This window comes from Streptomyces sp. NPDC053513, from assembly GCF_044544765.1.
Taxonomy (GTDB): Bacteria; Actinomycetota; Actinomycetes; order Streptomycetales; family Streptomycetaceae; genus Streptomyces; species Streptomyces litmocidini.
Genome location: NZ_JBITXP010000001.1, coordinates 207,777 through 323,119 on the forward strand (window position 1 = coordinate 207,777; position 115,343 = coordinate 323,119).

Sequence of the window (115,343 nt, forward strand, 5' to 3'; positions counted from 1 at the left end):
CCGCCCCCCCCCCCCCCGGCGGCGGGGGGGGCGGGCGCCCGGGGGGGCCCCGGGGCCCCCCCCGGCCCCCCGGCGGGCCCCCCCCCCCCCCCGGGGGGGGGGGGCCGGGGCCCCCCCCCCCCCATGGCGTCGTGATCAGGCCGCGGCGTGCCGCGCGGGGGCGAGCGCCCCCAGGGACAGCTCGCCGGTGGTCATCAGGTCCAGGAGCTGGGCGAGCTCCCGGTCCTCCGGCGTCGCGGTGCGGAAGACGAAGTGCCGCAGGCCGGCCTGCTCGGGGCCGCCGAAGAACTGGAAGAAACCGATGTCCACGCGGCGGGCGGCGAAGCTCTCGTAGAGGTAGACGGTGCCGCCGTCGGCCGTGAGCCCCAGCCCGGCGGCGTTCGAGGTCTCCTCGGCCGCCTCGTAGACGATCTCGTAGGAGCCGCCGACGTCGGCCAGGTCCGTCATGACCCGCACCGCGCCGCGCCGCGCCGCCACGGCGGCCTGGCCGGCCTCGGCCACCACCGCGGTGACCTCGGCGTTCAGCGCCGCCAGCAGCTCCACCAGCAGGAGCCCGATGCCCGCGCCGGCGCCGGTGACCAGGACGCGCCGCCCCCGGACGGGACCGGCGCCGCGCACCAGGCGCAGGGCGGTGAGGACCGCCACGCGCAGCGCCGCGGCCTGCTCGAAGCTGACGTGGTCGGGCAGGACGGTGGCGTATTCGGTCGGCAGCGCCATGCACGAGGACCACTCGGTGCCCGTCGCCACGCCCACGATCCGGTCCCCGGGCTTGGGGCTGAAGCCCTCCGGTGCCGCGCGCATCACCACGCCCGCCACGTCCCACCCCGCCAGCCAGCCCTCGGGCAGCGGCTCCGCCTTGATCATCTCGTCGAGCTCGGGAGCCACCGCGCGTACCGCGACGAGGATCTCATCCTCCGCCTGGGCCGTGGTCGCGTGCTGCGCGGAAGTGAGCTGATCGGACATGACAATTCCTCTCGTACGTATGACGGTTTCCTTGTGCGATGTGTCCGGCATGTTCAGAACTCCTCGGACACCAGGGTGGACGGACCGGACAGCTCGTCCACGGAGATCACCTCGAAGGCGTCCGGCTGCTCGCGCGCGCACGCGGCGAGGGCGAGATGGCTTTCCAGCACCCGGAACCTGATCCAGGCGAGGCTGTGGTGGTCGTCGGCGACACCGGGAGCGAGGCGGACCCGCAACTGGATCCGCTGGTCGGCGCCGACCGCGACCTGGGCGTCGGCGACCTCCTCGTGGGCGGTCGCCAGGTCGACCAGTTCACGGGCGGACACGGTGTGGCCGTGGAAGCGGAAGGAGGGCGGGCGGGCGCCCAGCACCCGGACGGCCGGCCCGGGCCGGCCGCAGGCGCAGTGCGCGAACTCGCCGCGCTCCTGGGTGTCGTAGCGGATGAGCGGGGGGAGGCGGGACGTCGTCAGCGTCGTCACCAGCAACCGCCCGTCGATCACCTCCACGTGCTGGTGGGACAGCGGGTGGTAGACGTCCGCCAGGCACTGCGGACCGCGCTGGCCGATCACCCACGCCGTCGGCGTGCCGTACAGGCGCCACACGTCGGTGTAGGGGAAGCGGGAGGCGAGCAGCCCGTCCTCGGTGGCGTCGTGGAACGCGCCGCCCAGCAGCAGGGTGCGCAGCCAGGGCACGGGCCGGCCCGCGGTGCTCGCCCCCAGCAGCCGGACCACGGCCTGCGGGGGCGCCGCGACGGCGGTCACGTGGTGGCGCGCGAAGAAGGCGAGCCAGTCGTCGTCGGGGTCCTCGGGCAGCCGGCCGACCGGCAGGACGGTGGCGCCGGAGGCGGCGGCGAAGCGGTTGAAGAAGTAGTGGTCGGGCTGCATCCGGCCGGCCGGGTGCAGGTTGGCGACGACATCGGCGGGGCCCAGCGGGTTCCAGTCGTCGCGGATCGCGGGGGCGAACATCTCCGGGGGCAGCAGGCTCAGGCCGGGGGCCCCGAGGGTGCCGCTGTGCGCCCAGAGCGTCCCGCCGCCCAGGCCCAGGGCCAGCGCCTCGGCGGTCGCGGTCTCCAGCTCGTGCCGGGTGAGCACCGGAAGGTCTTCGAGCGTCAGGCGCCCTCGTCTCTGCGGTCGTTCGTACTTCGGGGCGAGAGACGGCAGGCACATCGCCCGGCGCACCACGCTCTCCAGGGCGGGCGCGGGCTCCCGCGCCGCCTGCTGCCGTCCACCGGCCACCCCCTTCACCAGGGGCCCGGCGCTCAGTAAAGGCGCCGACCGGCACATGTGTGAACCCATCCGGGCTTCCCCCTATCGCTCTTGTGCGGCTGCTCGGTGCGCGGTGCCGGGCGGCACTCGGCGCACTCGCCGACCGCGAACCATGGCAAGACCATAGTCCTTTCTTGACCTGGGGTACGAGTTTTAACCATAGGACACTTTCCCGGTGGTGCACATCACCTTCCCCGCACGCCTCCGCCGGACCCCTTCGGCCACCGGGAGGCACCCCGGGCCGGCGGCGGACCGCCCGGGGGGAGCCCCTTCCGGCATCACACCTGCTCAGAACCCCCGCACCCACAGGGCTGACGCCCCCCTCGGCACGTCGGGGCGGACGGCGGCGGGGGGTGCCTTTCCAGCCAAAGATGCCCTTTCGGCCCATCATTGTCCTGGCGTACAGAATTGAACTACGATCTCGCATCAGCGCTGCCGGGGGCAGCGTCCCTGCGCGCAACTTCCGCGCCAGGGCTGACAAGAGGGGGACTTTGTCATGGGTTCAACCAACGGGGAGACACAGATCGCGGTCGTGGGGATGGGATGCAGGTTCCCCCAGGCCCGCAACGTGGAGGAGTTCTGGAACAACCTCGTCGAGAACAGGGACTGCGTCACGTCCGTCCCGCCGGAACGTTTCGACATCGCGCCCTTCTGGGCCGAGGAGTCGGGCGTCCCCGGCCGCACGGCCAGCCGCCACGGCGGCTTCCTGGACGATCCCTTCCACTTCGACGCCGGCTTCTTCGGGATCTCCCCGGCGGAGGCCGCCAGCATCGACCCGCAGCACCGGCTGCTGCTTCCGGTGGTGCGCGAGGCGCTCGACGACGCGGGGATACGCCCCTCCTCGCTCGCCGGCACCTGCACCGGCGTCTACATCGGGCAGGCCACCGCCGACTACGGCCGCGACGGCACCACCGACAGCAACAGCCTGCGCGAGGCGGCGGGCAGCTACTTCCGCGCCATGGCCTCCGGTCGGGTGTCGTACGACCTCGACCTGCGCGGGCCCAGCATGATGGTCGACACCGCCTGTTCCTCGTCCCTGGTCGCCGTCCACATGGCGCGCCAGAGCCTGCTCGCCGGCGAGACGGAACTGGCCATCGCCGGCGGCGTCAACATCATCCTGTCGCCGATGGACGCCATCGCCTTCTCCCAGGCCGCCATGCTCTCGCCCGACGGCCGCTGCAAGTTCGGGGACACCGGCGCGAACGGCTTCGTCCGCAGCGAGGGCGTCGGCGTGGTCGTCCTCGCCCGGCTGGAGGACGCCGAGCGGGCCGGGTACCCCGTGCTCGCCCTGCTGCCGGGCAGCGCCGTCACCAACGACGGCCGCAGCAGCGGCTCGCTGATCAAGCCCGCCGTGGCCGGCCAGGACGCCATGGTCCGCCACGCCTGGTGGGAGGCGGGCATCGCGCCGTCGGACCTCGACTACATCGAGGCGCACGGCACCGGCACCCCGGTCGGCGACGGCGTGGAACTCCAGGTCCTGGCCGCCGCCGCCCGGGAACGGGCGCCCGAACGCGGCCCGTTGCGGTGCGGCTCCGTGAAGTCGAACATCGGCCACGCCGAGGCCGCCGCGGGCATCGCCGGGCTCATCAAGAGCGTCCTGATCGCCCGGCACGGCCTCGTCCCCGCCTCCCTCCACCTGAACGACCCGCAGCCCCTGCTCGCCGACGAGACGAACCGGCTGCACCTGGTCACCCGCAACGAGCGCCTGGACACCGAGCGCGCCGCCGTGATCGGCGTCAGCTCCTTCGGACTGTCCGGCACCAACGCCCACGTCGTCGTCACCGAGCCCGACCGCCGCCCGGCAGCACCCGAGCACGGCCCCACCGAACTCCCCACGGGCCGGCCCACCCACCTCCTCGTGCTCAGCGCCCGCTCCGAGCAGGCGCTGCGGAACCTGGCCGCCGCCTGGTCCGACCACCTCTCCCCCCGGGGCGCGGGCAGCCGGACGCCGCTGTGGGACCTGTGCGCCACCGCCGCCCTCCACCGCGACGCCCACCCCTTCCGGCTCTGGGCCACCGGAGCCGACCACGCCGAACTCGCCGCCGCGCTGCGGGACGTCGCCGAAGGCCGGGCCACCGACCGGGCCGGCACCGGCGAGGCCGGCTTCGGCGCGGACAAGCGCACCGCCTTCGTCTTCCCCGGCCAGGGCTCGCAGTGGCCGGGCATGGGCCGCTCGCTCACCGCCTCCCTGCCCGCCTTCGCCGACGCGCTCGACGCATGCGACACGGCCGTGCGCCAGGAGAGCGGCCGCTCGGTGCGCGAGACCCTCGACGCCGTCACCGACGCGTTCCCCGACGAGGTCGCCACCGTCCAGCCCGTGCTGTGGGCCACCCAGGTGGCCCTGGCCGCCGCGTGGCGCGACATGGGCGTCGCCCCCGACGTGTGCGTGGGACACAGCATGGGCGAGACCGCCGCGGCGGCCGTCACCGGTGCCCTCTCCCTCGCCGACGCCGCGGCCGTCATCTGCCGGCGCAGCACGCTGATGCAACGCACCGCCGGACAGGGCGCGATGATGTCGGTCGACCTCTCGCCCGAGCAGGCCGCGGAGCTCCTCGCCCCGGAGAGCGGCGTCTGCGTGGCGGCGGAGAACGCCCCCACCTCCACCGTGCTCGCCGGAGACACCGCCGCCCTGCGGCGCATCGGCGAACGGCTGGAACGCGAGGGCGTCTTCCACCGTCTGGTACGGGTGAACGTCGCCTCCCACTCCCCCGCCATGGACCGGCTGCGGGACGACCTGCTCGCCGCCCTCGCCGACCTCGCCCCCCGCGACGGCGACCTCCCGATGCACTCCACCGTCCGGGACGCCCTGCTCTCCGGGGCCCAGCTCGACGCCGCGTACTGGATGGACAACCTGCGGCAGCCCGTCCGCTTCCTCGACGCCGTCCGCACCCTCGTCAAGGAGGCCGACACCGTCTTCGTCGAGATCAGCCCGCATCCCCTGCTGCAGTCGGCGATCGAGGAGACCGCCCTGGAGTTCGGCAGCTCCTCCGCGGCCGTCGCCTCCACCTCGCGCCGCTCCCCCGACGAGGCCCTGACCCTCGCCCGGTCGCTGGGCGCCTTCTTCGCCCGGGGCGGCCGGGTCGACTGGGAGCGCTGGTTCAAGGGAGCGGCCCGCCAGGTGCGGCTGCCCGCCTACCCGTGGGACGCCGAAGCGCTGCGCCGTACGCTGCCCTCCCCCGCGCCCGCGGCCCGCCCGGCGGTCCTCGCCCGCGTCCGCACCGACCTCACCGACGCGGTCGTGAGCCTGCGCGGCCTCGCCCCCGTCCCTCCCGTCGTCCACCTGGCCGCCCTCGACGAGGCCCTCACCACCCCCACCGCGGGCACCGCCGCCACCGCCGCGCCGGGCACCGTCGTCCTGGAGGACGTACGGGTCGTGGAGATGATCGAGGCGCCCGACGACGGCGACCTCGTCCTGGAGATCATGGCCGAGAGCACCGGCACGGCGCTGCGGGCCGAGGTCCGCACCCCGCACCGACCCGGCCTCACCGGCCTGACCGCACGCGTCCGCCTCGACCCGCAGCCGCCCGCAGTCACCCACGCGCAGGACCGCATCGACGCCGCCCTCGGCCGGTGCACCACCCATCTGACCCCGGCCCGGTTCCTGCAGGAACTCGCCCGGCGCGGCTACGCGCCCGGCCCGAACCTGCGGACGTCCCGCCACGTCTGGCGCACCGACGGCGAAGTCGTCGCCCAGCTCGACCGGCCCGCCACCTCGTCCCACGCGGCGTGGGAAGGCTGCCTGAAACTCCTCCTCGCCGCCCTCCCCTCCTCGCTCCCGGCCGACGAGGCCTACGCCGTCGCCTCCTTCGACCGGGTCCGCTTCCACGGCCCGCTCAGCGAGGAGATATGGGTCCACGCCACCCTCACCACCCATCGCCCGGACGGCACGGCCCTCGGCGAGGCCGTGGTGACCGACCCCCGCGGAGAGGTCCTCGCCGAGTTCCACGGCATCCGTCTCTTCCGCCTCGCCGGCCCCGAGACGGCCACCACCTCCACCACCTCCGACCGCGCACCGCTGGGGCTCCTCCAGTGGTCGGCCCAACGGCTGGCCGACATCGCCCGCCTGCCGCTCCAGGCGCTCGTCCGGGCGGCGGACCGCCTCCCGGCACCGCCCCGGCCGGCCCCGGCGCCCGCCCTGGTCCCGGCCCCGACGGCGGCCGCGGCCCCCGCGGCGCACCCGGCACCGGCCCTGGCGCCGGAGCCGGCCCCGCTCCCCGCCCCTGCTCCCGCTCCCGAAGCCGAGGCGGCGGAGCCGGTGGCCGAGCAGTTCCTGGAGGAGGCGGCCCAGGTGCTGGGCATGGCCAGGGAGCGCCTCGACCTGCGCCGTACGCTGCACGACTACGGCATGGACTCCCTCACCGCGGCCCAGCTGCGGGCCCGGACGCGACGCCGGACCGGCCGGGACGTCCCCCTCAACCGGCTGCTCGGCAAGGACAGCCTCCAGACGCTGGCGGCCGCGGTGACCGACACCCGCCCCCTGCACGACTGACCCCGACAAAGGCCCTGGTGGGAGCGGTCCGCGACCGCTCCCACCAGGGCCTTACATCACGAATCAAACATGGACTACTGAACATTCATGCATCGTGATACAAGTGAAGTCGCCGCCGACGGATCGGACAACCGTCCACGACACGGGCAGCGGGTCCGGGACAGGCCCCGCCCACCGCGCGACAGGAGTACGCACCCATGGAAGACACGCCGGCCACCACGGTGGCACAACCGCAGGGCCGCCGGGAGCGCAACAAACTGCGCGTGAAGAACCGGATCTACGAAGCCGCCATGGACCTGTTCACCCAGAAGGGATACGACCAGACCTCGGTCGACGAGATCACCGAGAAGGCCGACGTGGCACGCGGCACCTTCTTCAACCACTTCCAGCGCAAGGAAGACCTCATCGCCGAATGGGGCGAGCAGCGGCGCCTCCAGCTGCGCCGCGGACTGGACGCGGAGGGCATCCCGCACACCCAGGTCAAGGACATCCGCGTCGCCCTCTCCCACTGCATGAGCATCCTGGCCGGCGTCAGCCTGGAGAACCCCCTCCAGACCAAAGCCGTCCTGACCGCCTGGGTGCGCGCGGGCTTCCCCCTCCACGAGCAGCCGTACGTGGCCCACATGTTCGGCGAGTTCATCGAAGCCGGCCAGCGCATCGGCGACATCTCCCAGGACGTCGACGCCTGCCTCGCCGGCAACCTGCTGCGCGACGTCTACCTCGGCACCCTCTACCGCTGGACCCAGGCGCCCGAGGGCCGGGCCGACCTGGAGGCCGACCTCCAGTCCGCCTGCGCCACCCTCCTGGACGGCCTCCTCCCCCGCTGCCCCAGCACGAAGTGACGCCCCGGCGGCCGACGCGGACGCCCGTCCGACGGACCGGGGAGAAGGGCCCAGGGGGCTCACTCCCGGCGGCCGGTGGGCGGGCGGCGACTGCCCGCGCGGTACGGGGCGGGCCAGGGCGCGGCCGGGCCCCGGTACTCCTGCTCGGCCGCCGCGTGCAGGGTCCAGTGCGGGTCGTAGAGGTGCGGGCGGGCCAGGGCGCAGAGGTCGGCGCGGCCCGCGAGGAGCAGGGAGTTGACGTCGTCCCAGGAGGAGATCGCACCGACCGCGATCACCGGGACGCCGAGCTCGTTGCGGATGCGGTCGGCGTAGGGCGTCTGGTACGAGCGGCCGTAGGCGGGCTCCTCGTCGGGGACGACCTGTCCGGTGGAGACGTCGATGGCGTCGGCGCCGTGGGCCGCGAAGGCGCGGGCGATCTCGACGGCGTCCGCGGCGGACGTGCCGCCCTCGGCCCAGTCGGTGGCCGAGATGCGGACGGTCACGGGCCGGTCGGCCGGCCAGACCTCCCGTACCGCGTCGAAGACTTCGAGGGGGTAGCGGAGCCGGGCCGTGAGGTCGCCGCCGTAGGCGTCGGTGCGGTGGTTGGTGAGCGGGGAGAGGAAGCCGGAGAGCAGATAGCCGTGGGCGCAGTGCAGTTCGAGGAGGTCGAAGCCGCTGCGGGCGGCCCGGCGGGCGGCGGCCGCGAACTGCTCGCGCACGGCGGTGAGTCCGGCGCGGTCGAGGGCGGCCGGGGTCTGGTTGACGCCGGGCCGGTACGGGAGGGGCGAGGCGGCGACCAGGGGCCAGTTGCCGGCCGGAAGGGGCTGGTCGATGCCCTCCCACATGCGGCGGGTGGAGCCCTTGCGGCCCGAGTGGCCGAGCTGGACGCCGAGCGCGGTGCCGGGCGCCGAGGTGTGGACGAAGTCGGCGATCCGGGTCCAGGCGGCGGCCTGTTCGTCGGTCCAGAGGCCGGTGCAGCCGGGGGTGATGCGGCCCTCGGGGCTCACGCAGACCATCTCGGTCATGACGAGGCCGGCGCCGCCGAGGGCCCTGGAGCCGAGGTGGACGAGGTGGAAGTCGCCGGGGACGCCGTCCTCGGCGACGTACAGGTCCATGGGGGAGACGACGACCCGGTTCCGCAGGGTCAGTCCGCGCAGCCGGAAGGGGGTGAACATCGGCGGGGTGCCGGGCGGGCAGCCGAAGTCCTCCTCGACGGCGGCGGTGAAGGCGGGGTCGCGCAGCCGCAGGTTGGCGTGGGTGACGCGGCGGCTGCGGGTGAGCAGGTCGAAGGCGAAGCGGCGGGGCGGCCGGTCGACGTGCCCGGCGAGCTCCTCGAACCAGCGGAGGCTGGCGGCGGCCGCGCGCTGGGTGGACTCGACGACGGGACGGCGCTCCGTCTCGTACGCGCTCAGCGCCTCGTCGAGGTCCGGGTGGGCGTCGACGGCGGCGGCGAGGGCGACGGCGTCCTCGACGGCCAGTTTGGTGCCGGAGCCGATGGAGAAGTGGGCGGTGTGGGCGGCGTCGCCGATGAGCACGGTGTTGCCGTACGACCAGCGGGCGTTGGCGACGGTGCGGAAGGCGGTCCAGGCGGAGGCGTTCGAGCGGAGCTCCCGGCCGCCGAGCGCCTCGGCGAAGACCTTGGCGCAGCGGGCGACGGACTCGGCCTCGTCGAGCTCGTGGAGGCCGGCGGCCCGCCAGACCTCCTCGCGCATCTCGACGATGACCGTGGAGGAGTCGGTGGAATACGGGTAGGCGTGGAGCTGCATCACGCCGTACTCGGTCTCGGCGATCTCGAAGCGGAACGCCTCGAAGGGGAAGTCGACGGCCAGCCAGATGTAGCGGCAGCGGTGGGAGGTGATCCGGGGGCGGAAGTGCGCGGCGTGGGTCTCGCGGGTGCGGCTGTGGACGCCGTCGGCGGCGACGACCAGGTCGTGGCCGGCGGCGAGGACGGCGGCGGGCGGGGCCTCGGTGCGGAAGCGGAGCCCTACGCCGAGCTCGGCGCAGCGGGCGTGCAGGATCTCCAGGAGCCGGCGGCGGCCGAGGGCGGCGAAGCCGTGGCCGGTGGAGGTGGTGCGGTGGCCCCGGTGGACGACGTCGATGTCGTCCCAGCGGACGAGTTCGCGGCGGAGCGCCTCGTACACGACGGGATCGGCGTCCCGGATGCCGCCGAGGGTCTCGTCGGAGAGGACGACGCCGAAGCCGAAGGTGTCGGAGGGGGCGTTCCGCTCCCAGACGGTGACCTCGCGGGCCGGGTCCTGCCGCCGCAGCAGCGCGGCGGCGTAGAGCCCGCCGGGACCGCCGCCGACGACGGCGATCCGGGCGGGGCCGGGCCGGGGTCCGGGCCCTGGGCGGAGGCGGGGCCCGGGGGTCGGGGCGCTTCGGGGCTCCGGGCCCGGGGGCGTCAGCATCCTCGCCACTTCGGGGGGCGTTTCTCGGTGAAGGCGGCGTGGAACTCGGCGTAGTCCTCGCCGTTCATCAGGAGCGCCTGGGTGGCCGCGTCCAGTTCGACGGCGGCGGCGAGCGGCATGTCGAGCTCGGCGGTGAGCAGGGCCTTGGTCTGGGCGAGGGCGAGGGCGGGGCCGTCCGCGAGGCGGCGGGCGAGGGCGGCGGCCCGTTCTCCCGCCGCGCCCTCCTCGGTGAGCTCGCTGAGGAGGCCGATGCGCTCGGCCTCGGCGGCGTGGACGGGCTCGCCCAGCATGAGGAGACGGGTGGCGTGGCCGAGTCCGACGACCCGGGGCAGCAGATAGGCGGCACCCATGTCGCCGCCGGAGAGGCCGACCCGGGTGAAGAGGAACGAGAAGCGGGTGGTGGGGTCGGCGATCCGGAAGTCGGCGGCGAGCGCGAGGACGGCCCCGGCGCCGGCGGCGACGCCGTGGAGGGCGGCGACGACGGGGAAGGGGCATTCGCGGAGGGCGCGGACGACCTGGCCGGTCATCCGGTTGAAGTCGAGGAGCCGGGCGGTGTCGAGGGCGAGGGTGGCGCCGATGATCTCGTCCACGTCGCCGCCCGAGCAGAAGCCGCGGCCTTCGCCGCCGAGGACGAGGGCGCGGACGGCGCGCTCGCGGGAGAGCTCGGCGAGGAGGTCGCGCAGGTCGGCGTAGGCGCCGAAGGTGAGGGCGTTGAGTTTCGCGGGGCGGGCCAGGGTGACGGTGGCCACGCCCTGGTCGATGTCGAGGCGCAGGTGCTGCCAGCGTGCCGTGCGGGGCGTGGAGCCGGTAAAGGGGCTCATTCGAGGGGCCTCCTTCCTCCGCAGGGAGGGTATCACCGTACTGTGACTGTCGTCACGAGTACGCGATAAGGCCGATGCGGGGGAGCGAAGGCGCCCCCCTCGAGGTCCCGGACGGTCGATGACAGAGGACAGAGGTCCCCGCCAGGAGGGGCGGGGTGCCCTGGGAAGCGGATTTTGCACCTCGTAAGGTTGAAACCAGGACGTCTCGGGATGCCCCCACCCCACTCGCCCACCCGCCATCCGGCGAAGGGAGCCCGCCCCCCATGCCCGAAGCCACCCGCCCCACGGCCACCGGCCGCACGGCAGCCGGACGCACGGCGCCCGGACCTCCGCCCGCCGGACCCGACGCCGGACCGGCCGCCTCCTGGCGCGTCCGGCTGCCCCACACCACCGCCGCCGTGCCGATCGCCCGCGCCCTGATCCGTACCGCGCTCACCGACACCGCCCCCGGGACCGACGACCGCCCCGACACCGACACGGCGGAGCTCCTCACCGCCGAGCTCGTCGCCAACGCCGTCGAGCACACCGCCGGCACCGGCCCCATCGAACTGGTCGTCGAACTGCTCCCGGCGCCGGGCGGCTGCCAGATCGAGGTCCACGACTCCCGGCCCGCCCGCCCCGGCGACCTCGTCTGCCCCGACCCGGCGGTCGGGGTCGACCCCTGGCAGGAGCACGGCCGCGGCCTCCTGCTGCTCCGGGCGCTGAGCAGCGACTGCGGACACCGCCCCACGGAGCAGGGCAAGGCGGTCTGGTTCACGCTCCCGGGGATACCGACCCAGCGACGCCGCCGGGCGGACTGAGGGCCGCGGGGGCCGCTCGCCCGACGGGCGGACCGAGAGGTGCGGGGGTCGCTCGCCCGGCGGGCGGCGGGCGGGCCGAGGGGCGCGGGGCCGCGCAGTCGCCGGGCGGCGGCGGGCGAGTGGGGTGCGGGGTGCGAGTGGGGCGCGGGGTGGGTGCTACTCGCCCACCGGGCGGCCCAGCGTCGCGACCAGGACCGCCTTGATGGTGTGCATCCGGTTCTCGGCCTCGTCGAAGACGACCGAGTGCTCCGACTCGAAGACCTCGTCCGAGACCTCCAGCTCGGTCAGGCCGTGCCGGGCGTGGATGTCCCGGCCGACCGCCGTGCCCAGGTCGTGGAAGGCGGGCAGGCAGTGCAGGAACCTGACGTCCGGGTTCCCCGTGGCGCGCAGGACGTCCATCGTCACGGAGTACGGCGCGAGGGCGGCGATCCGCTCGTCCCAGACCTCCTTGGGCTCGCCCATGGAGACCCAGACGTCGGTGACGACGAAGTCGGCGCCCACGACGCCCTCGGACACGTCCTCGGTGAGCGTGATCCTGGCGCCGCTGGTCTCGGCGAGCTTGCGGGCCGCGGCGACGACGTCCTCGGCCGGCCAGTACGCCTCCGGGGCGACGATCCGGACGTCCATGCCGAGCAGGGCGCCGGTGACGAGGTAGGAGTTGCCCATGTTGAAGCGGGCGTCACCCAGATAGGCGAAGGCGATCTCCTCGAGCGGCTTGTCCGCGTGCTCGGTCATGGTGAGCACGTCGGCCAGCATCTGGGTGGGGTGCCAGTCGTCGGTGAGGCCGTTGAAGACGGGCACGCCGGCGAAGGCTGCGAGCTCCTCGACCGCGGCCTGGCTGTCCCCGCGGTACTCGATGCCGTCGAACATCCGGCCGAGGACCCGGGCGGTGTCCTTGACCGACTCCTTGTGACCGATCTGGGAGCCCGAGGGGTCGAGGTAGGTGGTGGAGGCGCCCTGGTCGGCGGCGGCGACCTCGAAGGCACAGCGGGTGCGGGTCGAGGTCTTCTCGAAGATCAGGGCGATGTTCCTGCCGCGCAGCCGCTGCACCTCGGTGCCCGCCTTCTTGGCGGCCTTCAGCTCGGCGGCGAGCGCGATCAGGCCGCGGAACTCCTCGGCGGTGAAGTCCAGCTCCTTGAGGAAGTGGCGGCCGATGAGGTCTATGGCCATGGGACGCGCTCCTGTGGGTACGGTCGGGAGGACGGCGGTCGGGACTCTGGAAGTGTATACGCACTTCAACATTTCTATACAGCCCCCTCTCCCGTGACCTCCGCCTCCCGGGGGGGGCGTCCCGGCCCCCGCCGCTCAGGAGGCGTCCCGCTCCACCGGACAGCTCATGCAGCGCGGCCCGCCCCTCCCCCGGCCCAGCTCGCTGCCCGGGATCTCGATCACCTCGATGCCCTGCTTGCGCAGGTGCGTGTTCGTCGTGACGTTCCGCTCGTACGCGACGACCACCCCCGGCTCCACGGCCAGCACGTTGCACCCGTCGTCCCACTGCTCCCGCTCGGCCGCGTGCACGTCCTGGGTCGCCGTGAGGACCCGGATGTCCTGGAGCCCGAGCGCCGCCGCGATGGCACTGTGCATGTGCTCCGGCGGATGGTCGGTCACCCGCAGGGACTGCCCCGCGTCCCCCGGCTCGATCGTGTACGAACGGAGCATCCCCAGCCCCGCGTACTGCGTGAAGGTGTCCTGGTCGACCATCGTCATCACCGTGTCCAGGTGCATGAACGCCCGCCGCTTCGGCATGTCGAGCGCGATGATCGTGCGCGCCGACCCCGCCGCGAACATCCCCCGGGCCAGCATCTCCACCGCCTGCGGCGTCGTCCGCTCGCTCATCCCGATCAGCACGGCGCCGTTGCCGATGACCAGGACGTCCCCGCCCTCGATCGTCGACGGATAGTCCGCCTGCCCCTCCGACCAGTGGTGGAAGGAGCCCGCCTCCGGGCCCGTGAACAGCGGATGGTGCTTGTAGATCGCCTCGAAGTGCACCGTCTCGCGCTGCCGGGCCGGCCAGCGCATGGCGTTGATGGAGACGCCGTCGTAGATCCAGGCCGAGGTGTCCCGGGTGAAGAGGTGGTTCGGCAGCGGGCCGAGGACGAAGTCGTCCAGGTCCAGGGCGTGGAAACGGACCGAGGTCGGCTCCCGGTGCGCCGCCAGGAACTCCCGCTTCGTCATGCCGCCGACCAGCGCCTCGCCGAGCACGACGGCGTCCAGCGAGTCGAAGGCCGCGCGGAGGTGGTCGGCGGCCAGCGGCCCGTACTCCTTCTCGTCGAAGACCCGGTCGAGGACCATCTCACGGGCCGCCGGCACCTCCAGGGCCTCGCGCAGCAGGTCCCCGAAGAGGTGCACCTCCACCCCCCGGTCGCGCAGCACGTCGGCGAAGCCGTCGTGCTCCTGCCGGGCCCGGCGCACCCACAGCACGTCGTCGAAGAGGAGGGCGTCCTTGTTGGACGGAGTGAGCCGCTTCAGCTCCAGATCGGGCCGGTGCAGGATGACGCGGCGCAGCCGCCCGGTCTCGGAATCGACATGGAATCCCATGCGTCCATCCTGACGGAGCCGGGCGGCCCTGGCCCGCCTTTCGACGCGCCCACCTCGGCGGCCCTCGCGGTCACCTGACCCACTGGGCCACGCCGATCAGCACGATCGCGACCACCAGCCCCCCGATCAGGAACGCGGCCCGGCGCAGGAAACGACGGGTGTAGCCGTCGCCGGGGTCGTCCGGGCGGGCGGGCGCGGGGGACGGGGGGGCCGGGCGGTGCGCGGTGCGCGGCAGGCCGCACGCCTCCTTCAGGAGCGTCAGCCAGACCGCGTCCGGCAGGCCCGGCCGCTCCCCGTCGACGATCAGCCAGAACGCCTCCCGGGCGGACGGCTCCGGGCTCGTACGGAGCAGCGACAGCAGCTCGGCGACCGTGCCGACGGGGGCGTCGCCGCCGCCGAGCAGGGGGCGGACCGCCCAGCGGTGCAGCGCGGCGGCGTTGGCCGCGCGCAGCCCCTCCGGCGGCTCGGAGGAGTCCTCCCGCGCGTGGGGCGGCACGGCCCACAGCTTCTGTGCGATCGCCACCTCGCAGAGGTCCCGGCGCATCGGACGGCCCCAGGACGGCAGGCGCCGGGCGATCTCCCGGAGCAGGACGGTGACCACGTCGTACGCCTGGGGCCGGCTCAGCGCGTCGAGCAGCTCGCGGTCGCCGCCCTTCACGACGAGCTCCCGCGCCTCCTCCACGCTCCGCACGGTCGGCAGTTTGTGCACGAGCGAGGTCCCGGCCTCCCGCGCACGCGTCCGCCGCGCCCGCCGCACGCCCTTGCCGGGCCCGGTCCACTCCGGCTCGACGGTCTGCAGCACGGGCCGCGGACAGTCGACGGGACGGGGCTCCTCGGCGGGGCGGGACACGGGAGCGGAGGGAGGTACGGGCGGCAGCGGCGGCTCGGGGGTGTGCGGGGACACCCGACCGGGGCCGGCCGGCGGCTCGGTCCCGTGCCCGTCCGGGGCCCACGACACCCCTGGCGCCCCGTCGGAGCCCGGACGCCGGCCGGGCGGGGCGGGACGCTCCCCCCGCCCGGCCCCGTCGGGCACCCCGTCGGACCGGACGGCCGGGGCCTCCCCGGGGACGTCGGCCCGGACGACCGGATCCGCCCCGGGGACGGCCGGATACGGCGAGCCCGACGGATCGGGGTACCCGTCATCCGCCGGGCCGGAACGCCGGGAATCCGACGAGGCCGGGGGCCGGGGGGTCGGGGGCTGGGTGCCCGGGTGCCGGGGGTCTGGATGCCGGGGATCCGAGCGCCGGGGATCCGACTTCCGGGAATCCGGGACACGGGAATCCGGGTCCCGGAAATCCGGATGCCAGGGATCCAAGTCACGGGGATCCGGGTCACGGGGATCCGGGTCACGGGGATCCAGGTGCCGGCGACCCGGGGAATCCTGCTCCCGGTCGCCCGGGAAGCCCTGATCCGGCACCTCCGGAGCGCCCCGACGCCAAGGGTCGGGCGCCGCCTGGTCCCGGCGGCCGCCGGCACCTTCGTACCGACGGTCCGACACGTCCTCGTCCCGAGGATCCGGGGAACCCTGACCCCGAAAACCCGGGGCGCCCTGATCCGGGGCCTCCGGAGTGCCCCGGCCCCGGGGGTCCCGGATGTCCTGGTCCCGGGCGCCCGGCGCGTTCAGGTCCCGCCGGCCCCCGGCACCTCCGTACCCGACGCCCCGCGCGTCCTCGTCCCGGGGGTCCGGCGGGCTCTGCTCCCGCCGGCCCCCGGCACCTCCATACCCGGCACCTCGTCCGCCCTCCTCCCGGAGGTCCGGCGGGTTCTGCTCCCGGCGCTCGCCGTACCCGCCGCCCGGCGTCTCCTCGTATCCGGGGTGCGGTGCCGTCCGGTCCCGTCGGCCCCCGTATCCCGGGGCCGGTTCGGCGGCGGGGCGGAGGGGCGTCCCCCGGTCCCGGTCCTCGGGCTCCGGCGGGAGCGGGTTCCTCCGGCGGGAGGTGCTCGTGCGGGGGTCGACGGCGTCCAGGCGGTCGGCGACCCGGGACGCCGTCTCCAGGAGCGGGCCCCGGTGGGTCGTGGCGGCGGTGCGCAGGGCCCTGCCGATCACGCGGTCGCGGCCCTTGCCCTCCTCGACCTCCCACAGGTGGTGGCGGACCAGCCGGGCCGCGACCTCCTCCGCCCGGTCGCCGCACCGCTCGCGCGGGTCGACGCGGCGCCGCTCGGTGTTGCGGCTCGCCGCGCCGGACCAGCGGCCGACGAACACGTAGCGGAGCGAGGGCAGTTCGAGCGTGTCGTGGGTGGCGAAGGTCCACGGCCGGCGGGTGAGCGCGCCGAGCATGCTGTGCAGCCCCCACAGCACGGGGCAGGCGGTGTCGCCCCGTTCGTCGAGGACGGTGAACAGGTCGTCGGGGTGGCGCAGGAACTCCGCCACCGCGCCGACGAGTTCCTCGGCCGCGTACGGCAGGAGCCGGTCGAGCTCCGGCAGTCCCCCGCGGCTCGCGGCGGGGACGAGGGCCTCCGCCGGGACCACCGGCAGCGGGCCCCGGGCCCCGGCGGCGTCCGCGGCGCCGTCCCAGTCCCAGCCGTGGAGCCCGAGGCAGACGGCGGGGGCGAGGAGGGGGGCCGCGCCGACGAGGGCGTGGCAGAGGACGGACGTCCTGCCGTCGGCGTCGGTGAAGGGCGCGCGCCGGACGAGCACCACCTGGTCGCGCCGCCGGAGCCGGATCAGGGCCGGCCGGGTCTCGTCCCCGCTGGCCCGCAGGACGGGGCCGAAGAGCTGGAAGAGGTTCTCGGTCTCGTCGCGGGGCCCGGACCAGGCGACGGGCCCGAAGCCGGTGTTGCCGGTGAGGTTCTCGCTGTCCCAGCGGAAGACGATCTGGTCGGCCTCGTTCTCCGTCCGTGTCATCGGACGATCCCCTCCGTAGGTTCCGCCCCGGGCAGCAGCCCGCACAGGGCGAAGAGCGACAGCAGCGGCGCGAGGACCCGGCGTGGCCGGGCCCCGTGCGGGAACCGGTCGCCGCGCGCCTGCCCGCCGGTCGCGGCGACGAAGTGCAGGGTGCAGTCGGCGCAGTCGTCGAAGGGCTTGAGCCAGGCGGCGCCGGCGTGGTGGGCGAGGAAGGCGTACGCGTCCCGGCTCTCCTCGCGGACCGCGCCGGGGTCGTACCGGCCGGGCAGCGCCCGGCCGAGCCAGCGGTCGACGACCGGTTCGAAGCGGACGAGGTCGCTCTTGTTGACGGCGAGCGCGGCGGGCGCGGCGACGAGTCCGCCGCGCTGCCGGGGGATGCGGTTGAGGACGGTGCTGAAGGCCTCGTCGCCGAGGTCGCGCCGCCGCAGCCCGCTCTGTTCGCGCACCGGGTCGAGTCCGGGCAGCCGGAGGGCGCGCAGCGGGTCCAGGACGAAGACGAAGGCGTCGACGCCCATGAGGAAGCGGCCGACCTCCCCGTCCTGGGCGAGGTCCTCCCCGGCGAGGTCGAAGAAGACGACGGGGCGGGGCTGCGCGCCGCCCGCCGAGACGAGCAGGCCGTCGGCGAACCGCGCGAAGGTCTGCTGTCCGGTACGGCCGAGCTGCCGCCCCTCCTTGAGCCTCTGGACCCGTTCGCGCACGAAGGTCCTGTGCGCTTCGGGGTTGAGCGGCCGGCACTTGAGTCCGTACGGTTCCAGGCCGCCGAGTTCGACCTCGCCGAGCATGGCGGCGAGGAGGTGGGTCTTGCCGACGGAGGAGCTGCCGACGAGGGCGACGGAGAGCGGTTCGCCGTTGGTGAGGTAGGGGACGGGCAGTTCGTGCTCCTCGTCGCCGTCCACGGTGTGCGGGCACAGGTGGTAGGCCTTGCGCAGGGCGTCCGCGACGTGGCCGGGGCGGCGTTCGGCGCTGAGGTCGAGCGGGATCCGGTTGCCCTTGGCATCGATGGTGACGAGCAGCCGTTCGTCGTACTCGACGGGGAGCAGGCAGTGCGGGCACATGCGGCCGCGCGGCGGCGGGGGCGGCGCCTCTTCGGGCGTCACGGCGGGGGCGGGGGGCCGGAGGGCGTCGCCCCCGCCGCCGAAGAGCCGCTCGCGGAGGGTGATGCGCGAGGGCCGTGGGTCCGGCGGGGGCGGCTCCTCCGTGTCCGGGTGGACCGGGGCGCCGCCGGTGGCCGCGCGTTTCCTGGCGATCTGACGGTCGTACTCGGTGCGCCACCGGTCGAGCGGGTCGGCCGCCCCGATGCCGGTGGCGAGCGGATCGGGGACGTGCAGGAGCCGCATGAGGTCGGCCGGCCGGGGGCGGTCCGCCGCGCGCGCGGCGAAGAACCCGCTCTGGCCGAGGGCGGCGAGGCGCCGGTAGTCGGCGAGGTCGGCCGGGGGTCCCTCGCCGCGGTCGGGGCGGCCGGCGAGGAGGTAGTAGGCGAGTTCGGCGACGGACCACAGGTCGTCGCGCGGGTCGGCGACGCCCTGGCCCGCGCGCTGTTCGGGCGAGGCCCAGGGGGCGCCGCCGAAGGGTTCGCGGGCCTCCCCGGCACGCTGCGCGGCGTACGGTTCGCAGAGCCGGACCCGGGCGCCGTCCCACCGTACGGTGTCGGGCGCGATGGCCCGGTGCACCAGGTCGGCCTCGTCCAGGAGCCGTACGGCCATCGCGAGTTGGCCGGTGATGCGCTCCTGGTCCTCGGCGTCGAGCCGTCCGGCCCATTCGGACAGCGGGCGGCCGGTCGGCGGCCGGTACAGCACGAAGGGCTCGGCCGCGGTGAGGTCGAAGCCGACGATCCTGGCGAAGACCGCGCCGAACTTCGCTCCGCCGTAGCGGCGTTCGAGGGAGACGGCGGCCGCCGTCTCCCGTTCGAGGAGGGCGTAGGCGTGCGGGTCGCCCTGCGCGGACGACGGCAGCCGGTACTGGAGGACGTGCGAGCCCGCGCCCAGGGTCGCCCGGCGCGCGAGGACGCCGGGGCGGCCGGGCGGCCGGTGGTCCTCGCCGTAGCGCACGGCGAAGCGCACCGGCACCTCGCGGGGGGTGAGGAACTCCAGCTCCTGGTAGTACGGATGGGTGGGCGGGGTCGGCTCGCGCAGGTGGTCGGGGTGGTCCGGGCCGAGCGGCTGGTTCGGGTCGCCCGGCCGGTCCTGGCCCGTCGGGTCGGTCGGGTGGTTCGGGCCGGTCGGGTCGGTCGGGTGGTTCGGGTCGGTCACGGTTCTCCCGCCTCCTCGGCGCGGACGGTGTGCACGACGTCCGTGCGCAGCGGTACGAGACGGAGGATGCCGGCGTGCCGTCCCGCGCCGGTCCACACCACCTCCTCGGCGGTGCCCCGCCAGATGTCGTCCCCGGCGGCGCCGCGCCGCATCGCCTCGGGCACGAAGCGGACCTGACGGGCGGCGAGCGGGTCGTGGGAGAGCAGCCGCAGGTGCTCGGGTCCGCACAGCGCGACCGTGCGGCCGGGGTCGTCCTCCGCCAGGAGCAGCCGGGCCACCGCGTCGGCGGCGACGCCGGTGAGCCGGGCCGCGTCGGGCCGGTCGGAACGGTCGGTGAACGCCGCGAGGGAGGACAGCGCGTCGGGGTCGCCGAGACCCTCGTACCGGGGCGGCGGCGAGGCGGCCACGTCCCGCTCCAGGCGGAGCCGGGTCTCGTCCAGGAGCTCGGAGAGCCGCTGTTCGTGACCGGCGCGCGCGAGGGCGCCGGGGTCGCGCTCGATGCCCGCCCAGCACCGGTCGAGGATCAGGACGGTCCCGGCGACCAGGTCGCCGACCAGGGTGTCGACGAGCGCGGGCCCACCGTCCCCGTACCGCCGCTCCAGCCAGCCGGGGACGGGGCCGGACAGGGGCCCGTCGACGGGGCCCCCGGTGTCCCGGTCGGGCGCACCGTGCGGGGGCGGGGGCTCGGGGGCGGCGGGTCCGGCCGCCTCCCCGGCCGGGTCGGACCAGAGGCCGTCCTCCGTGCCGTCCCCCCAGGCCTCCGTCCCCTCCCCCCAGCCGTCGCCGTCGTCCTGCCAGTCCTCCCAGCTCCAGGACGCCGCCCCGCCCTCCCGGGCCGGCTGCGGCCCGTCCTCCGGCCGGTCGGCCTTCCGCGCCGCGTGCGGCCGCCCGTGCGCGTCGGCGGTCTCCGCGAGCCCCCGGAGCAGCCCGGCGACGGCTCCCGCCCCGGCCGAGCAGTGGTGCCGCACCTCGGCGAAGAGCCAGTCGTGCACGGCGGTCGTGACCACCAGGTCCTGGATCTCCCGCAGGATCCGCCAGGCCTCCTCCGGGTCCGCGCGCGCCCACCACTCGTCCACGGCCCGGCCCCAGTCGCGCAGCGCGAGCAGCACGACGGCCGCCACGGCCACGGCCGCCGCCACCGGCGGCGCCCAGCCGGGCAGGTCCAGGAACGAGCCCAGGCCCGCCCCGAGGAGGCCGCCGAGCAGCCCGCCGAAGAGCCGGGGCGCCGCGCCCGTGGCCCCGCCGCCGTCGATCCGCCCGTCGGGCGAACGGTTGGGCCTGCGCCGCAGCATCAGGTGCGCGAGCCCGGCGGCGAGGACGCCGACGGCCGGACCGAGGACCCAGCCGAGCACCGGCCAGACGCCGGCGAGCAGCGCGAGCAGCCCGGTGACGGCGAAGGCCACGGGACGCGGGCCGCCCGCCGTGAAGGGGCGGCGGGCACCGAGCCGCCGCAGCCGCTCGGGACCGCAGATCGCGTCGAGCCGGGCGAGCCGGGCCGCGCTGCCCACGGGCGCGGTGCGCGCGGACAGCGCGGACAGCCGGGCCGCCACGGACCGCAGCGGCAGCCCCTTGCCGATCAGGTCGTAGGTGAGGTCGCGCAGCGCCGGGACGATCCCGGCCCGGGAGATCTCCCGCGGCAGCTCCGGCAGTTCGACGCCCCGGTCGCGCAGCATCGCCCGGTGCTCGGCGGTGAGCCGGGTGCCGCCCGCCGCGCCGAACGCGTCCGCGACGGCGGTGCGGAACCGGCCCAGCTCCTCCGTCACCCGCTCCAGGTCCGCCGGCAGGTCGACGCTCCGGCCTGCCCCGGTGAGGAGACCGGCCGGGCCCCGGATCCGGTGGTAGCCCTCGACGGCCTCGCCGACCGCCGCGTCGCAGGCGGCGAGCCCGGCCCCCGCCCGTCCCTGGGGCGGCAGCCACCGGTGCCCGGACAGGGAGCGCGGCACGCCCTCGTCGAGGAGGAGCGCCAGCGCGCCGGGCACCTGCTCGGCGGAGATGCTCCCGGCCGGGACGTCCGGCCCCGCGAGGCCCTCCACGGCCTGTCGCCAGGCCCGCGCCCTGGCCTCGTCGGTGAGGTCGTGCTCCAGGACCCGCACGGCGGGCACGGCGACGCCGTGCACCACCTCGCCGAGCGCGCGCAGGACGGCGTCGAAGACCTCCGGCGTGGACAGGACGTCGACGAGCGGGCGCAGCACGGCCTCGCCCGGCACGCCGTCCTCCGTGGAGTCGAAGACCCACAGGACGCCGGCGGAGGGCGGGCGGAGGGTGAGGGAGCGGCTCAGGGTCCGCTCGCCCCGGGCGCCGACCGCCAGGCAGACGACGTGCGCGGGCCCGTAGGAGGAGAGGCGCTCGTAGAGCAGTTGGTGGGCGACGAGCCGGTCGGCCTCGTCGACGACGAGGAAGCGCCGCTCGCCGCCGGGCTGCGGGACGTCCAGGGCCGCGCGGACCGCGGCCTCGGGGTCGTCCGCCCCGGCGGGCGGCGTGCGCAGGTCGAGGCAGACGGCGTGGCCCGGCAGCGGCCGTTCGGGGAGGACGGGAAGGACGCGCGGGCTCACTCCTCCTCACCGGCCCGGTCGCCGTGGTACGGCTCGTCGTCGGACTCGAAGTCCGGCCCGTGGTCCTCCTCGTACGCGGGACCGTAGGCCTCCTCGTACGCGGGGTCGTAGTCCGGCTCGGGCTCCAGCTCCCACTCCCACTCGGAGGCGGACGGCTCCGAGGGGGCGGGCCGGTGCGTGTACTTGGCCCGCGGATCGCGCCGGGCGCCATCGTCGTACCCGGCACCACCGTCGTACCCGGCACCTTCGCCGCGCCCGGCACCGTCGTCGTACCCGGCACCGCCCTCGTACTCCGCGTCGTCGTCGTCGTACCAGCGCCAGGACCCGTACCCGTCCTCGTGCCGGGACCGGGGCTCCTGCCGGCGCCGGGGCTCGTACCGGTCGTCCTGCCGGTCGTCCTGCCGGGGCCCGTGTCGGTCGTCCTGCCGGGCCCCGCCGTGTCCGGAGCGGGGCCCGTGCCCGGCGTCGTCCTCGTGCGCGGGGCGGGGCCCGTACGGGGACCGGGGACCGTATCCGGCCCCCTCCTCGTACCGGGGGCGCGGCCCGCGCCCCGCCCTCGGATCGGGTCCGGTGCGCGGATCGGGCTCCTGGCGGGCCCTCGGGAAGGGGCCGGGCCGCCCGTCCTGCGGGCGGCCCGGGGCCTGCCCCGGGCCGTGGCCCCGGCGCGGGCCGTGGCGGTCGTACAGGGCACGGAGGTTCGCGCGGGTGGGGCGGGCCGCGCTGGGGAAGCGCATGTCGAGGGCGCCCGGGTAGGTGACCTCCCAGAAGTGGCGGAGCGGGGCCAGCCATTCGCTGTCCGCCGGGCCGTAGTCGGCGGCGATCTCGTCGATCAGGCGGAGCTGGCGCGGGGCGACGTTCTCGACGAAGTGGGTGAAGAGCCGGGACGGGGGTGCCGGGACCTGGGCGAGGCCCTTGGGCAGGGCGCGCATGAGCCGTTCGCAGAACTGCTCGATGATCTGCCCCTCGTCGAGCAGCGCCGAGCGTTCGTACGCGCGCAGCAGCCCCGCCCAGCTGGAGAGCGAGCTGTCGAAGCCCTCCAGGCGCAGCGACATGGTCGCGGACTCGCCGTCCTGGAGGCTGATCCGGACGAGGTGGGGCGAGCCGACCGGGCCCTCGACGGCGATGTGGCCGTTCCACATCGCGCAGAGCAGCCGGTGGAGGATGCGCTGCCGGTCCGGTTCGGTGGAGACGAGCCAGTCGTCCTGGTAGCCGAGGCGCTGGCGCCAGTGCAGGAAGTCCTCCTCGCCGCCGGAGTCGCGGGCCTCGGACCAGAGGCTGAGGACGCTGCGGACCTCGGAGATGTCGGTGAGGTTCATGCCGCTGCGGAAGAAGACGACGGTGATGGAGTCGGTGTCGACGGCCCGGCACTCGGGGAACACCCGGGCGGGCAGGTTGAGTTCCTGCGAGAGGAAGTCGGCGGCCCGGCCGTCCGACTCGCTCGCCGGGTGCACGATGAGGATCTTGAGCGGGCCGCTGCCGTCCGGGATGAAGCCGACGGGGAGGAGTCCGGCGAGCCGGGCGCGGAACTGGTCGAGCCAGCGCGGGTCGACCTTCGCCTCGGCGGTCTCGTCGCCCGCGGCGGCCCGCAGCAGCAGCTCCATGGAGGGCAGCAGCGGGCGGGCGAAGACGTCCTCGTTGGCCTCGCCGAAGAGGCGCTTGACCCGCCGCTCGACGACCTGCTTGATCTCCTTCACCGCCGCCCCGGAGGAGCGGCGGACCGCGTCGAGGGCGCGCCGCCAGTCGTCGGGCCCGACGAGCCGGTCGAGGAGGGTCGCGGCGTCGGTGGCCTCGGGGAGGCCCTCGCTCTGGGCGAGCCGGTCGACGACGTCGTCGTAGAAGGCGCGCAGGGTGTTCTGCGGGGGCAGCAGGTAGGCGATGCCGGCGCGGTCGTCGCGGTAGAGCTCGCGGCGGCTGTCGGCGAAGGACTTCGCCTCGTTCTGTTCGTGGGCGCGGAGCACCTTGGTGAGTTCGGCGACCTCGTTGGTGACGCGGTTGAGGGAGGGCCGCCACTGGGCCTCGCCGGCCTGCCAGCCGCGGTGCCAGAGGACGCGGGCGCGCCACTGGTACCAGGCCTGCTGCGCGGCGAGCGTGTCCTGGACGTCGGGGTCGGTCCACCGGGCCGGCACGACTCCGCCGACGGTGCGCTTGATGTGGGGGATGTTGGGGGCGGAGGTCTGGACGTTCGGGGGCCGTTCGGGGTCGTTGCGCCGGTTGTCGAGCATGCCGGTGAAGCCTTCCCTGGCCACCCGGTCGGGGTGGTTGGGGAGTCCGGCGAGGACGGTCTCCAGCTGGAACGGGTCGATGGTGGCGAGGAGTTCGCGGGCTCCCGCGCCCGGCCTGAAGTCCTCGGTGAGGCGGGGGATCTCGCGGGAGAGGTGGACGTCGAGGCGCTGGAGGGAGTGCTCCATGTCGCTCAGCCGCCGCAGGAGTTCCTGGGCGATGTCGCGGCTTCCCCGGGGCAGTTGGTCGGGCAGGGGAACGTCGGGTGCCTCGCGGCTCCACAGGCGGCCGATGGCGGAACGGGTGAAGAGCTCCCGGACGAGCTCCTGCCCGTCCCGGGCGGGTCGTCGGGCGCGTTCGGACATGCCGCGGACGGCCTGGGCGAGGAGCCGTGCGGCGACGATCTCGGCGAGGTCGTCGACGGGGACGGTGAGGGAGGCGGCGAGGCTGGTGGACATGCCGCGGTAGCCGATGCCCGTACGGGCGGGGGTCGAGCGCTCCACGGCCTTGTTGATGAAGCTGGCGGCGAAGGACTGGTAGTCGTCCTCCGCGCGGTTCACCGCGTTGCCGTCCTCGCCGAGTTCGGTGCCGATGAGCGACATCACCATGGCGGTGATGGAGCGGCGCAGGTCCTCGGTGCCGATGACGGCCGGCTTGGAGAACAGGAAGGCGGTCTGCATGGTGGCGGGGCGCAGGGCGACGACGCCGTCGCCCGGGTAGGTGACGCTGAGCCGGCCGCGCTCCTCGACGTCGCCGACGACGTCGGGGGCGTTGGGCACGTTCTGGTCGTCGACGAGCCGCGAGAGGTCCACGAGGGCGCGGGCGGCGTTGAGTTCGGCCTCGCGGCCGCCGCCGGCCTCGGGCGGGAAGGCGGAGGGCATGACGACGAGCGGGTAGATCTTGACGCCGGGCACCTTGGCGTTGCGGAACTCGTGCCCGATGAGGTGGATGAAGTCGTAGAAGATGCCGGCGCCGGTGCCGCCGGCGACGGAGAAGGCGACGAAGACGTCGCAGCCCCGGATGCGGCCGCCGCCGACCCGCTTGAGGTCGCCGGCCGCCTGCCCGATGGCGCCGATCGCCTCGCGGAGCTGCCGCAGGACGGGTTCGAGGCCGGAGCGCACGGTCGCGAAGAGCGCGGCGCGGCCGACGGTCGGCAGCTGCCCGGCGCCGCTGTTGAGGGGGGCGACGCGCGGCTGGCGGGCCTGGGGCGGCAGCCAGTGCCGGGTCTCCTCGGGGACGGAGACGCGCAGCATGCGGGTCACCTCGGGCGAGGAGTCGAAGTCGGTGGGCAGCAGGTCGCGGACCATGCGGGAGGTGCGGGCGAAGGCGGCGCCCTCGGCGCCCTTGGCCCGGAACTGGGGCTGGCTCAGCAGCTCGCCCTCGCTGAAGTCGGCGTAGACGAACTGGAGGCAGTCGGGCAGTTGGAAGGGCAGTCGGCGGCCGCCGTCGACGAGGTCGGTTCCGTCGGGTCCGCACAGCTCCCGGCGCAGTTGCCGTTCGAGTTCGCTGCCGATCTTTCCGCCGGTGCCGCCGAGTCCGACGAAGAGCATGGGCTGGTAGATCTTCATGTCGTCTCTCCTCGGTGCCCGTTCAGAAGTTCGCGTCGTAGGTGTCGGACCCGTCGGTGGCCCCGGTCGCCCCGGAAGCGGAACCGGGGCCGGGACCGAGGCCGGAGCCGGGTCCGGTGCCGGGGTCCGTGCCGCGACCGGTGCCGCCGCCGCTTCCGGTGCCGCGGCCGGGCCGCCGGGGGCCGCGGCTCCTCCGCGGAGCGGGCACGCGCGCGCCCCGTACGACAAGTTCGTGTTCACCGAGGCCGACCGGCTCCCCGGCCCGCACCGGCACCTGGTTGCCGCCCCCGGGGCGCAGCAGCAGTTCGCCGGAGGTGGTGCGGCGCAGCACGTGGGCGGTGGAGGCGGCGGTGCCGTGGACGCCGCGGAGCATCGGCGCCTCCCCGTACGGCTCGTCGACGGTGAAGGCGAAGGTCCCGTTCTCGCTCTGCCCCCTGCGGATGGTCAGCGAGTGCAGGGAGCGGCCGTCGTCGCGCAGTTCCAGGGTGGTCCCGGTGAGGTCGCGGCGGCGGCGCCCGGCGGCGATCCGGATGCCGGCGACGACGGCGAGGACGAGGAGGGCGGCGGCGCCGCCGGTGACGGCCTTCCACCAGCGGTCCCACCAGGTGGGCGGCGCCACCACGAGGACGTCCAGGAAGGCGGTGTCGAGGACGGTGCCGCCCTCGCCGGCGTCCACGACCGCGACCCGGCCGCCCAGTTCGCCGAGGGCCGTGCCGGCGGCGAGGGTCACCGTGAAGGAGAAGCGGGTGCTCTTGCCCGCGGTCGCGGTCACCGAGGTCGGGGCGACGGCGAGTTCGGCGCCGGGCGTCTGGTCCTGGAGCGCGATCCGCAGGGTGTGCGGGGCGGAGTCGTTGTTGGTGACGTCGAGGGTGCCCCGGACGGTGCCGCCCGGATTCACGGTGACGCGGTCGACGACGAGCCCCGCGGTCAGCACCGGCACGTCCGGGCCGCGCTGGGCGTGCACCGGGCGCCGGTCGGAGGTGATGCCGGGCGCCGCCATGCGCGTGACGAGCTCCAGGTCGCCGGTGGCCCCGGCGGGCAGGGTGAACGTGCCGGTGAACCGGACGTCCCCGGCCTTCGCGTCGGGGGCCCGGCCGTCGTCGGCGAGCTTGAAGGCGAAGGGCTCGAAGCCCGCGCCGGCGACCTCGGCCGAGGCCGTGAGACCGGCCAGCTGCCGCGGGTCGGTGATGACGACCCCGCGCCGGGTCTGCATCCGCACCTGCACGGTGACCTTCTCCCCCGCGCGCGGGGACGCCGGGTCGAGGGTGACGTCGGAGCGGAGGCGGCCCTGCCAGATGGCCCGGACGGCGACCTCCCGGTCCCGGTGGCCCTCCGGCGCCTCGATGTGCACGCGCCAGCGGCCGGGCAGCGGGTCCTTCACGCGCAGCGCCTCGACCGGCCCGTCCTGGCCGCTCACCTCGAAGGTCGAGCCGTCGAACTCGCCCCGCACGGGGACCTTGCGGCCCGCCGGGTCGTAGTACGTGACCCGCACCTTCGGGTCGTGCTTGGCGACCGTGAGGGAGCCGTCGGTGGCGATCGGCGGGATGGTCACGGTCAGGTCGGCGGGCGGCTTCCCGACGGTGCCCTGGGCGATCCGGGCGCAGCGGGCGGCGGCGAAGGTCTCCTGGAGCGCCTTGTCGATCTCGGCGGAGGTGCCGACGACGCGCATGTGGGGGACGGAGCCGGGGATGGCGGAGCAGGCGCCCCGGTAGCCGCCCTCGGCCATCGCGGTCAGCGCGGAGCGGTCGATCTCGCTGCCGAAGCCGAGCGGCCAGATCTGGACGCCGGCCGCCTTCGCGCGGGCGAGCTCCTCGGTGAGCCGCCGCGCCCCGTTGGACTGGCGGGTGTCGCGGTCGGTGCCGTACTCGGGGCTGTCGGCGACGTCCAGCTTGCCGTCGGTCAGCAGGAAGACGACCTTCGGCACGGCCGGGGTCTTCGCGCCGCCCTCGGTGAGGCGGGTGACGGCCTGCCGGATCGCGGCCGGGAAGTCGGTGCCGGGGCCCATGCGGGCGGCGTCGCGGCGGCCCAGCTGCTGGACGCACGCGCTGAGCCGCTCGCGGCCCGCCGCGTCGGCGACGGTGAGCGGGCAGACCTCGTTCACGGGCGACTGGCCGGGCTTCTCGGAGCTGCCGAAGCCGATGACGGCGGCCCGGGAGCGGTCCGATATCTCGCCCTGGCTGAGCAGCGCGGCCGCCTCCGTCTCGCGCGCCAGGTCCTTCTCGGCCAGGCTCGCCGACTGGTCGACGACGACGGCGAAGTCGAGCGGGTCGGGGCCCTCGGCGGGTCCGGCCGCGGTGCGGGCGGGGCCGGGCGCCGCGGCGGCGGGGGGCGCCGTGAGCGGGCCGGGGAGCGCGAGGAGCGCCCCGGCGAGGAGCAGGGCGCTTCCCTTGCTGGTCCAGTGCATCTTCTTCTCTCTCACCACAGTTCGCTGAAGAGGGCCAGGAGGGCGCCGAGCGCGAGCGCGGACACGCCCAGGCGCAGCCACCGGTACTTCGCCGCGAGCACGAGCCCGTGCACGCCGGCCTGTTCGAGGAGCCAGTCGGTGGCGTCCGTGCCGGACGCGCCGAGCCGTTCCCGCAGCACGGCCGCGGACGGGCCGGCCGTCAGCTCGCGCAGGAACGTGCGGTCCGCGCCGACCCGGGTGCGCGGCAGGACCACCGAGACGAGCATCAGGACCCCCGCCGTCCACAGCGCGCCCGCCACGAGGAGCAGCGCGAGTCCGGTGCCGGCCGTGGGCAGCGGGGCGCGGTCCCCGGAGAACACGACCGCCAGGAAGGCGAGGGCGCCGGAGAGCAGGATGGCGGCCTTGGTGTCGGCCCGCCCGATGTCCTCCCGCACGGTGGAGAGAAGCCGCTCGGCCATGAACCGCATTTCGCCGGGCGGTACGGGGGCGGGTGCGGGCGCGGGCGCGGGGGCCGCGTCGGCTGCGGGCGCCGGGGTCCGGTCGGGGCCCGGGGCGGAGATCCGGTCGGGGCCCAGGGCGGAGATCCGGTCGGGGCCCGGGGCGGGGGCCCGGTCGGGTGGGGGCGTGGGGGCCCCGTCGGCTGCGGGTGTGGGGGCCCGTTCCGGGGTCATTCGTCGTCCCAGTCGTCGAAGTCGGCGCTGGGCCGGGCGGGGCCGGTGCTCCGGCGCGGCCGGTCGCGGCCCGCGCGGTCGTACGGGTCGTCGCGGTCGTACCGGTCGTTCCGCTCGTAGGAGTCCGGCTCGTACCGGTCGCGGCCGTCGTCGAACCCGTCGTCGTGACGGCCCCGCGACCGCCCCCGCCCCCACTCCCTCTCGCGCTCCCGTTCCCGTTCGGAGCCGGACTCGACGCGGGTCGGCTCGTAGACCCGGGCGTCGCGCGGGGCCTCCCCGTGCTCCTCGTCCCCGCGCCCGCGCGGGGCGTCCCGGTGGTCCTCGTCCCAGTCCGGGTCGCTCGGCTCCGGGGAGGCCTCCTCCAGGGCGCGCCGGCGCCGCGGGGTGTCGCCCGAGGGGTTGAGGACCCGGTCGGTGATGCCGCCGAGGACGGTGCCGGTCTGGGACCGCAGGTACATGAGCACCTGGTACATCTGCTCGCCGATGTCGTGCCGTTCCAGGACGCCGGTGTCCAGGAGCCGGTTGAAGACCCTCAGGTAGTCCTCCTGGCCCTCGCGCCGCTCCCGCTGGAGCTGGGTGCGGATCTCCCACTGCTTGTCGGGGTGCATCGCCATGTGGTGCGCGATCTGGGCGAGGTCGCCGCGCCGGAAGAGGGCCTCCATCTCGCGGGCGCGCTCGGCGACCAGGGCGCGGTCCGCCGCCTCCCTGCGCCGCTCGGCCTCGGCGACCTGCTCGTCGGCCTCCATCGTGACGCGGACCCGGTCGCGCCGGGAGACCTCGGCCTTGACGGAGTCGTCGAGGTCGATGAAGACGAGGACCCGGGTCCGCAGCCCGATGTCCCGGCCGAAGCTGAGGCGCCCGGCGGCGAGTTCCTCGCGCACGGCCTCGTCGGCGCGCTGCGCCTCGGTGATCCGGAAGCGCCGGGAGAGCCTGCGCAGGCCGTCGAGGAGTTCGTCGTGGAGGAGTTCGGCGACGTCCTCGACCTGTTCCCGGACGACGAGGTGCGGATCGGTCACCACCCACTGGACCTTGGCGACGGCGTCGAAGAAGACGCCGTCCCCGGCGGCCGGCAGCTGGAGCCGGAACTCGGTGACGTTGCGGCCGAGCCGTACCTCGAAGACGGTGTACGGGGAGCCGAACAGGGGCTTGTTGACGTCCTCGACGCGGTCCGGCCAGACCACCCGGTGGCCGCCGTTGCGGTAGAGGAGGACGGCCGCGACCCGGCCGCTCCGGCGACGGTACGGGGGCGCGTACTCGCCGATGAGGGGACCGCGCGGCCGTCCGGCGGCCGCGGCCCCGCCGGTGGCCGCCGGGCGCTGCCGCCCCGCGCCGCGCGCCTGGTCCGCCTCCTCGTCCCGCGCGCCGTCGAGGTCGAGGTCGGGGTCCGGGTCCTCGTCCGCGTCGCGGCCACCGGGGTGCTGTCCGCCGTTCTGTCCCGCGTACGGCTGCCGATCGCGCCGGTCCTCGTACCGCCTCCGCTCCCGCCCCTCGTACCCCTGCCGCTCCCGGCCGTCCCGGCTCTGGTGCCGCTGCCGCTCGTCGTGGTCCCGTTCGTCCCACCGCGCCCGCTCGTCCGGCCGCGCGTTCCTGTTCTGCTCGGGCCCGGTCATCGGTTCGCTCCTTCCGTCACGGCGTCCCACATCCGGCGCGCCGCGCTCCTGTCCAGGGGCCGGTCACGGTCCCGGACCAGTTCGTTCAGCAGTCCCCTGAGCCGGTCCCGGTCGCGGCGCTCCACCGCGAGGCGCGGCAGGAAGGCGCAGACGTGCCCGAGCGCCTCGGGGTCCTTCGCGGCGCGCCGCAGCAGGCCGCCGAGGGCTTCGAGGGCGGCCTCGCCGGAGCGGGCCGTGGCGAGCGTGTGCCGCAGCAGCCGTGCGAGGGCGGGCGCGAGGGCGGGCCGGGTCGCGAGCAGCGCGACGAGCAGGGGGCGGGCCGCGTGCTCGTCGAGTTCGGGCACCTCGCGCAGCCCCCACAGGTGGGTGGTCCGGGTGCCGAGCGCACCGATGACGGCGAGGTGGACCAGGTTGGCGAGGTTGATCCGGCCGTCCTCGAGCCACTGGTGGAGCCGCCGGAGGACGGGTTCGGGCTCTCCGGAGGCGAGCAGCCGGGTCACGCTGAAGGAGGCGGGCGCGAGCACGTCGCCGTCGGTGGGCTCGCACGTCCTGACGACCCGGGCGAGGGCGTCGAGCGAGCCGGGCACGTCCCCGGCGGCCAGGACGAAGCCGTGGGCGAGGAGGGCCGTCCCGACGAGGGTGGGGTCGTCGGAGACGGCCCAGTCCTTGAGCACGGACGCGACGGCCGGCCTGATCCGGGGGTCGCGGGCGGACTCGGCGAGCGCGGTCGCGGCCGCCAGCCGGGTGACGGGCGCGTCCGTCACGGCGAGGGGCACGATCAGCTCCCGGAAGCCGTGGATCCAGTCCCAGGAGCAGAGGACGCCCGCGGCGACGGAGGCCCGTACCCAGACCTCCGCGCGCGGGTCGTCGCAGAGGGCCCGCAGCCAGCGCGCCACCGGTCCGCGGACGTTGTGGTAGCCGTGCCAGATCTCGCCGAGGACGGCGGCGGCGAGGGCCTCGCCCCGGAAGCGCACGGCCCGCACCGGCACCTTCGCCGGGCCGAGGTCCAGTTCCCCGTCCTCCAGGACGGCGCGCGCCCGCATCGGGCGGTGCTCGGCGTGCGCGCCGAACAGACGTCGTCCGGGGGGCTGTTCGGGGTCGAGGGTGACGGCGAGTTCCCAGGCGAGGAGTTCGGCGGCCTCGGCGGCGAGGCTGTAGGCGGACCCGTCGAAGACGGCGACGGCGATCCGGAACGCTCCGGCGTTCAGGGCGGGGAGCGCCTCGGGGAGCACGCCGGGGCGGTCGGCGCCCGCGAACCACTCGCGGGCCTGGGCCGCCACGAATCCGGCGCACTCGGCGAGCAGTTGGTCGTCCGTCATCTCGCCGCGCCAGTGCCGGGCGAGGTGGTCGGCGAGCCGGGCGGCCTCGCGGGGCCGCAGCTCCTCCAGGCCGAGGGCCCGGACGACGTCGGGGCGCGCGGCGAGCGCCCGCGCGGCGCCGAGGGCCTCGGCGGGCTCCCCGCGCAGCCGTTCCCGCAGGTGCCTGCGGAGGACCTCGTCGGCGGGCGGCGGCGCGCAGTACATCCCGTACCGGCCGCGCAGCAGCCGGTCGGCGGGCTCGCCGCTCTCGACGAGGACGATCCCGTACGCGTCGCGGCTGCGCAGCAGTTCCCCGAAGCGGTCGAGGTGCAGTTCGGAGAGGCGGGCGGCGGGGCGCCGCGCGCCGCCGGCGCCGTCGCCCGGTCCGGAGCGGGCCCGTGACTCGCCCTCGCCCCTGACGTCCTCGGTGAGCAGCTCCATGAGGTGCCCACCACCCTCCTGGAGGGCCTCGCCCGTGATCTCGTCGACGCCGTGCCGGGGGTCGAGGCGGAAGACCTTGCCGCCGGTGACCTCGTCGAGGAGGGCGAGCGCGGTGGCCTTGCGGCCGCTGCCGGGCTCTCCGCACAGGACGAGGACCCGGCTGTCGCGGAGCCGTTCCTTCATCCGCTGGTAGCCGGCGATCTCGCAGTACACCTGGGCGAGGTGGGCGAGCGTCTCGGGCGGGACGGGGCCCCGCACGAAGCGCGAGGCGTCGCCGAAGCCGTACACGGAGAAGAACTGGTTGCCCTCGAAGAAGGTGCCGTCGCCCTGGACGCTGGTGTGGCGGTCGCCCGCGCCGCTCGCCCAGGTGCGCAGCGCGCGGCGCGCCGTGGCGGCGCCGCCGGTGTCGCCGCCGGCGAGCGGGCCCCGGTCGGCGGCGGCGAAGACGTTCGGCTCGCGCGGCTGCTCACCGGAGCCGTCGCCCCGCTCCCCGTCCCGGTCGCCACGGTCACCGCGATCGTTCCGGTCGTTCCTGTCGTTCCGGTCGCCGCGCCCCCCCCGATCGCCGCGGTCGCCGCGGTCGCCACCCCGGTCGCGTGCGTCCGCCCGGTCGCCCCGGCCGCCGCCGTCGCCCCGGTCGTCCCGGGCGTGGCCGGAGTCCGGGGCGTCGGCCCCCGCCCCCGCCTCGTCCTGGTCGCTCACTCCGGCTCACCCGCCCCCGCCGCCGGGCCCTTGCGGATGCCCGTGAAGTCGCCGTGGAACGTGTTGCCGTGGACGTCGACCACGTCTCCCCCGATGTGGTACGTACGGTTCCCGTCTCCGGTCCGGGGGGGGGGGGGGGGGGGCCCCCCCCCCCCCCCCCCCCCCCCCCCCCGGTCCGTGAACCCCCCGTCGGCGCGCGCTCCCCCTCGGGCGCCGGGGTCGCCGCCTCGGCCCGGGTCAGCGGCGGGGCGGTCCTGCGCGGCACGTGGAACCACGCGGTCTCGTCGGTCTCCTTGGACCGGATGCGGGCCGGCCGGTAGTGGGCCGGCTCGACGTACCGCCCGCCCTCGGCGACCACGTTCCCGTACAGCCAGTCGGAGACGACGACCAGCAGGTCGACCTCCTGGCTCTCCGCCATGATCCGCTTCGCGGGGGCGCTGTCGCAGAGCCGGGCGGCGAGGTCCACCGCCCGCCCGACCAGCCCGTGCCCGTCCTGGGCGACGAGCCCCGCGTTCATGCCGATCCGCAGTCGCAGGCGCCGGCTCCGGCCCGTGTTGTGGGCGCGCAGGCTCTCGTAGAGGGTGTCGATCCAGCGTCCGACCATGAGCGTCGGCGGAACGTCGGGGCGCAGGGCGGCGAGGATGCCGTCTCCCCGGTCCTCCTGGTGGAAGGTGCCCGGTTCGACGCCGACGGAGCCGTACGCCTCGTCGAAGGCGGCGTACATCGCGGCCCGGTGCAGCTCCTTCTCGGCCATGCCCAGGGTTCCGGAGCCGCAGATGTCGCCGAAGACGACGAACCGGTGGATCCCGCCCGCTACCCCGTTCACTCCCGCACTGCTCACTCTCGGACTCCCTGTGTGTGGTGCCGTGGTGGTGCGTGTGTCGCCCGTCCAGACTGGCCGCCCGCGACGATGGGCGATGTAGCCGTTTACACACCCGGCGGAGATTCGTCCGCCGGGTTTCCGCCGGGGCGTGCGCGCCCCTGCGCGAGCAGCACCAGGACCGGCATGTCGAGGACGACGACGGTGCGGTTCGCGGTACGGACGACGTCCTGCTCCCGGAGCAGGCGCAGCGCTTTGGCCACCGCCTCCCGGGTGGCTCCGATGGCCGCCGCCAGATCGTGCTGGGGCAGCGGAAGCTCCAGTACGGTCCCGCCGTCGGCCCGCCGCCCGGCGCGCTCGGCCAGTTCGACGAGCCGGGCGGCGAGGCGCTGGAGGACGGTCTCGGAGGCGAGTGCCCGCCGCTCGACGTCGGCGCTGCGCAGCCGGGTGGCGAGCTGGCGCATGATCAGCGCGGTCGCGTGCGGCCGGGCGGCGAGGAAGCGCCGGAACCGGTCGCCGGAGACGGCCACCGCCTCGACCGTGCCGAGGGCGGTGACGCTGGCGCTGCGCGGGCCCCTGTCGACGGCGGCGAGGTCGCCGACGACCTCTCCGGCGCCGCGCAGGGCGAGGATGAGCCGCGATCCGCGCTCGGTGCCGACGGAGACGACGGACCAGCCGGAGAGGAGCGCGAGGACGTAGGCGCTGGTGTCGCGTTCGCGGATCATCACCTCCCCGGGTTCGTAGACGCGCCGGACGCCCTCGGCGAGCAGCGTCCGCCGGTCGGCCGCGGGGAGGGCGTGGAGGAAGGAGCGGTCCTGGCCGAAGAGACTCATCGCCGCTCACCCCCGTACCGTCCGCGGGCCCTCCGGGGAAGACCGTCCGCCGGTGGCCTACCGGCGCTTTCGTGTGTGTGTTCCCACCTCATGTGGCTTACTCAGCCACACTATTGACGCTGCGTCACGTCATGGGGTGAAGAACGCTAGAGGGTGCGGAAGAAACGCGTCAACGAGCACGGGGGGCGCAGGGGAGCGCCACCGTGGGCACCCCTGCGCCCCCCGTGGGAGCGGCCCGGGTGTGTTCGCGGAGCCTTCGTGAAGGCTTCGCGAACACACCCGGTGATCCACGCTTCGCGAAAGCCCGCCAAAGCCCCGAAACCTCGGAGTCCTGGAGCTCTGGAGCTCTGGAGCTCTGGAGCTCTGGAGTCTCAGACGTCCCGGGAACCCAGAGCCCCGGAGTCTCAGAGCCCCGGGACCGCAGAGCTTCGGCGTCTCAGAGCCCCGGGACCCGGAGTCCCCGAAGCCTCAGAGCCTCGGGTCGACCGGCTCCGACTCCAGGGCCAGGACCGCGAAGACGGCCTCGTGGATCCGCCAGAGCGGTTCGCCCGCGGCGAGGCGGTCGAGGGCCTCCAGGCCGAGCGCGTACTCGCGCAGCGCCAGCGACCGCTTGTGGCCGAGGAAACGCTGCCGCAGCCTCTCCAGGTTCTCCGGCCGGGTGTACTCCGGACCGTAGATGATCCGCAGGTACTCCCGGCCGCGCACCTTCACGCCCGGCTGCCCGAGCCGCCCCTTCGCGTCCCGGACGAGCGCCGCCAGCGGCTTGACGACCATGCCCTCGCCGCCCGCCCGGGTCAGCTCCAGCCACCAGTCGACGCCCGCGCGGACCGAGGTCTCGTCGCCGGTGTCGACGACGAGCCGGCGGGTCACCTGGAGCAGCCCGGTCGGATCGTGCTCGACGAGCCGGTCGAGCCAGGCCAGCTGCTCGTCGTGCGGCACCGCCGCGAGCGAGCGCCCGCGCGTCGCGAGCAGTTGGAAGGGCGCGAACCGCACGCCCTCCAGACCCTCGGTCGGCCAGCAGTACCTGCGGTACGCCTCGGTGAAGGCCGCCGCGTCCACGGCCCGCTCCCGCTGCCGGGCGAGCAGCCCGTCGAGCCCCTCGACCCCGCGCCCCACCGCCCGCTCCAGGGCGTCGATCGCCCCGGGGAGGACGGCGCCGGAGGCGGCGCCGACCGCGGCGTACTGCGCGCGCAGCAGACCGGCGGACTTGAGCGACCACGGCATCAGCTCGCCGTCGAGCAGGAGGAAGTCGCCCGTGCCGGAGGCTCCGTCCGACGCGGCGAGTCCGTCCCAGAGGCCGGCCGCGTCGATCGCGGTCCGCAGCCGTCCGAGGACCTCCTCCGTGACGGCGGCGTCGTCGAAGAAGGGCCGTCCGGTACGGGTGTACAGGGCGCCGGTCACCCCGGTGACCCCGAAGTGCTCGCGGGCCGCCTCCTCGTCCCGGCAGACCAGGGCCACGGCCCGGGAGCCCATGTGCTTCTCCTCGCACACGACCCGCTCGACGCCGTCGGCCCGGTACTGGGCGAAGGCCTCGGCCGGGTGCTCCAGGTAGCCCTCCTCCTTGGAGGTGGCCGTGGGCGCCATGGTCGGCGGCAGGTAGGCCAGCAGCCGCGGGTCGACCGCGAACCGGCTCATGACCTCCAGGGCCGCCGCCGCGTTCTCCTCGCGCACGGCGACGTTCCCGCCGTGGCGGGTCTCTACGGTCCGCCGCCCGTGCACGTCGGCCAGGTCCAGCGGGCGCCCCTGGTGCCCGCCGGGCGCCTCGGTGACGAGCGGCCGCGCCGGCTCGTACCAGACCTTCTCGGCCGGCACGTCGACGAGCTCGCGCTCGGGCCAGCGCAGCGCGGTCATCTTCCCGCCGAAGACGGCCCCGGTGTCGAGGCAGAGGGTGTTGTTGATCCAGGAGGTGTTCGGCACGGGCGTGTGTCCGTACACGACGGTCGCCCGGCCCCGGTACTCCTCCGCCCACGGGTAGCGCACCGGCAGCCCGAACTCGTCGGTCTCGCCCGTGGTGTCCCCGTACAGCGCGTGCGAACGCACCCGCCCGGAGGTCCGGCCGTGGTACTTCTCCGGCAGACCGGCGTGACAGACGACGAGGTTCCCGCCGTCGAGCACGTAGTGGCTCACGAGACCGTCGACGAACTCCGCCACCTCCGCCCGGAACTCCTCGCTCTCGCGCCCCAACTGCTCGACCGTCTCGGCCAGTCCGTGCGTCTCCTGCACCTTCCGCCCCTTGAGCCACCGGCCGAGCTTGTTCTCGTGGTTGCCGGGGACGCACAGCGCGTCGCCCGCCGCGACCATCCCCATGACCCGGCGCAGGACGCCCGGCGAGTCGGGGCCCCGGTCGACGAGGTCGCCGACGAAGACGGCCGTCCGCCCCTCGGGGTGGTGTCCGTCGACGTAGCCGAGCTTCGCAAGCAGGGTCTCCAGCTCGGAGCGGCAGCCGTGGACGTCACCGATGATGTCGAAGGGTCCGGTGAGGTGCCGCAGATCGTTGAAGCGTCGCTCCAGGACGACCTCGGCCTCCTCGACCTCCTCCACCGAGCGCAGCACGTGCACCTTGCGGAAGCCCTCGCGCTCCAGACCGCGCAGCGAACGGCGCAGCTCCCGCCGGTGGCGCTGGATGACGTGCGCCGGCATGTCCGCCCGGTCGGGCCGGGCGGCGTTCCGGCTGCGGCACACCTCCTCGGGGAGGTCGAGGACGATCGCGATCGGCAGCACGTCGTGCTCCCTGGCCAGCCGGACGAGCTGACGCCGGGCCTCCTGCTGCACGTTGGTGGCGTCGACGACGGTCAGCCGCCCCGCCGCCAGGCGCTTGCCCGCGATGTAGTGGAGGACGTCGAAGGCGTCCTTGCTCGCGGACTGGTCGTTCTCGTCGTCGGCGACGAGCCCGCGGCAGAAGTCGGAGGAGACGACCTCGGTCGGCTTGAAGTGGCGCCGGGCGAAGGTGGACTTGCCGGAACCGGTGGCACCGACGAGCACCACGAGGGACAGATCGGTGACGGGCAGGGTGCGGGTCATGCGGCGACCTCCTTCGAGGCCTCGTCGGTACGGCTGTCGGCACGGCTTCCGCCGGCGCTGTCGGAAGACTCCCTGCCGGAAGTCTCGCCGCCGGAAGTTTTCTCGGTACGGCTGAAGACGGCCATCTGGGTCGGCGGCCCGACCTCCGGATCGTCCTCTCCCACGGGGACGAACTCGACCCCGTAGCCGTACTGCCCCGCGACACCGGTCGCCCAGGCACGGAACTCCTCACGGGTCCACTCGAAGCGGTGGTCGCCGTGCCGGACGTGCCCGGCCGGAAGCGACTCCCAGCGCACGTTGTACTCGACGTTCGGCGTGGTCACGACGACCGTACGGGGCCGGGCCGAGCCGAACACCGCGTACTCCAGGGCCGGCAGCCTCGGCAGGTCCAGGTGCTCGATCACCTCGCTGAGCACGGCCGCGTCATAGCCCGCGAGCCGCTTGTCGGTGTACGCGAGGGAGCCCTGCGTCAGCTTCACCCGGGCGGCCTGCCGCTCCCCCATCCGGTCGAGCCGGAGCCGGCGCGCGGCGACGCCCAGGGCCCGCGCGGACACGTCCACACCGACGATCTCGGTGAAGCGCGGGTCCTTGAGCAGGGCCTGCACCAACTGCCCCTGTCCACAGCCGAGATCGAGCACGCGCGTCGCGCCGGCGCCCTTCAGCACGTCGAGGATCGCCTCCCGTCGCCGCTCGGCGAGCGGCACCGGACGCTCCTCCGTGTCGGTGGTCTCGTCGACGGCGTTGTCGACGTCCTCGACGTCCAGGCCCTCGGCCTCGGCGAGCCGCACCAGTTCGAGCCGCTCCGTCGCCGCACGGGCCAGCCCCCAGCGGCGCGAGAGGTAGCGGGCGGTGATCAGCTTCCGCTCGGGGTGACCGGCCAGCCAGCCGTCACCGGCACGCAGCAGCTTGTCGACCTCGTCGGGCGCCACCCAGTAGTGCTTGGCGTCGTCGAGGACCGGCAGCAGCACGTACAGCTGGTTGAGGGCGTCCGCGAGCCGCAGCTCGCCCTCCAGGACCAGCCGCACGTACCGAGAGTCGCCCCACTCGGGGAACTCCCCGTCCAGCGCCACCGGTTCGGCCTCCACCGTGTCCCAGCCCAGCGGCCCGAACAGCGCCCGCACCAGCTCCGCGCCGCCCCGGGCGGGGAGCACGGGGACCTCGACGCGCAGCGGCAGCGGCGCGTCGGCCCGCTCGGGCATCGCCCTGCACTCGCCGTGCAGCGCGGACTTGAAGACCTTGGCGAGCGCGACGGCCAGCAGCGAGGACGCCGCGTAGGGCCGGTCGTTGACGTACTGCGCGAGCGCCGAGTCCGGGGCGCCGCCCCGGCCCTTGCCCTTGCCGCGGCGCACCAGCGCCACGGGGTCCACCTCCAGGAGGAGTGCCGCCGTGCACCGCTCGGCGCTCGCCTCGGGGTAGAGGACGTGCGCCGTGCCGTACGAGGTCGAGAACGCCTGCGCCCGCTCGGGATGCTTGTGCAGCAGAAAACCGAGATCGGTCGCGGGTCGCTCCGGGCTGCCGTAGGTACTGATCGTCAGGAACACACGCTCGAGTATGGGCGCCCCCTGCCCCACCGACCAGGCATTTTCCACCCGCCCCCACTGGCCCGAGCCGAGCCCGTCGGGCCCCAACCACCCACCACCGGCCCGAGCCGAGCCGAGCCCGTCGGATCCCCACCGCCCACCACCACCGGCCCGAGCCGGGCTGACCGAGCCCACCCGTCCACCCCCGACAGGCCGAGCCGGGCTGACCGAGTCCACCCATCCACCACTGCCCACCACCGGGCCGAGCCCGGCCGGCCGGCCGAGCCGGTCGCCCGCGTCCGGGTGACCGCGGTCGGACGGCCCGGATCGAGCAGCCGAGACCGGGCAGCCGGGTCCAGCGCCCTGATCCGGGTATCCCTGATCGAGGCAGCCCTGGTCCGGCAGCCGGGTCCGACGCCCCGGTCCAGGTGGCCGCGCGCACCGGTGCGCGCGGCCCGGCTCCGGGCCGCGGCTCAGCCGGTGTCGGTCCCGGCGTCGTCCCCCTCCGACAGGACGTCGGCGAGTGCGGCGATCGTCTTCGGGCCGACGCGGCAGCAGCCGCCGACGAGGCGGGCTCCCGCCCCGGCCCAGGCGGCGGCCCGGGCCGGGTCGAAGGCCGTGTCCCCGCGCCAGCCCCGCGCCCGGGCGTCCCACCGCTCCCCGCTGTTCGGGTAGACGACGGCCGGTTTCCCGGTCACGGCCACGGCGAGTTCCACGGCCGCCCCCGCCTCGGCCGGGTCGCAGCAGTTCACCCCGACCGCCACGACCTGGTCGTTCCCCGCGGCGACCGCGAAGGCTTCCGCCAGGTCCTGCCCGGCCCGGGTCCGCCCGCCCGCGACCGTGTACGACAGCCAGACCGGCACCCCGCACCCCCCGGCCGCCCGCAGCAGCGCCTCGGCCTCGTCCACGTCCGGCACCGTCTCCAGGGCCAGGACGTCCGGCGCGGCCCCGGCGAGCGCTTCGATCCGCGGCCGGTGGAACCTCTCCAGCGCCCCCACGGACAAGCCGTACCGTCCCCGGTACTCACTGCCGTCCGCCAGCATCGCCCCGTACGGCCCGACGGACGCGGCGACCCACACCTCCTCCGGGGCCCCCGCCCCCGCCCCCGCCCCCACCCCCTCCCCCGTCGCCCCTTCTCCCGCTCTTCGGGCCAGCTCGACGCTCCGGCCGAGCAGCCGTGCCGTCTCCTCCCTGTCGATGCCTCGCCGGGCGAAGCCCTCGAACGTGGCCTGGTAGCTGGAGGTGATCAGCACCCGCGCGCCGGCCCGCACGTAGGCCGTGTGGGCCGCCTCGATCTGCTCGGGTCCGTCGGCGAGGAGCCGCGCGGACCAGAGCGCGTCCGAGAGGTCGCAGCCCTGCGCCTCCAGCTGGTTGGACAGCCCGCCGTCGAGGACGAGAGGCCCCGCCCCGAGGGCCTCGGCGAGCGTACGGACCGGTCTCATCGGATCACCCCGCTCATCCCAGCTGCGACTGGACCCGGGCGGAGATCAGCTCCAGGTGGTCCAGGTCGTCCAGGTCCAGGACCTGGAGGTAGACCCGGGAGGAGCCGATCTCCGCGTAACGCCCGAGCTTGTCGACGACCTCGGCGGGCGAACCCGCCAGCCCGTTCGCCCTGAGCTCGTCCACGTCCCGGCCGATGGCGGCGGCCCGGCGGGCCACCTCGGCGTCGTCCCTGCCGACGCAGACGACCAGTGCGTTCGAGTACACCAGGTCGTCGGCCGGCCTCCCGGCCGCCTCGGCGGCGGCCCGGACCCGGCCGAACTGCCGCTCGCTGTCCTCCACGGACGCGAACGGGATGTTGAACTCGTCCGCGTACCGCGCGGCCAGCCTCGGCGTCCGGCTCGCGCCGTGCCCGCCGATCAGCACCGGGACCCTGGCCTGGGCCGGCTTGGGAAGCGCGGGCGAGTCGGTGAGCTGGTAGTACTCGCCGGAGTAGTTGAAGGTCTTCCCGACCTCGGTCTCCCACAGGCCCGTGACGATCGCCAGCTGTTCTTCCAGGCGGCCGAACCTCTCCTTCGGGAAGGGGATGCCATAGGCCCGGTGCTCCTCCTCGAACCAGCCCGCGCCCAGGCCGAGCTCGACCCGGCCGCCGGACATCCGGTCCACCTGGGCGACCTGGATGGCGAGGACCCCGGGGAGCCGGAAGGTGCCGGCCGTCATCAGTGTGCCGAGCCGGATCCTCTTCGTCTCCCTCGCCAGGCCGGCCAGCGTGATCCAGGCGTCCGTCGGGCCGGGCAGCCCGTCGCCGGCCCCCATGCTGACGTAATGGTCAGAGCGGAAGAAGGCGTCGAATCCGAGTTCCTCGGTTGCCCGTGCCACCGTGAGGAGCGTGTCGTAGTCGGCCCCCTGCTGGGGCTCGGTGAAGATGCGAAGATCCATGCCTCCATCCTGCACCGCCTGGTGCGTGTCAACCTCGCCGTCAGCCCCTCGGCCGCACCGGCTCGGTCGAGTGAATATCCGGTCCCCTGGCGGGCCGCGTCCGCCCTGGCCAGTGACCGGGGCGCGGCGCCCGTCGTTGGCTCGGGCGGAGCCGGACCGCCCGGCCCGCGTGCCGGCGGCCGCTGCCGGTGCGTCCCTCTCACGGCCCCGTCCTCGGCGGCGGGGCCCGGGCCGAGGAGGCCGCCATGTCCCAGGAAGCCGCGCCGGAGCGGGCCGTGCCCGAACAGCCGGTGTCGCAGTCCGTGCCCGAGCAGAAGGGTGCCGGCGCCCCCAAGGGCCTGCTTCAGCAGATGGAGGAGCTGATGGCCGCGCTCTCCGCCGACCTCTCCCAGCTGGACGCCGACCTCCAGTCCACGTCCGACCGACTCGCTTCCGACTCCGGCCCCGCCCCCGAGCCACGACCTCGGCCGCAACCTGAGAGCCAGGAACAGGGCCAGGACCAGGACCAGACCCAAGGTCAGGGCCAGGGCTAGCCCCAGGATCAGGGTCAGGGTCAGGGTCAGAACCAGCCGGATCCGCAGGGCCGGCCCCGGGTCCAGGCCCGGTACGAGCGTCCCGGCGCCGGCCGGTACCGGTCCGGGCGGCAGTACCAGTACCGCGAGGAACGGTGGTTCCCCGCGCACCCCTACCACGACGGGCCTACCACGACGGGCCCCGTCCCGGGCCCGCTCGGCCTCGGGCGGGGTCGGGCGGGCGGGCGCGCTCCCCGTCGCGCACGGCGAGGCGCCGCAGCATCCCGCGCACCCGGTCGCTCGACTCGTCGGCGGCGTCGATCGCCTCGATGCACTGCCAGTAGAGCCCCTCCTCGTCGGTGGCGCAGGCCACTCCCACGAGCGCGATCCCCACCTCCCCCAGAAGCTCCCCCAGGGCGGTCAACGCCCCCCACGGGTCCGCGACTTCGGTCAGGCGGCCCGCGCGCGGGCCGCCGGAGCCCCAGGTGGGGTACTCCCCGGCCTCACTCAGTCCCCGTGCCTCGCCGCGCAGCTCCATCGGTCCGCAGAGCGCGAGGTGACTTCCTATCGTCTGGGCGAGCGCCTGGGCCTGCCAGGCCTCCGCCACGATGTCCTGTGCCGTGCCGCTCTCCGCCAACGCCTGTCGGCCGAGCGCGATGAGCCGCTCCGCTTCCATCAACGCCGCCCCCGTTCGTACGACTTACTGCCCACTCACTCCACTACCCAGAGTGAGGCCGCCTGAGCCACGACGCCAGAGGAAATCGGAAATCTGGGGACAGGAGGCCGGACGGGGAGAAGTCGATCACTCCGAAGAGTGACGATCTTTCTCCGGCTCGACGTCCGCGGCCCCGTTCTCGCCCTCTCCGACCCGCCTCCGGGCGGGAAATCGGACCTCGTTGCGGTCGATCTTGGCCGCGAGCGCCGCCAACGGGTCGACCCCGAGCACCTGGCAGAACTGCAGGAGGTAGGCGAGCACGTCCGCCACCTCGTCGGCGACCCGGTGCGCCGCGTCCGGGTCGTCCATCACCCGCTCCGCCTGCTCCGGCGTCAACCACTGGAAGATCTCCAGGAGTTCGGCCGCTTCCACGCTGAGGGCCGCGGCCAGGTTCTTGGGCGTGTGGTAGGGCTGCCAGTCGCGGGCCGCCGCGAACTCTGCCAGCCTGCGCTGCAGCCCCGCCACGTCGTTGTCGTCCGTCACCCGCCCAGGTCTACCACCGTCACCCCGGGCGTCCGTCGCGCCTCCCCCGCCGTCCGCTCCCCGACGGTTCCCGCCACCCGGATGTGTCCGTCGGCGGCGATGCCCGTGGCGAGCCGGAGGAGTTCGCCCGCCTGGCGTCCGTCGAGCTCCCGGTCCAGGCCGTCGGCGAGCAGCGTCAGGCTCTGCATGGCGTCCGGCACCTCGGCGATCCGGTCCATTTCCAGGACTCCGGGGCCGGTGAGCAGCGTGAGGGCGAGGGCCAGGTAGCGGAGTTCGCCGTCGCCGAGGCGGCCGAGCGGGGTCGCGGGCCGGCCGCCGCGTTCGAGGACGGCGCGGACGGTGCCCTCCGGGAGCTCCTGCACGCCGACTCCGGTGACTGGTCCCGTGCAGCCCGCTCCGGCGACGGCGGCCAGACGGTGGTGCCGGCGCGGGCAGTCGGTGTGGGTGCGGTGCAGGACCTCGGCGAGGTTGCCGCAGTCGCGCCGCAGGCGTCCCTCGCCCGGGGGCACGGGGGCCCGCATCCGCTCGGGCCGGGGGTCGCAGGCGAAGGCGGACCGCAGGCCGATGACCACCTGCTCGGCGGCGGCCAGGACCTCCAGCTGTCCCCGGGTCTTGCCCGCGACCCGCAGCGGCAGCAGGGCCGTGCCGAGCAGGTCGTCGGGGAACGGGGCGCGGGTGACGGGGGTGGCGCCGGCCGTGTGCCACTCGGCCTGCACGGTGCTGCGGCCGGGGTCGCGGAGGGCGGTGGCGAGCAGGGTGCGGCCCCGGCCGGTGAGCCGTTCGCCGACGATCCGGAGCCGGGGCTCGGCCTGTACGGCGAGGTCCAGGTGGACGGGGCCTTCGGGGCCGTCCACCGTGCAGCCGATCCGGAAGCCGCGCCGGCCCTGGGCGTCGGGCCGGGCGCGCTCGGGGACGCAGTCGGCGGCGTCGGGGAACACCTCGTCGAGCGGGTCGCCCGCGCCGAGCCTGGCCAGGGCCTCGTACGCCCGCAGGGCGGTGGACTTGCCGCTGCCGCTGGGCCCGGTGAAGAGGGTGACCGGTCCGAGCGCGTGCACGGCGGAACGGTGGCCGGCGAACGCGGACAGCCGCAGCTCGGTGACGGCGGGCCGGGCGAGGAGCGGCCCGCCCCGGCCTGCCGCCGCGACCGGGCCCGCCGCCGCAACTGTGCCCGCCACCAGGACCGGGCTCGTCGTCGTGGCCCTGCCTGACGCCGCGACCGGGCCCGCCGCCGTGACCGGGCCCCGCGCCTCGGGGACGGAGACGCGGCGCCCCGGGGCGCGGGGAGCGGAAGCAGGCGCGGCGGAAGACGGGCCGCCCGAGGGAAGGCCGGCTGCCGGAAGACCGGCCGACGCAGGGCCGACCACGGATGGACCGTCCGACACGGGGCCGACCACCGCTGGACCGTCCGGAGCAGGGCCCGCTACGGGCGGACCGTCCGGAGCGGGGCCTGCCACGGACAGACCGTCCGGAGCGGGGCCGGCCACGGGCGGACCGTCCGGAGCGAGGCCGGCCACGGACGAGCCGGCTGGGGCGGAGTCGGCCGCGGACGGACGAACCGGGGAAGGAACGACGTCGGAGGGGCGGGCGTCTGACGTGCGGGCGAGCGTGGAGCCGCCGGTGAGGTCCATGCCCGGACCGTACGCAGAGCCTTCCCTGACGAACCGTTACGGCGAGATGACCTTCCTACGATCGGGGGACGCCGGCGGTCCGGCCGCCCACGACGTCCTCCTCGTCCTCGCCCTCCGCGCCCTCGACCTCCGTACCGGCAGGGGCCAGCAGGAAGACGTTCCGGTCGACGCGGTGCATCCCGCTGCCGAGGCCGAAGACGACACCGCTGCTGAAGTCGAGGATCCGCTTGGCGACCTCGGTGTCGGCGCTCGTCAGGTCGAGGAGCACCGGGATCTGGGCGATGAGGTACTCGGCGACCTCACGGGCGTCGGCGAAGACCTGCACGCGGAGCACGACCATGCGGCGCTGCTCGGCGGATTCGTACTGCTCGGGGATCGTGCGGTGGTCGACCCTGGACGGCCATTCGTCACGGCCGCGCAGGGGCACGACCTGGGCGAGGCCCTCCCACTGCTCGTCGGTGACGTCGTACCTCTCGTACCTACTCATGGGTCCATCCTCCCGCCCCTCACCCGTTCGGCCCAACAACGACACGAGGTGATGGCCCGGGGCCGGTCGGCGCTCGGCTCCGGGTCAGCCGGTCCCCTGACCTGCGGTCGTCGGCGGGACGGAGTACGTGACGGTGGCGGAGGCCGCCAGATCGCCCGCCTCGTCCCTGAGTTCGGCGAGGACCACGCAGAGGCGCCGGCCGAACTTGGCCATGCGCGCGTGCGTCCGGAGCAGTCCGGGGCGGGGGCGGTTGAGGTAGCTGATCTGGAGCGAGGTGGTGAGGGCCATCGGCGTGGGGCGTCCGAGCCGGGCGTTGATGAGGAGGAAGGCGGCGAGGTCGACGAGTCCGGCCTGTTCGGGGCCGGAGATCGTGCCGCCGGGCCGGGTGCGGAGCCGGGCCCCGTCCGCCTCCATGAGCAGGTGCGTCCCGCTCGCGTCGGTGACGCGGCAGGCCGCGTAGTCCGGGAACTGCCGCTGGACGAGCGCGTTCAGCTCGTCCGGCGACAGCGTCCCGGGCGTCCCGGCGTCCGGAGAGGGCGTGTGCGGGCGGGGCACGGAACCCCCGACGTCCGGCGAGGACGCCTGCGCGCCGGACACGGAACCCCCGGCGCCCGGCGAGGGCGCCTGCGCGTGGGTCGCGGAGCTCCCGGCACCCGGAGACGGCATCTGCGCGTGGGCCGCGGAGCTCCCCGCGCCCGGAGACGGCATCTGCGTGCGGGCCGTGGGGCTCCCCGCCTCCGAGAGGGGCGCCTGCGCGCGGCCCGTGGTGTTCCCGCCGTCCGTCGTCATCAGACGAAGCTCTTCGCCAGTCGGCGGAGCCCTTCCCTGATCTCGTCGGCCGAGTGCGTCGTGAACGACAGCCGCATCGCGCCCGGGTCCGGCTCGCCGCAGAAGAACGGTGCTCCCGGCACGTACGCCACCTCGTGGCTGACCGCGGTCTCCAGGAGGGCCGTCGCGTCGTGGCCCGCCGGGAGGGTCACCCAGATGAACATGCCGCCCTCCGGCCTGTTCCACCGGCTGCCCTCGGGCAGGGCGCCCGGCAGGCCTTCGAGCATCGCGTCCCTGCGCTCCTGGTAGGCGGCGCGCATCACGGCGACGTGGGCGTCGAGGTCGCTGTCGCGCAGGTAGCGCGCGGCCGCAGCCTGGTCGATGGTCGAGGTGTGCAGGTCGGCGGCCTGCTTGGCGATCACGCAGGCGCGCCGCAGCCCGGCGGGGGCGCGCAGGTAGCCGAGCCGGAGGCCGGGGGCCATCACCTTGGAGAAGGAGCCGAGCAGGACCGTGCGGTCGGCCGCGGCGGGGTCGGCGGCGATGCAGGGCACGCGCTCGCCGTCGTAGCGCAGTTCGCCGTACGGGTCGTCCTCGACGATCCAGAATCCGTGCCGCGCGGCGGCCTCGGCGACGGCGTGGCGGCGCTCTGCGGGGAGCGTGCGGCCGGTGGGGTTCTGGAAGGTGGGGACGATGTAGAGGAGGGTGGCCTTCTCGCGGGCCGCGATCTCCTCCAGGGCCTCGGGGACGATCCCCTGGTCGTCGGTGGGGACGGGGACGACGCGGGCGCCGGCGAAGCCGAAGGTCTGCAGGGCGGCCAGGTAGCAGGGGTCCTCGACGAGGACGACGCTGCCCGGTTCGACGAGCGCGGTGGTGAGGAGCGTGAGGGCCTGCTGCGAGCCGGTGGTGACGAGCAGGTCGTCGGCGTCCGTGGGCAGTCCGCGCGCGGTGAGCCGGTCGGCGATGGCGGTGCGGAGGTCCGGGTCGCCCTCGGTCGTCGAGTACTGGAGGGCGTGCTGCGGGTTCTCCGCGAGGACCCGGTCGTACGCCGCGCGGATCCCGTCGATGTCGAACAGCTCGGGGGCGGGCAGGCCTCCGGCGAACGAGATCACCTCGGGCCGTGCCGTGAGCGCCAGGATCTCCCGTACCGGCGACGAGCCGACGTTGGCCAGCCGGGAGGCGGTGGCCGGCGCGGGCGCGGAGGACGAGGTGGAGGGGGTGGCGTTCGCGGGCGCGGAGGCGGCAGAAAGCATGGCGCCAGCATATAGAGATTCAAGACGGTGTCCAGGTCGTTCGATTGCCGCCGGGCGTGGCCGAGTTGACACTCTTCGGTGCCCCGCGCGGGGCGAATTCCCGCCCTGCCAGGGGCTTGCTCCGGACTTGCACCGGGTTCGTTTCGGCCACTCTGCGGACCGTGGAAATCCAGCCGCGAGCGGCGAATTCGGAGGATCGGGCTCCCCCGTCCTTTCTCGCTGGTCGACACCGGAAAGAGTGGTCGGGGTGATCTTCCTCTGGCTTGTCCGACGCGCCGCAGACGGTTCTTGATCGGGTTCTCCGTGCGCCGTGGACGACTCGGGGAAATCGGCCATTCCGGTCTCTGCGCTCATTGATGGACAGCTGTTGCCGTGGATAGCGTTCGACCGCTCCACCACCGCGATGTCAGCGGTCTTTCGGGTCGAAGTCGGAATCGAAGTCGGAATCGAAGTCGAACGAGCGAGGCGAGTGGATCACCATGGCATCTTCCGTTCCCGTCGACGAGGCAGTCGTCGTCCGCACCCCCGAGGAATTCCTCGCCATGCCCGAGGACTACCGCGAGATCGCCGTGCGGGGGATGATCGTCAACACCGAGGGTGAACTGTCCGGCGCCGACGACTACATCCAGGTGTTCCTGCCGCTCGCGCCGAACGCCGAGGAACGGCAGGTGTGCGCCGAGCGCGCCGTCGAGGAGTACGACCACTACAAGATCGGCAAGCGGATCCTGGCCGACATCGGCGTGGACACCGGCTACATGGAGCAGCAGCGGCTCGCCGACCGTGACCTCTTCGCCGGCCACGAGTTCCACACCTGCACCACCTGGGCGGAGCGCGGAATCTTCTCGTACATCGGCGAGGAGACCGCGATGGTGATGATCTCCGAATTCGCGCAGAGCAGTTACAAGCCGTGGGCCGAGGCGGTGCGCACGATCATTCTCGACGAGAAGGTGCACATCGCGCACGGCGCGCGGGTCTGCCGGAATCTCGCCCGCACCGAGGAGGGCCGCGAGGAGCTCCAGCAGGGCCTCGACCGGTTGTGGCCGGGATTCAACCGGATCTTCGGCAGCGCGCGTTCGGAGAGGTCGAAGCTCGCGGTCCGTTTCGGGCTCCGGCAGACCACCAACGGGGAGGCGCGCGACATCTGGCGGGCGAAGGTCACCCCGCGGATCGAGAACCTCGGCCTGAAGGTCCCCGAGTAGCCCCGAGCAGCCCCCAGGAGTCCCGGGCAGCCCCGGGCAGCCCCGGGCAGTCCCGGGCGGCCCCGGGCGGCCGGTACGGGGCGGGGCCGCCCGTACGTCGCCCGGCTCCCGTGCGGCGAGGCAGGCACCCGTACGTGGCCCTCGTGCGCAGCCCGGTTCCCCGTACGCCGTCCCGGCTCCCGGCACGGCCAGGAGCCCGTACCACCCGTACAGCCAGAAGCCCGTACTCCACCCGGCCCCCGACACGACCCAGAAGCCCGTACCCCCGTACGCCCCCCGTACGCCGCCCAGCCCCCGTACGGCCAGAGAGCGCGAGCGCGAGAGAGACATCGAGCAGCAGTCCGACCGAGGAGTCCGCAGCCCATGGCCACCCCCCTGACCATCACCCCGCGCCCGCTCGGCCGCCGTGAGGCGAAGGAGCGCACCGCCGCCCTCCTGGCCGAACGCCCCGATCTCGCCGAGCGCCTGCACAGACTGCGCCGGCTCGGTCGGGAGGTGCGCTCGTGCGAGGTCCACCTCACCAACACCTGCAACATCCGCTGCAAGGGCTGCTGGTACTTCGAGGGCGGCTTCGACACGGCCGTGCGCGAGCTGTCGGACGTCGACAAGATCCGTTCCTTCGCCCGCCGGCTGCGGGACGAGGGGGTCAACCAGGCCACGCTGATCGGCGGCGAGCCGACCCTGGTGCTGCGCCGGGTGGAGGCCTTCGTCGAGGAGCTGCCGTACATCACGATCTCGACCAACGGTCTGCGTCCGATGCCCGTGCAGGGCTTCGAGCACATCGCCGTGGCCGTCAGCATCTTCGGCGGCGGGCCGCTCGACGACGACCTGCGGGCCATCCGGGTCAACGGCTCCAAGTTCACCGGCCTGTTCGACACGGCGCTCTCGCACTACAAGGACGATCCGCGCGTCCTGTTCATCTTCGCGCTCTCCGAGGCCGGGCTGCCGTACCTCGAACCGACCGTGCGCAAGATCGCCGAGAACGGCAACATCGTCACCTTCAACTTCTACAGCGAGCACGGCTCGGACAACCCGATCCAGATCGAGAACGAGCGGCGCGTCCTCGAGGAGGCCCTGCGGGTCAAGGAGGCGTACCCCGAGGCCGTGGTCAGCCACCCGTACTTCATCCGCAGCCTCATCACCGGCACCTCGCACTGGGGGGCGCGCTTCGGGTACGACGTCTGCCCGAGCCTCAGCGTCGACCATCCCGACCACGAGGAGCGGGTCGCCAACGGCAATCCGGTGATTCCGGGCTTCGCCGCCTGGGGCGCCGACTACGAGTCGCTGCAGTTCTGCTGCACGTCCGGGGACTGCGGCGGCTGCCGCGACAGCCAGGCCGTCTACAGCTGGCTGGTGGTCAGCGCCTCCCGCTTCCTGGACAGCGCCGCGCGCCTGGAGGAGTGGGTGGACATCGCGGAGAGCTACTGGCGCCAGTGGCACTGGTCCCCGTACCACGCCTCGAAGCTCGCCACTCCCTGACCGCAGCCCCGATCCCCCACCACCACACCGCACGGGAGAGTCATGTCCGAGACATCCGCGACGTCCACGACGCCGGACCGCGCCACCATCGAGCAGTTCATCACCGACGCCCTCGTCGAACTGGGCGTCGACGAGGGCGACGTCCTGCCGGGAGCCGCGCTCGACGACCTGGAGATCGACTCGCTGGACATGGTCGAGCTCGCGCAGTCCGTCAAGCGGGACCTCGGCGTGCCGGTCCGCACGAAGGACTTCGACGGCATCGAGACCGTCGGCCAGATCCTCGAACTGTGCTGCCGGAAGGCCGGAGTTGAGTGATCCGGGGCGGGGCCGGGAGGTCGTCGTCACCGGTTTCGGCGCGGTCACCCCGCTCGGCGTCGGCGCCGACGTGCTCCACGAGCGCGCCGTGGCCGGGGACGCGGCGCCGGCGGGCTCCCCTCCGGCCGTCCGGCACGCGGACTTCACCGCCGCCGACCACCTGCCGAGGAACCTGGTGCGCCGCACCGACCGGTTCACCCAGCTGGCCCTGGTGGCGGCCGAGGAGGCCCTGAGCCGGGCCGGGCACCGGACGGGCGCCCCGTCCCCCTGGCTCCCCGAGCGCGTCGCCTGCGTCATCGGCTGCGGGCTCGGCGGCACGGCCTCCTTCGAGGCGCAGCGGGAGGTGTACGAGAAGGAGGGCGCCGGGTTCGTCTCGCCGCTGATGGTCCCGCAGATGATGGCCAACGCGGCCGCCGCCCACCTCTCCATGCGGCACGGTTTCCGCGGCGAGAGCCTGTGCGTCGCGTCCGCGTGCAGCAGCGGCGCGCAGGCCGTCGGTACGGGGATGCGGCTCCTGGCCTCGGGGGCGGCGGACGCCGTCGTGGTGGGCGGCGCGGAGGCCTCCTCCTCGGACCTGGTGGCGGCCGCCTTCGCGAACGCCGGCGCCCTCTCGCCGAGCGGTTCCTCCCGTCCCTTCGACCGGGACCGCGACGGGTTCGTGATCGGCGAGGGTGCCGGGATCCTCGTCCTGGAGACGGCGGCGGGCGCCGCCCGGCGCGGGGCCGAGGTCCTCGGAGCCGTACGGGGGTACGGGGCGACCTCCGACGCCCATCACGTCACCGCGCCCGCCCCCGACGGCGGGTCCGCGGCCCGGGCGGTGGCGCTCGCGCTGCGGGAGGCCTCGGTGGCGCCCGGGGAGCTGGCGTACGTCAACGCCCACGGGACCGGCACCGCCCTCAACGACCGTCTGGAGTGCGAGGCGCTGCGGCGGGCCCTCGGTGCCGACGTCCTCGCGGAGCTGCCGCTCTCCTCCGGCAAGGGCGCCCTCGGGCACCTCTTCGGGGCGGCGGGCGCGGTCGAGGCGATCGCCACCCTCCAGGCGCTGCGGCACGGCGTGGCGCCCCCGACGGCGGGGCTGCGCCACCCCGACCCGGCGCTCGGCCCGCTCGACCTCGTCCGGACGGCGCGAAAGCTCACCCCGCGCGCGCGTACGGGCGTGCTGTTCGGCCTCTCCACCTCCTTCGGCTTCGGCGGACACAACGCGGCCCTCGTCCTGGCCGCGGAAGGGCGGTCCTGATGCGCGCGTCCCGCGACCCCCACGGCGTCCCCGACCTGCTCGGCTTCTCGGGGCGCCGCTATCTGGTGACCGGGGTCCTCAACGACGACTCGATCGCCTGGCACACCGCGCGGGCGCTCCAGGAGGCGGGTGCGGAGGTCCTGCTGACGGGCTTCGGGCGGACCCGGCGGATCACGGAGGCGGCGGCCTCGGGCCTGCCGTACCCGGCCGACGTGCTGGAGCTGGACGTGACGCGTCCCGAGGACCTGGACGCGCTCACGAAGGAGCTGGAGCGCCGGTGGGGCGCGGTCGACGGCGTCCTGCACGCGATCGCCGCCGCCCCGCAGTCCGCGCTCAGCGGCAACTTCCTCACCACGTCCGTGGAGGACGCGACGCTCGCCCTGCGCACGGCGGCGTTCTCGCTGCACTCGCTGACCACCGCGCTCGCCCCGCTGCTGCGCGAGGGCGGGGGCGCCGGTGCGGCCAGGGGCAGCGTCGTCGGGCTCGACTTCGACTCGTCCGGGGCCTGGCCGGGCTACGACTGGATGGGGGTCGGCAAGGCCACGCTGGGCGCGGTCTGCCGCTACCTCGCGCTCTACCTGGGGCACTCCGGCATCCGCGTCAACCTCGTCGCCGCCGGCCCGGTCGAGACCGTGGCCGGGCGGGCCGTCAGCACCTTCGACCGGATCGCCGACCGCTGGGAGCAGGAGGCGCCGCTCGGCTGGAGCCGTGCCGATCCGGCCCGGCTCGTCGGTCCCGTCCTGTTCCTGCTCTCGGATCTGGCGGCCACCGTCACCGGGGAGATCGTGCACGCGGACGGCGGGATGCACGCCGTCCGCATGGGGGCCGGCGCCGTCGGCGAGCCCCCGGGCATCGGCGCCCCGCCCCGCGCCGGCAAGGAGGACCGTTCATGACCGCGGCGACCGTCGGGATCCGGTCCACGCCGAAGGAGGACCCCTCATGACCGCGGCGATCGTCGGCGTCGGTTCGGCGCTGCCCGAACGGGTCGTGCCCAACAGTCACTTCGAGGCCATCGGCTCGTCCGACGAGTGGATCGTCAAACGGACCGGGATCCGGCAGCGGCACTTCCTGCCGGAGGACGGTCACCTGGCCGACCTCGCCCTGGCCGCCTCCCGGACGGCCCTGGCCCGGTCGGGCCGCACCGCGCGCGAGGTGGGGCACGTCGTCGTGGCGACCACGACGCCCGACCGGACGACGCCGGGGCTCGCCGTGGAGGTGGCCGCCCGGCTCGGCGCGGACCGGGCCGCCGCGTTCGATCTGCACGCGGCCTGCGCCGGGTTCGTGTACGCCCTGGACCACGCCGTCGCCCTGATCGAGTCGGGCCGGGCGGGCACCGTGCTGGTCTGCGGCGCCGAGGCGCTCACCCGGATCACCGACCACGAGGACCGCTCGACGGCGGTGCTGCTCGGCGACGGCGCCGGGGCGGTGGTCGTCGCGGACGTGGCGGACGCGACGGACACGGACGCGGCGGACACGGTCCTGGGTCCCTCCGTCGAGCCCGCGTTCCGGCTCGGCTCGGACGGGGAGCTGATTCCGCTCCTCTACGCCGACAGGTACGACCGGAAGCTGCGGATGGACGGCCCCGAGATCTTCGTCCAGGCCGTGGAGCGGATGAGCGAGGCCGCCCGGGACGTCCTCGCGCGGCGGGAGCTGACCGCCGACGACGTCGACCTGTTCGTCGCCCACCAGGCCAACGCGCGCATCGTACGGGCGGTGGGCAAGGAGCTCGGCGTCGCACCGGAGCGCCTCTACCTGAACGTCGACCGGGTCGCCAACACCTCCTCCGCCTCCATCCCCCTCGCCCTCCACCAGGCCTGGCGGGAGGGCCGCCTCGGCCCGACGGGCCTGCTCGGGGTGGCGGCGTTCGGCGCGGGCGTCACCTGGGGCGCGGGGGTGATCGGCTGGCGCCTGACGGAACCGGAGGCCGATGCCGTGGAGGCGGGATGAGGGCCTCCCCCTTTCCCGTACTGGCCGAGCTCGCCGCCCCGGACGGCGCCGCGCTCGTGGTCCGGGTCCACGCCCGCCCCGAGCCGACCGCCCCGGTCGTGGTCGTCCTCCCCGCGATGGGCACCGCCGCCCGCCACTACACCCCGCTGGTGCGGGCGCTGCACCGGCGGGGCGCGACCGTGGTGACGACGGACCTGCGCGGCCACGGTGAGAGCACCCCGGTCCCGGCGCGCGGGATCCGCTTCGGCTACCGGGAGCTCGTCGAGCACGACATCGGCGCGGTCCTCGACGCCGTCGAGCGCGCCTTTCCCGACGCGCCGAGGCTGCTGCTCGGCCACAGCCTCGGCGGCCAGCTCGGCCTGGTGCACTGCGGGCTGCTCCGGCCGCGCCTCGCGGGGGTCGTGCTGGTGGCCAGCGGTTCGGCGTGGTGGCGCGCGCTCGGCACGGGGACGGACTTCCGGCCGGGTGCGCGGTGGCTCGTGCGGAGCCTGCTGTGCGTGGCCGGAGCGGAGCTGCTCGGGTACTGGCCGGGGGACCGGTTCGGCTTCGGCGGGCGCGAGTCCGTGGGCGTGATGCGGGACTGGGCGCGGCAAATGCGGACGGGGCGGTACGGGGCCGGGGGTGCCGCCGCGGACTACGAGGCGGCGCTGGGGCGCGTCGACCTGCCCGTGCTCGCCGTCGACGTCGAGGGTGACGCGCTGGCGCCGCCGCGGGCCGTGGACCACCTGTGCGCGAAGCTCACCTCGGCCCGGGTCCGGCGCTGGAGCTACCGGTCCTCGGACGCGGGCGACCGGCGGCTCGACCACTTCCGCTGGATCCGGCACAACACGGGCCTCGTCGAACGGATCGCGGCGTGGGCGGAGTTCCCGGCGGCGGGCGCGGGCGGCACCGGCGCCGCCGTGGCGGGTACGACCGGGCCCGGCACCGCGCCGGCGGGCGCGGAGCGTGGCGGCACGCCGTCGGGTGCTCGGGCGTGAGCGTACGGAGCGAGGAGCGTCCCCTGCTCGGTGCGCTGCTGCCCGAGCGGGTGCACTGGGCCGAGGAGGCCGGGGCGGTGGACGGGCCCGGGGCGGACGACGGGCCCCGTCCCCCGTGGCTCTTCGCCGAGGAGGAGGCCCTGATGGCGCGCGCCACGCCCGGCAGGCGGCGCGAGTTCGCGACGGCCCGGCTCTGCGCCCACCGGGCGCTCGCGGGTCTCGGGGTCGGGGCGGCCCCGCTCCTGCGGGGGCGGCGCGGAGCGCCGGCGTGGCCCGCGGGCACCGTCGGCAGCATCACGCACTGCGCGGGGTACCGGGGTGCGGCGGTGGCGTCGGCCACCCGCTTCCTCGGTCTCGGCATCGACGCCGAGCCGCACGCGCCGCTGCCGCCCGGGGTCCGGGAGGAGGTGGTCTTCGGCCCGGAGGAGGCACGGCTGCGCGAACTGGCCGCCCGGCGGCCGGACATCGCCTGGGACCGTCTGCTGTTCAGCGCCAAGGAGTCCGTCTACAAGACCTGGAGCGGGTACGGGGGTGCCTGGCTCGGCTTCGAGGAGGCCGAGGTGGCATGGCGGCTCGACGAGCCCGACAGCCCGCAGCCGCCCGCACGCGCGCGTGCCGGCCATCCGTGCCCGCCCGCACCCGACGACCGTCCCCGCACGCCCGCACCCGCACCCGACGACCACCGCCGTCCGCCCGCACGCGCGCGTGCGGAGCTTCCCCGGGCCTCCGGTCGGTTCCGGGCGCGGCTTCTGGTTCCGGTGCCCGCGGGGCCGTGTCCCCTGCCGCGCGTGCTGCCCGGTCGCTGGCTCGTCCGTGGGGGCCTGCTGCTCACCGCTGTCGCCGTCCCCCGCCCCGTACCGCTTCCTCCGTTCCCTCCGCACCGCACGGACCCGAAGGAGTACCGCCGATGAGCACCGACGACGGCACCGTTCCCGCGCTGCTCGCCCGGAGCGCGGCCGTGCACCCCGACAGGACCGCGCTGCGGCTCGGGGCCGAGACGCTGACGTACGGCGCGCTCGACGACCTCGCCCACCGCGCCGCCGCGCTGCTCCGCGCGCGCGGGGTCGGCCCCGGCGACCGGGTGGCCCTCATGCTGCCGAACAGCACGCTGTTCGCCGTGCTCTACTACGGCGTCCTGCGGGCGGGCGCGATCGTCGTCCCGCTCAACCCGCTGCTGCGGGCGGGCGAGGTCCGCCACTGCCTGGCGGACGCCGGGGCCGCGCTGCTCCTGTCCTGGCACGGGGACGGCGAGGAGGCGGCCGAGGGCGCCCGGCTGGCGGGCACCCCGCACCTCGCGGTCGAACCGGCCGCGTTCACGGCGCTGTTGGCGGGCCACGCGCGCGTGGCGCCCGTTTCCCGCGCCCCGGAGGACACGGCGGTCGTGCTCTACACCTCCGGCACGACCGGTGCGCCGAAGGGCGCCGAGCTGACCCACCGCAACATCCGGCGCAACGTCGGCGAAGGCGTGCGGGTCCTGGGGCTCGGCCCCTCGGACACGGTCTTCGGCGGGCTGCCCCTCTTCCACTCCTTCGGACAGGTGATGGGGCTCAACTGCGCGGTGTCCGTGGGCGCCTGTCTGACGCTCATGGCCCGCTTCGACCCGGCGGGCGCGCTCGCGCTCGTCGCCCGGGACCGGGTCACGGTCTTCCTCGGCGTCCCCACCATGTACGGGCTGCTGCTGCGGCATCCGGACCGCGCGGTCCACGACGTCTCCTCGCTGCGGGTCTGTCTGTGCGGCGGCTCGCCCCTGCCCGTGGCGGTGCTGACCGGGTTCGAGTCGGACTTCGGCTGCGCCGTGCTGGAGGGGTACGGGCTGTCCGAGTCGTCGCCGCTGGCCTGTGTGAACCGGATCGACCGGCCGCGCTCCCCCGGCACGATCGGCATCCCGATCGAGGGGGTGGAGATGCGGGTGGTGGACCGGGACGGCAAGGAGGTCCCGGACGGCGAGGTCGGCGAGCTCGTCATCCGGGGGCACAACGTCATGAAGGGCTACTGGCGCCGTCCGGAGGCCACCGCCGAGGCGGTACGGGACGGCTGGCTGCACACCGGTGACCTCGGCACCCGGGACGCGTCCGGCGACTTCCGGGTGGTCGACCGCCTCAAGGACGTCGTGATCCGGGGCGGGTTCAACGTGTATCCGAGGGAGGTGGAGGAGGTCCTCCATCTCCACCCGTGCGTGGCGGAGGCCGCCGTCCTCGGCGTCCCGCACCCGGTGCACGGGCAGGAGGTCGCCGCCGCGGTCGTCCTGCGGCCCGGCGGGCGGGTCTCCCCCGCCGAGCTGCGCGCCCATGTGCGGGAGCGGCTCGCCCCGTACAAGTACCCCCGCCGGATCTGGCTCGCGGACGCCCTCCCCAAGGGGCCGACGGGGAAGGTCCTCAAGCGGGCGATCGTCCCGCCGGAGGGCGCGTAGCGGGTCCGCCGGCCGCCGGTCAGGCCGGGGAGTCGTCCGCGTCGGCGTCCGCCCACAGGGACCGCACGTGGCCGAGGTGGCGGCTCATGCAGGCCTCGGCGCCCGCCGCGTCCCCGGCGATCATCAGGTCGAGGAGTTCGAGGTGCTCCTCGGCGGAGGAGACGAGCTTGCCGGCCTCGTCGAGGCCGGTCAGTCCGTAGAGCCGGGAGCGCTTGCGCAGGTCGCCCACGGTCTCGACGAGCCGCTCGTTCCCGGCGAGGGAGAGCAGCGCGAGGTGGAAGCGGCGGTCCGCCTCCAGATAGCCGATGAGGTCGTGCTCGCGGGCGCGCGAGACGATCTCCTCGGCGACCGGGCGCAGTTCCTCCAGCCGCTCGCGGGCGGCGGTGCGGGTGACCCGGCCGATGGTGGGGACCTCGATGAGGGTCCGCAGCTCCGTGTACTGGTCGAGGTCCCGCTCGCTGACCTCGGTGATGCGGAAGCCCTTGTTGCGGACGGGCTCGACCAGGCCCTCGCGGGCCAGGTCGAGCATGGCCTCGCGGACCGGGGTCGCGGAGACGCCGAGGTCGCTCGCGAGGCCGGGGGCCGAGTAGACCTGGCCGGGGCGCAGTTCCCCGGCGATCAGGGCCGCCCGAAGGGCGTGGCCGACCTGGTCGCGGAGCCGTTCCTGGGCTCTGACGAGGCCGTACTGTTTCAGGTCACCCATCGTGCGTCCTCCGAGAAGTCACGGAGGAGCATCGTACAATGTCACGTTTCTCCAGCCGTCCCGAGCGGCCCGCAGGTCCGAGCCGGTTCAGAGCAGGAATCCGGCGGGGAACGGGTCGTCGGGGTCGAGGAAGTACTGGGCCGTGCCGGTGATCCAGGCGCGGCCGGTGACGGTGGGGACGACGGCGGGCAGCCCGCCCACGACCGTCTCGTCGACGATCCGTCCGGTGAACTCGGTGCCGATGAAGGACTCGTTGACGAAGTCGGTGCCCGGGGCGAGGAGTCCGCGCGCGTGCAGCTGGGCCATGCGGGCGCTGGTGCCCGTGCCGCACGGGGAGCGGTCGAACCAGCCGGGGTGGATGGCCATGGCGTGGCGCGAGCGGGTCGCGTCGGAGCCGGGCGCGGTCAGGTAGACGTGCTTCACCCCGGCGAAGGCGGGGTTCTCGGGGTGGACGGGCCGGTCGGGGCCGGCGTTGACGGCGTCCATGATCGCGAGCCCGGCGGCGAGCAGCTCGTCCTTGTGGGCACGGTCGAAGGGCAGGCCCAGCGAGTCGAGGTCGACGAAGGCGTAGAAGTTGCCTCCGTAGGCGAGGTCGTAGGTGACCGTGCCGTGTCCGGGCACGTCCGTCTTGAGGTCGAGGCCGACGGAGAAGGCGGGCACGTTGGTGAGGGTCACGGAGCGGGCCCGGCCGTCCTCGACCCGGACGTCGACGCTCACGAGCCCGGCGGGGGTGTCGAGCCGGACGGTGGTGACCGGTTCGACGACCGGCACCATGCCCGTCTCGACGAGGACGGTGGCGACGCCGATGGTGCCGTGGCCGCACATCGGCAGCAGGCCGGACACCTCGATGTAGAGGACGCCGTAGTCGGCGTCGGGGCGGGTGGGCGGCTGGAGGATCGCGCCGCTCATCGCCGCGTGGCCGCGCGGTTCGTACATGAGGAGGGTGCGGACGTGGTCGAGGTGCTCGGCGAAGTGGAGTCGTTTCTCGGCCATGGTGGCGCCGGGGACGATGCCGAAGCCACCGGTGATGACACGGGTGGGCATGCCTTCGGTGTGGGAGTCCACCGCGTGGTAGACGTGGCGGGTGCGCATGGGAACCCCTTCCGGGTGAGTGGGTGACGGGCTCTACGCGAGGCCCTCGGCGAGGACCTTCTCCGTGGCGGCGCGCACGACGGCCTCCTGTTCAGGCGTGAGCGGGAGGCGGGGCGGCCGGGTGGGTCCACCGGTGCGGCCGGCGAGGTCCATGGAGAGCTTGATCGCCTGGACGAACTCGGTCCTGGAGTCCCAGCGGAAGAGCGGGTGCAGCGAGCGGTAGAGCGGCAGGGCGGTGGCCAGGTCCCCGGCGACGGCGGCGCGGTAGAGCGCGGCGCAGCTCGTGGGGAAGGCGTTGGGATAGCCGGCGATCCAGCCGACCGCGCCCGCCACGGCCAGCTCCAGGAGGACGTCGTCGGCACCGATCAACAGGTCGAGTTCGGGGGCGAGTTCGGCGAGCTCGTAGGCGCGGCGGACGTCGCCGCTGAACTCCTTGACGGCGACGATGCCGCCGTCGGCGTGGAGGCGGGCGAGCAGGTCGGGGGTGAGGTCGACCTTGGTGTCGTACGGGTTGTTGTAGGCGACGACGGGGATGCCGACGCCGGCCACCTCGGCGTAGTGGGCGCGCACGGACCGCTCGTCGGCGCGGTAGGCGTTGGGCGGCAGGAGGAGGACCGAGCCGCAGCCGGCCTCGGCGGCCTGTTCGGCCCAGCGGCGGGATTCGGCGCTGCCGTACGCGGAGACGCCGGGCATGACCCTGGCCCCGTCCCCGGCCGCTTCGACGGCGGTACGGACGACCTGGGCGCGCTCCGCGTCGGTGAGGGTCTGGTACTCGCCGAGGGAGCCGTTCGGGACGACGCCGTCACAGCCGTTCGCGATCAGCCGGGCGACGTGCTCGGCGTAGGCGTCGTGGTCGACGGAGAGGTCCTCGCGGAACGGGAGGGCGGTGGCGACCATGATCCCGCGCCAGGGGCGGGCGCGGTGCGCGGGCGGAGCGGGGGGCGTGGGCTGCGCGGAGGCGTGCGCGTGGGCCATGAAGGACTCCCTTGTGTGATGTGTGACATTTTATTGATGAGAGCGAGGTCCACAAGGGGCCCGTACGTGCTCAGTTCTGACGAACGATCAGTCCGCCGCGCGAGCGCGACCCGACCCGGCCGGACGTGCGCGACCCGACCCGGCCGAACCGGCCGGGTGAGCGCGGCCGACCCGGCCGAACCGGCCGGGCGCCGCGAGGGCGCGCCGGTCGCCGCGGCCGGGGCTCAGCCCACCGCCGAGCTGGACTTCGGCGCATCGACCCGGTCCCTCTCCCCCTCCTCCCCCTCCCCGCCCCTCCCGCGCCGGCGCGTCACCGCCGTCGCGATCGGCTCGGTGAAGCGGGCGGTGAGGGGGCCGATGACGACGAGGACGAGCACGTACGCGGTGGCGAAGGGGCCCAGCTGGGGCTGCACCCCGGCGGTGACGGCGAGCCCGGCGATGACGATGGAGAACTCGCCGCGCGCCACCAGCGTGCCGCCCGCCCGCCACCGGCCCCCCGCCCCGATCCCGGCGCGGCGCGCGGCCCAGTACCCGGTGGCGACCTTCGTCAGCGCGGTGACGACGGCGAGGACGAGGGCCGGAAGGATGACCGGCGGAATGCTCGCCGGGTCGGTGTGCAGGCCGAAGAAGACGAAGAAGACCGCGGCGAACAGGTCGCGCAGCGGACTCAGCAGGGCGTGGGCGCCCTCGGCGACCTCGCCGGAGAGGGCGATGCCGACGAGGAACGCGCCGACGGCCGCGGAGACCTGGAGCTGCTGGGCGACGCCCGCGACGAGCAGGGTCAGCCCGAGGACCACCAGGAGCAGCTTCTCCGGGTCGTCGCTGGAGACGAAGCGAGAGATCAGGCGTCCGTACCGGACGGCGACGAAGAGCACGGCCCCGGCCACGCCCAGGGCGATCGCGAGCGTCGCGCCGCCGGCGGCGAGGCCGACGCCGGCGAGGAGGGCCGTGACGATGGGCAGGTAGACGGCCATGGCGAGGTCTTCGAGGACCAGGACGCTGAGGATGACGGGCGTCTCGCGGTTGCCCAGGCGCCCGAGGTCGCCGAGGACCTTGGCGATGACGCCGGACGAGGAGATCCAGGTGACGCCGGCCAGGACGACGGCGGCGACCGGCCCCCAGCCGAGCAGCAGCGCGGCGACCGCGCCGGGCAGCGCGTTGAGGGCGAAGTCGACGAGCCCCGCCGGGTACTGGGTCCTGAGGTTGGAGACGAGATCGCTCGCGGTGTACTCCAGGCCGAGCATGAGGAGCAGGAGTATCACCCCGATCTCGGCGCCGATGGCGACGAACTCCTCGCTCGCGCCGAACGGGAAGAGACCGCCCTTGCCGAAGGCGAGCCCGGCGAGGAGGTAGAGCGGGATCGGGGAGAACCGGAAGCGGCCGGCGAGCCGCCCGAGCAGGCCGAGACCGAGGATGATGGCGCCGAATTCGATCAGGAAGACCGCGGAGTGCACGCTCCCTCACTCCCGACCGAGGATCGCGGCGGCCGCGTCGACGCCCTCGCGGGTGCCGATGACGATGAGGGTGTCACCGCCGGCCAGCCGGAAGGCCGGGGTCGGGGACGGTATCGCCCCGGAGCGGCGCAGTACGGCGACGACGGAGGCCCCGGCCTCGGTGCGCATCCGCGTCTCGCCGAGCACGCGGCCGTTCCAGTACGAGTGCGCGGAGAGCTCGATCCGCTCGGCGACCAGGCCCAGGTCCGTGGTGTGCAGGACGTTCGGGCTGTGGTGGGCGGGCATCAGCGCGTCGATCAGCGAGGCCGTCTCCGTCTCCGTGAGGTGCAGCGACCGGTCGCAGGCGTCCGGGTCGTCGGCCCGGTAGACGTTCACGGTCCGGGTCCCGTCGCGGTGCGCGATGACCGAGAGGTGACGGTGCTCCCGCGTGGTGAAGTCGTACTGGACGCCGATGCCGGGCAGGGGTGTCGTTCTCATCCGCGGAGCAGGCACGGGCCCGTCCCTCCAAGTGTCGTGACCGGTGGTGGTGCCCGGGCATGGTGCCATCCGTCCGGCCCCTCGGGACATGGGTGCCGGCACGGATGGACAAGCCCCCGGCACACTGGTCAGGATGGGGCGGGGACATGGGTCCCGCCGCAGGTCAGAGGGCATGTGCGGGGACGGACGAGGAGGGGGTGGCAGCGTGTCGCTGTACCGGCGCCTCTTCCTGCTCAACGCCTCGGTCCTCGTCGTCGCCGTGCTGCTGCTCCTCGGTCCCGTCACGGTCTCCACGCCCGTGCTCCTCGGCGAGGCGCTCGTCCTCCTGGCCGGCCTGCTCGTCCTGCTCGTCGCCAACGCCTTCCTCCTCCGCGTCGGCCTCGCACCGCTCCAGCGCCTCACGCGCGCGATGCGCACGGCGGACCTGCTGCGGCCGGGCCGGCGCGCGGCCGTGACGGGGCACGGTGAGATCGCCGAGCTGACCCGTACGTTCAACACGATGCTCGACCGGCTGGAGGCGGAGCGGGCCGCGAGCACCGCGCGGGTGCTGTCCGCGCAGGAGACGGAGCGCCGGCGGGTCGCCCGGGAGCTGCACGACGAGGTCGGCCAGACCCTCACCGCCGTGCTCCTCCAGCTGAAGCACGCGGCCGACCACGCCCCAGCCGAGCTGCGGACGGAGCTCCACCAGGCGCAGGAGACCACCCGGGCCGGCCTCGACGAGATCCGCCGCATCGCCCGCCGCCTGCGGCCGGGCGTCCTGGAGGAGCTGGGCCTGCACAGCGCGCTCAGGTCCCTGGCCTCCGAGTTCTCCACGCGTCGGCTGACCGTGCGGCTCCACGTCGACGCGGGGCTGCCGGCGCTCGGCCCGGAGACGGAACTCGTGCTCTACCGGGTCGCCCAGGAGGGCTTGACGAACACGGCGCGCCACGCGGGCGCGACCCGCGTCGACCTGCGGCTGAGCCCGCTGCCCGGGGGCGGGGTGGGGCTTCTCGTACGGGACGACGGCCGCGGCATCGGCACCGCGCCCGAGGGGGCGGGCCTCCGGGGGATGCGGGAGCGCGCCCTGCTGATCGGCGCCGAACTGACGGTCCGCGAAGGCACGGACGGTGGCACGGAGGTCCGCCTGGACACGAGGAACGGCGGCACGGGCGGAAGCGGACGGGTGGCCGACGAGACCGCCGGAACCGGGCGCGCGGTCGATGGGCCCGTCGGAAGGGCCACGGCGTCATGACGGACCGGAACCGGCCCCCCGCCTCCCCGACCCGCATCCTGCTCGCGGACGACCACGCCCTGGTGCGCGGCGGGGTGCGCCTCATCCTCGACGCGGAACCGGACCTGACCGTCGTCGCCGAGGCGGCGGACGGGGCGGAGGCCGTCGCCCTGGCCCGCTCCACGGAGGTCGACCTGGCCGTCCTCGACATCTCCATGCCGCTGCGCACCGGCCTCCAGGCGGCCCGTGAACTCAGCCGCCTCCGCCCGGAGCTGCGGATCCTGATCCTCACGATGTACGACAACGAGCAGTACTTCTTCGAGGCGCTCAAGGCGGGTGCGAGCGGCTACGTCCTGAAGTCCGTCGCGGACCGCGATCTGGTCGAGGCGTGCCGGGCGGCCGTCCGGGACGAGCCGTTCATCTGCCCGGGCGCGGAGACGGCCCTGATCCGCACGTACCTGGACCGTGCGGAACGGGGCGAGCCGCTGCCGGACCGGGCCGTCACGGAACGCGAGGAGGAGATCCTCAAGCTCGTCGCCGAGGGCCACAGCTCCAAGGAGATCGGCGACCTCCTGGTCATCAGCCCGAAGACGGTCGAACGCCATCGCGCCAACATCCTCCGGAAGCTCGGCATGCGCGACCGCCTCGAACTCACCCGCTACGCGATCCGCGTGGGCCTGATCGAACCCTAGGACCGGCCGGCGTGCGAACGGTCGGCCCCCTTGCCGGGGTGGCCCGAGGAGTCGCCGTGGTCGGCCCCGTTGTCCGGCCGGGGCTCGGTGAGCGGGGTGGGGACGGGGACGGGGTGGAGGTCGTGCCGACAGTGGCCGGGGACGAGCTCCTCGCCACCGGCGGCGGCCGTGAGCCGCTGCCGGGCGGCGGGCAGGGACTCCTCACCCATCGCCTTGTCCGTCCTCTTGTCCCCGCCCGCGCCCCTGCCTTTCGTCTTGTCCTTGTCCTTGTCCTTGCTCGTGCTCTTGTCCTTCGTCTTCCCCTGTTCCTTCTCGGCGGCGCGGCAGAGGGCGTCGTGGCCTCTGCCGTGGAGCTCCGAGGGATCCTTCTCCGGTCGCAGGGGAGCGATCGTGCCGGGCAGTGCGGAAGTGCGGGCCGCGCCGTCGCTCCCGCCGGCCGTCGCGCCGGGTCTCGCGGCTTCGGGCGTGGAGCGGGTCGGGCGTGGTTCGGAGGGCGGGGTGATGCCGAGGAAGCGCCCGGGCAGGGCGCCCGCGGCGACGGCCACGCCGCCGAGCGTCACGCTCGCGACCAGCGCGGTCACGGCCGCCCTCAGCGAGCGCCGGGGGCGCCTCCGCTCGGCGGCCGGGGTCCAGTCGTCACGGTCGCGGGTGGGCAGTGACGCGTGGAGCCCCGCGTCGCGGGCCTCCCGGAAGGCGGCGAGAGCGCCCTCCTCGCCGGCGACGCCGCCGCTCCCGTCGCCCCTCCCGCCGCTCAGAGCGGCTCTCAGCAGCTCCGCCGGCTCCCCGTTCCGCGGTTCGTCACGCATCCGTCACCTCCCTCTCCCCGTGAGCTGTTTCGCAAGTCGCCTCAATCCCCTATGTGCGGCGGACCGTACCGCACCGGGACGCTTGCCCAGTACTCGGGCGGCCGAAGGACCGTCGAGACCGACGACGACGCGGAGCAGCACGGCCTCCGCCTGGTCCTGCGGGAGACCCGCGACGAGGGCGAGCGCCCGCTCCGTCGACAGGGCTTCCAGCGCCTCGTCGGCCGCGTCGTCGGCGGCCGGGAGTTCGAGGAGGTCCTGCTCGAACCGGGCGGGCCGGGGTCTGGCCCGTACGCGCCGCAGGTGGTCGAGGGCCCGGTGGCGGGCGATGGTCGCGGTCCAGCCGCGGAAGCCCGCGCCGTCGCCGCGGAACCGGCCGAGGTCCCGGGCGATCTCCAGCCACGCGTCGGAGGCGACGTCCTCGGCGTCCTCGCCGACGATCCCGCGCAGATAGCCGAGCAGTCCGGGGTGGACGATCCGGTAGGCCTCCGCGAACGCCCTCTCGTCCCCCCGCCGGGCCCGCTCGACGGCCTCGGCGAGGCGGGCGTCGAGGTCCGGACCGGGCCGCGCGCAACGATCCGGACCGGACCGGGCTTCGCTCTCAGGGTCGTGCGCCGTGGTGGACACGTGCCCCGTTCCCTCGCCCACCCGACCTCTTCACACGCCGCCCACCCGAAAACCCCGGTCCCCCATGGAACAACCGGAGGATGCCCATCCTGTCAGACGGTCAGCAGGCCTTTCCCGACATCCCGTCGGGGTGGCGGGGCAGCCCGCGGCGCGACCTGGCGGGCCCGCGTCCGTGCGGGGTACGGGAGGGCGGAACCCGCCCGGTGTCCCAGCGGATCGACCCCGCGAAACATCACGGGCCGACAGAGTGACCCTGATCACAGCGGCGGCGAACCCTCCTTGCCACCAGGCGAGTTGCTGGAGCATGGAGGGGCGTCAAAGCACCCATAAGCGGTCACCGATCGATGGATCCAGCCAGCCTCGATGGGCGAGCACAAATTTCACACAATCCCTCTTCATACCGGCCCGCGATGCTCTAGATTGACCGTGCTTCAGCTGTTCGGGCACGAGGCGACCACTAACGATCCATACGATCCATAGGTCCGGTACTGCGGAAGGTCACGAGCCACTCCGCGGCACCTGACATGGGGACGATCGATTCCGGGGGCCCGCGAGGGGCGTCGGGTGCGGGGAGCACCCGGGGTCTCGACGGATTTCCGCGCACCTCGAATGCCCGGCGGGGCGGACAAGTCCGCCGCCGCCGGGATGAGTTGTCGAAGTGGCTCTGGAAGAGCCGGGATGTCATGCGCCGGGGAGGGCGGGGGCCTCCCGGGAGTGTCGGGCGCACACGTCGTACCACTGGGGACCTGGGGGGTTCTGTGCGGCAAGGGGGACTAGTCAGCCCGTTTCCGTCTGCGCGCGAGCGCCTGGCGGACGGGGCGATCAGCCGGCCCGCGATCGAGTGGGAGCAGCGCTACCGCCGTACCGTGATCATCAGCGACACCGTGGCCACGGCCTTCGTGGTGACGGCGATCGGCGACTTCTTCGGAGCCAGGGACGCGGCCAACTGGCATGAGAAATGGGGGATTCTCGCGTTCGGCACGCAGCTTCTGGTGCTGGGCGCGCTGGCGGTGAGCCGGGCATGGGCTCCCGCCGTGCTCGGCCAGGGCGCCGAGGAGTTCCGCCGGCTCGGCCGCTCCGTGTTCACGGCGACCGTCGTCCTGGCGCTCGGCGGGATCGCCCTCACCTCGCGCAACATCAAGCTCTGGATCTTCGTCGCGATCCCCGCGATCGCCCTCGTCACCATGACGGCGCGGTACCTGCTGCGCCTCTGGCTGCACAAGGAGCGGAAGGAAGGGCGCTGCCTGCGGCCGGTGCTGGCCGCCGGAAGCCCGGACACCGTGCGCGACCTGATCACCCGGACCCGCAAGTTCCCGCACCTCGGCTGGCGCGTGGAGGCGGTGTGCACCACGGACGGCCGCGGGCTCGACGGTGACCTGCTGGACGGGGTGCCGGTCGTCGGGCAGCTGTCGGACGTCGCCAAGCACGTCCGTCACGACGGCTACCGGGTCGTCGCCGTCACCCCGGACCCGCACTGGTCGCCGGACCGGCTGCGGCGGCTGGCCTGGAACCTGGAGGGCAGCGACGCCGAGATGGTCGTGGCCCCCGTGCTCATGGAGGTGGCCGGCCCGCGGCTGCACGTCGACGCCGTGCTGGGGATACCGCTGCTGCGGGTCAGCATGCCGACCTTCACCGGCGGCCGGCGGGCGATCAAGGAAGTCGTCGACCGGCTGGGCGCGGCGGTCCTGCTGCTCCTGTTCACGCCGCTGATGGCGCTCGTCGCGCTGCTCGTCGTGCTGGACAGCCGCGGCGGGGCGTTCTACCGGCAGCGCCGGGTCGGCAAGGACGGCCGCGAGTTCACCATCCTCAAGTTCCGCACCATGGTCACCGGGGCCGACGGGGCGGCGCGCGCCGCGCTGGCCGAGCGCAACGAGGGCGCGGGACCGCTGTTCAAGCTCCGCCGGGACCCGCGGGTGACGCGGGTGGGCGCGGTGCTGCGGCGGTACTCGATCGACGAGCTCCCGCAGCTCCTCAACGTGCTCACCGGGTCGATGTCGCTCGTCGGTCCGCGGCCGCCGTTACCGGAGGAGTCCGCCGCGTACGGCCCGGACATCCGGCGGCGTCTCCTCGTCAAGCCCGGCCTCACCGGCCTGTGGCAGATCAGCGGACGCAGCGACCTGCCGTGGGAGGAGGCCGTGCGCCTCGATCTGCGGTACGTGGAGGACTGGTCGCTCGCCCTGGACACGGTGATCTTGTGGAAGACGCTGCGCGCGGTGCTCTACGGGCAGGGGGCCTACTGATGCGCGGGGGGCGGCACCGGCGTACGGCCGGAACTCGGACCGCAGGCCGGAAGGGCCTGCCTGGGGGGAGGAACGGGTCGTGAGGATCAGCGTTTTCGGGCTCGGCTACGTGGGCTGCGTGTCGGCCGCGTGCCTGGCCGACATGGGCCACGAGGTCATCGGGGTGGACGTCAACCGGGTCAAGGTCGACCTGGTCAACGACGGCAAGGCCCCGGTGGTCGAGGAGGGGATCGGCGAGCTGGTCGCCGAGGTCGTGCGGACCGGGGCGCTCCGCGCCACCGCCGACGTCCGCGAGGCGATCATGGGCAGCGAGGTGTCGCTGGTCTGCGTGGGCACGCCGTCCGAGCCCAACGGCAGCCTGTGCACCACGTACTTGGAGCGGGTCACCGAGGAGATCGGCGCCGCGCTCGCCGAGCGGGGCGGGCGGCACACCGTCGTGTTCCGCAGCACCATGCTCCCCGGCACCTGTCTGAACCTGCTGGTGCCGATCCTGGAGAAGAACGTCGGCGGCACGGCCGGGGTGGACGTCGGGGTCGCGGTCAACCCGGAGTTCCTGCGCGAGGGCACGAGCGTGCGGGACTTCTTCGACCCGCCGAAGACCGTCATAGGCGAGCTCGACGCGGCGAGCGGCGACGTGGTGGCGGCCCTGTACGAGGGCCTGCCCGGCGAGGTGTTCCGGGTGCCGGTCCCGACGGCCGAGGCGATCAAGTACGCCGACAACGCGTTCCACGGCCTCAAGATCGGCTTCGCGAACGAGCTGGGCGCCGTGTGCCAGGCGCTCGGGGTGGACTCGCACCAGGTGATCGACGTGTTCCTGGCCGACCGCAAGCTGAACATCAGCCCCGCCTACCTGCGGCCCGGCTTCGCCTTCGGCGGGTCCTGCCTGCCCAAGGACCTGCGCAGCCTCGTTCATGCGGCGCAGCGGGCCGACGTGTCGGTGCCCATCCTCTCCCACGTGCTGCCGTCCAACGCCGACCACCTGCAGCGCGCGGTGGAGCTGGTCGAGCGCACCGGCAAGCGCCGGGTGGGCCTGTTCGGCCTCTCCTTCAAACCCGGCACCGACGACCTCCGCGAGAGCCCGCTCGTCGAGCTGGCGGAGCGGCTCTTCGGCAAGGGCTACGACCTGCGGATCTACGACGCCAACGTGCACCTCTCCCGGCTGCTCGGCGCGAACCGCGAGTACATCGAGTCCCGGCTGCCGCACCTGGCGCAGCTGCTCACGGACTCCGTCGACGAGGTGCTCCAGCACGCCGAGGTGTGCCTGGTCGGGACCAGGGATCCGGCCGTGGTGTCGGCTCTGCCGCACGGTGACGGCCCGGTGATCGTCGATCTCATCCACCTTCCCGACGCGGACGCGCGGCGGGCCGAACCGGGGTACATGGGCCTTGCTTGGTAACACGACCGGGAGCGGACGGCGGGAACGCCGTGCGCTGATCCTGGTGGAGAACCTGTCGGTGCCGTTCGACCGTCGGGTGTGGCAGGAGTGCACGACGCTGCGCGACGCGGGCTGGCAGGTGAACGTCATCTGCCCCCGGGGCGGCAAGCGGGACACCGAGCCGTTCGCGGAGATCGACGGGATACGGATCCACCGCTATCCGCTGCGCGCGGCCACCGGGGGCCCGGCCGGGTACCTGAAGGAGTACGGGTCGGCCCTGTGGCACACCTTCCGGCTGGCCCGGAAGGTCGGCCCGGTGCACGTCGTCCACGCCTGCAACCCGCCCGACCTGCTGTTCCTGCCCGCGCTGTGGCTGAAACGGCGTGGCACGCGGTTCGTCTTCGACCAGCACGACCTGGTGCCCGAGCTGTACCTGTCCCGGTTCGACCGCGGCAAGGACCTGCTCTACCGCGGCGTGTGCGCGCTGGAGCGGCTGACCTACCGGACCGCGGACGTCGTGCTCGCCACGAACGAGAGCTACCGGGACGTCGCGGTGCGCCGGGGCGGCCGGCGGCCGGAGGACGTCTTCGTGGTGCGCAGCGCGCCCGACGTCGACCGGTTCCACCCCGTACCGGCCGAGCCGGAGCTGAAGCGCGGCAAGCCCCATCTGCTGTGCTACCTCGGCGTCATGGGGCCGCAGGACGGCGTCGACTACGCCCTGCGGGCCCTCGCCAGACTCCGCGACGAGCTGGGGCGGACCGACTGGCACGCGGTGTTCGTCGGCGGCGGCGACACCTTCGACGCGATGGTGGAGCTGTCCCGGCAGCTCGGCCTCTCGGAGCAGGTGGAGTTCACCGGGCGCATCCCGGACGCCGACCTGGCGCGCTACCTGTCCACGGCGGACGTGTGCCTCTCCCCCGACCCGCACAATCCGCTCAACGACGTGTCGACCATGAACAAGGTCCTGGAATACATGGTCATGGGCCGGCCGATCGTCTCGTTCGACCTCCGGGAGGCGCGGGTCTCCGCCGGCGACGCCGCCGTCTACGCGCCCGCCAACGACGAGACCGAGTTCGCCCGGCTCGTCGCGCTGCTGCTCGACGACCCGGAGAAGCGGGCGCTCATGGGCAAGACCGGCCAGGAGCGGATCGGTGGACCGCTCTCCTGGCGGAACTCCCAGCGGGCCCTGCTCGCCGCCTACGCCGCAGCCTGCCGGCCCCACGCTCCGGCGTCGGCGGGCGACCCCGACGGGGAAGGGACGAGGCCGCCCCGTTGAGCGACGACACGATACGCCTGGTCACGATCGGGCGGATTCTCCGCCGGCGCCGGCGGCTGCTCACCGTCCTCGTGGTGGTGGGCGCGCTCGTCGGCCACGGCGTCTCCCTGCTGCTCCCGCCGCGCTACACGACGTCGGCGTCCGTGCTGCTGCCGGGGGCGTGGGAGGAGCGCGAGCTGCTGACGCAGGCGCAGGTCGCGACCAGTTCGGTGGTGATCGACCGCGCGGCCGCCGCGCTCGGCTGGGCCGGGGTCGACGGCCGTGAGCTGCGGGAGCAGGTCGGCGCCAAGGCCGCCGACGGGAACATCATCGAGATCTCGGGCACGGCCGACACCCCGGAGCGGGCCCAGCAGCTCTCCGACCAGGTGGCCCGGCAGTTCGTCGACTTCGCCACGCGGATCGTGGGCGACAGCACCGACCCCGAGGCGGCGGCGCGGCTGGAGGCGCTGCGGCAGACGGTCGTGCAGACCGGACGGCGCATCACCGAGCTGTCCGAGGCGGCAGGTTCGGGGCGGAGCGTGGAGAGCGTGCAGACCCGCACCGAGCTGGAGGGGCTGCGCACCACGCTGCAGGAGTCCATCGAGAAGCTGGAGCAGGCCGATCCGACCGCCGACAAGGCCAACATGGTCGTCATGGGGCCGGCGCCCCGGCCGGTCGGCGAGGCGCCGCCGACGAGGACGCAGCTCGTCGTCGGCGGGGCGCTGCTCTTCTTCCTGGTGACGGTCGTCGGCCATCTCACGGCCGCGCGGATGAGCCGTCGGCTGCGCACCGAACCGGAGATCGCGACGGCGCTGGGCTCGACGCTGCTCGGCACCGTCGACGTGCCCGGTGGGAGTGGAGCGCACCGGCCGGGAGGCCGTGGCGTACGGGCCCGGTTCCGCCGGCTCCTCGGCGTCGACGTCCGGTGGGACGTCCCCGCGCCGCGGTCCTCCGGCGACGAGGCCGGCCGGCGGATCCGCTACCGGAGGGTGGCCGCGCGCCTCCGGGACCGGCTGCCGGCCCCCCGGCGGCTGCTCGTCGTCGTCCCGGACGGCGACGGGATCGCCCGCCGGGCCGCCGGGGAGCTCGTCGCCGAGGCCGGGAGCGATCCCCGGCTGCGGATGGTGGAGGTCCCGGTGGCCCATCCGATGGTGCCGGACCGCGAGGGCGAGTCCGGTGTCCTGGTGGTGCTCAGCGCGGGCAGCTGGACGGCGGCGGAGCTCGCCGGCGTCGCCGAGGCGTGCGCGGACGCCGGGCACGAGATCGTCGGCGTCGTCCTCGCCGGCACGGTCCGGACCCGGGCGACGCGGTCCGCCGGCCGTCCGCGGGACGCCGTCGTGCCGGCGTTCGTCGGCGGCGAGGACGTGAAGGGGGACGCCCGGTGACGACGCGTACGACTGCCGAGCCGTCGGCCGCCGTTCCGCTGCTCGACCTGCAGGCGCTGGTGGCGGCGGTGCGGAGGCGGCGGCGTCTGTGGGGCTCCCTGGCGCTGCTCGGTCTGCTCCTCGGCGTGGCGGTGGCGGTGCTGCTGCCGCGGCCGCCGACGGCGGTGACCAAGGTGCTGGTCGCGCATCAGGAGGACCAGCCGAACGACCCGGGGACGCTGATCCGCACCGATGTCGCGCTGCTGCAGACCACGCGGATCGGCGGCGAGGCCCTGCGGACCCTCGGGTCCTCGGAGAAGCCCGAGGACTTCATGCGGGACTACGAGGGCGTCGGTCTGACCAACAACGTGCTGCAGATCAGCGTGCGGGGCGACAGCGAGGCGGAGGCGGTGGCCCGCGCCAAGGCGCTGGCCGACGCGTTCGTCGCCGACCACGTGCGGCGGATACGGGAGGCGGCGAACGCCGACGCCAAGGCCCTGCTCGACCAGCGCGACCGGCTGAAGGACGAACTGGCCCAGGTCAACCGGGAGATCGGGGGCGGATCGCCGGAGGGCACGTCGAAGGCGTCGCCGAACATGGAGTCGCTCTTCGCCCGCCGGGCCGAGCTCACCTCGCGGATCTCCGACGTCGGCCAGCGTGCCGAGGAGGCGCGCATCGGCATGCCCCGGCTCGTCGCCGGCACGCAGATCGTGGACGCGCCGCGCCCGGTGCGGCGCTCCCTGCTCAAGACCGCCGCCACCGACGCCGCGATCGGGCTCGCCCTCGGCCTCGCGCTCGGGCTCGCGGTGTCCGCGGTCGGCTCGGTGGTGGCGGACCGTCCCGTGCTGCGCCGGGAGATCGCGGCGAACCTCGGGGCCTCGGTCATCGCGGAGCTGCCCGGACGGTCGCCCCGGCTGTGGGGGCGCCGGAAGGGACGGGCGGCACGGGCGAGGCTCACCTCGTCCCTGGCCAGGACCGTGCGCAACTCCGCGGAGCCGCTGTCGCTGCTGGAACTGGGTTGTGCGCGCGGCACGAGCGCGATCGCCCTGGACCTCGCCGGGGCGCTGGCCGCGGACCGGCCGGTGGTCGTCGTCGACGGTCTGCCGGGCGGGCCGCTCGCCGACCGCCGCCCGAAGCCGGGAGACCCGGCCGTGGTCGGCGTCGAGCGCGCCGCGACGGTGCCGCACCAGGAACGCCGGCTGGGCGTCGGCTCGGTGGCGCCCGGCGCGGTGTGGACCGACCTCCCGTACCTCGGCACCCGGACGGTGCTCGTCGTGCGGGCCGGGCACGGCAGTGCCGCGTGGCTGCACACCGTGGCGCGGCAGCTCGCGGAGCAGCGCGTCGCGGTGCTCGGCGTGGTGCTGATCGACCCCGATCCGGGTGACCGGACCGACGGCACGCTGTGGGACGGGCCGCGGACCGTGCCGCGCGGTCGGAACGAACCGCCGGCCCGGCAGAACGGGGCGGGCCGGTGGCGGAAGGAACGGCTGCCGATGTGGGCGGCGACGGTCCCGGACAGCGACCAGGAGGGGCTGTAGGACATGTGTGGCATAGCGGGTACGTACCGGTGGCCGGACGGGAAGGCCGTGACCGACCGGCTCACCGACACCCTGGCCCATCGCGGTCCGGACGGGGCGGGCCGGTACGGCCACGCCGTCGGTGACGGCGAGGTGCACCTCGGGCACCGCCGGCTCTCCATCGTCGACCTGTCCGAGACCGGCGCCCAGCCGATGGCCTCGGGCGGCCTGGTCCTGACGTACAACGGGGAGCTGTACAACGCGCCCGAGCTGCGGGCCGAGTTGGCGGCGGCCGGTGTGCGCTTCCGCGGCACCTCCGACACGGAGGTGCTCCTGGAGGCGTGGCGGCGCTGGGGCACGGACTGTCTGCCGCGGCTGCGCGGCATGTTCGCGTTCGGGATCTTCGACGAGCGCACCGGTGAGCTGGTGCTCGCCCGCGACCAGCTCGGGATCAAGCCGCTGTTCCTGCTGCGACGCGGCGGGGGGCTGGTGTTCGCCTCCGAGCTCAAGGCGCTGGCGTCCGTGACCGGCGGTTCGCTGGAGGTGGACGCCGGGGCGCTGGTGGCCTCGCTGCTGTACTACTGGGTGCCGGACTCCCGGTGCGCGTTCCGCGAGGCGGAGAAGCTGCCGCCGGGCAGCTGGCTGCGGTGCCGGCCCGACGGGCGGGTGGACCGGGGCCGGTTCTGGCACCTGAAGGACGTCGCCGCCGAGGGCCGGGAGCGGGCCCTGGCGGGCGAGCGGCCGGACCTGGCCGCCGTCGTGGAGGAGTCGACCCGGCGTCATCTGCTCGCCGACGTGCCCGTGGCGACCTTCCTCTCCGGCGGGCTCGACTCCAGCTATCTGACGGCGCTCGCGGCCCGTGAGCGGCCCGGGATCTCCGCCTACACGATCGGGTTCCGCGCCGAGGACGCCAGGTTCGAGGCGATGCCGGACGACCTGCGCTACGCCCGGCAGGTGGCGAAGCGGTTCGGCGTCGACCTGCACGAGATCGAGATCGCCCCGGACGTGCTCGATCTGCTGCCGCGGATGACGTACCACCTGGACGAGCCGATCGGCGACCCGGCCGCGATCAACACCTTCCTGATCTGCTCGGCCGCCCGGGAGGCCGGGGTCAAGGTGCTGCTGTCGGGGATGGGCGCGGACGAGCTGTTCGCCGGCTACCGCAAGCACCTGGCCAATGTGATGGCGCTGCGCTACCAGCGCGTCCCGCGGCCCCTGCGGCGGGGACTGTCGGCGGCCGTGGACCGGCTGCCGGTCGCCACGGCCCGCCGGGGGTACCGGTCGGTGCGCTTCGCGAAGCGGTTCCTCTCCTTCGCCGATCTGCCGGAGGAGACCGCGTTCCGGCGGAGCTACACCATGTACGACCGGGAGGAGCTGCTCGCCCTGGTCGATCCGGACCTGGCCGGGACGGTCGACGACGTGCTGACCGAGCACGCGGACGTCTACGGGGACAACGAGCTGGACGACTTCGTCAACCGCATGTGCCTGGGCGACGCCCGGATGTTCCTGCCGGGCCTGAACCTCGCGTACACGGACCGGTCGAGCATGGCCGCGTCGACCGAGGTGCGGGTGCCGTACGTGGACGTCGAGGTGGTGAGGGCGGCGTTCACCGTGCCCGGCGACCGCAAGATCGTCGGGCGGCAGGGCAAGGCGGTCCTCAAGGAGGCGGCCGTCTCGGTCCTGCCCCGGGAGATCGTGTACCGGCCCAAGGGCCTGTTCAGCGCCCCGCTGCGGGCCTGGATGAGCCGGGACCTGGCGCCGCTGGTGCGCGAGGTGATCCACGACGGCGAGCTCGTCCGTTCCGGTTTCCTGCGCCGTGACGCCCTGGCGCGGCTCGCCGCCGAGGACGCCGCCGGGCACCGGGACCACTCCAAGCACCTGTGGCATGTGCTGACCCTCGAGTACTGGTACCGCGGCGCGACCGCCAAGGCCGACCGGAGCCCTTCCGCCACGGCGTAGAGAACGAACCAGGGCCCTTCCTTCACGGCGTAGAGAACAAGAGGACTTCGGTGAAACAGGTTGTGCAGAACTACAAGAGCGGCGAGCTGGCGCTGCTCGACGTGCCGGCGCCCGGGTGCAAGCCGGGGGGTGTGCTGGTCCGGACCGCCTACTCGCTGATATCCACCGGGACCGAGCTCATGAAGGTCTCCGAGGCCGGCATGTCGATGGTGGGCAAGGCCCGTTCCCGTCCGGACCAGGTGGCGAAGGTCATGCAGAGCGTGGCCGTCAACGGGGTGCCCGCCACCTACCGCAAGGTGATGGGCAAGCTGGACTCGTACACGCCGCTGGGCTACTCGCTGTGCGGGGTGGTCGAGCAGGTCGGCGCCGGCGTCGACGACGTGAAGGTCGGCGACCTCGTGGCCTGTGCCGGCAACGAGCACGCGCTGCACGCCGAGCTGAACTGGGTGCCGAAGAACCTCTACACGCCGGTGCCGGACGGTCTCGCGCCCCGGCACGCGGCCTTCGGCACCGTCGGGTCGATCGCCCTGCAGGGCCTCCGTCAGGGCGAGCCGCAGCTCGGCGAGGTGGCGCTGGTCATCGGTCTCGGGCTGATCGGTCAGCTGGTGGTGCAGCTGCTCGTCGCCGCCGGGGTCCGGGTCGTCGGCGTCGACCCCGATCCGGCGCGCTGCGAGCTCGCCGAGCGGCTCGGCGCGGCGGCCTGTGGCGATCCGGCGTCCGCGGCCGTGGAGGCCGCCGTCGCCGAACTGACCGACGGGCACGGCGTGGACCAGGTGTACCTGGCCGCCGGCGGCGGCAGCAACGAGCCCGTCGAGCTGGCCGCGCGGCTGTGCCGGGACCGCGGCCGGGTCGTCGACATCGGCAAGTGCCGGCTGGACCTGCCGTGGAACGCGTACTACGAGAAGGAGCTCGACGTACGGTTCTCCCGCAGTTACGGCCCCGGGCGCTACGACCCGGAGTACGAGCTGGAGGGGCGGGACTACCCGATCGGCTACGTGCGCTGGACCGAGCGCCGCAACCTGGCGTGCTTCCTCGACCTCATGGCCCGTGGCCGCGTCGACGTGGAGCCCCTGATCTCCCACGTCGCCGCTTTCGACGACGCCGTGGAGACGTACCGGTCGCTGAAGGACGGCGATCTGAAGGCCGTGGCCGTGCTGTTCCGGTATCCCGGCCGGGCGGCGGAAGCGGTCGTGGCGGAGGCCCCGGCGGTGGCCGTGCCCGCGGTGAGGGCGGGGCGGGGTCCGGTGCGGGCCGCCGGGTCGCCGGTGCGGCTCGCGTTCGTCGGCGCGGGCAACTACGCCACGTCGATGCTGCTGCCGCACCTGACGGGGCGCGAGGGCGTCGAGCTGTCCACGGTCGTCACCACGACGGCGCTGTCCGCGGCCAACGCGCAGCGGAAGTTCGGCTTCACCCGGGTGACCACCGATCTCGACGCGGTCCTCGGCGACGGGTCCGTCGACGCGGTGTTCGTGGTCACCCGGCACAGCTCGCACGCCGAGCTGACCCGGAAGGCGCTCCTCGCTGGCAAGGCGGTGTTCGTGGAGAAGCCCCTGGCGCTCACCGAGGACGAACTGGCCGGTGTCCTCGCGGCGGTGGAGGAGTCGGGCAACGACCGGCTGCAGGTGGGATTCAACCGCCGGTTCGCGCCGCTGCTGCAGGAGGCCAAGGAGCGGTTCGGCGCCCGGACCGGCCCGGCGAACCTGCGCTACCTGGTCAACGCGGGCAAGCTCCAGCACGGCAGCTGGTACCTCAAGGAGGGCACCGAGGGCTCGCGGTTCGTCGGCGAGGGCGGGCACTTCGTCGACACGGCGAGCTGGCTGCTCGGCGCCGACCCGGTCTCGGTGTACGCGGTCGCCCCGGCCGGCAACGAGGACCTGCAGGTCGTGCTGCGCTATCCGGACGGGTCCACCGCCACCATCAGCTACGTCACCAGCGGCGCGCCCGGCTTCCCCAAGGAGACCCTCGACCTGCTCGCGGACGGCAAGGTGCTGCGGCTCGACGACTTCGTCCGGGCCTCGGTGTACGGGCGTAAGCGGTGGGTCAGTTCGCGGCTGCCGAAGGCCCGGGACAAGGGCCAGAACGCCCAGCTGGCCGCGTTCGTCAGGGCCGTGCGGACCGGCGGGCCGATGCCGGTGCCGCTGGAGTCGCTCGTCGCCACCACGGCGGCCACCCTCGCCGTGCAGGCCGGTCTGGCGGCCGGTGTGCCGGTGAAGCTGGCGGGCGAGCGATGACGATGAGCGCGGGCTGGTACCTGCGCCGGCTGTCCGCGATGGGGCCGCGGGAGGTCGGCGGGCGGACGGTCGACGCGGTGCGCAGGCGGCGGTGGCGGTCGGCGCGGCCGGTCTGCCCGACCGTGACCGGCGTCCGGTTCACCGCCGTGCTGCCGCCCGGGACGATCGCCTCGGTGGCGCCGGACGCCGCGAAGCGTCTCGTCGCCGAGGCGGACCGGCTGATGGCCGGGCACGCCGAGTACTTCGGCGTGCCCCGCGACGACCTGGTCGACCCGGACTGGGCGTACGACCCGAAGACCGGGCGCCGCGCCCCGTGGGGCTACGCCTTCGACGTGCCGTACCGGGACGAGGACGCGGTCGGGGACGTCAAGCAGATCTGGGAGCTGTCCCGGCACCAGTACCTCACCGTGCTGGCCGCCGCCTACGCGCTCACCGGGGACGAGCGGTACGCCGAGCGGGTGGCCGCGCACCTGCGGTCGTGGTGGGCGGCCAACGCGCCGCTGCGCGGGGTGCACTGGACCAGCGGCATCGAGCTGGGGATCCGGCTGCTCTCCTGGGTGTGGGTCCGCCGGCTGCTCGACGGCTGGCCGGGCGCGGCCGGGCTGTTCGAGGAGAACCCGGTGGCGCTCCGGCAGATCTGGCACCACCAGCGCTGGCTGGCCGCCTTCCCCAGCCGGGGGTCCTCGGCGAACAACCACGTCATCGCCGAGGCCGCCGGGCAGTTCGCCGCGGCCTGCGCGTTCGGCTGGTTCCCCTCCTCGGCGCGCTGGCGGGCCGACGCGCTGCGGTCGCTCGACCGGCACCTGCGGAGCAACACCTTCCTGTCCGGTCTCAACCGCGAGCTGGCGAGCGAGTACCACGGTCTGGTCCTCGAACTCGGCCTGGCTGCGGTGGCCGAGGCGGACGCCGCCGGTGTGCCGGTCCCCGCGACGGTCCGGATCGTGCTGCTGCGGATGACCGACGCGCTCGCCGCCGTCGTGGACGACCGGCTGCGGCCGCCGCGCCAGGGCGACTCGGACGACGGGTACGGCCTGGTCGTGGACGGCGAGGGCACCGACCGCTGGGGCTCGCTGCTCGCCACCGGGGACGCCGTGTTCGGCCGGCTCCCCTGGTGGCCGGAGGTGACCGGCACCGATGTGCGCACCCCGCTGCTCACCGCTCTCGTCCGGCCCCGGCGTCCGGCCGTGTCCCGCCCGGCGAGCCGGCCGGCCCATTTCGCCGACGCCGGCCTGACCGTGCTGCGCGGTCCCGGCGGGATCTGGTGCCGTTGCGACGGCGGTCCGCACGGCTTCCTGTCCATCGCCGCGCACGCCCACGCGGACGCGCTGTCCGTGGAGGTCCGGCAGGACGGGGTCGACGTGCTCGCCGACCCGGGGACGTTCTGCTACCACGGGCAGCCCGAGTGGCGGCGGTACTTCCGGTCGACCCTCGGCCACAACACCCTGCAGCTGGACGACGGGGACCAGTCCGTCTCCGGCGGCCCGTTCCTGTGGACCCGGCACGCCCGGAGCCGGGTCCTGGTCGCGGACACCTCCGACCCGGGTGTGGCCCGCTGGTGCGCCGAGCACGACGGCTACCTGCCGTCCGTGCACCGCCGCCGGGTGGAGCTGACGGCCGGGAGCCGGGAGCTGAGGATCGTCGACGAGGTGCGGGGCGGGCCGCGGCGGGCCGTGCGGCTGGCGTTCCACCTGGGGCCGTCGGTGGTCGCGGACCTGGTGGGGAGCCGGGCGGAGCTCCGCTGGAGCCGGGACGGCGAGGACCGTTCGGCGACGCTCGACCTGCCCGGGGAGCTGTCCTGGCGGGCGCACCGCGGCGAGAGCGAGCAGCCGCTCGGCTGGTACTCCGCCGGCTTCGGGCGCAAGGAGCCCACCACGACGCTGATCGGCACCGGCTTCACCGACGGCACGGAGTTCACCACCGTGCTCGGGTTCCACGGCTAGGAAGGAAGACCTTGGGGATCAAGTGGCGGCACCGGGTGGTGCCGGCGGCACCGCTCGCGCTGGCGCTGCTCGTGGCGACCGGCTGCGAGAGCGGCACGCCGGACGCGGGGCCGACGCCGGACGCCCGGCCGAGGGCCACCGCCGCTCCGCCCGCGGCCGTGGCCCGGGTGTGCGCCGCGCCTCCGGCCGGGCCGGCGAAGGCTCCGGCGGGCGCGGTGACGGTGGACCCCGGGGTGGTCGGCGACCTGGCCGCGAAGACCGAGGACAGCCCGCCGGGCACCACGTTCTGGCTGCGGCCGGGCAGGCACCGGCTGGAGCCGGGCGAGTACGACCAGGTCCTCGCCAAGGAGGGGAACACGTACCTCGGGGCGCCGGGCGCGGTGCTCGACGGTGCGAGGACCAACCACTACGCGTTCGGCGGCACCGCCCGCGACGTCACGATCCGGTACCTGACCGTGCAGGGTTTCACCGCGCCGCAGGACGAGGGCGTGGTCAACCACGACATGGCCGACGGCTGGGTGATCGAGCACGCGACGATCCAGCACAACTCGGGTGCCGGGCTGATGGCCGGTGCCCGCCAGCGGCTCCGCGCCAGCTGTCTGCGCGGCAACGGCCAGTACGGCATGAACGCCTACAAGACCGGTGACTCCCTCAAGGGTCTGGTGGTCGAGGGGAACGAGATCACGGGCAACAACACCGACGACTGGGAGCGGCGGCAGCCGGGCTGCGGCTGCACCGGAGGCGTCAAGTTCTGGGCCGTGAACGGCGCCGACGTCCGCGGCAACTGGGTGCACGACAACCGCGGGGCCGGGTTGTGGGCGGACAACAACAACAACGACTTCCTCTTCGAGGGCAACGTCCTCGAAGCCAACGACGGTGCCGCGCTGATGTACGAGACCAGCTACAACGCGGTCATCCGGAACAACACGATCCGGCGGAACAACCGGGTCGAGGGCCGCGCGGCCGCCGAGGACGGCGACGACTTCCCGTACGCGACCGTCTACGTCTCCGAGGCGGGCGGCGAGCCGCGGATCCGCGCCCGCACCGACAGGATCGAGATCTACGGGAACGTGTTCGAGGACAACTGGTCGGGGATCACCCTGTGGGAGAACGCCGACCGGTTCTGCAACAGCCCGGCCAACACCTCGACCGGCTACTGCACCCTGCTGGTGAAGGACACCGGGCGCTGCGCGCGGCCCGGGATCACGTCCGCGCCGCTCTACGCGGACTGCCGGTGGAAGACCCAGCGGGTGGACATCCACCACAACCGCTTCGTCCTCGACAAGTCCGTGCTCGACTGTACGGTCCTGTGCGACCGCATGGCGGTGCTCTCCAACGAGGGCACCTCTCCCGACTGGTCGCCGTACAAGGGCGACCGGGTGGCGCAGGCGATCACCCTCCGGCAGGACAACCGCTGGCACGACAACGTGTACGTCGGTCCGTGGACGTTCGTCGCCCACGACGCGGGTCGGACGCTCCGCTCCGGGCAGTGGCAGGGCGCGCCGTACGGGCAGGACGCGGGCAGCACCTTCCTTACGCGGGACGGTGGTTGAGGTGCGTACCGCCGAGAGGCACGTGGACGAGGCGCCGAGGACGGTCGGGACGGCCTGGGCGCTCCTGGCCCTCAACGTGCTCGGCTCCGCCGGGGCCAAGACCGTCGTCACGATCCCCCGCTCCCTCATCCAGATGGTCACCATGGGTGCGCTGGTCGGCGCGTTCGCGCTGGCGCTCACCGCCAACCTCCGGCTGCGGATCCGGCCCAGCGCCTTCGTGTTCCTGCTGACCCTGCTCCTCGTGCCGAGCCTGGTCGCCAGCGTGGACGCCGGGGCCGGCGCGCTGTTCCGCTGCGCCCGGCTGAGCCTCTTCGTCGCCACGCTGTGGTTGCTCAGCCGCTGGTGGGACGGCAGCCTGCGGTTCGTCCGGTACCACGTCCGGTGGTACTTCGCGGTGCTCGTCCTGGTGGCCGCGGGCCTGGTCGTCTCGCCGGGCACGGCGATGCCCGAGTACTACGGCGGGCGGCTCGTGGGCGCGCTGTGGCCGCTCACGCCGCCGCAGATCGGCCAGTACGCCGCGGTGATCATCGGGCTCAGCGTGCTGCTCCTGCTCGGCCGCCGGACCACCGGGGCCAGTGCGGCGGTGGTCGTCGTGCCGAGCCTCGTCCTCCTGGCGATGACCCACACCCGGACGGCCACGCTCGGCCTGATCATCGGACTGGTCCTGGCGATCGGCTCGCTCTTCCTGACCAGCGCCGCCGCCCGCCGGGTCTTCGCCTGGGCGGTGGTGTGCGCCTCGGTGGCCGCGGTGGTGTTCGGCTCCGCGCTGCGGGCCTGGTTCCTGCGCGGACAGAGCCAGGAGAACTTCTCCAACCTCACCGGCCGGGCCAAGGTCTGGGACGCCCTCCTCGCCGCGCCCCGGACGACCGGGGAGAAGGTGTTCGGGACGGGCCTGGGCGACAAGTCGTTCGGCGGGCTGCCGATCGACAACAGCTGGCTGGCCGTCTACAACGAGCAGGGCCTGATCGGCGTCGGCATCGTGGCCGCGTTCGTCGTCGTCCTCGGCGGCGTCGCGCTGCTGCGGCCGCCGTCGCTGTCGCGGGCCTGCGCGATCTTCCTGATCAGCTACTGCGGGATCTCGTCGTACACCGAGGTCGGACTCGGCGACGCCTCGGCGTACCTGCTGCACCTGGCCCTGGCCGCCTCGCTGCTCGCCGCACCGGTCCCCGCCGCGGCCGCGGCCGCGCCCGCTCCGCTTCCGACGGTGGAAGCTCCTCGACGACGTATCCCGCTATGGGCCCGGAGGGTGACCTGAGCATGCATGTCCTGGTGGTGCACAACCGCTACTCCTCGGCGCAGCCGAGCGGGGAGAACCGGGTGGTCGACGAGGAGGTGGCGCTGCTGCGCGCCGCCGGCCACCGGGTCGACCTGTTCGAGCGGCGCAGCGACGACATCGCCGGCCGGTCCCTCCTCGGCAAGGCCGCGGTGCCGCTCCTCGTGCCGTGGAACCCGGCGGTCCGCACGGAACTCGCCGCCCGGCTCCGCGCCGACCAGCCGGACGTGGTGCACGTCCACAACGTCTTCCCGCTCCTGTCGCCGGCGGTCCTCGCCGCCTGCGCCGACGCCGGTGTGCCCGTCGTCGCCACGCTGCACAACTACACCCAGGTCTGCCCGCCGGGCACGCTGCACCGGGACGGCCGGCCGTGCACCGAGTGCGTCGGGTCGGCGACGGCGCTGCCCGCCGTCCGGCACGGCTGCTACCGGGACTCCCGGCTCGCGACGGTCCCGCTGGCGGTCAGCCTGTCGGTCAACCGGCGGCGGTGGTGGTCCGGCGTGGAGCGGTTCTTCTGCATCTCCGCGGCCCAGCGCGACCTCCTGGTGCAGTCCGGGATGCCGGCCGAACGGCTCGCGGTGAAGCACAACTTCGTGCCCGACCCGGGCGCCTGCCGGACGGGCACCGGTGAGCACCTGCTCTTCCTCGGCCGACTGGCGGAGCCCAAGGGCGTACGGCTGCTCATGGCCGCGTGGGACGAGCTCGCGGCGGACGGCGGGGCGGGCGTGCCGCTCGTGCTCGCCGGCGCGGGACCGCTGGAGCGGGAGGTGGCCGCCTGGGCGGACGGCCGGGACGACGTGCGGTACGTCGGCCTGTACGACCCGGAGGAGTGCCGGCGGGCCGTCGAGCGGTCGGTCGCCGTGGTGGCGCCCTCGCTGGCCAGGGAGACCTTCGGCCTGGTGGTCGCCGAGGCGATGGCGGCCGGGGTGCCGGCCGTCGCCGCCGGGCACGGCGCCTTCGTCGAACTCGTCGACGAAGGGGTGACCGGGCTGTTGCACCGGCCGGGCGAGGCGTCCTCGCTCGCGGACCGTCTGCGCCGGATCACGGCCGCGCCGGCCCGCAACCGGGAGATGGGCCTCGCGGCCCGGCGCCGGTACGAGCAGCGCTTCAGCCCGGCCGTCGGGCTGGAGCGCCTGCTGGAGGAGTACCGCACCGCGATCGCGGTGCGGGCGGAATCAATGGGGGGCAGTAAATGACACGATGCCGACTCTGCGGCTCGGCGGCGCTCACGAGCGTCGTCGACCTGGGGGCGACGCCGCCGTGCGAGAGCTTTCTCGCCGCGGACGAACTGGACCGGCCGGAGCCCGCGTACCCGCTGCACCTGCGGGTCTGCACCGACTGCTGGCTCGCGCAGCTCCCTCCGCTGATCACGCCGGAGGAGACCTTCCAGGAGTACGCGTACTTCTCCTCGTACTCGACCTCCTGGGTGGAGCACGCGCGCGCGTTCGTCGCGGGCGCCGTGGAGCGGCTCGCCCTCGGCGGCGACGCCTTCGTGGTCGAGGTCGCGAGCAACGACGGGTACCTGCTGAAGCACGTGGTGGACCGCGGCATCCGCTGCCTCGGCATCGAGCCCTCGGTGAACGTCGGCGCCGCGGCGCGGGACGCCGGGGTGCCCACGGTCACCGAGTTCCTGAGCCCGGAGACGGGCGCGGCCGTCCGCGCCGAGCACGGCCCGGCGGACCTGGTCGTCGCCAACAACGTGTACGCGCACATCCCCGACGTCGTCGGCTTCACCCGGGGGCTGCGCGCCCTGGTCGCCGACGACGGCTGGGTCTCCGTCGAGGTGCAGCACCTGCTGACTCTGATCGAGGAGAACCAGTACGACACGATCTACCACGAGCACTTCCAGTACTACACGGTGGCGTCCGCGGCCCGGGCGCTGGCGAGCGGCGGACTCACGCTCGTGGACGTCGAGCTGCTGCCCACGCACGGCGGCTCCGTCCGGCTGTGGGCCCGGCCGGCCGAGGTGGCCGGCGAGCCCACGGAGCGTGTGGCCGAGGTCCTCGACCGGGAGAAGGCGGCCGGGCTCCAGGACCTGTCCGGGTACGCCGAGTTCTCCGACCGGGTGGCCAAGGTGCGCCGGGACCTGCTGCGGTTCCTCATCGAGGCGGCCGAGCGCGGCGAGACGGTCGTCGGCTACGGCGCCCCCGGCAAGGGCAACACGCTGCTCAACCACTGCGGCATCCGGCCCGACCTGCTCGCGTACACGGTCGACCGCAACCCCTACAAGCACGGCAGGTTCACCCCGGGCACCCGCGTCCCGATCCTGCCGCCCGAGCGGATCGCCGCCGACCGGCCGGACTACGTCCTCGTCCTCCCGTGGAACCTGCGGGCCGAGCTGGTCGAGCAGCTGTCCTTCGTGGGCGACTGGGGCGGTCGCCTCGTCTTCCCCATCCCGGAACTGAGCATCGTCGAGGTGCCCGCGAAGGAGGTCACAGCATGAAGGTCGTCCTGTTCTGCGGCGGTTACGGAATGCGGATGCGGAACGGCACCGCGGACGACGTGCCCAAGCCGATGGCGATGGTCGGCCCGCGCCCGCTGATCTGGCACGTCATGCGCTACTACGCGCACTACGGGCACACGGAGTTCATCCTGTGCCTGGGGTACGGTGCGCACCACATCAAGGACTTCTTCCTCAACTACGAGGAGACGACGTCCAACGACTTCGTGCTGCGCGGCGGCCGGACCGAGCTGCTGTCCACCGACATATCCGACTGGACGATCACGTTCGCCCAGACCGGCATCGAGTCGCCGATCGGGGAGCGGCTGCGCCGGGTGCGGCACCACCTGGACGGCGACGAGATGTTCCTCGCCAACTACGCCGACGTGCTCACCGACGCGCCGCTGCCGGAGATGATCGACCGGTTCGCCCGGCGCGACGCCGGCGCGTCGATGACGGTGGTGCCGCCGCAGTCCTCGTTCCACTGCGTGGAGCTGGGCGAGGACGGGCTCGTCGGGGGCATCACCGCCGTCAGCGAGCTGCCGCTGTGGGAGAACGGCGGCTACTTCGTGCTCCGCCAGGAGGTCTTCGACCACATACCGGAGGGCGGGGACCTGGTCGCCGACGGCTGCGCCGGCCTGGCCAAGGAGGGCCGTCTGGTGGCGTACCGGCACCGCGGCTTCTGGAAGCCGACCGACACGGTGAAGGAGCGGGCCGCGCTCGACGAGGCCTACGCGCGGGGCGACCGCCCGTGGGCCGTGTGGGAGCGGGACGGCGCGGGGGTGACCGCTTGATCCGCCTCGCCGCCGGGCGCTTGGACCGGATCGTCGCGGTGGGCGCGCACTGCGACGACATCGCCATCGGCGCCGGCGGCACGCTCCTGGCGCTGTGCCTCGCGCGGCCGGGCATCCGCGTCGACGCGCTGGTGCTCTCCGGCGGCGGCGGTGAGCGGGAGCAGGAGGAGCGGGCCGCGCTCGCCGCCTTCTGCCCGGGCGCCGACCTGCGGCTGACCGTGCTCAAGCTGCCGGACGGCCGGCTGCCCGCGCGCTGGGAGGAGGCCAAGGCGGCGGTCGAGGAGCTGCGCGAGCGGACCGAGCCGGACCTGATCCTGGCCCCGCGCACCGAGGACGCGCACCAGGACCACCGCACCCTGGCGAAGCTGATGTCCACCGCGTTCCGCGACCACCTCGTGCTCGGCTACGAGATCGTCAAGTGGGACGCCGACCTCGGCCGCCCGGTGGCGTACCAGCCGCTGTCGCCGGAGATCGCCGAGGAGAAGGTGCGGCTGCTGCAGGAGCACTACCCCTCGCAGCGGCACCGGCCCTGGTACGACCGGGAGGCCTTCCTCGGCCTCGCCCGGATCCGCGGCATCGAATGTCACGCGCGCTACGCCGAGGCGTTCGCCGTCACCAAACTCACTCTCGACCTGGGGGACTGAACCTTGCGCGTACTGCTGACCGGACACCAGGGCTATCTGGGCACCGTCATGGCTCCCGTCCTCGCCGCCGCCGGGCACGAGGTCGTCGGGCTCGACTCCGGCCTGTTCGCCGACTGTGTCCTCGGCCCGGCGCCGGCGGACCCGGCGGGACACCGGGTGGACCTGCGCGACGTCACGGCCGAGCACGTGGCCGGGGTGGACGCCGTGATCCACCTGGGCGCGCTGTCCAACGACCCGCTGGGGTCGCTGGCGCCCGAGCTCACCTACGACATCAACCACCACGCGTCCGTGCGCCTCGCCCGGCTGGCCCGCGAGGCCGGTGTGCGGCGTTTCCTGTACGCGTCGACGTGCTCCGTCTACGGGGCGGCGGGCGGCGACGAGCTGGTGGCCGAGGACGCCCCGCTGCGGCCGGTGACGCCGTACGCGGAGTCCAAGGTGCGAGTGGAGGACGACCTGCACGCCCTGGCCGACGACGACTTCACCCCGGTGTACATGCGCAACGCCACCGCCTTCGGCTACTCCCCCAGGCTGCGCGCCGACATCGTGCTGAACAACCTGGTGGGCCACGCCCTGCTGTCCGGCGAGGTGCTCGTGCTCTCCGACGGCACGCCCTGGCGCCCGCTGGTGCACGCCGCCGACATCGCCCGGGCCTTCACGGCCGCCCTGGAGGCGCCCCGGGAGGCGGTGCACGACCGGGCGTTCAACATCGGCAGCGAGGTCAACAACGTCACGGTCGCCGAGATCGCCGCGCAGGTCGCCGAGGCGGTGGACGGCGCGAAGGTGCGGATCACCGGGGAGAACGGCGCCGACCCCCGCTCGTACCGGGTGGACTTCTCCCGGTTCCGCGAGGCGGTCCCCGGCTTCGACTGCGAGTGGACGGTGAAGCGGGGCGCCCTCGAACTCGCCGACGCCTACCGCGAGCACGGGCTGACCAGGGAATCCTTCGAGCAGCGCTTCACCCGCCTCGCCGTGCTGCGCGCGGCCTCCGGCACCGGCGCCGTCGACGGCACCCTGCGGTGGCGCCGATGACGGCGGCCGGCGAGGAGATGCACGCCCTGGTGGAGCGGCTGTACCCGCTGTGCCGGAGCATCACCGGCGACGGGGTGCGCGCCACCCTCGACATCGTCGGGGAGTACGTCCCGCTCCAGGTGCACGAGGTGCCGACCGGGACGCAGGTGCTGGACTGGACGGTGCCGCAGGAGTGGAACATCCGGGACGCGTACGTCGCCGACCCGGCCGGCAACCGGGTCGTCGACTTCGCCGCGTCCAGCCTGCACGTGCTCGGCTACAGCGTGCCGGTGGCGGCGACCATGCCGCTGAGCGAGCTGCGCGGGCACCTGCACACCCTGCCGGAGCAGCCGAAGCTGGTTCCGTACCGCACCAGTTACTACAAGCCGGAGTGGGGGTTCTGCCTGGCCCAGGAGACCCTGGACGCGCTGCCGGACGGCGAGTACGAGGTGCGGATCGACTCCACGCTCGCCGACGGGCACCTCACCTACGCCGAGCACGTGGTCCCCGGGCAGGTCGCCGAGGAGGTGATCGTCTCCTGCCACGTCTGCCACCCGTCGCTGGCCAACGACAACCTGGCGGGCATCGCGGTGGCGGTGTTCCTCGCCCGGGCGCTCGCGGAGGGGACGCCGTACCACACGTACCGGTTCCTCTTCGCGCCCGGCACCATCGGGGCGATCACCTGGCTGGCCCGCAACAAGGAGCGGATCGAGCGGGTCAGGCACGGCGTCGTGCTGGCCTGCGCCGGGGACCGGGGCAGCCTGACGTACAAGCGGAGCCGGCGCGGCGACGCGGAGATCGACCGGGTGATGCGGCACGTGCTGGAGGCCTCCGAACGGCCGCACCGCATCGTGGACTTCACCCCGTACGGCTACGACGAGCGGCAGTTCTGCTCGCCCGGCTTCGACCTCGGCGTGGGCTCGCTCACCCGTACCCCGTACGCCGGCTACCCCGAGTACCACACCTCGGCGGACAACCCGGACTTCGTCTCCCCGGAGGCGATGGCGGACACGCTCGCCGTCTGCCGCGAGGCGTTCGCCGTCCTCGACCGCAACCGGCGCTTCCTCAACCTCAGCCCCTACGGCGAACCGCAGCTGGGGCGGCGCGGGTTGTACGACGCGCTCGGCGGCCGCAGCGACACCAAGCAGGCCCAGATGGCCATGCTCTGGGTGCTCAACCTCTCCGACGGCGAGCACGACCTGCTGGACGTCGCCGAGCGGTCCGGGCTGCCGTTCGACGCCGTCGCCGCCGCCGCCGACGCCCTGGCCGCCGCCGGACTGATCAAGGCATGACGCCGATGACCACCGAGGAGGAGACGACGACGGCACCGGCCCGGTCCGTCCGGCGTGCCGTCGTCGGCCGGCTGTCCTGGGGACTGGCCGACCAAGCGGCCTCCAGCATGTCCAACTTCGTGGTGGGGTTCTATGTGGCGCGCTCGCTCGGGGTGACCGCCTTCGGCGTGTTCAGCCTCGCGTGGGTGACCTACGGCGTGGTGCTCGGCGCCTCCCGGGGGCTCGCCACCGATCCGCTGGTGGTGCGCTTCAGCGGCGTGTCGCACACGGCCTGGCGCGGGGCGGCGGCCCGGTCGACGGGCGCCTCGCTCGCCGTCGGCGCCGCCGTCGGCGCGGTGTGCCTGCTGGTCGGGCTCGCCCTCGGCGGCGGCGTGGGGTCCGCGTTCGCCTGCCTGGGCGTCGTCCTGCCGGGGCTGCTGCTGCAGGACGCCTGGCGGTTCGCCTTCTTCGCCGCCGGTGCCGGACGGAAGGCGTTCGTCAACGACCTGGTGTGGGGCGCCGCGCTCGTCCCGGCCCTGCTCGTGGCGGCCCGCGTGGACAGCGTGGCCGCCTTCGTCCTGGCCTGGGGCGCGTCCGCCGCGGTCGCCGCGGGGTACGGTCTGCTCCAGTCCGGCGTCCGGCCCCGGCCGGCCGGGGCGCGCGGCTGGCTGCGCGAGCAGCGCGACCTCGGCTACCGGTACCTGGTCGAGAACGGCAGCCTCAGCGGCGCGGGCCAGCTGCGCTCGTACGGACTCGGCGTGATCGTCGGGGTCGGCGCGGTGGGCGCGGTCCGCGGCGCCGAGCTCCTCCTCGGCCCGTTCCTCGCCCTGCTCATGGGCCTGTCGCTGGTCACCGTCGCGGAGGCGGCACGGGTGCTGCGCCGGGCCCCGCACCGCCTCGGCCGGTTCTGTCTCCTGCTCGGCGGCGGGCAGGCCGTCGCCGCGCTGCTCTGGGGCGCGGCGCTGCTGCTCGTGCCGGACCGGCTCGGCGAGCTCGTGCTCGGCGGCGTCTGGCCCTCCGCCTCGGAGCTCATCGTGCCGGCCACGCTCGGCGTCGCGGGCGCCGGCCTCGGCACCGGGGCGGCGGCCGGGCTGCGCGCGCTCGGCGCGGCCCGGAGCAGCCTGCGCGCCCAGCTGTTCGCCTCCGCCTGCTACGTCGCCGGCGGGCTCGGCGGGGCCGTCCTGGCCGGCACCGTCGGCTCGGCCTGGGGCGTCGCCGCCGCGACCGCCGCCGGCTCGGCCGTGTGGTGGCTGCAGCTGCGCTCCGCCCTGCGCGAGCGCCACCGGAACCCCATCCCCGAAGTGAGGACCTCATGACCGCCCGACCCAGGCTGACCGTCGGCCTGCCCGTGTACAACGGCGAGGAGTACCTCGCCGAATCGCTCGACGCCCTGCTCGGCCAGACCTACGAGGACTTCGAGCTGGTCATATCCGACAACGCCTCGACCGACGGGACCCAGGACATCTGCCGCACGTACGCGGCCAAGGACCCGCGCGTCCGCTACCTCCGGCTGCCCCGGAACATCGGCGCGACGCCGAACCACAACCGGTTGTTCGCCGAGTGCCGCACCGAACTGTTCAAGTGGGCCTCGCACGACGACCTGTACGCCCGTGACCTGCTGCAGCGCTGCGTGGAGGCGCTCGACGAGCGGCCGGAGGTGATCCTCGCCCACGCCGACCAGGCCGTGATCGACGGCGAGGGCCGGGTGAAGGTGCCGTACGAGTACACGCTCGCCACCGCCTCCCGGCGTGCGCCGGAGCGCTTCCGCAGCATGCTGTTCGAGCCCGGCGGCGACGACTTCTACGGGGTGATACGGGCCGACGTGCTGCGCCGGGTGAAGCCGATGGACAGCTACCACCACGCGGACCGCACGTTCGTCTGCGAGATCGGTCTGCACGGGCCCTTCCACCAGGTGCCGGAGCTGCTGTACTTCCGTCGCGACCACCCCGCCCGCGCCGAGCGGGCGAACCCCTCCAAGCGCTCCCGGTGCGTCAACCTGGACCCGCGCCGGGCGGGCCCGCTGCACCCGACGCCCCGGCTGCTCGCCGAGTACGTCCTGGGCTTCGTCTCGGCGATCCGTCGGGCGCCGCTGTCGGTGGCCGACCGGCGCGCCTGCTACGGCCACCTGGTCGAGTGGGCGGCCAGCCGGGCCCGGCCGGGGGCCGGCGAGCGGGTCGAGGACCGGACGCCGGTCGACCCGGCCCGGCTCGCCGTCTCCGTCGACGACCTCGTCGCCGGGCGCGAGGGAAGGCCGCGGTGACGGCCGTGCGCGTCGGGGTCTTCGGTCTGCTCGGCTCCGGCAACCTCGGCAACGACGGCTCGCTGGAGGCCGTGCTCGGGTACCTCCGCGCCGAGCACCCCCGGGCGGTCGTCGACGCGCTGTGCGGCGGTCCCGAGGCGGTCACGGCCCGCTTCGGGATCCCCGCGACCCGCCTCCACTGGTACCGCGGGGAGTACCGGACCGCGTCGCGCGCGGGCGCGGTCGCGGGCAAGGGCCTGGGCAAGCTCGTCGACGTCTTCCGCACCGCCGCCTGGGTGCGCCGGCACGACGTGGTGATCGTGCCGGGCATGGGCGTCCTGGAGGCCACGCTGCCGCTGCGGCCGTGGGGCTTCCCGTACTCGCTGTTCCTGCTCTGCGCGGCCGGCCGGCTCCTCGGCACCCCGGTCGCGCTCGTCGGCGTCGGCGCCGCCGCGATCCGCGACCGGCCGACCCGGGCCCTGGTCCGCTGGTCGGCGCGGCTCGCCGCGTACCGGTCGTACCGGGACGCCCAGTCCCGCGACGCCATGCGGAAGATGGGCGTGGACACCGCGCGCGACGAGGTCCATCCGGACCTGGCGTTCTCCCTGCCGACGCCGTCGTCCTCCCCGTCGGGCCCGCCGGGTCTGGTCTGCGTCGGCGTCATGGCCTTCCACGGCGGCAACGACGACCGGGCCCGCGCCGAGGAGATCCACCGGCGGTATCTCGACGGGACGATCCGCTTCGTCCGCACGCTGGTCGAGGAGGGCAGGCCGGTGCGGCTGCTCACCGGCGACGACGTCGACGCGACGGTGGTCGCCGCGATCCTCGACGCGGTGGACTCGCCGCTGGTCACAGCTGCCGAGACGACGTCGCTGGCCGGCCTGATGACGGAGATGTCGGCCGCCGGCACGGCGGTGGCGATCCGCTACCACAACCTGATCTGCGCGCTGAAGGCGGGCACGCCGGTGCTCGCGGTCACCTACGCGGCGAAGAGCGACGCCCTCATGGCGCAGATGGGCCTCGCCGAGTACTGCCACCCGGCGCGCGAGCTCGACGCCGACCGGCTGCTCGAACAGTTCCGCGAGCTGGAGAAGCGCTCGGCGGAGCTGCGCCGGACGCTCGCCGAGCGGAACGAGACCGCCGCCCGGCGGCTCGCCCACCAGTTCACCGCCCTGACGGCGGCCCTGTTCCCCACGACCGACCCCACCTCGCGGAAGGCTCCATGAAAGCGACCGAAGTCCCGGAGATCGCGGGCGCATACCTGTTCGAACCGACGCCGTACGCCGACGAGCGCGGCTTCTTCTGCCGCACCTTCGACGCCGACGTGGTCCGCTCGGTCGGCCTCGACCCGGACGCCTTCGTCCAGGACAGCCTGTCCCGCTCGGTCCGGGGCGTGGTGCGCGGCCTGCACCTGCGCTCGGGCGAGGGCGAGGCCAAGCTGGTGCGCTGCTCGTACGGAAAGGTCTTCGACGTCGTCGTCGACCTGCGGGCCGACTCACCGACCTACCGGAACCGGGCCTTCTTCGACCTGTCCGGCGAGACGCAGACGACGCTGTACATCCCGGCGGGGTGCGCGCACGGCTTCCAGGCGCTGACCGAGACCGCCGACACCTCGTACCGGATCGACCGCCCGCACGATCCGGCGGAGGACGTGACGATCGCCTTCGACGACCCGGAACTCGCCATCCCCTGGCCGCTGCCCGTCACGTCGGTGTCCCAGCGGGACCGGGAGGCGCCGAGCCTGGCCGAGGTCCTGAAGCACGGAGAGAAGTGAGGTCGGCGTGGACATCGAAGAGTTCGAGCTCCCCAGGTCGCGGAAGGCGAACGAGCGCCTGCACGCCCTGATCCCCGGGGGCGCGCACACCTACGCCAAGGGCGACGACCAGTACCCCGAGAACCTGGCGCCGGTCATCAGCCACGGCCGCGGCGCCCACGTGTGGGACGTCGACGGCAACCGGTACGTCGAGTACGGCTCCGGTCTGCGGTCGGTCAGCCTCGGCCACGCCCATCCGCGCGTGGTCGAGGCGGTGCGGCGGGAGATCGACCGGGGCGGCAACTTCGTCCGGCCGTCGATCCTGGAGGCCGAGGCGGCGGAGCGCTTCCTCGCCACCGTCCCGACCGCCGAGATGGTGAAGTTCGCGAAGAACGGCTCGGACGCCACCACGGCGGCGGTACGCCTCGCCCGCGCCGTCACGGGCCGCCCGAGGGTGGCGCTGTGCGCGGACCATCCGTTCTTCTCGGTGGACGACTGGTTCATCGGCACGACGCCGATGTCGGCGGGGATCCCGGCCACGGACCTCACGGTGACGTTCCCGTACGGAGACCTGAAGGCCACGGAGGAACTCCTCTCCCGCCACGAGGGAGAGGTGGCCTGCCTGATCCTGGAACCGGCCACCCACACGGAGCCGCCGCCCGGCTATCTCGCCGGCCTGCGCGAACTGGCCGACCGCCACGGCTGCGTCCTGGTCTTCGACGAGATGATCACGGGCTTCCGCTGGTCCGAGGCGGGCGCCCAGGGCCTGTACGGAGTCGTCCCGGACCTCTCGACGTTCGGCAAGGCGCTGGGCAACGGCTTCGCGGTCTCGGCCCTCGCCGGGCGCCGCGAACTGATGGAACGGGGCGGCCTGCGCCACAGCGACGACCGGGTGTTCCTCCTCTCCACCACGCACGGCGCGGAGACGCACTCCCTGGCGGCCGCGATGGCGGTGCAGACCACCTACGCGGAAGAGGGGATCACCGCCCGCCTGCACGTCCTCGGCGAGCGCCTGGCCGCCGGCGTCCGCGAGGCGGCGACCGCCATGGGAGTCGGCGACCACGTGGTCGTACGGGGCCGGGCCAGCAACCTGGTCTTCGCCACCCTCGACGAGCGGGGGCGGCCGTCGCAGGAGTACCGCACCCTGTTCCTGCGCGGCCTCCTGGCGGGCGGGGTGCTGGCTCCGTCGTTCGTGGTGAGCAGCGCGCTGGACGACGCCGACATCGACCACACCGTCGAGGCGGTGGCCCAGGCCTGCGCGGTCTACCGGAAGGCCCTGGACGCCGGAGACCCGACCCCCTGGCTGGCGGGCCGCCCGGTGAAGCCGGTCTTCCGCCGCCGGGCCTGACGCGACGTCACCGCCCGGCCCCACCGACCCGATCGACGCCCCACGCGACCACCGGCACCACCGCGAGCGCGGTGCACCAGCCGCCGAGGGCGTCGGTCGGGTAGTGGGCGCCCAGGACGACCTGCGCCCAGCCCATGGCGACGCCGGCGACGAGCGCCGTGACGAGGACGAGGGACAGACCGGCCGCCCTGCCGAGGCCGAGCCGTCCGCTCACGAGCAGCGCCACCACGAGGGCGAAGGCGGTGAGGAAAGCGGTGTGGCCGCTGGGGAAGGACAGGTTGTCCCCGTGAATGGTGCGCCCCACCAGGAACTTGAGCAGCCGGGCCACGACCACGGCCGCACCGACCCCGACGGCGAGGAACACGGCCGCACGGGGCCACCTCAGCAGCAGGCACCCGGCCACGGCGGCCCCGACCAGCAGGACCGCGCCCACGGGCTCCCCCAGGAAGTCCAGTCCCCGGGCGACGTCCCACCAGGGCGGCGTCACCTCGCCGACCACCGCCCATACCCGTACGTCCACGGCACCGGGCCGGCCGTCACCGGCGTACAGGACCCCGAGCGCGGCCACCACCACGACGGCAAGACCCGCGATCCCCCCGAGCCCCACCCGTACCGCCGAAGGCAACACCCCGCCGGCCGAAGCCCCCTTCACCCGCCCGCGCCGCATTCTCCCCCACCCTTCGAACCCAACGTCCGGGCGGATCCCGGCACTTGCCACCCTAATCAAGAAGGCGGGCACGGGCGGGCAGCCACCACCGCGCGGAGGGCTGCTCCTGGCACTGCTCGTGGCAGGGGCGCCCGGGTCCGCCGGCGGGCTTCTTGTTCATGGCCGTCCTCCGCACAGGCGGGTGTCACCGCGCGGTGCACGAGCGGGGATCACCGTGCGATCCCCCTCTTCCGAAGCGGGCGCCACTTCGCCCGTGCGGCCCGGTGACGACCGGGGTCTCACATGGATGGATCGTGCCCCGTACACCCCGAAGCCCTGCCCCGTCGGGGGCGTGCGTGCCCGTGGGGTGCGGTCGAGGTGACCACGCACGGCCGCCCGTCATGGTCGGGGAGGAGACACGCGCTTCCCCCGGATGCCGGCGCGACGACCGCCGGGGCTGCCGCGGAACCAGGCGTTCAGCCACAGCGCCTGGAAGACGGCGTCAAGGAGGTAGACCCGCCGGATGCGTCCGGTGGTGGCGTACCGGACGTCCACCACGAACAGGGCGGTGGCCGTTCCGATGCCCAGCCGGCGCGCGTGGGCCGTCCCCGCTCCCGTCCCCACACCGCGGATCTGAGCCCATCCGATGGCGACGAGCAGCCCGGAGACGGTCTGCAGCAGCCACACGTCGGCCTTCGGACCGGTGATCCCCTCGAAGCTGCGCCTGTGGACCAGAGGCCACATCCCGCTCACGAGGTTGAACCAGCCCTGCGCTCGGGCGACGGACACCGGAGTCGCCATCTTGCCCACCGCCCCTTCACGGGTGATCGACGCGCAGTCCCGGGAGGACCGTCGCGCCCCGACCGGACAGGCCGTCGGCACACGGGCGACTGCCCGCGTCGGCCCTCCTCAAGCGCACCCGCGCGATCTCCTCCGCCTGCAACGGGCACCCCATCGGGCACCCCATCGGGCGGGAATCTGCCCCGTAGATGTAGATGCGGTTCCATTCCCCGAGCACCCTCGCAGGAGGTGCCCCGTTCCAGGCACCGCTGCGCGACGGCGGGCGCCGGCGCACCGCGCTGCGGGAACCCCGCGGCGCGGGCCGTGCGGGCCGGGACGGAAAGGACGACCGGGTGGGGAACGCGTTCGGGGCGGTCGTGCTCCTGCCCGGCTGCGCCCTCGCCGTGCGTGCCCGTCGGCGGCCGGCACGGGCCCGGCGGCGGGACGCGGTTCGAACCGGCTGACCAGGGCGGCAGTCGCTCGTGAGCGCCCCGAGGCCACGGTCCGGGACGCCGTGAGCACGTTCGACAGGGGCTTGCGAAGGGGCACGGGTCCGGACCCGGCCTCGGTGTCGGCCGGGTCCGGACCCGTGGCAGGGGTCAGCGGTCTCCGGCCGTGGGGGAACGCCGGCCCATACGGGAACCGCGCGGGGTGTCGGTGCGGTCACGGGCCGCGGAGGCGGCGGCGAGAGCCAGGAGCGTGGCGACGGCTCCCGTGATGAGGTTGCTGGTGATGGAGCGGGTGTGGGCGACGTCGCCCGCGACGACCCACGGGGCGACGCAGGTCCAGATGCCGATGACGGCCGCGGCCCAGGCCATGGAGTGGGTGCGCTCGTACGAGCTGCCGAGGCCGCCGAGGAGCAGCATGTAGGCGAGTCCGGCGATGAGGTTGGTGACGGCCAGTGTGGTGAAGCCGTTGAAGCCCACGATCCAGGGGGACGCGGCCAGGAAGAGGCCGGTGATCAGGGCGAGGGCCTCGATCATCTGCGCTCGTGGGGTGACGGCGGCCCTGTCGTGCCGGGCGCGCAGTTCCATCAGGTCGGGGTGTTCTTCGATCGGTGCGCGATGAGTCGACGCCATGATGACCTCCGAGGGATGCTCGCCCACCCCCTACCCGTAAATCCGACATAAATAGAGAAGATGGGCGAATTTCACATCGCGATACGCGAACGTCTCACAGCGGCACGGGCGTGACGGTCGAATCTCCCACCGGGCGGGCCCTAGCGCGGCGCGCGCAGCAGCGAGGCGAGGGCTGCGGCGCATTCCAACGGTTCCACCGGCAGGGTGATCACGGCGTCGGCGTGGCACCAGGCGGCCAGCCAGGCGTCCTGCGGCCGGCCGATCAGGAGCAGGACCGGCGGGCACCGGAAGACCTCGTTCTTGATCTGCCGGCACACGCCCATGCCGCCCAGGGGGACCGCCTCGCCGTCCAGGACGCAGGCGTCGACGCGGCCCGTCTCCAGGGCCCGCAGGACCGCGGGAGGGGTCGCGCACTCGACGAACGCGACCGGCGGGACGTCGGGAGCGGGGCTGCGGCCGACGGCCAGGCGGACCTGCGCCCGGGTGTCGGCGTCGCTGCTGTAGAGGAGGACCGAGGCGCTCGACGCCATTGCTTCTCCCTGCTGCGGTGATCGGGGGCGGCGGACCGGAGCCGATGTCCGTCACATCCCCGGAACCAGGATGTTCAAAAATACATAAATGGGGTATTTCCGCATGTTCGGCGTCAGCCGGACGCCCGTCCGTCCTGCGCGGGCGGGCCGGTCACCTCATGACATGGCGGTGAGAGCGATGGCTCCGTGCAAGACCCCCGACTACCGCACCGATCACCGTGGCCGGCACTGGACGCACGCCCTGCGCTGCGCGCAGAAGGCGGGATCCGTCATCGTCACCGACGATACGGAGGAACCGGTGACCTATGCGCACGAGGCCTCCGGGCCCGGTCGCTTCAGGCCCTGGATCACCGCGTCCGGTTCCCGCTACGACAGTCACGACGTCCACCCCGAGTGGTGACCGCGAACAGCGCACGACTCCGGCGAAGACCTTCGGATCCCGCCACGGACGGTTCACGTACTGCGCCAGGGGGCCAGGATCAGATCCTGGGTCTGCTCATGCCAGCGGTCTCGGTGCTGCTTCTGGTGATGCCGATGGCCACGCAGGCGGGTTCGAAGGACGCGCAGATCGACGAGATGCTCGTCGGTCTCGTCGTGGCGTTCACCGCGGGGTGGCGCGTCTACCGTGGCGGGAGTCTGCGATCCGACGCCGTCGTCGGCCTCGCCGGCGTGTGGCTCCTCGTCGCGCCGTTCGTCCTCGACGCGTAGAACACCGCCGTGTACACGGCGGACCGCGTACTGGCCGTCGTGGCCGGCGGCGTCCTGATCGTCCTCAGCGTCGCGTCCATGCTGCTGTGGCGGCTGGACCGCGGGCACACCTGATCAACCGGTGCCGCGCGCCGCGACGGCCAGCACGACGGACGCGGCGGCGGTCAGGCCGAGAACGGCGGCGACAAGGCGGCGGCGCAGGAAGGCGTAGCGCCGGCTGTACTCGTCGCGGAGTTCGTCCGCGCGGGCGACGGTGGCCCGGAGCATCCGGCGCCGTACGGACAGGTACTCCCGCTCGAATGCGCGAGCGATCTCCGCCTGCTCATGGGGCCCCAGCCAGGCGAACCGGCGGGCGAACGCGGCGCCGGCCTCGGCGGCCTCGGTCCTGGCGCGCTGGACGAGCAGGTAGCCCTCCAGCCGGGCGATGCCGGCGGTCACCTCCGCGGCGGGTGAGTGCGGGCGGCGGACACCGCATCCGGCCGGCCCGGGAGCGTCGCCGTCCCGCTGGGCCCGCTGTCCCGCGACGTCTCCCGGCTCCCGGCGCCTCTGCGTGGTCATGCTCCGCCGTCTTGTGGGTTCTGCCTGGCGCCGGGGTCGTCGATGACGTCCCGCTTGTGCGACTGACTGTGGTCGAGGGCCGCCAGTTCCGGGAAGTTGAGGTCGAAGGCCGGGGACTCGGAGCGGATGCGCGGGATGGTGAGGAAGTTGTGGCGGGGAGGGGGGCAGGAGGTCGCCCATTCCAGGGAGCGGCCGAAGCCCCAGGGGTCGTCCACGGTGACCCGGGGGGCGGTCTTGGCCGTCTTCCAGACGTTGTAGAAGAACGGCAGGGTCGACATGCCCAGCAGGAACGCGCCGATGGAGGAGATCGTGTTGAGGGTGGTGAATCCGTCGGCCTGCAGGTAGTCGGCGTAGCGGCGGGGCATTCCCTCGGCCCCGAGCCAGTGCTGGACGAGGAACGTGGTGTGGAAGCCGACGAAGAGCGTCCAGAAATGGATCTTGCCGAGGCGTTCGTCGAGCATGGTGCCGGTCATCTTGGGCCACCAGAAGTAGAAGCCGGCGAACATCGCGAAGACGACCGTCCCGAAGACCACGTAGTGGAAGTGGGCCACGACGAAGTAGCTGTCGGTGACGTGGAAGTCCATGGGCGGCGAGGCGAGGATGATCCCGGTGAGCCCGCCGAACAGGAAGGTGACGAGAAAGCCGATGGACCACAGCATCGGGGTCTCGAAGGAGATCGAGCCGTTCCACATCGTGCCGATCCAGTTGAAGAACTTCACCCCGGTCGGCACCGCGATCAGGAAGGTCATGAAGGAGAAGAACGGCAGCAGCACCGCGCCGGTGGCGAACATGTGGTGCGCCCAGACGGTCACCGACAGGCCGGCGATGGCGATCGTGGCCCCGATGAGCCCCACGTAACCGAAGATCGGCTTGCGGGAGAAGACGGGCAGGATCTCGGTGACGATGCCGAAGAACGGCAGCGCGATGATGTAGACCTCGGGGTGCCCGAAGAACCAGAACAGGTGCTGCCACAACAGCGCGCCGCCGTTCTCCGGGTCGTAGACGTGCGCGCCGAACTGCCGGTCCGCCTCGAGCGCGAACAGCGCCGCCGCCAGCACGGGGAACGCGAACAGTACGAGCACCGAGGTCAGCAGCACGTTCCACGTGAAGATCGGCATCCGGAACATCGTCATGCCCGGAGCGCGCATGCAGATGATCGTGGTGATGAAGTTGACCGCGCCCAGGATCGTCCCGAAGCCGCCGAGCGCGAGTCCCATGATCCACATGTCACCGCCGACGTACGGGGTGCGTTCCCCGCCGCTGAGCGGCGTGTAGGCGGTCCAGCCGAAGTCCGCGGTGCCCTGGCTGGTGAAGATGCCGCAGAAGGCGATCAGGCCGCCGAACAGGAACAGCCAGTACGAGAACATGTTCAACCGCGGGAACGCCACATCGGGCGACCCGATCTGCAACGGCATGATCGCGTTGGCGAAGCCGGCGAAGGTCGGGGTCGCGAAGAGCAGCAGCATCACCGTGCCGTGCAGGGTGAACGCCTGGTTGTACTGCTCGGGCGAGACGATCTGCAGCCCCGGCCGCGCCAGTTCCGCACGGATCACCAGGGCGAGCATGCCGCCGAGCAGGAAGAAGACGAACGACGTGACCAGGTAGAGGTGCCCGATCTTCTTGTGGTCCGTCGTCGTCAGCCAGTCCACGACGACACTCCCCCAGCCCCTCTTCTTCACCGGTACGAGGGTGGGTGGTTCCGTGGAGACGACCATGTGGACTCCGTGAGGGCTCAAAGGGATGCCGGCGGGCGTGGCGACCATAGACCCCATAGCTCCCGATAACCGCCCGGACACGGACAATCGGGATCAGTCTCTTCATCACACCGACACTGACCTGCGGATCTGCTCTTCCTCCCGCAGCAGGAGCCCCGTTCGGCGGGCACGGGGTGTCGCGAACCGTGCTGGCGGCGCTGTCCTCGGGTTGGTCGATCCGACGTCCGGAGGCCGCTGACGCCTTCCGGGCGGGCACCGACCAAGACGCCGGGTACGACGGCACCGCCACCGTCCACGGGCGGGACTGCGTGATGCTGTCCGACACCACGGCGGGTGAGGCGGCCCCCTTCCTCCTCTGGCTGCGCGACACCTACCTGCCCGCCCCCGACCTCGTCCGCTTCAGCAGCGAGCCGGCCGTGGAACGGGGCATCGAGACGGACTGGCGCCTTCCCGCCGACGGCGACAGGGCACGCGTGACCGACGAGCTACGCCACCACCTCTCGGTCGTGGAAGGGGCCTGACCCACTCCACCGGAACGAGCATCAGCTCAGCGCCGGGGTGTCGCGTACCCCCATCGCCCCTCCCGAGCACGCGCAGGCCCCAGCTCAGGCGTCCTTCTTCACCGGCTCCAGGATCGCCACGCACTCCACGTGGTGCGTCATCGGAAACAGGTCGAACGCTCGCAGGGTCCGGACCTTGTAGCCGCGTTCCGCGAAGTAGGCGAGGTCTCGGGCCAGGGCGGCCGGGTCGCAGGCCACGTAGGCGATGCGGCGGGCGCCCAGGCCGGCCAGGTGGTGGACCGTCTGCTTGCCGGCGCCCGCGCGGGGCGGGTCCAGGACGATGAGGTCGACCTCGGTGATGCCGGTGCGCGGGAGGACCGACTCGACCTTGCCCTGTTCGATGCGGACGCGCGGGAAGCCGGCCAGGTTGTGGCGGGCGTCCTCGACCGCGCGCTTGCCGGACTCGATGCCGAGGACCGCGCCCTGGTCGCCGACGCGGTCGGCGAGGGCGCCCGCGAAGAGGCCGACGCCGCAGTAGAGGTCGAGGGCCGTCTCGCCCTTGCGGGGGGTGAGGCCCTGCATGACGGCGAGCATCAGGGTCTGCGCGGCCTTCGGGTGGACCTGCCAGAAGCCGCCGCTGCCGACGCGGTAGGTGCGGTCGTCGGCGCGCTCGCGGACGAAGGCGCGGCCGTGGACGCGGTGGACGCCGCCGTCCTTCTCGTCGACGCGCATCACGGAGACCGGCTTGTCCAGCTCGACGAGGGGGAGGCGGGCGCCCGGGCGGGGGGTGAGGATGACCTGGCGGTCGTTGGAGCCGGAGGCCGCGATGGCCTCGATGGCCGCCATGCCCTCCCAGCTCCGCTTCTCGATGCCGAGCTCCGAGACGCCCTCGGCGGCGATCATGCAGTGGTCGATGATCTCGACCTCGTGGGAGCGGTGCTTGCGCAGGCCCGCGTGGCCCTCGGCGTCGACGGCGTACTGGACGCGGGTGCGCCACTGCGGGACCTCGCCCGCGGGGAGCTTGTCGCCCTCGGCGGGCATGACGGTGCCGTCCCAGCCGGCCTCCTCCGGGGTGAGCCCGGCCAGGCGCTGGAGCTGTTCCGCGATGACCTCACCCTTCAGGCGGCGCTGGGCGCCGGGCTTGGCGTGCTGCCAGTCGCAGCCGCCGCACTTGCCGGGCCCGGCGAAGGGGCAGGGGGCCTCGACGCGGTCCTTGGAGGCGTCCAGGATCTCGATCGCGTCGGCGCGCAGGAAGCGGGAGGTCTCCTCGCCCTCGGTGACCCGCACCCGGACGCGCTCGCCGGGCAGGGCGTGGCGGACGAAGAGGACCCGGCCGGCTTCCGTGCGGGCGATGCAGTGGCCGCCGTGGGCGACCGGGCCGACCTCTACCTCGTACTCCGCCCCGACCAGCGACGTGACAGGGGTGTTCTGCATGACCGGGGACTCCAGAGGGAAGAAGAAGGTGGGCTGCCGCTCGGACCACGGTCCGACGGCAGCCCACCAGTCTAGTTGCTGTTTCTCAGTTGTTCTTCGCGGTGGGTTCCTTCTGGCGCTTCTCCACCGGGCCGCGGCGGACGGAGCCCGGCGCGTTCCACTCCTGGCGCTTCCTGGCCCGGTTCTTCGCGGCCTCGGAGGACTGGAGCTGGTACGGGACGGACGTGACCATCACGCCGGGGGTGAAGAGCAGCCGGCCCTTGAGGCGGAGCGCGGACTGGTTGTGGAGCAGGTGCTCGTACCAGTGGCCGACGACGTACTCGGGGATGTAGACGGAGACGGCGTCGCGCGGGCTCTCGCGGCGCATGTTCTTCACGTACTCGATCACCGGCCGGGTGATCTCGCGGTACGGCGAGTCGAGGATCTTGAGCGGGACGTTGATGTTGCGCCGCTCCCACTCCTCCTTGAGCGCCTTCGTCTCGGCCGGGTCGACGTTGACGGTCAGCGCCTCGAGCTCGCCGGCGTGCATGAGCTTGGCGTAGGCCAGGGCGCGCAGGGTGGGCTTGTGGAGCTTGGAGACGAGGACGATCGAGCGGACCCGGGAGGGGCGCACGTACTCGTCGGGGCGCTCCTCCGCGGCGGCGATCTCCGCGGCGACCGAGTCGTAGTGCCGTCGGATCGCGGTCATCGTCCCGTAGAAGATCACCATGCCGAGCAGGGCGACCCAGGCGCCGTGCGTGAACTTGGTGGCGAGGACGACGACGAGGACGAGGCCGGTGAAGAAGGCGCCGAAGGCGTTGATCGCGCGGGAGCGGATCATGTGGCGGCGCTTGGCCGGGTCCTTCTCGGTCGTCAGGTGGCGGTTCCAGTGCCGGACCATGCCGATCTGGCTGAGGGTGAAGGAGACGAAGACGCCGACGATGTAGAGCTGGATCAGCCGGGTGGAGTCGGCTCCGTAGATCCAGACGAGGAGGGCGGCGGCGCCGGCGAGGAGCACGATGCCGTTGGAGAAGGCGAGGCGGTCGCCGCGGGTGTGCAGCTGGCGCGGCAGGTACCGGTCCTGGGCGAGGATCGAGCCGAGGAGCGGGAAGCCGTTGTACGCGGTGTTGGCGGCCAGGAAGAGCACGAGGGCGGTGGCGGCGGCGAGGACGACGAACAAGAACGTTCCGTCTCCGAAGACGGCGGCCGCGACCTGGGAGATCACCGGGTCCTGGACGTAGCCCGCGCCGAGCGGGACGCCGTTGTGCAGCAGGTCCTCGCCGGGGTTCTCGGCCATCCGGACGTCGGTGGCCATGGCCAGGAAGATGATGCCGCAGAACATGGTGACGGCCAGGCCGCCCATGAGGGCGAGCGTGGTGGCCGCGTTCTTCGACTTCGGCTTGCGGAAGGCGGGGACGCCGTTGGAGATGGCCTCGACGCCGGTGAGGGCGGCACAGCCGGAGGAGAACGCCCGCAGCAGCAGGAAGACCAGCGCGAAGCCGGCCAGGCCCTGGTGCTCGGCCTTGATCTCGAAGTCGGCGGTGGGGGCGCGCATGGTCTCGTCGAGGACGATCCCCCGGTACGCGCCCCAGATGATCATGATGAAGACGCCGGCGACGAAGACGTACGTCGGGATGGCGAAGAGGCTGCCCGACTCCTTCACACCCCGGAGGTTCATGAGGGTGAGGAGGACGATGACCGCGATCGCCGAGGGCACCTTGTGCTCGACGATGAAGGGGACCGCGGAGCCGAGGTTCTCGATGCCCGAGGCGATCGACACGGCGACGGTCAGGACGTAGTCGACGAGCAGGGCGCTCGCGACGGTGAGTCCGGCCTTCGGCCCGAGGTTGGTGGTGGCGACCTCGTAGTCGCCGCCGCCGCTCGGGTACGCGTGCACGTTCTGCCGGTACGACGCGACCACCGTGAACATCAGAACGACGACCGCGAGCGCGATCCACGGGCTGAAGTGGTAGGCCGACAGGCCGGCGACGGAGAGGACGAGCAGCACCTCGCCGGGGGCGTACGCCACCGAGGACAGCGGGTCGGAGGCGAAGACGGGGAGGGCGATCCGCTTCGGGAGAAGGGTCTCTCCCAGCTTGTCGCTGCGCAGGGCCCGCCCGATCAGGATCCGTTTGGGCACGTCGGTCAGTTTGGACACGCAGAGGATCGTAAGCGTTCGAAAAGAGCCACGCGCACCGGCACCCCCGATCCGCACCGAATCTCCCTGAGTACCACCTCGGATGCGGTCCCCGCCAGCGTTGCCGCTTAAGCTCGGACCGGGCGACCCGTCAGGGCGTTGCCCGCCACGGCCCGGGCCGATCGGGCGAGGAAAGTTGTGAGCAGGGTGTATTCGCAGGTCAGCAGGGCGATCAGGAGTGCGGGGTAAGGGGACGTGCACATCGTCATCATGGGCTGCGGGCGAGTGGGAGCCGCTCTCGCGCAGACCCTGGAGCAGCAGGGGCACACCGTCGCGGTCGTGGACCAGGACCCGACGGCTTTCCGCCGTCTGGGCTCGGGTTTCGGCGGCCGGCGGGTCACGGGCGTGGGCTTCGACCAGGACACGCTGCGTGAGGCCGGGATCGAGGAGGCCGGTGCCTTCGCCGCGGTGAGCAGCGGCGACAACTCCAACATCATCGCGGCGCGGGTCGCGCGCGAGATGTTCGGCATCGAGAACGTGGCGGCGCGGATCTACGACCCGCGTCGCGCCGAGGTCTACCAGCGCCTCGGGATCCCGACGGTCGCGACGGTCCGCTGGACCGCCGACCAGATGCTCCGCCGGCTGCTGCCCTCGGGCGCGGAGCCGCTGTGGCGCGACCCGAGCGGTGGCGTGCAGCTCGCCGAGGTGCACACCTCCCCGGCGTGGATCGGCCACAAGGTGAGCCGGCTCCAGGAGGAGACCGGCGTCCGCGTCGCCTTCCTCACCCGGCTGGGCGAAGCGATTCTGCCGACCTCGCAGACGGTGCTCCAGGAAGGTGACCTGGTGCACGTGATGATGCGTACGGACGAGATCGCGAAGGTCGAGGCGGCCTTCGCCGAGGGTCCCGAGGAGGGCGGTCACTGATGCGTGTCGCTATTGCGGGCGCGGGTGCGGTGGGCCGTTCCATCGCGGGCGAGCTCCTGGAGAACGGCCACGAGGTCCTGCTGGTCGACAAGGCGCCGACCGCCATCTCGGTGGAGCGGGTGCCGCAGGCGGAGTGGCTGCTCGCCGACGCCTGCGAGATCACCTCGCTGGACGAGGCGGCGCTGCAGCGCTGCAACGTGGTGATCGCGGCGACCGGTGACGACAAGGTGAACCTGGTCGTCTCGCTGCTCGCCAAGACCGAGTACGGCGTGCCGCGCGTGGTCGCCCGGGTGAACAACCCGAAGAACGAGTGGCTGTTCAACGAGGCCTGGGGCGTGGACGTGGCCGTCTCGACTCCGCGGCTGATGTCGGCCCTGGTCGAGGAGGCGGTGAGCGTCGGCGACCTGGTCCGGCTGCTCCGCTTCAGCCACGGCGACGCGAACCTGGTCGAGCTGACGCTGCCGCCGGAGTCGGCGGTCGCCGGCACCGCCGTGGGGGACGTGGCCTGGCCGCAGGACACCTCGCTGGTGACGATCATCCGCGGTTCGCGGGTGCTGACGCCGAGCCCCGAGGAGACCCTGGAGGCCGGCGACGAGCTGCTGTTCGTGGCCGCGCAGGCCCGCGAGGAGCAGTTGGAGGACCTCCTCCAGGTCCGCCGGGAGACTCCCGAGTCCTGATCCCGGGCGTGGGTGTACGCGGAAGGGCCCGGACCTGGTGGACAGGTCCGGGCCCTCTCTCGTACCGCTGCTCAGGCCCCCGGCCGGTGCTGTGCGGCGGCGGCCGCCTCGCGCTCCTTCTCGGCGCGCTCCTCGGCCTCCATCTCGGCGAAGACGTCGATCGGCGCCGGGGCCTTCGCGAGGAACACCCAGGTGAGGTAGACCGCGAGCAGGAACGGCGGGATCTTGAGGGCGACGAGCACCCAGCCGAACTTGGTGGTGTCGGCCCACCAGTACATCGGGAAGAGGATCGCGCACTTGCCGAGCAGGATCAGGCCCCAGGCCCAGCTGGCCTTGGTGTAGGCCTTCTTGCGGCCCGGGTTGCGGGTGCGCCAGGAGAGGTTCTCCTTGAAGACCGGGCCGAGGATCAGGCCGATCAGGGGCACTCCGGCGAGCGCGGTGATGATGTAGGCCAGGGCGAGGCCCAGGGTGTAGAGCATGCCCGGCAGGTAGAAGTCCTTGGCGTTGCCCGTCATCATCGCGAAGACCACGCCGAAGGCGACGCCGAAGACGCCGCTGAAGGCGTGCTTGACGGTGTCCCTGCGGATCAGCCGGACGGCCACCAGGACCAGCGAGACCGCGAGCGCGGCGATGGCCGAGACGTGCAGGTTCTTGTTGATCGTGAAGATCGTGACGAACAGCAGGCCGGGCAGGACCGTCTCGATCATGCCTCGCAGACCGCCGAAGGCCTCGAAGAGCGCGGCCTCGGTCACGGCCTTGTCCGCCTGGGCGTCCTGGTCCGGGGTCGAGCGGTCCGCGGTCGGCTTGTCGAGGGACGTCACCGGCTACTCCTGTCCGAGCGGTCGGAGCTCGTATTTGGGGTTGAAGAGGACCCGCCGGCCGTGGCTCATGGAGATCCGGCCGGAGGCGATCAGCTTGCGTCCCGGTTCGATGCCCACGATGGAGCGCCGGCCGAGCCACACGACGTCGAGCGGTGCCGTGCCGTCGAAGAGCTCGGCCTCCAGCGCGGGCACACCGGCCCGGGGACGCAGCGTGACCGTGCGCAAGGTACCAGTCACCTTGACTATCTGTCGGTCGGAGCAGTCGGAGATACGCGTGCACCCCGAGGCCTCGGTGTCCTCCTGGAGCTCCTCCGACTCCAGGTCCTCCGGGGAGGAGGAGAGGCGGTCGAGCATCCGGCGGAACCTTCCGGCCGGCTTCTCCGTACGCGGTGCAGCACTCATACAGAAAGCGTACCGGCCACCGCTGTCACCGGAAGCGGCCCCGGACCACCCGCCCGTACGGCTTCCGTTTCAGCGTTCGAAGCGGTACCCCATGCCCGGCTCGGTGACGAAGTGGCGCGGGTGCGAGGGGTCGGTCTCCAGCTTGCGCCGGAGCTGCGCCATGTAGACCCGGAGGTAGTTGGTCTCCGTGCCGTACGAGGGTCCCCAGACCTCCTGGAGGAGCTGCTTCTGGCCGACGAGCCTGCCGGCGTTGCGGACGAGGACCTCCAGGAGGTGCCATTCGGTGGGGGTGAGCCGCACGTCGCGCCCGTCGCGGTGGACCTTCTTCGCGGCCAGGTCGACGGTGAAGCCCGCGGTCTCGACCACGGCGACCCCGTCCTCGGCGCCGCCGACCGGCTCGGCGCGGCGCACGGCCGCGCGCAGCCGGGCGAGCAGCTCGTCCATGCCGAAGGGCTTGGTGACGTAGTCGTCGGCGCCCGCGTCGAGCGCCTCGACCTTCTCGTCGGAGGTCTGCCGGGCGGACAGGACGAGGATCGGCACCCTCGTCCAGCCGCGCAGGCCCTTGATCACGTCGACGCCGTCCATGTCGGGCAGTCCGAGGTCGAGGACGACGACGTCGGGTTGGCGTTCGGCGGCGAGCCGGAGGGCGGTGGCGCCGTCGGGCGCGGCGTCGACCTCGTACTTCCGCGCCTTCAGGTTGATCACCAGGGCGCGGACGATCTGCGGCTCGTCGTCGACCACGAGGACCCGGGTCATGGAGGGGGCCTGCCTTCTTCGTCGTGTCGGGGTACGGATGTCGGGAGGGTACGGAGGTGGGTACCGGCGCCGGATACGGGTGCGGCCGCCGGTCAGGTCACGGCGCGGGCCGGGAGGCCGGCGGCCGGGGCCCGGGGGCCGCCCGGCGCGGCGCGCAGGGTGAGCACCATGGTGAGGCCGCCGCCGGGGGTGTCCTCGGCGCCGAGCGTCCCGCCCATGGCCTCGACGAAGCCGCGGGCGACGGCGAGGCCGAGGCCGACGCCGGAGCCGCGCGGGGCGTCGCCGAGGCGTTGGAAGGGCTCGAAGATGCCGTCCTTGGCCTCGTCGGGGACGCCGGGGCCGCGGTCCACGACCCGCAGCTCGACCCGGTCCCCCAGGGCGCTGGCGGCGACGGCGACGGGCACGCCCTCGGGGCTGTACTTCACGGCGTTCTCCACGATGTTGGCGACGGCCCGCTCCAGGAGGCCCTTGTCGACCTCGACCATGGGCAGCGTCTCGGGGATGTCGAGCTCGGCGCTGCCGTCGGGCACTCCCCCGAGGGCCATGGGGACGACCTCGTCGAGGTCGACGGCCCGGATCAGGGGGGTGACCGTGCCGGTCTGGAGGCGGGACATGTCGAGGAGGTTGCCCACGAGGTGGTCGAGGCGGTCGGCGCCGGCCTCGATGCCCTCCAGGAGCTCGGCCCTGTCCTGCTCGGACCATTCGACGTCGTCGGAGCGGAGGGAGGAGACGGAGGCCTTGATGCTCGCGAGCGGGGTCCGCAGGTCGTGGCTGACGGCGGCGAGCAGGGAGGTGCGGATCTTGTTGCCCTCGGCCAGTTTCCGGGCCTCCTCGGCCTCGCCGACGAGCCGTTGCCGGTCGAGGACGACCGCGGCCTGGGCGGCGAAGGCGCCGAGCACCCGCCGGTCCTCGGCGGGCAGCACCCGGCCGGTCAGGGCGAGCGCCAGGTGGTCGCCGACGGGCATGTCCACGTCGGCGTCCTCCGGCCGGGCCGCGGGATGGGGGCCGACGCTCGCGGCCCGGGTCCACGGCTCGACGTCGTCCGCGCGCTCCAGGAGGGCCACGGACTCCATGGAGAAGGTCTCGCGGACCCGTTCCAGGAGGGCGTCCAGGCTCGTCTCGCCGCGCAGCACGCTGCCGGCCAGGTAGGAGAGCACCTCGGACTCGGCGCGCAGCCGGGCGGCCTGGTGGGTGCGCCGGGCGGCCAGGTCGACCACGGAGGCGACCGACATCGCGACGCCGAAGAAGACGGCGATGGCGACGATGTTGAGGGGGTCGGCGATGGTCAGGCGGTGGACCGGCGGGGTGAAGAACCAGTTGAGGAGGAGGGAGCCGGCGGCGGCCGAGGCGAGCGCCGGCAGGAACCCGCCGAGCAGCGCGGCGGCCACGGTCAGGGCGAGGAAGAGCAGCATGTCGTTGGCGAGCCCGAGGTCGGCGTCGACGTGCGTGAGGAGCAGGGCCAGGGCGACCGGGCCCGCGACGCCGGCGAGCCAGCCGCCGAGGATCCGGGAGCGGCCGAGGCGGGCGCCGCGCGCGACGGGCAGGCCCCGGCCCTTGGCGACCTCGTCGTGGGTGACGATGTGGACGTCGAGGTCGGGTCCGGAGTCGCGGGCCACGGTCTGGCCGACGCCGGGGCCGAGCACGTACTGCCAGGTCCGGCGGCGGCTGGAGCCGAGGACGATCTGGGTGGCGTTGACCCCGCGGGCGAATTCCAGGAGCGCCGAGGGGATGTCGTCGCCGATGACGTGGTGGAACGTTCCGCCGAGGTCCTCGACGAGGGTGCGCTGGACGGCCAGCTCCTTCGGGGAGGCGGCGGTGAGGCCGTCGCTGCGGGCGATGTAGACGGCGAGGACCTCGCCGCCGGCGCCCTTCTCGGCGAGCCGGGTGGCGCGTCGTATGAGGGTGCGGCCCTCGGGGCCGCCGGTCAGACCGACGACGATGCGCTCCCGGGCCTGCCAGGTGGAGCGGATGCCGTGCTCGCCCCGGTACTGCCGGAGGTATTCGTCGACCCGGTCGGCGGTCCAGAGCAGGGCCAGTTCGCGCAGGGCCGTGAGGTTGCCGGGGCGGAAGTAGTTGGAGAGGGCCGCGTCGACCTTGTCCGGGGTGTAGACGTTGCCGTGGGCCATCCGCCGCCGCAGCGCCTTCGGGTCCATGTCGACCAGTTCGATCTGGTCGGCCCGGCGCACCACCTCGTCGGGGACGGTCTCCCGCTGCCGCACCCCGGTGATCGCCTCGACTACGTCGCCGAGGGACTCCAGGTGCTGGATGTTGACGGTCGACACGACGTCGATGCCGGCGGCGAGGAGTTCGGCGACGTCCTGCCACCGCTTGGGGTTGCGGGAGCCCGGCACGTTCGTGTGGGCGAGCTCGTCGACGAGGGCGACGGCGGGACGGCGGGCGAGGACGGCGTCGACGTCCATCTCCGTGAAGGCCGCCCCCCGGTGCTCCAGGGTGCGGCGCGGGACCTCCTCCAGGCCGTGCAGCATGGCCTCCGTGCGCGGTCGGCCGTGGTGCTCCACGAACGCCGCCACGCAGTCCGTGCCGCGCTCCGCCCGGCGGCGGCCCTCGGCGAGCATCGCGTAGGTCTTGCCGACGCCCGGCGCAGCGCCGAGGTAGATCCGAAGCTTGCCGCGTCCCATGGTCTCGACCATACGTCCAGCCAATCGGACATTCGGTGCGCGGGGAGGGGCCGCGGGCGGTATTGACGTGATCCTGATGTGCCCCGCGACCTGGCCGCCGAGGGGGCGCCCCGCGCCGGACCGGCCCCGGGGGAGAACGGCCGGTGGGCCGTCTCCCGTACGAGGGGTACGGGAGACGGTCCACCGGCCTTGCCACACGTCGGCGGAGCCCGGGGCTCGGCGGAGCCTGGGGCTCATCGGAGCCCGGGGACTCAGCGGATCTCGGAGATCTCCGGACCGCGCTGGAGCTGGCCCATGCCGCCGGAGAAGCGGGAGCTCTCCTGCTCCTCCTGCTGCACGCCGTCCGGCACCATCTGCGCGTCGTTCGGCAGCTTGAGGACGATCGGGTCGCGCGGGGCCATCGGGCCCTCGCCGCGGACGACCACGGTGTCCCGGACGATCTGCTCCAGGAGGCCGGCGGCCTCGGGCTGGACCGCGCCCTGCCCGGAGATCACTCCGCGCAGGAACCAGCGGGGCCCGTCGACGCCCACGAAGCGGACCAGCTGCACGCCGCGGTTGCCGTCCGGCAGCTGCACCGGGACCTGGGCCCGCAGCTCCCAGCCGAGCGGGCCCTCGACCTCGTCGATGGCGCCGCCCTGCTGGACGATGCCGGTGGCGATCTCGTCGCGGACCTCGCCCCAGATGCCCTCGTTCTTGGGGGCGGCGAAGGCCTGCAGCTGTACGGCGCTGTCGCGCAGGACGACGGTGGCCGCGACGATCGCGTCGCCCGCCACCTCGACCCGCAGTTCCATGCCCTCGACTCCGGGCACGAAGATTCCGCCGAGGTCCACGCGGCCCTCGTCGGGCTTGGCGACCTCGGAGATGTCCCAGGGCCCGTCGGGCCGGGGCGCCGGCGGAAGGTTCACGCGGCGCGGCTCGGCCGCGTCCTCGCCCTCCACCGCGTCGACGACCTGCTCGGCCTCGCCCGCCGCGTCCTCGGCGGCACCGCTCTTCTTGCGACGTCCGAACACGTCACTGTCCTTCCCGGTCGGATACGACCGAAGCGTATCGATTCCCACCCGTTGTGCCGTCCACGGCGGCATGACCGCCGGTGGACCCGAAGCCCCCCTCGGCCCGCGCCGAACCGGGAAGCTCCGCCACCTCGTGGAAGCGGACCTTCTCGACCTGCTGGACGACGAGTTGGGCAATCCGATCGAATCGTTCGAACCGCACGTCCTCGCGCGGGTCGAGATTGACCACGATCACCTTGATCTCTCCACGGTACCCGGCATCGACCGTCCCGGGGGCATTCACGAGCGCCACTCCGCAGCGGGCGGCGAGACCGGAGCGCGGGTGCACGAAGGCCGCGTACCCGTCCGGCAGGGCGATGGAGATCCCGGTGGGCAGCACGGCGCGCTCCCCGGGGGCCAGCACGGCGGCCTCGGTGGTCACGAGGTCGGCACCGGCGTCGCCGGGGTGCCCGTAGGCCGGGATCGGCACGTCCGGGTCCACTCGCCGGATCAGTACGTCGACAGGGCTGCGCATCAGGGGTTCACCTCGAAGGCGCGGGCGCGCCGGACCTGGTCGGGGTCGGACATGGCGGCCCGGATCTCCTCCGGGCGGCCGTTGTCGATGAAGTGGTCGACCTTGACCTCGATGAAGAGGGCGTCGGCGCGGACGGCGACGGGGCCCTCGGGCCCGCCGATCCGTCCGACGGCGGTCGAGTAGATCTTGCGGCCGTGCACGGCGGTGACGGCGGCCTCCAGGTGGAGCACGGTGCCGACCGGGACGGGCCGGGCGAAGTCGGTCTCCAGGCGTCCGGTCACGGCGATGACCCGCAGCAGCCAGTTCAGGGAGCCGAGGGTCTCGTCGAGCGCGGTGGCGAGGACGCCGCCGTGCGCGAGGCCGGGGGCGCCCTGGTGGTCGGGGGTCACCGTGAACTCGGCGGTGACGGTCACGCCCTCGCCCGCGCGCGCTTCCAGGTGGAGGCCGTGGGGCTGTCCGCCGCCGCACCCGAAGCAGTACTCGTAGTGTGCACCGAGCAGCTCCCCGGGGGCCGGCGCGTCCGGGTGGCGTACCGGCGGTATGGCGTCGGCCGGCGGGGTGAGGGCGGCAGATGTTGCAGTCACAGCCGCAGACCTTACCCGCGCGGATGCCCGCAGGTCGCGCCGTGGCAGGCTTGGACGCATGCAGCCTTCCGCACCGTCCCCGGGCCCCTCCCCCGTGTCCCCCGCCGCGCCGCGCTTCGACGAGCGGCTGACGGCGCCCCGCTCGTGGTGGGTGATCGTGGTTCTGATCGGTCTCTCCGGCGCCCTGATCATGTTCCCGCTGGGCACGGTCCCGATGCTGGGCGGCCTGATCGCGGCGGCGGTGATCGCCGGGGTGGTGGTCTCCTCGTACGGCTCCGCCCGGATCCGGGTGGTGGCCGGTTCGCTGGTGGCGGGCGACGCCCGGATCCCGGTGGCGGCGCTCGGGGCGGCCGAGGCGCTCGACGCGGAGGAGGCGCGCGCCTGGCGCAGCCACAAGGCGGACCCGCGCGCCTTCATGCTGATGCGGAGCTACGTGCCGGGGGCGGTACGGGTCGAGGTGACCGACCCGGCGGACCCGACGCCGTACGTGTACCTGTCCAGCCGCGATCCGGAGGCGCTGGTCGCGGCCCTGGAGGCGGAGCGCGCCTGATCCGGCGCGCCCGCCCGCGTCAGAAGCCCGGCTCCTCGGCGTTCTCGGGCTGCTGCGTCAGAAGCCCGGCTCCTCGGCGTTCTCGGGCTGCTCCAGCGGGGGCAGCTCCGGGAGGGCGTCCCAGGGGACCTGGCGGGCACGGAGGTCCTTGCGGATGTGCCCGGCGAGTCTCCTGGTGTCGCGGCGGTTCATGACGGCGCCGACGGCGGCGCCCACCATGAAGGGCATGAGGTTCGGCAGGTTGCGCACCATGCGCTTCGTGATCTGCTGGCGCAGTTCGCGCTTGAGCTGACCGCCGAGTGCGGCGTTCACCGTGGTGGGCTTGGTGGGGTCGATGCCCCGCTCCTCGGCCCAGGAGGTCAGATAGGCCGCCGAGCGCTGGGTGAGCCGGCCGGGGGGCCGCAGTCCGTAGACCTCGTGCAGTTCGGCGATGAGTTTGAGCTCCACGGCGGCGACGCCGGTGATCTCGGCCGCCAGCTCGGCCGGCAGGGCCGGGGGCACGGGGAGCATGGCGGCGGCGCCGACGCCGGCGCCCACGGTCGAGCTCGCGTTCGCCGCGCCGGCGACGAGTTTGTCGGCGAGCTCCTCGGGGCCGAGGCCGGGGAACTGCTTGCGCAGGGTCGCCAGGTCGCGGACGGGAATCCGCGGGGCGAGGTCGATCAGCCGGTCGGCCAGATAGCCCAGGCCGGCCTTGGCGCCGTCTCCGCCGCGCCTCACGCCCTGTCGGACGCTCTGTGTGACGCCGCGCCGGACGACGTCGATCCGGTCGGAGCCGATCCTGATCCGGTCGAGCCGGGCCCGCGCGGGATTGGCCAGCCGCCTGACGGCGCCGCGGCGTCCGCCCTGCCGGGCGTCGGCCGGTGCGTCGCCCTGTCCCGCCGGCGGGCGCGCCGGATCCGTCTCGGCGGCCTCGACGACCGCTTCGAGCGAGGCCGGGAGGCCTCGCTCGTCGTCACGTGCGCCGAGGGAGGGCAGGGAGGCGGTGCGCTCGGCTTCAGGGGCCTCCTGGGCGCCCTCCGCCGGGCCTGAGCCGCCCTTGTGCGTCTCCGGGCTCCGGGGGAGCCGCAGACGCCGCTTCCGGGACGGGGTGTCGCCTGCCACGGCCGAGCGGTCTCAGTCGCAGTCGCGGCAGATCGGCTGGCCGTTCTTCTCCCGCGCCAGCTGGCTGCGGTGGTGCACGAGGAAGCAGCTCATGCAGGTGAACTCGTCGGCCTGCTTGGGCAGGACCCGGACGGCCAGCTCCTCGTTCGAGAGGTCGGCGCCGGGAAGCTCCAGGCCTTCGGCGGCCTCGAACTCGTCGACGTCGACGGTCGAGGTCGACTTGTCGTTCCGGCGGGCCTTCAGTTCCTCAAGGCTGTCCGAGTCGACGTCGTCGTCGGTCTTGCGTGGGGTGTCGTAATCCGTTGCCATGTCGCTCTCCCCCTCTGGGTGGTTGCGGTGTCTCCAGCGCACGTAACGCGTGAGAGGTCGGACTTGTGCCCGACCTGAGGCGGAGATTTTGCCTCACATCAAGGTCTGTTACTCAATCGACACCCGTCGGGCACTCTCGCGAGTGATCGGCTTCGGGTGGCGAACCGGACCGTACACGGTCCTCGGGGCGGCCCTCGCAGGCGCCACCCCGTGTACTTCCCGTCATTCCGGGCCCGGGAAACCCGGACTTTTCCTGGTTTTCCGAGGGTTTTCCCGGTCACGGAGAGTGGAGGGCCGAACACCCTCTCCTGTGATCGATCACACATGAGCGTCTCAGGATCGGGGCTCCGGAATTCCGCGCAAAGCGAACGGAACCGGTCGGCTCGTGCAGTGTGTCAGATCGGCAGAGTGACGCGCATCACGAGTCCGCCGCCCTCGCGCGGCTCCGCGATGATACGGCCGCCGTGGGCGCGGGCCACGGAGCGGGCGATCGACAGGCCGAGACCGACCCCCTTGTCGCTGCCGGTCCGCTCCTGCCGGAGCCTTCTGAACGGCTCGAAGAGGTTGTCGATCTCGTACGCGGGGACCACCGGTCCCGTGTTCGAGACGACCAGGACCGCCTGGCCGTCCTTGGCCTCGGTGGTGACCTCCACCCAGCCCCCCTCCGGCACGTTGTACCGCACGGCGTTCTGGAGCAGGTTCAGCGCGATCCGTTCGAGGAGCACGCCGTTGCCCTGGACGACGGCGGGCGCGCGCTCGCCGCGGATCTCCACGCCCTTGGCCTCGGCCTCGGCGTGCACCTGGTCGACGCCGCGCTCGGCGGCCTCGGCCAGGTCGACGGGTTTGCGCTCGATGATCTGGTTGTCGCTGCGGGCGAGCAGCAGCAGGCCCTCGACGAGCTGTTCGCTGCGCTCGTTGGTGGCGAGCAGGGTCTTGCCGAGCTGCTGGAGCTCCACCGGCGCCCCGGGGTCCGAGAGGTGGACCTCCAGGAGGGTGCGGTTGATCGCGAGCGGGGTCCGCAGCTCGTGCGAGGCGTTCGCGACGAAGCGCTGCTGGGCCGTGAAGGCGCGCTCCAGGCGGTCCAGCATCTCGTCGAAGGTGTCGGCGAGCTCCTTGAGCTCGTCGTCGGGGCCGTCCAGCTCGATCCGCCGGGACAGGTCGGAGCCGGCCACCTGGCGGGCGGTCCGGGTGATCCGGCCGAGCGGGGAGAGCACCCGTCCCGCCATGGCGTAGCCGAAGGCGAAGGCGATGATGCTCAGGCCGAGCAGGGCGAAGAGGGACCGGCGCAGGAGGTCTTCCAGGGCGATGTCGCTCTGGTGCCGCAGACAGAGCGTGACGGCGTCGTTGAGCTGGTCGCCGGTGGGCGACTCGGGCAGCCGGCACCAGGAGGTGGTGGGCTGGACCGTGCCGTTGACGACCTTGAAGGGCAGCTGGGAGGTGCTGTCGCTGAGCGCCTGGGCGGTGAAGAGGTAGATGATCGACAGCAGCAGGATGCCGGCGATCAGGAACATCCCGCCGTACAGCAGCGTGAGCCGTATCCGGATGGTCGGGCGCAGCAGCGGCCGGACGGGGTCCCGGGGGTCCCAGGTCGGTTTCGGGGGCGCCTGGGGGTGGGGCGCGGGTGTGGTGGCCATCGGGTCAGATCCGGTACCCGGAGCCGGGGACGGTGACGATGACGGGCGGCTCGCCGAGCTTGCGGCGGAGGGTCATGACGGTGACGCGCACGACGTTGGTGAACGGGTCGGTGTTCTCGTCCCAGGCCTTCTCCAGGAGCTGCTCGGCCGAGACGACGGCGCCCTCGCTGCGCATGAGGACCTCCAGGACGGCGAACTCCTTCGGCGCGAGCTGGACCTCCCGGCCCTCTCGGAAGACCTCGCGGCGGTTGGGGTCGAGCTTGATGCCGGCGCGCTCCAGGACGGGCGGGAGCGGGACGGTGGTGCGGCGGCCGAGGGCGCGCACGCGCGCGGTGAGCTCGGTGAAGGCGAAGGGCTTGGGGAGGTAGTCGTCCGCCCCGAGCTCCAGGCCCTCGACGCGGTCGCTGACGTCGCCGGAGGCGGTGAGCATCAGGACGCGGGTGGGCATGCCGAGCTCGACGATCTTGCGGCAGA

General features: G+C 73.9%; 93 protein-coding genes (1 of these 93 only partly in view). 42 read left to right on the top strand and 51 right to left on the bottom strand.

What is annotated here, in order from left to right; all coding sequences use genetic code 11:
* Positions 1–135: 135 nt before the first annotated feature.
* Entirely contained in the window at positions 136–963 is an 828-nt protein-coding gene (locus ACIGW4_RS00860) for an alcohol dehydrogenase (protein ID WP_399577553.1), read from the bottom strand.
* A gap of 53 nt (positions 964–1,016) precedes the next feature.
* Positions 1,017–2,258 carry a hypothetical protein gene (locus ACIGW4_RS00865; protein WP_399577555.1) on the bottom strand — a complete coding sequence of 414 codons (1,242 nt, stop codon included), beginning with the start codon at positions 2,256–2,258 and terminating at the stop codon, positions 1,017–1,019.
* Between the two features lie 466 nt (positions 2,259–2,724).
* Here ACIGW4_RS00865 and ACIGW4_RS00870 point away from each other — a divergent pair, with 466 nt between their 5' ends.
* Both ACIGW4_RS00870 and ACIGW4_RS00875 read left to right on the top strand, forming a co-directional pair.
* On the top strand, positions 2,725–6,717 hold the full coding sequence (locus ACIGW4_RS00870; RefSeq protein WP_399577557.1) for a type I polyketide synthase: 3,993 nt from the start codon (positions 2,725–2,727) through the stop codon (positions 6,715–6,717).
* Positions 6,718–6,914: 197 nt separating this feature from the next.
* Entirely contained in the window at positions 6,915–7,559 is a 645-nt protein-coding gene (locus tag ACIGW4_RS00875; RefSeq protein WP_398710557.1) for a TetR/AcrR family transcriptional regulator, read from the top strand.
* Between the two features lie 59 nt (positions 7,560–7,618).
* On the opposite strand, the gene ACIGW4_RS00880 is transcribed toward ACIGW4_RS00875, so the two are convergent.
* Both ACIGW4_RS00880 and ACIGW4_RS00885 read right to left on the bottom strand, forming a co-directional pair.
* A complete protein-coding gene (locus ACIGW4_RS00880; protein ID WP_399577560.1) occupies positions 7,619–9,946 on the bottom strand; it encodes a bifunctional salicylyl-CoA 5-hydroxylase/oxidoreductase in 2,328 nt (775 codons plus the stop codon).
* The gene (locus ACIGW4_RS00885) at positions 9,940–10,767 is read right to left on the bottom strand and encodes an enoyl-CoA hydratase family protein (protein WP_123455901.1); all 828 of its coding nucleotides are present in this window, start codon (positions 10,765–10,767) and stop codon (positions 9,940–9,942) included. Before ACIGW4_RS00885 ends, ACIGW4_RS00880 begins: the two co-directional genes overlap by 7 nt.
* 263 nt (positions 10,768–11,030) lie before the next feature.
* On the opposite strand from ACIGW4_RS00885, the gene ACIGW4_RS00890 reads away from it, so the two are divergent.
* Positions 11,031–11,567, top strand: a complete 537-nt coding sequence (locus ACIGW4_RS00890; RefSeq protein ID WP_399577564.1) for an ATP-binding protein — start codon at positions 11,031–11,033, stop codon at positions 11,565–11,567.
* Between the two features lie 156 nt (positions 11,568–11,723).
* Here ACIGW4_RS00890 and argF read toward each other — a convergent pair whose 3' ends face one another.
* From argF to ACIGW4_RS00965, 15 genes are all read right to left on the bottom strand, one after another.
* Entirely contained in the window at positions 11,724–12,737 is a 1,014-nt protein-coding gene (gene argF / locus ACIGW4_RS00895) for an ornithine carbamoyltransferase (RefSeq protein ID WP_359591684.1), read from the bottom strand.
* Between the two features lie 135 nt (positions 12,738–12,872).
* The gene (locus ACIGW4_RS00900; RefSeq protein WP_399577566.1) at positions 12,873–14,105 is read right to left on the bottom strand and encodes an arginine deiminase; all 1,233 of its coding nucleotides are present in this window, start codon (positions 14,103–14,105) and stop codon (positions 12,873–12,875) included.
* A 70-nt stretch (positions 14,106–14,175) separates the two neighbouring features.
* The gene (locus ACIGW4_RS00905) at positions 14,176–16,950 is read right to left on the bottom strand and encodes a hypothetical protein (protein WP_399577568.1); all 2,775 of its coding nucleotides are present in this window, start codon (positions 16,948–16,950) and stop codon (positions 14,176–14,178) included.
* The gene (locus tag ACIGW4_RS00910; protein ID WP_399577571.1) at positions 16,947–19,199 is read right to left on the bottom strand and encodes a hypothetical protein; all 2,253 of its coding nucleotides are present in this window, start codon (positions 19,197–19,199) and stop codon (positions 16,947–16,949) included. The genes ACIGW4_RS00905 and ACIGW4_RS00910 overlap by 4 nt, the downstream gene beginning before the upstream one ends.
* On the bottom strand, positions 19,196–21,751 hold the full coding sequence (locus tag ACIGW4_RS00915) for a hypothetical protein (RefSeq protein ID WP_399577573.1): 2,556 nt from the start codon (positions 21,749–21,751) through the stop codon (positions 19,196–19,198). The genes ACIGW4_RS00910 and ACIGW4_RS00915 overlap by 4 nt, the downstream gene beginning before the upstream one ends.
* Complete coding sequence (locus ACIGW4_RS00920) at positions 21,748–25,539, bottom strand: tubulin-like doman-containing protein (RefSeq protein WP_399577576.1); 3,792 nt, start codon at positions 25,537–25,539, stop codon at positions 21,748–21,750. Before ACIGW4_RS00920 ends, ACIGW4_RS00915 begins: the two co-directional genes overlap by 4 nt.
* Before the next feature lie 22 nt (positions 25,540–25,561).
* Entirely contained in the window at positions 25,562–27,958 is a 2,397-nt protein-coding gene (locus ACIGW4_RS00925) for a VWA domain-containing protein (RefSeq protein WP_398710571.1), read from the bottom strand.
* Positions 27,955–28,401, bottom strand: coding sequence for a Pycsar system effector family protein (locus ACIGW4_RS00930; RefSeq protein ID WP_123455893.1), 447 nt, complete (start codon positions 28,399–28,401; stop codon positions 27,955–27,957). The genes ACIGW4_RS00925 and ACIGW4_RS00930 overlap by 4 nt, the downstream gene beginning before the upstream one ends.
* A gap of 209 nt (positions 28,402–28,610) precedes the next feature.
* On the bottom strand, positions 28,611–30,224 hold the full coding sequence (locus ACIGW4_RS00935; protein WP_123455892.1) for a hypothetical protein: 1,614 nt from the start codon (positions 30,222–30,224) through the stop codon (positions 28,611–28,613).
* A complete protein-coding gene (locus ACIGW4_RS00940) occupies positions 30,221–32,665 on the bottom strand; it encodes a hypothetical protein (RefSeq protein ID WP_399577579.1) in 2,445 nt (814 codons plus the stop codon). The genes ACIGW4_RS00935 and ACIGW4_RS00940 overlap by 4 nt, the downstream gene beginning before the upstream one ends.
* A gap of 927 nt (positions 32,666–33,592) precedes the next feature.
* Positions 33,593–34,318: a Crp/Fnr family transcriptional regulator gene (locus ACIGW4_RS00945; RefSeq protein WP_123455889.1), complete on the bottom strand. Its 726-nt coding sequence runs from the start codon at positions 34,316–34,318 to the stop codon at positions 33,593–33,595.
* 468 nt (positions 34,319–34,786) lie between these two features.
* The gene (locus tag ACIGW4_RS00950) at positions 34,787–37,339 is read right to left on the bottom strand and encodes a polynucleotide kinase-phosphatase (protein ID WP_399577581.1); all 2,553 of its coding nucleotides are present in this window, start codon (positions 37,337–37,339) and stop codon (positions 34,787–34,789) included.
* A complete protein-coding gene (locus ACIGW4_RS00955; protein ID WP_399577583.1) occupies positions 37,336–38,880 on the bottom strand; it encodes a 3' terminal RNA ribose 2'-O-methyltransferase Hen1 in 1,545 nt (514 codons plus the stop codon). Before ACIGW4_RS00955 ends, ACIGW4_RS00950 begins: the two co-directional genes overlap by 4 nt.
* A gap of 452 nt (positions 38,881–39,332) precedes the next feature.
* Positions 39,333–40,301, bottom strand: coding sequence for a homocysteine S-methyltransferase (gene mmuM / locus ACIGW4_RS00960; RefSeq protein ID WP_399577585.1), 969 nt, complete (start codon positions 40,299–40,301; stop codon positions 39,333–39,335).
* Between the two features lie 13 nt (positions 40,302–40,314).
* On the bottom strand, positions 40,315–41,238 hold the full coding sequence (locus ACIGW4_RS00965; protein ID WP_398710579.1) for an LLM class F420-dependent oxidoreductase: 924 nt from the start codon (positions 41,236–41,238) through the stop codon (positions 40,315–40,317).
* A 245-nt stretch (positions 41,239–41,483) separates the two neighbouring features.
* On the opposite strand from ACIGW4_RS00965, the gene ACIGW4_RS00970 reads away from it, so the two are divergent.
* Positions 41,484–41,771, top strand: coding sequence for a hypothetical protein (locus ACIGW4_RS00970; RefSeq protein ID WP_399577587.1), 288 nt, complete (start codon positions 41,484–41,486; stop codon positions 41,769–41,771).
* Between the two features lie 166 nt (positions 41,772–41,937).
* Here the strand turns inward: ACIGW4_RS00970 and ACIGW4_RS00975 are convergent, their stop codons facing one another.
* From ACIGW4_RS00975 to ACIGW4_RS01000, 6 genes are all read right to left on the bottom strand, one after another.
* Complete coding sequence (locus tag ACIGW4_RS00975; protein ID WP_185094662.1) at positions 41,938–42,426, bottom strand: DUF6099 family protein; 489 nt, start codon at positions 42,424–42,426, stop codon at positions 41,938–41,940.
* Positions 42,427–42,552: 126 nt separating this feature from the next.
* Positions 42,553–42,948: a nucleotide pyrophosphohydrolase gene (locus ACIGW4_RS00980; RefSeq protein WP_359591660.1), complete on the bottom strand. Its 396-nt coding sequence runs from the start codon at positions 42,946–42,948 to the stop codon at positions 42,553–42,555.
* Positions 42,945–44,126 (bottom strand): ATP-binding protein, encoded by a 1,182-nt coding sequence (locus tag ACIGW4_RS00985; RefSeq protein ID WP_399578174.1) that lies wholly within the window; start codon positions 44,124–44,126, stop codon positions 42,945–42,947. Before ACIGW4_RS00985 ends, ACIGW4_RS00980 begins: the two co-directional genes overlap by 4 nt.
* A 505-nt stretch (positions 44,127–44,631) precedes the next feature.
* Positions 44,632–45,063 carry a cell division protein SepF gene (locus tag ACIGW4_RS00990; RefSeq protein ID WP_123455883.1) on the bottom strand — a complete coding sequence of 144 codons (432 nt, stop codon included), beginning with the start codon at positions 45,061–45,063 and terminating at the stop codon, positions 44,632–44,634.
* Positions 45,064–45,147: 84 nt separating this feature from the next.
* Positions 45,148–45,852, bottom strand: coding sequence for a hotdog domain-containing protein (locus ACIGW4_RS00995; RefSeq protein WP_399577590.1), 705 nt, complete (start codon positions 45,850–45,852; stop codon positions 45,148–45,150).
* Positions 45,852–47,081: a PLP-dependent aminotransferase family protein gene (locus ACIGW4_RS01000; RefSeq protein WP_185094661.1), complete on the bottom strand. Its 1,230-nt coding sequence runs from the start codon at positions 47,079–47,081 to the stop codon at positions 45,852–45,854. Before ACIGW4_RS01000 ends, ACIGW4_RS00995 begins: the two co-directional genes overlap by 1 nt.
* A 479-nt stretch (positions 47,082–47,560) precedes the next feature.
* On the opposite strand from ACIGW4_RS01000, the gene ACIGW4_RS01005 reads away from it, so the two are divergent.
* From ACIGW4_RS01005 to ACIGW4_RS01045, 9 genes are all read left to right on the top strand, one after another.
* The gene (locus tag ACIGW4_RS01005; protein WP_177181612.1) at positions 47,561–48,280 is read left to right on the top strand and encodes a Phenylacetic acid catabolic protein; all 720 of its coding nucleotides are present in this window, start codon (positions 47,561–47,563) and stop codon (positions 48,278–48,280) included.
* Between the two features lie 363 nt (positions 48,281–48,643).
* Positions 48,644–49,759, top strand: coding sequence for a radical SAM protein (locus ACIGW4_RS01010; protein ID WP_123455882.1), 1,116 nt, complete (start codon positions 48,644–48,646; stop codon positions 49,757–49,759).
* A gap of 42 nt (positions 49,760–49,801) precedes the next feature.
* On the top strand, positions 49,802–50,074 hold the full coding sequence (locus tag ACIGW4_RS01015) for a phosphopantetheine-binding protein (RefSeq protein WP_359591654.1): 273 nt from the start codon (positions 49,802–49,804) through the stop codon (positions 50,072–50,074).
* The gene (locus tag ACIGW4_RS01020) at positions 50,067–51,311 is read left to right on the top strand and encodes a beta-ketoacyl-[acyl-carrier-protein] synthase family protein (protein WP_399577592.1); all 1,245 of its coding nucleotides are present in this window, start codon (positions 50,067–50,069) and stop codon (positions 51,309–51,311) included. The genes ACIGW4_RS01015 and ACIGW4_RS01020 overlap by 8 nt, the downstream gene beginning before the upstream one ends.
* Positions 51,311–52,204, top strand: coding sequence for an enoyl-ACP reductase FabI (gene fabI, locus ACIGW4_RS01025; RefSeq protein ID WP_123455879.1), 894 nt, complete (start codon positions 51,311–51,313; stop codon positions 52,202–52,204). The genes ACIGW4_RS01020 and fabI overlap by 1 nt, the downstream gene beginning before the upstream one ends.
* 46 nt (positions 52,205–52,250) lie before the next feature.
* Positions 52,251–53,258 (top strand): beta-ketoacyl-ACP synthase 3, encoded by a 1,008-nt coding sequence (locus ACIGW4_RS01030; protein ID WP_399577594.1) that lies wholly within the window; start codon positions 52,251–52,253, stop codon positions 53,256–53,258.
* Positions 53,255–54,235, top strand: coding sequence for an alpha/beta fold hydrolase (locus ACIGW4_RS01035; RefSeq protein ID WP_398710584.1), 981 nt, complete (start codon positions 53,255–53,257; stop codon positions 54,233–54,235). The genes ACIGW4_RS01030 and ACIGW4_RS01035 overlap by 4 nt, the downstream gene beginning before the upstream one ends.
* A complete protein-coding gene (locus ACIGW4_RS01040) occupies positions 54,232–55,146 on the top strand; it encodes a 4'-phosphopantetheinyl transferase superfamily protein (protein ID WP_399577597.1) in 915 nt (304 codons plus the stop codon). Before ACIGW4_RS01035 ends, ACIGW4_RS01040 begins: the two co-directional genes overlap by 4 nt.
* Entirely contained in the window at positions 55,143–56,645 is a 1,503-nt protein-coding gene (locus ACIGW4_RS01045; RefSeq protein WP_398710585.1) for a long-chain fatty acid--CoA ligase, read from the top strand. Before ACIGW4_RS01040 ends, ACIGW4_RS01045 begins: the two co-directional genes overlap by 4 nt.
* Before the next feature lie 19 nt (positions 56,646–56,664).
* Here the strand turns inward: ACIGW4_RS01045 and ACIGW4_RS01050 are convergent, their stop codons facing one another.
* The 5 genes from ACIGW4_RS01050 to ACIGW4_RS01070 form a co-directional block, all read right to left on the bottom strand.
* Positions 56,665–57,348: a GntR family transcriptional regulator gene (locus tag ACIGW4_RS01050; protein ID WP_123455875.1), complete on the bottom strand. Its 684-nt coding sequence runs from the start codon at positions 57,346–57,348 to the stop codon at positions 56,665–56,667.
* 87 nt (positions 57,349–57,435) lie between these two features.
* Positions 57,436–58,440 carry a proline racemase family protein gene (locus ACIGW4_RS01055; protein ID WP_359591645.1) on the bottom strand — a complete coding sequence of 335 codons (1,005 nt, stop codon included), beginning with the start codon at positions 58,438–58,440 and terminating at the stop codon, positions 57,436–57,438.
* 33 nt (positions 58,441–58,473) lie between these two features.
* Positions 58,474–59,415 (bottom strand): dihydrodipicolinate synthase family protein, encoded by a 942-nt coding sequence (locus ACIGW4_RS01060; RefSeq protein WP_399577600.1) that lies wholly within the window; start codon positions 59,413–59,415, stop codon positions 58,474–58,476.
* Positions 59,416–59,639: 224 nt separating this feature from the next.
* On the bottom strand, positions 59,640–60,869 hold the full coding sequence (locus ACIGW4_RS01065; protein WP_399577601.1) for a cation:proton antiporter: 1,230 nt from the start codon (positions 60,867–60,869) through the stop codon (positions 59,640–59,642).
* 6 nt (positions 60,870–60,875) lie between these two features.
* The gene (locus tag ACIGW4_RS01070) at positions 60,876–61,346 is read right to left on the bottom strand and encodes a cation:proton antiporter regulatory subunit (protein ID WP_123455872.1); all 471 of its coding nucleotides are present in this window, start codon (positions 61,344–61,346) and stop codon (positions 60,876–60,878) included.
* 205 nt (positions 61,347–61,551) lie between these two features.
* Here ACIGW4_RS01070 and ACIGW4_RS01075 point away from each other — a divergent pair, with 205 nt between their 5' ends.
* Both ACIGW4_RS01075 and ACIGW4_RS01080 read left to right on the top strand, forming a co-directional pair.
* Positions 61,552–62,577: a HAMP domain-containing sensor histidine kinase gene (locus tag ACIGW4_RS01075; RefSeq protein WP_399577602.1), complete on the top strand. Its 1,026-nt coding sequence runs from the start codon at positions 61,552–61,554 to the stop codon at positions 62,575–62,577.
* Positions 62,574–63,248 carry a response regulator transcription factor gene (locus tag ACIGW4_RS01080; RefSeq protein ID WP_123455871.1) on the top strand — a complete coding sequence of 225 codons (675 nt, stop codon included), beginning with the start codon at positions 62,574–62,576 and terminating at the stop codon, positions 63,246–63,248. The genes ACIGW4_RS01075 and ACIGW4_RS01080 overlap by 4 nt, the downstream gene beginning before the upstream one ends.
* On the opposite strand, the gene ACIGW4_RS01085 is transcribed toward ACIGW4_RS01080, so the two are convergent.
* Together ACIGW4_RS01085 and ACIGW4_RS01090 are read right to left on the bottom strand one after the other, a co-directional pair.
* On the bottom strand, positions 63,245–64,054 hold the full coding sequence (locus ACIGW4_RS01085; RefSeq protein ID WP_399577604.1) for a hypothetical protein: 810 nt from the start codon (positions 64,052–64,054) through the stop codon (positions 63,245–63,247). The two genes, ACIGW4_RS01080 and ACIGW4_RS01085, sit on opposite strands and share 4 nt — an antisense overlap.
* A 3-nt stretch (positions 64,055–64,057) precedes the next feature.
* Complete coding sequence (locus ACIGW4_RS01090) at positions 64,058–64,678, bottom strand: RNA polymerase sigma factor (protein WP_398710589.1); 621 nt, start codon at positions 64,676–64,678, stop codon at positions 64,058–64,060.
* Positions 64,679–65,436: 758 nt separating this feature from the next.
* On the opposite strand from ACIGW4_RS01090, the gene ACIGW4_RS01095 reads away from it, so the two are divergent.
* From ACIGW4_RS01095 to ACIGW4_RS01195, 21 genes are all read left to right on the top strand, one after another.
* Positions 65,437–66,918: a sugar transferase gene (locus ACIGW4_RS01095; protein WP_399577607.1), complete on the top strand. Its 1,482-nt coding sequence runs from the start codon at positions 65,437–65,439 to the stop codon at positions 66,916–66,918.
* Positions 66,919–66,997: 79 nt separating this feature from the next.
* A complete protein-coding gene (locus ACIGW4_RS01100; RefSeq protein WP_123455867.1) occupies positions 66,998–68,314 on the top strand; it encodes a nucleotide sugar dehydrogenase in 1,317 nt (438 codons plus the stop codon).
* Positions 68,304–69,569 carry a glycosyltransferase family 4 protein gene (locus ACIGW4_RS01105; RefSeq protein WP_399577609.1) on the top strand — a complete coding sequence of 422 codons (1,266 nt, stop codon included), beginning with the start codon at positions 68,304–68,306 and terminating at the stop codon, positions 69,567–69,569. The genes ACIGW4_RS01100 and ACIGW4_RS01105 overlap by 11 nt, the downstream gene beginning before the upstream one ends.
* A complete protein-coding gene (locus tag ACIGW4_RS01110) occupies positions 69,566–70,933 on the top strand; it encodes a Wzz/FepE/Etk N-terminal domain-containing protein (RefSeq protein WP_399577611.1) in 1,368 nt (455 codons plus the stop codon). Before ACIGW4_RS01105 ends, ACIGW4_RS01110 begins: the two co-directional genes overlap by 4 nt.
* Entirely contained in the window at positions 70,930–72,450 is a 1,521-nt protein-coding gene (locus tag ACIGW4_RS01115) for a Wzz/FepE/Etk N-terminal domain-containing protein (protein WP_359588387.1), read from the top strand. The genes ACIGW4_RS01110 and ACIGW4_RS01115 overlap by 4 nt, the downstream gene beginning before the upstream one ends.
* A 3-nt stretch (positions 72,451–72,453) precedes the next feature.
* Positions 72,454–74,388, top strand: coding sequence for an asparagine synthase (glutamine-hydrolyzing) (gene asnB / locus ACIGW4_RS01120; protein ID WP_123455863.1), 1,935 nt, complete (start codon positions 72,454–72,456; stop codon positions 74,386–74,388).
* 50 nt (positions 74,389–74,438) lie between these two features.
* Positions 74,439–76,619: a bi-domain-containing oxidoreductase gene (locus ACIGW4_RS01125; RefSeq protein ID WP_399577615.1), complete on the top strand. Its 2,181-nt coding sequence runs from the start codon at positions 74,439–74,441 to the stop codon at positions 76,617–76,619.
* Positions 76,616–78,559: an alginate lyase family protein gene (locus ACIGW4_RS01130; RefSeq protein WP_399577618.1), complete on the top strand. Its 1,944-nt coding sequence runs from the start codon at positions 76,616–76,618 to the stop codon at positions 78,557–78,559. The genes ACIGW4_RS01125 and ACIGW4_RS01130 overlap by 4 nt, the downstream gene beginning before the upstream one ends.
* Before the next feature lie 11 nt (positions 78,560–78,570).
* Positions 78,571–80,112, top strand: coding sequence for a right-handed parallel beta-helix repeat-containing protein (locus tag ACIGW4_RS01135; RefSeq protein WP_399577620.1), 1,542 nt, complete (start codon positions 78,571–78,573; stop codon positions 80,110–80,112).
* Between the two features lies 1 nt (position 80,113).
* On the top strand, positions 80,114–81,367 hold the full coding sequence (locus ACIGW4_RS01140) for an O-antigen ligase domain-containing protein (protein WP_399577622.1): 1,254 nt from the start codon (positions 80,114–80,116) through the stop codon (positions 81,365–81,367).
* A 2-nt stretch (positions 81,368–81,369) separates the two neighbouring features.
* On the top strand, positions 81,370–82,581 hold the full coding sequence (locus ACIGW4_RS01145; protein ID WP_399577624.1) for a glycosyltransferase family 4 protein: 1,212 nt from the start codon (positions 81,370–81,372) through the stop codon (positions 82,579–82,581).
* Positions 82,578–83,828 (top strand): class I SAM-dependent methyltransferase, encoded by a 1,251-nt coding sequence (locus ACIGW4_RS01150; RefSeq protein ID WP_123455858.1) that lies wholly within the window; start codon positions 82,578–82,580, stop codon positions 83,826–83,828. The genes ACIGW4_RS01145 and ACIGW4_RS01150 overlap by 4 nt, the downstream gene beginning before the upstream one ends.
* Complete coding sequence (locus tag ACIGW4_RS01155; protein WP_123455857.1) at positions 83,825–84,619, top strand: glucose-1-phosphate cytidylyltransferase; 795 nt, start codon at positions 83,825–83,827, stop codon at positions 84,617–84,619. The genes ACIGW4_RS01150 and ACIGW4_RS01155 overlap by 4 nt, the downstream gene beginning before the upstream one ends.
* Positions 84,616–85,263: a PIG-L deacetylase family protein gene (locus ACIGW4_RS01160; protein WP_399577627.1), complete on the top strand. Its 648-nt coding sequence runs from the start codon at positions 84,616–84,618 to the stop codon at positions 85,261–85,263. The genes ACIGW4_RS01155 and ACIGW4_RS01160 overlap by 4 nt, the downstream gene beginning before the upstream one ends.
* A 3-nt stretch (positions 85,264–85,266) precedes the next feature.
* Positions 85,267–86,292: an NAD(P)-dependent oxidoreductase gene (locus tag ACIGW4_RS01165; protein ID WP_123455856.1), complete on the top strand. Its 1,026-nt coding sequence runs from the start codon at positions 85,267–85,269 to the stop codon at positions 86,290–86,292.
* Positions 86,289–87,563, top strand: coding sequence for a DUF4910 domain-containing protein (locus ACIGW4_RS01170; RefSeq protein ID WP_398710596.1), 1,275 nt, complete (start codon positions 86,289–86,291; stop codon positions 87,561–87,563). Before ACIGW4_RS01165 ends, ACIGW4_RS01170 begins: the two co-directional genes overlap by 4 nt.
* Positions 87,564–87,568: 5 nt before the next feature.
* On the top strand, positions 87,569–88,858 hold the full coding sequence (locus ACIGW4_RS01175) for a hypothetical protein (protein WP_123455854.1): 1,290 nt from the start codon (positions 87,569–87,571) through the stop codon (positions 88,856–88,858).
* The gene (locus ACIGW4_RS01180) at positions 88,855–89,802 is read left to right on the top strand and encodes a glycosyltransferase (protein WP_359588396.1); all 948 of its coding nucleotides are present in this window, start codon (positions 88,855–88,857) and stop codon (positions 89,800–89,802) included. Before ACIGW4_RS01175 ends, ACIGW4_RS01180 begins: the two co-directional genes overlap by 4 nt.
* Positions 89,799–91,007, top strand: coding sequence for a polysaccharide pyruvyl transferase family protein (locus ACIGW4_RS01185; protein ID WP_399577631.1), 1,209 nt, complete (start codon positions 89,799–89,801; stop codon positions 91,005–91,007). Before ACIGW4_RS01180 ends, ACIGW4_RS01185 begins: the two co-directional genes overlap by 4 nt.
* Positions 91,004–91,555 (top strand): dTDP-4-dehydrorhamnose 3,5-epimerase, encoded by a 552-nt coding sequence (gene rfbC, locus ACIGW4_RS01190; protein WP_359588399.1) that lies wholly within the window; start codon positions 91,004–91,006, stop codon positions 91,553–91,555. The genes ACIGW4_RS01185 and rfbC overlap by 4 nt, the downstream gene beginning before the upstream one ends.
* Positions 91,556–91,562: 7 nt before the next feature.
* Positions 91,563–92,882, top strand: a complete 1,320-nt coding sequence (locus ACIGW4_RS01195; RefSeq protein ID WP_123455850.1) for a glutamate-1-semialdehyde 2,1-aminomutase — start codon at positions 91,563–91,565, stop codon at positions 92,880–92,882.
* Between the two features lie 7 nt (positions 92,883–92,889).
* Here the strand turns inward: ACIGW4_RS01195 and ACIGW4_RS01200 are convergent, their stop codons facing one another.
* The 4 genes from ACIGW4_RS01200 to ACIGW4_RS01215 form a co-directional block, all read right to left on the bottom strand.
* On the bottom strand, positions 92,890–93,549 hold the full coding sequence (locus ACIGW4_RS01200) for a phosphatase PAP2 family protein (protein ID WP_399577634.1): 660 nt from the start codon (positions 93,547–93,549) through the stop codon (positions 92,890–92,892).
* A gap of 378 nt (positions 93,550–93,927) precedes the next feature.
* Positions 93,928–94,329 carry a hypothetical protein gene (locus tag ACIGW4_RS01205; RefSeq protein WP_399577636.1) on the bottom strand — a complete coding sequence of 134 codons (402 nt, stop codon included), beginning with the start codon at positions 94,327–94,329 and terminating at the stop codon, positions 93,928–93,930.
* Between the two features lie 578 nt (positions 94,330–94,907).
* Entirely contained in the window at positions 94,908–95,387 is a 480-nt protein-coding gene (locus ACIGW4_RS01210) for an SPW repeat protein (protein ID WP_399577637.1), read from the bottom strand.
* A gap of 140 nt (positions 95,388–95,527) precedes the next feature.
* Positions 95,528–95,917 carry a hypothetical protein gene (locus ACIGW4_RS01215; protein ID WP_399577639.1) on the bottom strand — a complete coding sequence of 130 codons (390 nt, stop codon included), beginning with the start codon at positions 95,915–95,917 and terminating at the stop codon, positions 95,528–95,530.
* Between the two features lie 178 nt (positions 95,918–96,095).
* Between ACIGW4_RS01215 and ACIGW4_RS01220 the strand changes: the two genes are divergently transcribed.
* Together ACIGW4_RS01220 and ACIGW4_RS01225 are read left to right on the top strand one after the other, a co-directional pair.
* Entirely contained in the window at positions 96,096–96,317 is a 222-nt protein-coding gene (locus ACIGW4_RS01220; protein ID WP_398710599.1) for a hypothetical protein, read from the top strand.
* A 98-nt stretch (positions 96,318–96,415) separates the two neighbouring features.
* Entirely contained in the window at positions 96,416–96,625 is a 210-nt protein-coding gene (locus ACIGW4_RS01225; protein WP_399577641.1) for a hypothetical protein, read from the top strand.
* 114 nt (positions 96,626–96,739) lie between these two features.
* On the opposite strand, the gene ACIGW4_RS01230 is transcribed toward ACIGW4_RS01225, so the two are convergent.
* Entirely contained in the window at positions 96,740–97,183 is a 444-nt protein-coding gene (locus ACIGW4_RS01230) for a hypothetical protein (RefSeq protein WP_399577643.1), read from the bottom strand.
* Positions 97,180–98,898, bottom strand: a complete 1,719-nt coding sequence (ctaD, locus tag ACIGW4_RS01235) for a cytochrome c oxidase subunit I (protein WP_399577646.1) — start codon at positions 98,896–98,898, stop codon at positions 97,180–97,182. Before ctaD ends, ACIGW4_RS01230 begins: the two co-directional genes overlap by 4 nt.
* Before the next feature lie 185 nt (positions 98,899–99,083).
* Here ctaD and ACIGW4_RS01240 point away from each other — a divergent pair, with 185 nt between their 5' ends.
* Entirely contained in the window at positions 99,084–99,419 is a 336-nt protein-coding gene (locus ACIGW4_RS01240; protein WP_399577647.1) for a hypothetical protein, read from the top strand.
* Positions 99,420–99,503: 84 nt separating this feature from the next.
* Here the strand turns inward: ACIGW4_RS01240 and ACIGW4_RS01245 are convergent, their stop codons facing one another.
* Both ACIGW4_RS01245 and ACIGW4_RS01250 read right to left on the bottom strand, forming a co-directional pair.
* Positions 99,504–100,832: a class I SAM-dependent RNA methyltransferase gene (locus ACIGW4_RS01245; RefSeq protein WP_123455842.1), complete on the bottom strand. Its 1,329-nt coding sequence runs from the start codon at positions 100,830–100,832 to the stop codon at positions 99,504–99,506.
* An 85-nt stretch (positions 100,833–100,917) separates the two neighbouring features.
* Positions 100,918–102,969: an APC family permease gene (locus tag ACIGW4_RS01250; RefSeq protein WP_123455841.1), complete on the bottom strand. Its 2,052-nt coding sequence runs from the start codon at positions 102,967–102,969 to the stop codon at positions 100,918–100,920.
* A 234-nt stretch (positions 102,970–103,203) separates the two neighbouring features.
* Here ACIGW4_RS01250 and ACIGW4_RS01255 point away from each other — a divergent pair, with 234 nt between their 5' ends.
* Positions 103,204–103,872: a TrkA family potassium uptake protein gene (locus ACIGW4_RS01255; RefSeq protein ID WP_041131658.1), complete on the top strand. Its 669-nt coding sequence runs from the start codon at positions 103,204–103,206 to the stop codon at positions 103,870–103,872.
* The gene (locus ACIGW4_RS01260) at positions 103,872–104,549 is read left to right on the top strand and encodes a TrkA family potassium uptake protein (RefSeq protein WP_123455840.1); all 678 of its coding nucleotides are present in this window, start codon (positions 103,872–103,874) and stop codon (positions 104,547–104,549) included. The genes ACIGW4_RS01255 and ACIGW4_RS01260 overlap by 1 nt, the downstream gene beginning before the upstream one ends.
* Positions 104,550–104,620: 71 nt before the next feature.
* Here ACIGW4_RS01260 and ACIGW4_RS01265 read toward each other — a convergent pair whose 3' ends face one another.
* The 7 genes from ACIGW4_RS01265 to ACIGW4_RS01295 form a co-directional block, all read right to left on the bottom strand.
* Positions 104,621–105,370 (bottom strand): DUF3159 domain-containing protein, encoded by a 750-nt coding sequence (locus ACIGW4_RS01265; protein ID WP_399577650.1) that lies wholly within the window; start codon positions 105,368–105,370, stop codon positions 104,621–104,623.
* A 3-nt stretch (positions 105,371–105,373) separates the two neighbouring features.
* A complete protein-coding gene (locus ACIGW4_RS01270; protein WP_123455838.1) occupies positions 105,374–105,772 on the bottom strand; it encodes an OB-fold nucleic acid binding domain-containing protein in 399 nt (132 codons plus the stop codon).
* Between the two features lie 69 nt (positions 105,773–105,841).
* Positions 105,842–106,528, bottom strand: coding sequence for a response regulator (locus tag ACIGW4_RS01275; RefSeq protein WP_123455837.1), 687 nt, complete (start codon positions 106,526–106,528; stop codon positions 105,842–105,844).
* A 92-nt stretch (positions 106,529–106,620) separates the two neighbouring features.
* Complete coding sequence (locus ACIGW4_RS01280; RefSeq protein ID WP_359588460.1) at positions 106,621–109,167, bottom strand: sensor histidine kinase KdpD; 2,547 nt, start codon at positions 109,165–109,167, stop codon at positions 106,621–106,623.
* 251 nt (positions 109,168–109,418) lie between these two features.
* Positions 109,419–110,177 carry a DUF3710 domain-containing protein gene (locus tag ACIGW4_RS01285; protein ID WP_123455836.1) on the bottom strand — a complete coding sequence of 253 codons (759 nt, stop codon included), beginning with the start codon at positions 110,175–110,177 and terminating at the stop codon, positions 109,419–109,421.
* A gap of 1 nt (position 110,178) precedes the next feature.
* The gene (gene dut / locus ACIGW4_RS01290) at positions 110,179–110,691 is read right to left on the bottom strand and encodes a dUTP diphosphatase (RefSeq protein ID WP_399577653.1); all 513 of its coding nucleotides are present in this window, start codon (positions 110,689–110,691) and stop codon (positions 110,179–110,181) included.
* On the bottom strand, positions 110,691–111,275 hold the full coding sequence (locus ACIGW4_RS01295) for a PaaI family thioesterase (protein WP_086823749.1): 585 nt from the start codon (positions 111,273–111,275) through the stop codon (positions 110,691–110,693). The genes dut and ACIGW4_RS01295 overlap by 1 nt, the downstream gene beginning before the upstream one ends.
* Before the next feature lie 58 nt (positions 111,276–111,333).
* Here ACIGW4_RS01295 and ACIGW4_RS01300 point away from each other — a divergent pair, with 58 nt between their 5' ends.
* A complete protein-coding gene (locus tag ACIGW4_RS01300; RefSeq protein ID WP_185094658.1) occupies positions 111,334–111,825 on the top strand; it encodes a DUF3093 domain-containing protein in 492 nt (163 codons plus the stop codon).
* Between the two features lie 57 nt (positions 111,826–111,882).
* On the opposite strand, the gene ACIGW4_RS01305 is transcribed toward ACIGW4_RS01300, so the two are convergent.
* The 4 genes from ACIGW4_RS01305 to ACIGW4_RS01320 all read right to left on the bottom strand — a co-directional run.
* Positions 111,883–112,926 carry a hypothetical protein gene (locus ACIGW4_RS01305; protein WP_123455833.1) on the bottom strand — a complete coding sequence of 348 codons (1,044 nt, stop codon included), beginning with the start codon at positions 112,924–112,926 and terminating at the stop codon, positions 111,883–111,885.
* A gap of 12 nt (positions 112,927–112,938) precedes the next feature.
* Positions 112,939–113,235, bottom strand: coding sequence for a DUF4193 domain-containing protein (locus ACIGW4_RS01310; protein ID WP_003955561.1), 297 nt, complete (start codon positions 113,233–113,235; stop codon positions 112,939–112,941).
* A 395-nt stretch (positions 113,236–113,630) separates the two neighbouring features.
* Positions 113,631–114,869: a cell wall metabolism sensor histidine kinase WalK gene (locus ACIGW4_RS01315; protein ID WP_123455832.1), complete on the bottom strand. Its 1,239-nt coding sequence runs from the start codon at positions 114,867–114,869 to the stop codon at positions 113,631–113,633.
* 4 nt (positions 114,870–114,873) lie between these two features.
* A protein-coding gene (locus ACIGW4_RS01320) for a response regulator transcription factor (RefSeq protein ID WP_123457530.1) crosses the window boundary here: on the bottom strand, positions 114,874–115,343 show its 3' portion. Its footprint extends 184 nt past the window's final position; the window shows 470 of its 654 coding nt (coding positions 185–654); its start codon lies beyond the right edge, outside the window; the stop codon is at positions 114,874–114,876.

Coding starts and splice junctions, on each gene's coding strand:
- ACIGW4_RS01080 (WP_123455871.1), top strand. CDS start 62,574: ATGACGGACCGGAACCGGCCCCCCGCCTCCCCGACCCGCATCCTGCTC.
- dut (WP_399577653.1), bottom strand. CDS start 110,691: ATGCGCAGCCCTGTCGACGTACTGATCCGGCGAGTGGACCCGGACGTG.
- ctaD (WP_399577646.1), bottom strand. CDS start 98,898: ATGGTCGTCTCCACGGAACCACCCACCCTCGTACCGGTGAAGAAGAGG.
- ACIGW4_RS00945 (WP_123455889.1), bottom strand. CDS start 34,318: ATGAGTCTCTTCGGCCAGGACCGCTCCTTCCTCCACGCCCTCCCCGCG.
- ACIGW4_RS01155 (WP_123455857.1), top strand. CDS start 83,825: ATGAAGGTCGTCCTGTTCTGCGGCGGTTACGGAATGCGGATGCGGAAC.
- ACIGW4_RS01050 (WP_123455875.1), bottom strand. CDS start 57,348: ATGGGTGACCTGAAACAGTACGGCCTCGTCAGAGCCCAGGAACGGCTC.
- ACIGW4_RS01180 (WP_359588396.1), top strand. CDS start 88,855: ATGACCGCCCGACCCAGGCTGACCGTCGGCCTGCCCGTGTACAACGGC.
- ACIGW4_RS01010 (WP_123455882.1), top strand. CDS start 48,644: ATGGCCACCCCCCTGACCATCACCCCGCGCCCGCTCGGCCGCCGTGAG.
- ACIGW4_RS01260 (WP_123455840.1), top strand. CDS start 103,872: ATGCGTGTCGCTATTGCGGGCGCGGGTGCGGTGGGCCGTTCCATCGCG.
- ACIGW4_RS00905 (WP_399577568.1), bottom strand. CDS start 16,950: ATGACACGGACGGAGAACGAGGCCGACCAGATCGTCTTCCGCTGGGAC.
- ACIGW4_RS01175 (WP_123455854.1), top strand. CDS start 87,569: ATGACCACCGAGGAGGAGACGACGACGGCACCGGCCCGGTCCGTCCGG.
- ACIGW4_RS01130 (WP_399577618.1), top strand. CDS start 76,616: ATGACGATGAGCGCGGGCTGGTACCTGCGCCGGCTGTCCGCGATGGGG.
- ACIGW4_RS01310 (WP_003955561.1), bottom strand. CDS start 113,235: ATGGCAACGGATTACGACACCCCACGCAAGACCGACGACGACGTCGAC.
- ACIGW4_RS01150 (WP_123455858.1), top strand. CDS start 82,578: ATGACACGATGCCGACTCTGCGGCTCGGCGGCGCTCACGAGCGTCGTC.
- ACIGW4_RS01210 (WP_399577637.1), bottom strand. CDS start 95,387: ATGGCGTCGACTCATCGCGCACCGATCGAAGAACACCCCGACCTGATG.
- ACIGW4_RS00975 (WP_185094662.1), bottom strand. CDS start 42,426: ATGGAAGCGGAGCGGCTCATCGCGCTCGGCCGACAGGCGTTGGCGGAG.
- ACIGW4_RS00875 (WP_398710557.1), top strand. CDS start 6,915: ATGGAAGACACGCCGGCCACCACGGTGGCACAACCGCAGGGCCGCCGG.
- ACIGW4_RS00920 (WP_399577576.1), bottom strand. CDS start 25,539: ATGAAGATCTACCAGCCCATGCTCTTCGTCGGACTCGGCGGCACCGGC.
- ACIGW4_RS01200 (WP_399577634.1), bottom strand. CDS start 93,549: ATGCGGCGCGGGCGGGTGAAGGGGGCTTCGGCCGGCGGGGTGTTGCCT.
- ACIGW4_RS01300 (WP_185094658.1), top strand. CDS start 111,334: ATGCAGCCTTCCGCACCGTCCCCGGGCCCCTCCCCCGTGTCCCCCGCC.
- ACIGW4_RS00935 (WP_123455892.1), bottom strand. CDS start 30,224: ATGACCGGGCCCGAGCAGAACAGGAACGCGCGGCCGGACGAGCGGGCG.
- ACIGW4_RS01215 (WP_399577639.1), bottom strand. CDS start 95,917: ATGGCGTCGAGCGCCTCGGTCCTCCTCTACAGCAGCGACGCCGACACC.
- ACIGW4_RS01005 (WP_177181612.1), top strand. CDS start 47,561: ATGGCATCTTCCGTTCCCGTCGACGAGGCAGTCGTCGTCCGCACCCCC.
- ACIGW4_RS00995 (WP_399577590.1), bottom strand. CDS start 45,852: ATGACGACGGACGGCGGGAACACCACGGGCCGCGCGCAGGCGCCCCTC.
- rfbC (WP_359588399.1), top strand. CDS start 91,004: ATGAAAGCGACCGAAGTCCCGGAGATCGCGGGCGCATACCTGTTCGAA.
- ACIGW4_RS00860 (WP_399577553.1), bottom strand. CDS start 963: ATGTCCGATCAGCTCACTTCCGCGCAGCACGCGACCACGGCCCAGGCG.
- ACIGW4_RS01070 (WP_123455872.1), bottom strand. CDS start 61,346: ATGAGAACGACACCCCTGCCCGGCATCGGCGTCCAGTACGACTTCACC.
- ACIGW4_RS00900 (WP_399577566.1), bottom strand. CDS start 14,105: ATGGGATTCCATGTCGATTCCGAGACCGGGCGGCTGCGCCGCGTCATC.
- ACIGW4_RS01055 (WP_359591645.1), bottom strand. CDS start 58,440: ATGCGCACCCGCCACGTCTACCACGCGGTGGACTCCCACACCGAAGGC.
- fabI (WP_123455879.1), top strand. CDS start 51,311: ATGCGCGCGTCCCGCGACCCCCACGGCGTCCCCGACCTGCTCGGCTTC.
- mmuM (WP_399577585.1), bottom strand. CDS start 40,301: ATGAGACCGGTCCGTACGCTCGCCGAGGCCCTCGGGGCGGGGCCTCTC.
- ACIGW4_RS01220 (WP_398710599.1), top strand. CDS start 96,096: ATGGCTCCGTGCAAGACCCCCGACTACCGCACCGATCACCGTGGCCGG.
- ACIGW4_RS01225 (WP_399577641.1), top strand. CDS start 96,416: ATGCCAGCGGTCTCGGTGCTGCTTCTGGTGATGCCGATGGCCACGCAG.
- ACIGW4_RS01045 (WP_398710585.1), top strand. CDS start 55,143: ATGAGCACCGACGACGGCACCGTTCCCGCGCTGCTCGCCCGGAGCGCG.
- ACIGW4_RS01060 (WP_399577600.1), bottom strand. CDS start 59,415: ATGGCCCACGCGCACGCCTCCGCGCAGCCCACGCCCCCCGCTCCGCCC.
- ACIGW4_RS01145 (WP_399577624.1), top strand. CDS start 81,370: ATGCATGTCCTGGTGGTGCACAACCGCTACTCCTCGGCGCAGCCGAGC.
- ACIGW4_RS00950 (WP_399577581.1), bottom strand. CDS start 37,339: ATGACCCGCACCCTGCCCGTCACCGATCTGTCCCTCGTGGTGCTCGTC.
- ACIGW4_RS00865 (WP_399577555.1), bottom strand. CDS start 2,258: ATGGGTTCACACATGTGCCGGTCGGCGCCTTTACTGAGCGCCGGGCCC.
- ACIGW4_RS00880 (WP_399577560.1), bottom strand. CDS start 9,946: ATGCTGACGCCCCCGGGCCCGGAGCCCCGAAGCGCCCCGACCCCCGGG.
- ACIGW4_RS00890 (WP_399577564.1), top strand. CDS start 11,031: ATGCCCGAAGCCACCCGCCCCACGGCCACCGGCCGCACGGCAGCCGGA.
- ACIGW4_RS01030 (WP_399577594.1), top strand. CDS start 52,251: ATGACCGCGGCGATCGTCGGCGTCGGTTCGGCGCTGCCCGAACGGGTC.
- ACIGW4_RS01270 (WP_123455838.1), bottom strand. CDS start 105,772: ATGAGTGCTGCACCGCGTACGGAGAAGCCGGCCGGAAGGTTCCGCCGG.
- ACIGW4_RS01230 (WP_399577643.1), bottom strand. CDS start 97,183: ATGACCACGCAGAGGCGCCGGGAGCCGGGAGACGTCGCGGGACAGCGG.
- ACIGW4_RS01085 (WP_399577604.1), bottom strand. CDS start 64,054: ATGCGTGACGAACCGCGGAACGGGGAGCCGGCGGAGCTGCTGAGAGCC.
- ACIGW4_RS01280 (WP_359588460.1), bottom strand. CDS start 109,167: ATGGGACGCGGCAAGCTTCGGATCTACCTCGGCGCTGCGCCGGGCGTC.
- ACIGW4_RS01015 (WP_359591654.1), top strand. CDS start 49,802: ATGTCCGAGACATCCGCGACGTCCACGACGCCGGACCGCGCCACCATC.
- ACIGW4_RS00970 (WP_399577587.1), top strand. CDS start 41,484: ATGTCCCAGGAAGCCGCGCCGGAGCGGGCCGTGCCCGAACAGCCGGTG.
- ACIGW4_RS01315 (WP_123455832.1), bottom strand. CDS start 114,869: ATGGCCACCACACCCGCGCCCCACCCCCAGGCGCCCCCGAAACCGACC.
- ACIGW4_RS01205 (WP_399577636.1), bottom strand. CDS start 94,329: ATGGCGACTCCGGTGTCCGTCGCCCGAGCGCAGGGCTGGTTCAACCTC.
- ACIGW4_RS00885 (WP_123455901.1), bottom strand. CDS start 10,767: ATGAGCCCCTTTACCGGCTCCACGCCCCGCACGGCACGCTGGCAGCAC.
- asnB (WP_123455863.1), top strand. CDS start 72,454: ATGTGTGGCATAGCGGGTACGTACCGGTGGCCGGACGGGAAGGCCGTG.
- ACIGW4_RS01035 (WP_398710584.1), top strand. CDS start 53,255: ATGAGGGCCTCCCCCTTTCCCGTACTGGCCGAGCTCGCCGCCCCGGAC.
- ACIGW4_RS00930 (WP_123455893.1), bottom strand. CDS start 28,401: ATGGCCGAGCGGCTTCTCTCCACCGTGCGGGAGGACATCGGGCGGGCC.
- ACIGW4_RS00965 (WP_398710579.1), bottom strand. CDS start 41,238: ATGGATCTTCGCATCTTCACCGAGCCCCAGCAGGGGGCCGACTACGAC.
- argF (WP_359591684.1), bottom strand. CDS start 12,737: ATGGCCATAGACCTCATCGGCCGCCACTTCCTCAAGGAGCTGGACTTC.
- ACIGW4_RS01000 (WP_185094661.1), bottom strand. CDS start 47,081: ATGCTTTCTGCCGCCTCCGCGCCCGCGAACGCCACCCCCTCCACCTCG.
- ACIGW4_RS01275 (WP_123455837.1), bottom strand. CDS start 106,528: ATGACCCGGGTCCTCGTGGTCGACGACGAGCCGCAGATCGTCCGCGCC.
- ACIGW4_RS01245 (WP_123455842.1), bottom strand. CDS start 100,832: ATGCAGAACACCCCTGTCACGTCGCTGGTCGGGGCGGAGTACGAGGTA.
- ACIGW4_RS00990 (WP_123455883.1), bottom strand. CDS start 45,063: ATGAGTAGGTACGAGAGGTACGACGTCACCGACGAGCAGTGGGAGGGC.
- ACIGW4_RS00870 (WP_399577557.1), top strand. CDS start 2,725: ATGGGTTCAACCAACGGGGAGACACAGATCGCGGTCGTGGGGATGGGA.
- ACIGW4_RS01170 (WP_398710596.1), top strand. CDS start 86,289: ATGACGGCGGCCGGCGAGGAGATGCACGCCCTGGTGGAGCGGCTGTAC.